Here is a 115,343-nt window from a genome sequence, read left to right as displayed (position 1 = left end):
GTCACCGCCTCGCGCACGGTCAGCGCGAGCACGGTTTCCTGTTCCGGCGACAGCGGCGGAATCCCGGCCGGACAGGTCAGCGTCACGCCGTCGGATTCCAGCAGCAGCCGTGCCGAGGCCAGTTCGGCGGCCAGGCCCGCCGCGCGGATGCCGGTGACCGCGCTGCGCACCTGCGCCAACGCATCGCGGGCGACCCGGCTGACCTCGTCGATCTCGCGCCGCGCGGCTGCCGGATCCCGATCCAGCAGCTTGCCGGCGAGATCCGACTTGAGCGCCACCAACGACAACGTGTGGCCAAGCAGATCATGCAGGTCGCGGCCGATGCGCTCGCGCTCGGCCATCGCGGCCAGCCGGCGCACCTCTTCGTGGCTGAGCATCAGCGCCGCGTCGGCCTGCGCCTTGCGCGCGAAGCTGATGTTCATCACGCCCACCGCGAACCCGACCATGAGCGTGCTGGCCAGGTAGATCAGCGGCCAGCCCAGCGCCATCCATTCCACCGAATACGCGGCCAGCAGCACCAGCATCCAGGCAATCGCGGAACGGGTGGGGCCGGCGAACGCCATGAAGGCGCAGGCGTAGATCATGTAGCTCTGCGCACCGGGATTGAACGGCGTGAGCGCATAGCCCAGCACCGCCATGCCCAGCGCGTTGAACAGCATGTACCGGCGGTCGCGGTAGTAAGCGCCATGGAACAGCAGCAGGAACACCGCGTAGCTGGCCAGGGTGGGCCACAGCCAGTTCGGGAACGACGCCGGGTTGGACATCGGGGTGACGAAGATCCAGATCGACCAGATCAGCATCAGCAACGGGAACCAGCGCCCGGTGCCGCGCCCGCGCAGTTCGCTGCGCCGCTCGTGCAGGTTCGCCAGCGAGTTCTCGGATACGGGCGGGAAGTACATGAACACGCGGATTCTCCGGACGGAACCGAACCTCAGGCCGGACGCGCCAGGCGCCGCCAGGCCAGCAGGCCGAACACGACGGTGACGAGCGCCAGCACGGCCAGATGCAGGATCAGCGGCTGGCCCGCATCCTTGCCCACCACCCGCAGTGCGATCTGGGCCAGATGATACGCCGGCCACAACTGCGCCAGTTGCGACAGCACCGCCGGCAGCATGCTCAGCGGCAACCACAGGCCGGACAGGAACGCCATCGGCAGATACACCAGGTTGATCACCGCCGGCGCGCCCTCGCCACCGACCAGACAGCCCAGCCACAGGCCGAGCGCGGCGAACGGCAATACGCCCAGCACGTTGACCAGCCACAGCGCCGCCCATTGCCACGGCGACAGCGAAACCCCGGCCAGGCCCGCGGCGATCAGCGCCAGCAGCACGGACACCACGGCGGCGAAGATCATCGCCATGGCGGTCTTGGCCAGCAGATAGGCCGCCGGCGGCATCGGCAGCGCGCGCTTGAGGGCCAGCAGGCCGCGCTCGCGATCCAGGGCCACGCTCACGCCGAAACCGAACAGGGCCACGCCCATCACCCCGAACACGCCATAGGTCGCCAGGAAGTAGCGCGCCGCCACGTCACCGCCCTGCCGCGCGCCCAGCAGCACGCCGAACAGCAGGTAGAACAACGCGGGAAACAGCAGGGTCGGCAGGGAGAACGAAGGCGTGCGCAGCAGGCGCAGGAATTCGTAGCGGGCTTCCAGCAGGTAGGCGCGCAGCGGCGCGCGCGCAGGAGCGATCGTGGTGTCCATCAGGCGGCCTCCTGTTCGCGGGCCTGCCGGGTGAGGCTGATGAAGGCCTCGGCCAGGCCGGCGCGGGCCACTTCCAGTTCGGTCAGCGCGGCGTCCTCGGCCAGCAGCCGGCGCACCACGGGTTCGGCCAGATCGGCGACGATCTCCAGGCGCTCGCCGTCATGCCGGGCGCTGCGCACCTGCGGCCAGCCGGCCACGACCTCGGCCGGCAACGCGGTGAGGCAGCGGATGCGCCGCTGCGCGACCCGCGCGCGCACCTCGGCCACGCTGCCCTCGGCGATCACGCGTCCGCCATCGATCACGGCGACGCGATCGGCCAGCGCCTCGGCTTCCTCCAGGTAATGCGTGGTCAGCAGCACCGCGCAGCCACCCGCGACAAGTTCGCGGATGGCCTGCCAGAGGATCTGGCGCGCGTCGATGTCCAGGCCGGTGGTGGGTTCGTCCAGGAACAGCAGTTGCGGACGACCGCAGATCGCCAGCGCGAACTGCACGCGCCGCTGCTGGCCGCCCGATAGCTGGCCGTAGCGGCGTTCGAGCAGGCCATCCAGTCCGGCCATCGCCACGCAATCGGCGACGCTGCGCGGGGCCGGATAGTAGCTGCGGGTCAGATCCAGCAGTTCGCGCACCTTGAGCGTGTCCGGAATGCCGGCGCTTTGCAGCATCACCCCGAGGCGCCGGCGTACCGCCATCGCACCGGGTGCCTCGCCGAACAGGCGGGCCTCGCCGCCATCGGGCGGTTGCAGGCCCAGCAGGATCGCGATGGCCGTGCTCTTGCCGGCGCCGTTGGGACCCAGCAGCGCCAGCAGGCGTCCAGGCGCCAGCGCCAGATCCAGTCCGTCCAGGGCGGTGATCGGTCCATAGCGCTTGTGCACGGCGCGCAACCGGGCCGGTTCGTACTGCGATGCCTGCGTATCCATGTGGGGCGCGCTCCCGAGGTGTCGGCGATGCGACCAATCTAGGCCGCCGCCGGCGGACCCGGCAGTGGCGGTCTTCATGCGTGGTGGATGACAGCTGTCACTTGGTCGTCCGGCCCTGGCCGGGCATCCTGTGCCCTCCCCGCTCCGAGCGCGGAGCCGCCGGGGCCGGCAACAAGTGACTTCCGGCAACTGGGCCGGGTTACCCTAGCTGGTCACACTTTCCGCGTTCGCCCGTCTGGATAAGCGATGAACTCTTCCGCCGACCTGTTGAAGGAACTCCGCATCGATCGCAAGGCCGCGCCGCCGGAACCGCCGTCGCGCCGCGGGCTGTGGATTGGACTGGGCGTGGCCGCCGTGCTGGTGCTGCTGGCGGTGGGCGGCTGGTTCGTGTTCGGGCGCGACAAGGGCGTGCCGGTGCGGACCGCGCCGGTCATCGCGATCGGCAGCAGCGGCGCTTCGGCCTCGGTGCTGGATGCGACCGGCTACGTGGTCGCGCGGCGGATGGCGACGGTGTCGGCCAAGGTCACCGGCAAGGTCCAGGAAGTGCTGATCGAGGAAGGCATGCAGGTCGAGGCCGGCCAGGTGCTGGCGCGGCTGGAACCGATCGACGCCGACGCCGAGCGCGCGCTGGCCGAAAGCCAGTTGCAGGCCGCGCGCAGCCAGAGCACCGGCGTGCAGGCGCGGCTGAAGGAAGCCGAGGCCAACGTGCGCCGGCTGTCGCAGCTGACCCAGCAGCAACTGGTCGCGCGCTCGCAATACGACCAGGCCGTGGCCGAACGCGACGCCCTGCGCGCCGAGGCACTGACCTCGCAGCGCAACCAGCGCGCCGCCGCCGATCGCCTGCGCATCGCCGACATCGGCAAGGACAACACGGTGGTACGCGCGCCGTTCTCCGGCGTGGTGATCGCCAAGGCCGCCCAGCCCGGCGAAATCGTGTCGCCGCTGTCGGCCGGCGGCGGCTTCACCCGCACCGGCATCGGCACCATCGTCGACATGGATTCGCTGGAAGTGGAAGTGGACGTGGGCGAGGCCTTCATCGGCCGGGTGCAGCCGAAGATGCCGGTGGAAGCCACCCTCAACGCCTACCCCGACTGGAAGATTCCGGCCGAGGTCATCGCCATCATTCCCACCGCCGATCGCGGCAAGGCCACGGTCAAGGTGCGCATCGCGCTGAAGCAGAAGGATCCGCGCATCGTCCCGGACATGGGCGTGCGGGTGAGCTTCCTGGAAGCGGCCAAGCCGGCCGAGGAGAAGAAGCCGCAGGGCGTGCGCGCCCCGTCGGCGGCCATCGTCGAGCGCGACGGCCAGCCGGTGGCGTTCGCCCTGACCGAGCAGAACACGGTCGAACAGCGCCTGCTGAAGGTCGGCCAGCCGATGGGCGACGATCGCCAGGTGCTGTCGGGCCTGGGCGCGGGCGACACGGTGGTGCTCAGCCCGCCGGATGAATTGCAGGACGGCAGCAAGGTCACGCTGGCCGAGGACGAAGCGCAGTAACGGTTCCGGTTCCATCGCGCGCGTCGCGGACGTTGCGACGCGTGCCCGGCAGGCTCCACCGGCTGCCGATTCATGACCGCCGCCACCCGTCGGTAGCGCGGCCCGCAGGACGCCAGGGAAACCATGCCCGGGCGCGCACCAAAGTGGTTGGCTGCAACGCAAGACAACGCAATGCCGTGCGCGCGGGCGACGATCATGTCGCCGGCGCGCGCCTCCGAACACCACAGAAGGGAAAACACGATGTCCTCACTGGTCACCATTCGCAACCTCGTCAAAACCTACCAGCGCGGTCCGGAAAAGGTGCAGGTGCTGCACGGACTGAACCTGGATATTCCCAAGGGCGATTTCGTCGCCCTGATGGGACCGTCCGGCTCGGGCAAGACGACCCTGCTCAACCTCATCGGCGGCCTGGACACCCCGACCTCGGGCGAAATCGAGATCGAGGGCCAGCGCATCGATAGCATGAGCGCCGCCCAGCTCTCCACCTGGCGCAGCCACCATGTCGGCTTCGTGTTCCAGTTCTACAACCTGATGCCGATGCTGACCGCGCAGAAGAACGTGGAGCTGCCGCTGCTGCTGACCAAGCTCGGCGCCGCCCAGCGCAAGCGCAACGCGGAAATCGCCCTGCAGCTGGTCGGCCTGGCCGAACGCGGCGCGCACCGTCCCAACGAGCTCTCCGGCGGCCAGCAGCAGCGCGTGGCGATCGCCCGAGCGATCGTCTCGGATCCGACCTTCCTGATCTGCGACGAACCGACCGGCGATCTGGATCGCCACTCGGCCGAGGAAATCCTGGACCTGCTGCGCCTGCTCAACCGCGAGCATGGCAAGACCATCATCATGGTCACCCACGATCCGAAGGCGGCCGAGTACGCGACCCACACCATCCACCTGGACAAGGGCGAGCTGGTCGACGCCCCTGCGCTGGCCCACTGACGGGAGGCGGCGATGAAATATCTGTCCCTGGTCTGGGCGCAGCTGTTCCGCAGCAAGACGCGGACGCTGCTGACCCTGTTGTCCGTGGTCGCGGCCTTCCTGCTGTTCGGCCTGCTGGATTCGGTGCGGGTGGCGTTCAACTCCGGCGGCAGCGTCGATGGCGCCAACCGCCTGGTGGTCGCCTCGCGCCTGTCGATCACCCAGTCGCTGCCGATCAACCTGCTTCCGCAGATCGAATCGGTGCCCGGCGTGCGCAAGGCCACCTACGCCATGTGGTTCGGCGGCATCTACCGCGATCCCAAGGATTTCTTCCCCAACTTCTCGGTGGCGCCCAACTTCTTCGACGTCTACACCGAGTACACGGTGCCGCCGGATCAGCTCAAGGCGTTCCAGGACACCCGCAACGCCGCCATCGTCGGCGAGTCGCTGGCCAAGAAGCACGGCTGGAAGATCGGCGACACCATCCCGCTGAAGGCCACCATCTTCCCGCGCGGCGGCAGCAATGACTGGCCGCTGGAACTGAAGGCCATCTTCCGGGTGAAGGATCGCAAGAACGTCGGCGCCGAGAACCAGTTGATGATGAACTGGAAGTACTTCGACGAATCCAACGACTACATCAAGAGCCAGGTCAGCTGGTACACGGTGCAACTGGCCAACACCAACCAGGCCAACCAGGTGGCGCGCGCCATCGACGCGCTGTCGGCCAACTCGGACCACGAGACCAAGAGCCAGACCGAGTCGGCGTTCCAGCAGGCCTTCGCCAAGCAGTTCGCCGACATCGGCTTGATCGTCACCTCGATCATGGGCGCGGTGTTCTTCACCCTGCTGCTGTTGACCGGCAACACCATGGCCCAGGCGGTGCGCGAGCGGGTGCCGGAACTGGCGGTGCTGAAGACGCTGGGCTTCAAGGACGGCACGGTGCTGACCCTGGTGATGATCGAGTCGGTGCTGATGATCGTGCTCGGCGGCCTGATCGGCATGGGCCTGGCGGCGGTGATCATGCCGGGCCTGACCGCGGCCAGCCAGGGCGCCATCTCGCTGCCGAACGTTCCCACCCAGACCTGGCTGGTCGGGCTGGGCCTGATGGTGGTCATCGGCATCGTCGTCGGCCTGCTGCCGGCGCTGCGCGCCAAGCGCCTGAAGATCGTCGACGCACTGGCCGGACGCTGAGGAGAACGACATGCCCAACTGGATTGCAAACATCATCTCCGTCGTCGGCCTGGCCGTCTTCCTGGTGGTCTGGATCAACCTGCCGTGGTTCCTGGTACTGGGCCTGGCCGTACTGCTGGCGCTGTGGCTGCTGCTGACCCGCGGCGGCCGGCTGGCGCTGGCCGCCGCGCGCATCGGCATCAGCAGCCTGCCGCAACGCTGGGGCGCGTCCTCGGTGATCGTGGTCGGCATCGCCGGCGTGGTCGGCGTGCTGGTCGCCATGCTGGCGATGGGCGAAGGCTTCAAGGCCACCCTCAACAGCACCGGCGACGACACCACCGCGATCGTGCTGCGCGGCGGTTCGCAGGCGGAAACCAATTCGGTCATCACCCGCGAACAGGCGCCGCTGCTGTCCAGCCTGCCCGGCGTGGCCAAGGGACCGAACGGCAAGCCGCTGATGTCGGCCGAACTGTCGCAGGTGGTCAACCTGCCCAGCATGGCCGACGGCACCGACGCCAACGCGCAGTTCCGCGGCGTGGGCGAGGAGGCCTGGCTGGTCCGCGACAAGATCAAGCTGGTCGAGGGCCGCAAGTTCGGCGCCGGCCTGCGCGAGATCGTGGTCGGCCAGGGCGCGGCCACCCAGTTCCGCGGCCTGAAGGTCGGCAGCAAGCTCAATCTCGGCAACCAGGAATGGACCGTGGTGGGCCGGTTCGCTTCCGGCGACGCGCACGACTCGGAACTGTGGGGCGATGCGCAGACCCTGTCGTCCACCTACAACCGCAGCGCCTACCAGTCGATCACGGTCAAGACCGACGGCAAGGCCGGCTTCGACCAGTTCAAGGCCGCGGTCGAGGGCGATCCGCGCCTGAAACTGGACGTGGAAACCACCCGCGCGTACTACAGCAAGCAGTCCGGGCAGCTGGCCACGATCATCAAATGGCTGGGCATCGTGATCGGCACCATCATGGCAATCGGCGCGGTGTTCGGCGCGCTCAACACGATGTACTCGGCGGTGGCCGGGCGCGCGCGCGAAATCGCCACCATGCGCGCGATCGGTTTCCGCGGCCTGCCGGTGGTCACCGCGGTGATGCTGGAGACGATGCTGCTGGCACTGCTGGGCGGCGTACTCGGCGGCGTGATCGCCTGGGCCATCTTCAACGGCTACAGCGTCTCGACTCTGGGCAGCAACTTCAGCCAGGTGGTGTTCCAGTTCAAGGTCACGCCCGAGTTGTTGTGGAACGGCCTGAAGTGGGCGCTCGGCATCGGCCTGGTCGGCGGCCTGTTCCCGGCGCTGCGCGCGGCGCGCCTGCCGATCACCACCGCGTTGCGCGCGTTGTGATCGCATCGGCGTGAACAGGAAAACGGCCGGCGCCTGCCGGCCGTTTTCGTTTCAGGGGGAAGGATCCGGCATCGCGTCCGGAACCGGATCGATCCAGCCACGTCGACGCGCTTCGCGCAGATCGTCGGGCGTGTCGATGTCGCGGGCCAGTTCCGGGGCGTCGAGCAGGGCGATGTGCTCGTCTGCACGCGCCGCAAGCAGTCCGCGCAGGCCGCGATCGCCTCGCAGTGAGCTTGCCTGCGCCAACAGTTCCGCCGGCACCCATGCCGGGACGCCGCGGCCCTCGCCGTGGCGGGTCGCCGCGCAGCCACGGACGATGAAGCCTTCGCGCAACGCGGCCAGGTGCGCCGCTTCCAGCGCCGGCTGATCGCAGGCCAGCAGCAGGCAGGCGGATGACGAATCCGCGCGTGTGGACGCCAGCGTCGCCGCGGCCAGACGCAGGCTGCTCGCCAGTCCTTCTTCCCATTCGGGATTGAACAGGATGTCCGCCGGCAGATCGCGCACCGCCGCGCTCACCGCTTCCGCATGCCCGCCGACGATTACAAGCAGCCGGCGCGGCGCGGTTTCCATCGCCAGCCTGACACCACGACGGACCAGCGTCTCGCCTTCGCGGGTGAGCAATTGCTTGGGCTGGCCGAGCCGGCGGCTGCCGCCGGCCGCCAGCACCACCGCGTCGTGCGCCGAGGTCATGCCGGCTCGCCGGCCAGCACCGCCTGCAACTGCGCGGCGATGCTGAGCGCGATCGCCTCCGGTCCCTGCCCGCCCAGGCGCAGGCCGATCGGCGAGCGCAGGCGATGGCGCAGGCGTTCGCGGGTCGGCGCCGGCAGCACCTTGAACAGATCGTCGCGGCGGCGCCCCGGTCCGAGCAGGCCGATGAAGGGCAGCTCGGTTTCGGCCAGCGCCGCCAGCGCCTCGCGATCCAGTTCGAAGTGGTGGTGCATCACCAGCGCGGCAGCATGGCCGTCGGCACGCGCGGCCGCGTCGGTGGGCGACACGTCCCAGGCCAGATCCGCCAGCGCGGCGTGCGGCTGCCAGCGCGGGCGGCGTTCGGCCAGGGTCACCCGCCAGCCCAGTTCGCGCAGCCAGGGCACCAGCAGCGGCGTCTCCGGGCCGGCACCGCAGATCAGCACCTTCGGCGCGGGCCGGATCGCCAACCCGTAGGCCGGCCGTTGCGGCGTCTCGGCGCCAGCGGTCACCGGCAATCTCCAGTGCGCCTGGCGCGCGCCGATGCCGGCACGCACTTCGCCGCCGGCATCGAAGGACCAGTGCAGCGTTTCACCGCCCCGCTGCCAGTCTTCCAGCAACGCCGCCAAGCCTGCCAGCCGGGCCAGCGGCAGCAGCGCCAGGTGCAGGCGTCCGCGGCAGCCGACCGCGGATCCGGACAGCAGGTCCTCGTCGTCGCGGGTGTCGATGTCCATCCAGTCCAGCGCGCCCGCGTCGGCCGCGGCCAGCGCGCGGCGCTGGATGTCCGGCTCCAGGCAGCCGCCGCTCAACCAACCGGTCTGGCCGTCGCGCGCACTGAACAGGGCCATCGCCCCGGCATGCACGTAGGTCGATCCCTCGGTGTCCACCACCACCGCCAGGCCCGCGCCGGCATCGCCGGTCGCCACGGCCCGCAGGGCGGCTTCCAACACCTTGCGCTGGCTGGACATGGGCCTCCGAAAAAAGTCGCCGGATGTCTTGGCAATGTCGCATCCGCGGGCGTAATGTGCCAACTCCCCAGCCGACGCCAGGGATCGAGCATGAAACTGCACGTGAATGGTTCCGAGCACGAGGTCGCGGCGCCGCCCGACATGCCGCTGCTCTGGGTCCTGCGGGACCTGATGAAACTCACCGGCACCAAGTTCGGTTGCGGCATCGCCCAGTGCGGCGCCTGCACCGTGCACATCGACGGCGTCCCCTTGCGCGCCTGCGTCACCCCGGTCTCCGCGGTGGCCGGCAAGAAGATCACCACCATCGAAGGCCTGTCCTCCGACGGACGCCATCCGGTGCAGCAGGCGTGGGCCGAACTGGACGTGGTGCAGTGCGGCTACTGCCAGTCCGGCCAGATCATGACCGCCGCCGCGCTGCTGGCGGTGGTGCCCAGCCCCAGTGATCAGGACATCGACCAGGCGCTGGCGGGCAATCTCTGCCGCTGCGGCACCTACCCGCGCATCCGCGCGGCGGTGCACCGCGCCGCGCAGTTGGGCAAGGCCTGATTTCTCTTCCCCCCGCGCCGGACCACAAGGGCCCGGCATCCGTTCGGAGAATGTTCGTGGACGCCAAGCCTGCGGATTCCGTCGCTTCCTCTTCCCGCCGCCAGTTCCTCAAGGCCGGCGCCGTCCTCGGCGGCGGCCTGGTCATCGGCTTCATCGTGCCGGCCGCCGGCCGCTTCGCGCTGGCGCAGAACGCCGCCGCCGCGCCGGCCACGGTCGCACCGTTCGCGCCCAACGCCTTCCTGCGCATCGCCGCCGACGACAGCATCACCGTGCTGCTGTCGCACTCGGAAATGGGCCAGGGCATCTGGACCACGCTGCCGATGCTGATCGCCGAGGAGCTGGATGCGGACTGGACGAAGATGAAGGTCGAGCACGCACCCGCCGCACCGGCCTACGCGCATACCGCCTTCGGCATGCAGATGACCGGCGGCTCGACCAGCACCTGGTCCGAATTCGATCGCTACCGGATGGCCGGCGCCACCGCGCGCGCATTGCTGCTGCAGGCCGCGGCCACGCGACTGGGCGTGCCGGTGGCCGAACTGAAAACCGGGAACGGTGTGGTGGTGCATGGCGACCAGCGCCTGCGCTACGGCGAACTGGCCGACGCGGCCGGGCAGCTGAAGGCGCCGGATCCGAAGACGCTCACCCTCAAGGATCCCAAGGACTGGAAGCTGATCGGCAAGGGCGCCAAGCGCCTGGACACGCCGGAGAAGATCACCGGTCGCGCGATCTTCGGCATGGACGTGCAGTTCGACGGCCTGCTCACCGCGGTGGTCGCGCGCGCGCCGGTGTTCGGCGGCACGGTGAAATCGTTCGACGCCACCGCCGCCAAGGCGGTGCCCGGGGTGCGCAACGTGGTGCAGGTGCCCAGCGGCGTGGCGGTGATCGCCGATCACTACTGGGCCGCCTTGCAGGGCCGCAACGCGCTGAAGGTGGAATGGGATCGCGGCCCGCACGCGGATCTGGACAGCGCGCGGCTGCGCGAACAGTTCGCCACGCAGGCGCGCACGGCCGGTGCGGTGGCGGTGCAGGCCGGCGATGCGGCCGCGGCGATGGCGCAGGCGGCCAAGGTGGTGGAAGTCGAGTACAGCGTGCCCTACCTGGCGCACGCACCGATGGAACCGCTCAACTGCACGGTGAAGATCGACCCCGAAGGTTGCGACATCTGGACCGGCACCCAGTTCCAGACCGTCGACCAGCAGGTCGCCGCGCGCATCACCGGGCTGAAGCCGGAACAGATCCGCATCCACACCACCTTCCTCGGCGGCGGCTTCGGCCGGCGCGCGACGCCGGTGTCGGACTTCGTGTCCGAGGCGGTGGAAGTGGCCAAGGCCGCCAAGGCGCCGGTCAAGACGGTGTGGCCGCGCGAGGACGACGTGCGTGGCGGCTACTACCGCCCGGCCTACGTGCAGCGCGCCAAGGTGGGGCTGGCCGCGGACGGCACGCCGGTGGCCTGGCAGCAGGTGATGGTCGGCCAGTCGATCACCGCCGGCACGCCGTTCGAGCCGTTCACGGTGAAGAACGGCATCGACGCGACCTCGGTGGAAGGCGTGGCCGATTCGCCGTACGTGCTGGGCACGCCCGCGCACCGGGTGGATCTGCATTCGCCCAAGACCGGCATACCGGTGCTGTGGTGGCGCTCCGTGGGGCACAGCTACAACGGCTTCGTGATGGAAAGCCTGGTCGATGAACTGGCGCACGCGGCGGGGCAGGATCCGCTGGAATACCGCCGGCGCCTGCTCAAGGATCATCCGCGCCACCTGGCCGCGCTGAACCTGGCGGCGGAGAAATTCGGCTGGAGCAAGCCGGCGGCGAAGGGACGCGGCCACGGCATCGCGGTGCACGAATCGTTCGGCAGCTATGTCGCGCACGCGGCTGAGGTCTCGGTCGACAACGGCGTGATCAAGGTCCATCGCGTGGTCTGCGCGATCGACTGCGGCCTGGCGGTGAATCCGGACAACGTCAAGGCGCAGCTGGAAAGCGGGCTGGCGTTCGGCCTGGGCGCCGCGCTGCACGGGCGCATCACCTTCAAGAATGGCGAGGTGGAGCAATCCAACTACCACGACTATCCGGTGCTGCGTCTGCCCGAGATGCCGGTGGTGGAAGTGCATATCGTGCCGAGCACGGACAAGATGGGCGGCGTGGGCGAACCCGGTACGCCGCCGATCGCGCCGGCGGTGGCCAACGCGGTGTTCGCGCTCACCGGCCAGCGCCTGCGTGATCTTCCCTTCACCCTGGCCCCCGCGGCCAAGCCCGCCTGAGGATCCGACGATGCGCGCCGCCGCCCTCTTCTTCATCGCCTTGCTGTCGTTGCTGCTGGCCGCCTGCGGCCCGCGCATCAGCGCCGAACAGAAGGCGCAGGCACTGCAAGCCTTCGCCACCGTCGAGCAGGTGTTCCAGCATCCACGTTGCAGCAACTGCCACATTCCCGGCGATCAGCCTTTGCAGTTCGACAGCCAGACCCCGCACATGATGAACGTGGTGCGCGGTCCCGAAGGCAAGGGCGCGCCCGGCCAGCCCTGCTCCACCTGCCACGGCGAAGCCAATCCGCCGGCCGGCTACAGCGCGCACGCGCCGCCGGGTGCACCGCACTGGCAACTGCCGCCGCCGGATCACAAAATGGCCTGGATCGGCCTGCCGGCCCACGAGCTGTGCGCGATGATCCAGGACCGCAAACTCAATGGCGATCGCGACATGCCCGCGCTGATCAAGCACGTCGCCGAGGACAAGCTGGTGCTGTGGGGCTGGAACCCCGGCGGCAACCGTGCCCCGGTGCCAGTCCCGCACGACAAGTTCGTCGCCGCCTTCAAGACCTGGGCCGACGCCGGCGCCCCCTGCCCCTCCCCGTAGAGCCGAGCTCGCTCGGCGGCTCCTTCGCACCCATCCACCCGCCGCGCTCTCGCGGCGCGGTGCTCCCTTTCCGCGCCAACCGCCCACCCGCCAGGCAAATCCCGGCTTAACCGTCATCTTTCTGTCATCGTTCTGCGATAGCGGCGACGGCTCCCGCGCCGGTAAGGTGCGCGACCGCTGTCCCTCCCCCCGATGATCGCCATGCTGCTGCGCCTGATCGCGCTGGCCTGCGTCTGCCTGTCGCTGGTCGGCTTCACCACTGCCCATCTGCCCGCCCTGTCGCTGAGCGAACGCCTGGCCGCGCCCGGCGGCGTGTCGCCGCTGCTGCCCCGCGATCGCATCGAGGCGATGTTCGCGCGCCTGCCGCATCGCGAGGGCTTCGTGCCGGTGAATGGCGTGCCGCTGTACTGGCGCGCGCTGGATCCGGGCGACTACGGCCTGCGCTACCGCTATGCCGGCGGCACCGCCGCCAACCGCATGGATTTCCAGCTCGACTTCGACGCGGCGGCCACGCCGTCCGCGCAGAAGCCGCGCGGCACCGTCGTGCTGCTGCACGGCTGGATGATGGACGGCGGCTCGCTGCTGCCGTGGGCGCTGGAACTGGCCCAGGCCGGCTACCGCACCATCAGCGTGGACCTGCGCAACCACGGCCGTTCCGGCGTCGCGCCGTCCGGCTACGGCACCCGCGAGGGCGAAGACGTCGTGGCGATGCTGCGCGCGCTGCGCGAGCGCGGCGAGGTCACCGGTCCGCTGCACGTGATGGGCGTGTCCTACGGCGCGGCCACCGCCATCTTCACCGCGCGCGATCTCGGCGTGCAGGCCGGCGGCGTGGTGGCGATGGAATCCTTCGACAACGCCGGCAGCGCGATCCGCGACATGGTGCCGCACATGCTCACCCGCCCGGCGTCGAACTGGCGCGATCGCCTGGCCCTGCCGCTGGCGCGCTGGCGCTACAGCGGCGACAGCCTGAACGTCGCCATCGCCCAGGCCGACCGCAAGCTCGGCCTGGATCTGGACAAGGTGGACGTTGGCGCGGCACTGGCGCAGGCGCCGGCCTGCGTGCTGCTGATCCATGGCGACGCCGACCGGCACATTCCGGTCGCGCATGGCCGCCTGCTCGCGACGGCGTCCAAGCGCGCCCGCTACCTGGAAATTCCCGGCGAGGATCACCTGAGCCTGCCGATGCGGCTGGATCGGCTGGCGCCGACGGTGATCGACTGGTTCGAGCGCACGCCAACGGCGACGCCGGCCTGCCCGCAACCGCTGGCACCGGGCCGCGCCTGAGCGCGGCGCATCACTCCGAGCGCGCTACTCGGTGACCGTGACCGCCACCGGCGGCCGCTGGCGCGAACGCCACAGCCCGTCGCCGGCGAAAATCAGCAGGCCGGTCCAGATCGCGGCAAAGCCCAGCGCCTGCGCCGCGCCGAACGGCTCGCGGAACACGAACACGCCGATCAGGAACTGGATGCTCGGCGCGATGTACTGCAGCAGCCCCACCACCGTCAGCGGAATCCGGCGCACGCCGTAGGCGAAGCCGATCAGCGGAATGGCGGTGACCACGCCGCCGAAGATCAACAGCAGATCGATCTGCCAGCCCCAGCCCTGCAGGAAGCCGCCACCGTGGCCGTTCTCGCCCCAGGCCACGAACGCCAGCGCCGGCAGGAACAGGTACAGGCTTTCCACGCCCAGCCCGGCCACCGCGTCGACCGCCACCAGCTTGCGCACCAGCCCGTACATGCCGAACGACAGCGCCAGTCCCAGCGCGATCCACGGCGGCGAACCGGCCTGCCAGGTCAACCAGGCCACGCCGATCAGCGCGAAGCCCACCGCGACCCATTGCAGGCGGCTCAGCCGCTCGCGCAGCACCAGCACGCCCAGCAGCACGTTGAGCAGCGGGTTGATGAAGTAACCCAGGCTGGTCTCGACCACGTGGCCGGCGTTGACCGCCCAGATGTACAGGCCCCAGTTGAACGCGATCAGCAGGCTGCTCAGTCCCAGCGCGGCCAACGCACGCGGCTGGGCGCGAATCGCGCGCAGCCAGCCCAGGCCGTTCTTCAGCACCAGCCAGCCGATCACCAGCAACGCGCTCCAGACAATCCGGTGGGCGATGATCTGGAACGAGGGCACCACCTTGAGCAGGTGCCAGTACAGCGGTACCACGCCCCACAGGACGAAGGTCAGGCTGGTGATGACCAGCCCCTTGCGATCGATACCGTGCTGGCTCACGAGCGCTTCGCCTTCGCCAGGGTGATCACCACCACGCCCAGCAGGATCAACGCCATCGCGCCCAGGTCATGGGCGCTGAAACTCTCGTGGGCGATCCACGCGCCCAGCGCCACCGCGATCACCGGGTTGATGTAGGCGTAGCTGCCGGCCACCGCCGGACGCACGTTGTGCAGCAGCCAGACATAGGCGCTGAAGGCGACGATGGAACCGAACAGCGCCAGGTAGCCCACCGCCAGCGTGCCCTGCAACGTCGGCCACTGGGTGAAGCGCTCGCCGATCGCCGCGCCCACCACCAGCATGATCACGCCGCCGCACACCATCTGCGCGGCCGCGGACATGAACGGCGATGGCAGATCGCGGCCGCGGCTCCACACCGAACCGTAGGCCCAGGCGATCGGCGCGATCAGCAGCATGATCAGGCCCTTGGGACTGGCGGTCAGCGCGCTGCCGGAGTTGAGCCAGACCACGCCCAGGAAACCGATCACGATGCCCGCCCATTCGGCGCGGCTGGGATGCTGTCCGCGCATGGCGCCGAACAGGCCCATCCACAGCGGCATCGAGGCCACCGCGACCGCGGCCAGACCGGAGGACACGGTCTGCTCGGCCACGCACACGAAGCCGTTGCCGAACAGCAGCAGCGCCAGCGCCATGAAGGCCACGTTCTTCCATTGCGCGCGGGTCGGCGCGGCATAACCGCGCCAGCGCAGCACCGCGTACATCAGCGTGCCGGCGACGATGAAGCGGCCCCCGGCCATCAACAGCGGCGGATAGCCGCCTTCCAGGGCCAGGCGGATACCGAGATAGGTGGAGCCCCAGACGATATAGACCAGGGCCAGGGCGACGACGACGGCGACGCCACCGCGCGCGGGCGCGGCGGTGCTGGAAGCGGAGGAGTTCATGGGGGAGGCGCCAAGCGTATTGACGCTTATTCTAGGCCAGCCCCGACGGCCACGGCGCGACCCCACCGTTGAAAGCTTTCACGGTCCGCCTTTCATCTGGCTCAAGTCTCCCGCCCCATCCTTGTAGGAGCGACGTAAGTCGCGACCGTAAACCCCTTCCCCGGCGTCCCGGAAAACAACCCAACACCCCACCCCGCCGCGAGAACCCCAAAAAAAAGCGCGACCCGAAGGCCGCGCTTTTCTCATCTCTACAAACCACGTCCGGCTTCAATCCGCCCAGCGTCCCGGTCCCGTCGATTCCGGCAGCACCTGCGCCGACAGCTTGCGGTCCTGGTTCAACACGCCGATGGCGTCACCCAGGATCGCCGCCGATTCGCGCAGCAGCGGATCCGGACGCTTGTCGACCAGCTTCTCGCGGGCCGCATCCTTGACGATGTCGCGCTCGCTCGCGCCCAGGCCGTCGTCGGCCAGATCGTCGGCCAGCGGATCCAGCGCCAGTCCCAGCGCCTTGCGTTCGGCCTGGCGCGCCTTGAACTGCGCATCCTGCTTCTCACGCTCAGCGCGGCGCTCGGCCTCGTTGAGCGAGACGTACTTCTTGGCCGCCTCGGCACGGAACTGAGCCACGTCCTCCAGCTTCCACTGGAATTCCTTGTCCTTGGCCACGCGCGAGGCGTGCAGGGCTTCCAGCTTCGGCAGCAGCGGCGCGAAGTTGCCGTACTGGGTGTGCGGCACCGCGGCGATGCGGGTCCACGGCAGCGCGTTGTCGTAGGTGCTCTCGCCGTATTCGTTGGCGTCCACGCTCACCGGGAACGCGATGTCCGGCACCACGCCCTTGTGCTGGGTGCTGCCGCCGGCCACGCGGAAGAACTGTGCGATGGTCAGCTTGACCTGGCCGAAGCGCGCGGTCTCGTTGGCCGGCCAGCGATCCAGATCCACCATGTTCTGCACGGTACCCTTGCCGAAGCTGGTCTCGCCGATCACCAGGCCACGGCCGTAGTCCTGGATGGCGCCGGCGAAGATCTCCGAAGCCGAAGCCGAACCGCGGTTGATCAGCACCGCCAGCGGACCGTCCCAGGCCACGCCCGGCTTGCGATCGCTGTTGACGGTGACGCGACCGCCGGACTCGCGCACCTGCACCACCGGGCCCTTGTCGATGAACAGGCCGGTCAGCTCGACGGCCTCGTCCAGCGAACCGCCGCCGTTGTTGCGCAGGTCCATGACCACGCCGTCGACGTCCTGGGTCTTGAACTGGGCCAGCAGCTTGGCGATGTCGCGGGTGGCCGAGGTGAAGTCGTTGGGATTGCGGCGACGCCCCTCGAAGTCCTGGTAGAACGCCGGCAGCTTGATCACGCCGATGCGCCGCTGCGGCTCGCCGTTGGCGGCCGGCAGGGTGATGGTCTCGGCCTTGGCCGCCTGCTCCTCCAGCTTGACCTTCTGGCGGGTGATGGTGACCTGCGCGTGCTTGCCGTCGATGCCGGATTCGACCGGTATGTATTCGATCCGGACCTGGGTGTCCTTCTTGCCGCGGATCTGGGCGACGACATCGTCGATGCGCCAGCCGATCACGTCGGTCATCGCGCCGGACTTGCCCTGGCCGACCGCGACGATGCGATCGCCGACCTTGAGCTTGCCGCTCAGATCCGCCGGGCCGCCGGGCACGATCTCGCGGATCGCCACCAGATCGTCCTGCCGCTGCAGCACCGCGCCGATGCCTTCCAGCGACAGCGACATCGACTGGTTGAAGTTCTCGGCGGTGCGCGGGGTGAAGTAATCGGTATGCGGGTCGATCGCGCCGGTGTAGCTGTTGAGGAACGCCTGGAACACGTCCTCGCTCTTGAACTCGTCGACGGTGCGCTGCAGGTTGGCGTAGCGCTTGTCCAGGGTCTTGCGGATGTCCTCGGGCTTCTTGCCGGCCAGCTTCAGGCGCAGCCAGTCGTTCATCACCGACTTCTTCCACAGCGCATCCAGTTCCTCGGTGCTGGCCGCCCACGGGGCGTCCTTGCGGTCGTACTCCCAGCGCTGGTCGCCGCTGAAGTCGAAGTCCTGCTTGAGCAGCGAGCGCGCGTAGGCCACGCGCTGCTGCACGCGCTGGCGGTAGATGGTGAAGACGTCGTAGGCCGGATCCAGTTCGCCGCTGCGGACCGCCTCGCCCATCTGCGCCTTGAGCGGCGCGAACTTGGCCACGTCGGCGGCGGTGAAGAACTGCTTGCCGCCGTCCAGCGCTTCCAGGTAGCGCTTGAAGATGTCCGCCGACAACGTTTCATCCAGCGCGCGCGGGCGGTAGGCGTAGCGGCTGTCGGACAGCAGGCCGTAGACCAGCTTGGAGGTGGTGGCCTGATCCGCGGTGGGCGCGGTCGGCAGCGCGACGCGGTTGTCGCCATCGCCACGCGCCAGCAGCGCCAGCGGCGACGCCAGCGCCAGGGACAGCAGGAGGACGGCGGGGACTTTCTTCACTTTCATCGGGTACTCGCGGCCCGGAGGCCTTGCAGGAGAACGGCGGGGACATCTGACAGCCAGACAGTGCCCAAAGTTGCGGCGCTTGTCATCCCTGTCTTTCGGCAGACGGATGGGCCTGCCGAAAGAGACCCTAACCCCGGGCCCGTAGAGAAAAGTGAACCTGTTTCGGCTGGCCGTCCGTCGGCCAACCCGCGGTTCAGCCGGCAGCGGCGTTGCGGGCGCTGGCCGCGGCCTCGGCGGCCTGGCGATCGGCGTGGTAGGACGAACGCACCAGCGGGCCGGAGGCGACGTGGCTGAAACCCAGCTCGTTGCCGTAGAGCTCCAGCTCCTTGAACTCTTCCGGCGTCCAGTAGCGCATCACCGGGTGATGGTGCGCGGTGGGCTGCAGGTACTGGCCGATGGTGACCATCTCCACGTCGTGCGCGCGCAGGTCGCGCAGGGTCGCCTTCACCTGCTCCATGGTCTCGCCCAGGCCCAGCATGATGCCGGACTTGGTCGGCAGCTCCGGATGCTGCTGCTTGAACTTCTGCAGCAGGGTCAGCGACCACTGGTAGTCGGCGCCGGGGCGCACGTTGGGGTACAGGTCCGGCACCGTCTCGATGTTGTGGTTGAACACGTCCGGCGGATTCACCGCCAGGATTTCCAGCGCCCGGTCCATGCGGCCCTTGCCGCGGAAGTCCGGGGTCAGGATCTCGATGCGGGTGCCCGGCGAATGCTCGCGGATGGCCGCGATGCAGTCGACGAAATGCTGGGCGCCGCCGTCGCGCAGGTCATCGCGATCCACGCTGGTGACGACGACGTACTTCAGGCCCATGTCGGCCACGGTATGCGCCAGGCTGAGCGGCTCGGACGCATCCGGCGGCTTGGGCCGGCCGTGGGCGACGTCGCAGAAGGAACAGCGGCGGGTGCAGACCTCGCCCAGGATCATGAAAGTCGCGGTGCCGTGGCCGAAGCACTCGTGGATGTTCGGGCAACTGGCCTCCTCGCACACGGTGACCAGCCGGTTCTCGCGCAGCTTGGCCTTCAGCCGCGCCACCGAACCGTCACTGGGAATGCGCACGCGGATCCACGAGGGCTTGCGCAGCACCGGCGCGTCGGCGAACTGCACCGGCGAACGGGAAATCTTGTCGCCGCCCAACTGCTTGACGCCCGTTTCCAGCGGGGCGGAGGCGGTGGCGGCGGCGGTGGAAACGACCTGGAGGGGAATCTGGCGCGGGGAGGACTCGTTCATGGCGTGAATTCTACGCCTCCCCCACCCCACCGACAGCCGCGATTGCCAACCCGACCGGAATCCAGCATTGCAACGACGCCGCGCCCTTGCGAATCCCGGATCCCAAATCCCGAATCCCGGACAATAAAAAAGCCCGCAATGGCTAGGCCAGTTGCGGGCTTGCTCCCTCCCCCACGTCGGGATGCGGGGCCATCGTGAAGGAGCGGTTGCGGGGCTTGCACGCTGCACTGCAAAACAAAACCGGGCAGTACATTTGAGCCGGGAACGGGGTTTTTCCGAAAAGCCTTGTTCTGCTTGGATGTTACCGATGCCAGACCAATTTTCGGGCCGATCCTGTAACCGGTTTCACGATTCACACGGCTGAAACCTGAATAGGGGCCAAACCGTTCAACTGCGCAAAACGGTCCTCAACGCAGCAGATCCGGCTGCCCCTGGTACCACTCCCGCGCCTTCACCAGGTGCCAGCGGCGGGCATTGTCCTGCAATTCCAGCCCCGCGCTGAGCACGCCCCAGCACGCGTAGAGCTGGCCGCTGCGACGCGGGCCCTGCAGGCGCAGCCGGGCCTGCAGGTCGAAACGGTCGTTGTTCGCCTTCACCCGGTCCAGCACCAGCACGTCGTCGCGCCACTGCACCCGGCCATCGGCCTGCGCCTGGCCGGCGTCGACCAGCCGGTAGACCCATTTGGGGTAGTCCTTCTTGCGCGAGAACAGCGCCAGCAGGAAACCCACGTCCTTCATCTGCACCGCCGCGCTGCCGCCGGCGCTGAGCGGGCGATCCACGTCCAGGCGCGCGCGATCCAGCCGCAGCTTCGCCCACCAGCCACTGCGCGCATCGCCGCCGGGTTCGCGGAAACCGAGGTTGCGGAACTGCACGGTGCTGCCGTCGGCGACGAACGCGCGCCGCCGCAGATCCGCGCGGCGCAGGGCCAGGCCGATGTCCACGTCGCCGCGCAAATCGATTCCGGCCAGATGCATGCGCGCACCGCGCCCGGTGATGCGCAGGCGGCCGTGGCCGACATCGCCGGCGGTATCCAGCGACAGATCGCCGCTGAGGAAACCGGCGCCGCCGTCGAAGCGCATGTGCCGGCGCGGCAGGTACGGGTTGTAGACGCGCAGGTCCGGCACGTTGGCGTTGTCGAACACCACCCGCCCGCGCATCGCGTTGCGCAGGTCCTGCAAGGGGCCATCGGCGTTGAGGAACAGGCGCAGGTTGCGACCCTGCACATAGGGACGCTGCGGTGCGCGCACCGAGGCGACATGGAACTGCTCCATCACCGCCTGCAGCCGCGGCACCAGTTCGCCCTTGGGACCGGCGTCCAGGCGGATATCGGCGTGGGCGCGGCCGCGGATGCGGTTGCCCATCACATCGGCCACCGCGTCCACCTCCGGCACGCCGATGCGGCTGCCGGCGGCCAGTTGCCCGTTCACCACCTGCACGTCGGCATCCACGTCCCCCGCGCCTTCCAGTTGCAGCCACGGCGTCCGCGGAAACAGGCTGGTGATCCAGTGCAGCGAGGAGAACCGCCAGCGCCCGACCACGTGTCCGGACGCGCGCGGCAGCAGCGAGGGGAAATCGCCCAGCGGAAGCTCGCGCCCGCGCAGGCGCAGATCCGCGTCCACCGACATCCGGCCCTGGGCGAGCGGCGGCGCCTTCACCTTCAGCGCGATGTCCTGGCGATCCACCGCCAGCGCGATGCCCAGCGCGTCGGTGCGGGAGACGCCGGATGCGTCGCTGCCGCGGATCGGCATGCTCCATTGCAGGCGGCTGCCCGGCGTGAGCGCGCCCCTGGAGAAACCGAGATCGATATTGGCCTGGCCGCGCCCGGGCACGAGCGCGAGGGTGACGCCGCCCGGCACCGGAGTGACGTCGATGGCGCTGGTGATGCCGCGCAGCTTCAGCCGCGCGTCGGTCTTCAGCAGCTTGCGCAGGCCCGGCGCCTCCTCGCGGCGGTGCCTGGCGATCGCGAAGGTGGCTTCCAGCTCCGCCTCGCGCAGCACCTCCTCGCCATCACGGGCCAGGCGCGCCTTGCGGAACGCCGCGCGCGAGGGCAGCAATTCCATTGGCCCGCCGCGAAGTTGCTTGACGAAACCGACCTGTGCGCTGCCTTCACCGTCCAGGCGCAGGCCGTCGAACTCGCCGCGGGTCAGGCTGTCACTGGTGATGCGATCGAAGCGCAACACCCAGCCGCCATCGCGCGGCGGCGGCACCGGCAGCTCGCGTTCGGCGCGATGGACGCCGCCGCTCACGCCGTCGGCCTGTACCCACGGCACGTGCAGTTCCCGTCGCAGCAGCGGCCACAACGCAATCTCGCCCTGCACCGCGCTGGCCTGCGCCTGCCAGGCGATGCGCCGCACCTGGCCCTGCAGTTTCACCTCGCGCAGGCTGACCCGTCCGGGCCACCAGCTGTGGCCGCCGGCCCAATGCATCTGGAATTTCTCCGGCTTGCGGTTGAGCGTGCGCTCGCCCAAAGCGGTGTTGATCCACAGATTGGCTGCGGCCAGGTACAGCGCGTACAGCGCCAGCAGGGCCAGGGCCGCGCGCAGCAGCCAGCGGCGTGTGCTGCTCCAGCGGGGGGCGAGCCCGGAAATCGACGTCCTGTTCATACGCACAGCATGCCCGAACCACGGGACACGAAACATCGCATGCGGTGTATTCCCCGATCGTCTTGGCCCCCGGGCCGGGTCCGCGGGCGATAATGCGCGCTTTCCGCTTTCTGGTTCCGCTCCCCCGCATGTCCAGCGACCGTATCCGCCATCCGCGCCTGCGCGCGCTCGCCGTTTCCGCCGAAGAAGCCGCCGCGCACATCCAGCCCGGCGAGACCGTGGCCATGAGCGGATTCACCGGCTCGGGCTATCCGAAGGAAGTGCCGCTGGCACTGGCGGCGCGGATCGACCGTTGCCACGCGCAGGGCCAGGGCTTCCAGATCCGCCTGCTCACCGGCGCGTCCACCGCGCCGGAACTGGACGGCGCGCTGGCCAAGGTCGACGGCATCGCCCTGCGTTTGCCGTTCCAGAGCGATCCGGACACCCGCCAGCGCATCAACGCCGGCACCCTGGAGTACCTCGACACCCACCTGAGCCACGTCGCCCAGCACACCTGGTTCGGCTTCTACGGCGAGGTCGATACCGCGGTGGTGGAAGTGTCGGCCATCCGCGAGGACGGTGCGCTGGTGCCGTCCACCTCGGTGGGCAACAACAAGACCTGGCTGGATCTGGCGCGCAAGGTGATCGTCGAGGTCAACGACTGGCAGCCCGAAGGCCTGGACGGCATGCACGACATCTACTACGGCACCGCGCTGCCGCCGCACCGCAAGCCGATTCCGCTGATCCATCCGGACGATCGCATCGGCGACACCGCTCTGCGCTGCGACCCGGACAAGATTGTCGCCGTGGTGCGCACCCACGGCCCGGATCGCAACAGCCCGTTCAATCCGGCCGATGCGACCAGCGAACGGATCGCCGCGCACCTGATCGAATTCCTGCAACACGAAGTGAAAAAGGGCCGGCTGCCGCCCAACCTGCTGCCACTGCAATCGGGCGTGGGCAACATTCCCAACGCGGTGCTGGCCGGCCTGAGCGCCAGCGGCTTCCGCGACCTGACCGCGTTCACCGAGGTCATCCAGGACGGCATGCTGGACATGCTGCGCGACGGCGTGCTGCGCAGCGCCTCGTGCACCGGCTTCGCGCTGAGCCCGGAAGCCAACGAGGTGTTCAAGCAGAACATCGGTTTCTACCGCGAGCGCATCGTCATGCGCACGCAGGAAATCTCCAACCATCCGGAACTGGTGCGCCGGCTCGGCTGCATCTGCATGAACGGGATGGTGGAAGCGGACCTGTACGGCAACGTCAATTCGACCCACATCATGGGCTCGCGCATCCAGAACGGCATCGGTGGCTCCGGCGACTTCGCCCGCAACGGCTACCTTTCGATCTTCCTCAGCCCCAGCACCGCCAAGGGCGGCAGCATCTCCTCGCTGGTGCCGATGGTCAGCCACGTGGACCACACCGAACACGACGTCTCGATCATCGTCACCGAACAGGGCCTGGCGGATCTGCGCGGCCTCTCGCCCAAGCAACGCGCGCGCGTGCTGATTGCGCAGTGCGCGCATCCGGATTACCGCGACGCGCTGACCGACTATTTCGAACGCGCCCTACATGCCAGCTATGGCCGCCACACCCCGCACCTGTTGCCCGAGGCACTGTCGTGGCACCAGCGGTGGCTGGACACGGGCAGCATGAAGACCTGAAAGAGCAAGCGCTTTTCAACAGCCGCATGGCTGATCAATCCCCCTCGGTCCCCCTTCTTCGAAGGGGGAGGTAAAAGCAGAAGTCGCAGCATCGATAGCCCCCTTTGCAAAAGGGGGCGGGCACCTGCGCAGCAGGTGACGGGGGATTTGCTTTTGGCGCCAAGAGCAAATCCCCCTCAGTCCCCCTTCTTCGAAGGGGGAGGCATAAGCAAAGGCGCCACATCGATAGCCCCCTTTGCAAAAGGGGGCGGGCACCTGCACAGCAGGTGACGGGGGACTTGCTTTTGGCGCCAAGAACAAATCCCCCTCAATCCCCCTTCTCCGAAGGGGGAGGCAAAGCCAATGTCAGTCCCGCGCGGTTTCCGTCGCCTCGAACGCCACGCTGTACGCCACCGGCCCCTGCGGCCGGCTGCCATCCAGGGTCAACGCCATGAAGTATTCGGCCGGTGCGCCCTCGTAACGCAGCTCGGCCTCGTTCGCGAAACCGAAACGCGCGTAATACCCGGGATCGCCCAGCACCACGCAGCCGCCCGCGCCGGCCTGGCGCAACCGGGCCAGGCCGGCTTCGATCAGCGCGGCGCCGATGCCGGCGCCCTGGCAGTCCGGCGCCACCGCCACCGGCCCCAGCCCGTACCAGCCGGCCGCGCCATCGCCGATGGCCACCGGCGAAAACGCGACGTGGCCGATCACCCGCCCATCCTGTTCCGCCAGCAGCGACAGGGTCAGCTCGTCGCGCGCGCGCAACGCGTCGACGATCGCCGCCTCGGTGCCGCTGCTGTGTTCGGCAACGGCGAAGGCCTTCGTGATCAGGGCACGGATGGTGGGCGTGTCGGCGGGGGTTTCGGAGCGCAGCGCGTAGGCGATCATGGGGACAGGCAGGCCAGTGGAGCCGGTATTTTCACATCGGTCTCTGCTAAAGTGCGCGCCGGATGCAGGAGAGCGGAGCCGCACGGCTCCCGCCGAAGGCGCAGGCTCCCATAATCGCTCAGGCCCGGTTGCTGGACGCAGCCATCCACTGCATCCACCCACGCCGATCTGGAGAGAGGTCTTCGATGACCCGCCGAAGGGGCAAGCGGCCCACGCCGCCGAACTCTCAGGCAAAAGGACAGCGGGAGCGGCACCGGATTCCGGTCATGAATTGAGTGTTCCGTCCCACGCGTCTCCGCGCGTGGAGCGCGTGCGCGCAAGTCTTGCGGTGCCGGCCACCTCCCGTCGGAACCTTCTCCATGCTGCTGTCCCTGATCTACCTCGTCGCCATCACCGCCGAAGCCATGACCGGCGCGCTGTCCGCCGGCCGTCGGCGGATGGACCTGTTCGGCGTCGTCATCATCGCCTCGGTCACCGCGCTCGGCGGCGGCTCGTTGCGCGACATCGTGCTCGGCCACTACCCGCTGGGCTGGGTGAAGCATCCGGAATACCTGGGCTACACGATTGGCGCGGCAATCGTCGCCACCTTCGTCGCCCGCTGGATGCATCATCTTCGCCAGGCGTTCCTGTGGCTGGATGCGCTGGGCCTGGTCGCCTTCACCCTGATCGGCTGCGCGATCGCGCGCGAGGCCGGGCACGCGCCGGCCATCGTGGTGATCGCCGGCATGCTCACCGGCACCTTCGGCGGCGTGCTGCGCGATGTGCTGTGCAACGAGATTCCGCTGGTATTCCAGAAGGAATTGTATGCCAGCGTCTCGCTGCTGACCGGCGCGGCGTATCTGCTCCTGCTGCACGCGGGCGTGAATGAGTCCACCGCCACCCTGGGCTGCCTGGGCGGTGGCTTCCTGCTGCGGCTGCTGGCGATCCGCTACAACTGGGACGTGCCGAAGTTCGTCTATCGCGGCGAAACGCACTGATCGCATCGGGCGACGCGCGCATCCCGCGATGGCGCTCCGCGCAGGAGCGGCCCCGGGATTGCGCCGACGATCCGGAGAGAGGGGAACGGATCGCCGTCGCGCCCGGGCCGCTCCTGCGGCCCTCCACGATGCGGACTAGGCGGCCTGCGACACGTTGCGCTCGCGGCGACGGCGCACGGCGGCGGCCAGGCGTTCCAGCACGGCCACCGACGCGTCCCAGCCGATGCAGCCGTCGGTGATGCTCTGCCCGTAGGCCAGCGGCTGGCCCGGCACCAGATCCTGGCGGCCGGCGACCAGATGGCTTTCGATCATCGCGCCGATGATGCGGGTCTCGCCCGCTTCGATCTGCGCGGCGATGTCCTCGATCACGCGCGGCTGGTTTTCCGGATCCTTCAGGCTGTTGGCGTGGCTGGCGTCGATCATCAGGCGCGGCGCCAGGCCCGCCTTCGCCAATACCTGGCTGGCCGCCTCCACGCTGTCGGCGTCGTAGTTCGGCGCCTTGCCACCGCGCAGGATCACGTGGCAGTCCGGGTTGCCGGTGGTGGCGGCGATGGCCGAGCGGCCTTCCTTGGTGACGGCCAGGAAATGATGCGGATGCGAAGCCGCGTTGACCGCGTCGGCGGCGATCTTCACGTTGCCGTCGGTGCCGTTCTTGAAGCCGACCGGACACGACAGGCCCGAGGCGAGTTCACGGTGGATCTGGCTCTCGGTGGTGCGCGCGCCGATCGCGCCCCAGGCGACCAGATCGGCGATGTACTGCGGCGAGGTTGTGTCCAGGTATTCGCAACCGGCCGGCAGGCCCAGGCGGTTGATGTTGCGGAGCAGGCCGCGCGCCAGCCGCAAGCCCTCGTTGATGCGGAAGCTGCCGTCCAGGCCAGGGTCATTGATCAGGCCCTTCCAGCCGACCGTGGTGCGCGGTTTCTCGAAATACACGCGCATGACGATTTCCAGTTCCCCGCCCAGCGCATCGCGCAGCGGGCGCAGGCGCTGCGCGTATTCCATCGCGGCGATCGGGTCGTGGATGGAACATGGGCCGATCACCACCGCCAGGCGATCGTCGCGGCCATGCAGGATCGCGTGCAGCGCTTCGCGGCTGCGGCTGACGGTTTCGGACACGGCTTCGTCGCAGGGCAGTTCCGCGATGACCTCGGCCGGAGGCGTGAGCGGTTCCAGCTTGCGGATGCGCAGATCGTCGGTGTGGGGCGCCATCGGGAAATCTCCAGTTCGTTGTCTGTGTGCGATGTCGCCAGCCCTGGAAGCAAAAAAGCCGCCAGGTTCGCTGGCGGCTTTCGGGAATGCGTCTGAATGTTTCTTCAGGGTGAGCGCAGTCCTTCCTCCGCCAGCGGCATCGGAAAGTAGTACCAAAAGTAAAAGCTGGCGCGGGCTGCGTTCATTGGAGTGCATTGATAACACAGCTTTGCCGCGATGCAAAATGTTTCATTTGCAAGCACCCGCCCTCCCCTTGTGGGAGCGACGTCAGTCGCGAGCCTTCCGTTCATCATTCGGGAAGGGCACGGGCCCAGGGGGCAAAAGCTCGCGACTGACGTCGCTCCCACAGGAGAGGAGGTTGCCGGGCCCAAAGAAAAACCCCGCCTTGCGGCGGGGTTTTCGTCTTGCGGGTTTGCCTGGAAAGCCGGATCAGAAATCCATGCCGCCCATGCCACCGCCCGGCGGCATCGCCGGCTCGTCCTTCTTCGGAGCCTCGGCCACCATCGCTTCGGTCAAGCACCCGCCATCTCCTTGTGGGAGCGACGTCAGTCGCGAGCCTTCCGTTCATCATTCGGGAAGGGCAGAGGCGCCGATGGCAAAAGCTCGCGACTGACGTCGCTCCCACAGGAGAGGAGGTTGCCGGGCCCAAAGAAAAACCCCGCCTTGCGGCGGGGTTTTTCGTCTTGCGGGTTTGCCTGGAGGGCCGGATCAGAAATCCATGCCGCCCATGCCGCCCATGCCACCGCCCGGCGGCATCGCCGGCTCGTCCTTCTTCGGAGCCTCGGCCACCATCGCTTCGGTGGTGATCATCAGGCCCGCGATGGACGCGGCGTTCTGCAGCGCGGTGCGGGTGACCTTGGTCGGATCCAGGATGCCGAACTCGACCATGTCGCCGAACTCGCCGTTGGCGGCGTTGTAGCCGAAGTTGCCCGAACCGTCCTTGACCTTGTTGACGATCACGGAGGGCTCTTCGCCGGCGTTGGTGACGATTTCGCGCAGCGGGGCTTCCATCGCGCGCAGGGCGATCTGGATGCCGTGGGTCTGGTCTTCGTTGATGCCCTTCAGGCCTTCGATGGCGGCCTTGGCACGGATCAGGGCGACGCCGCCGCCCGGGACCACGCCTTCCTCGACGGCCGCACGGGTGGCGTGCAGGGCGTCTTCAACGCGCGCCTTCTTTTCCTTCATCTCGACTTCGGTGGCGGCACCGACCTTGATGACGGCCACGCCGCCGGCCAGCTTGGCCACGCGCTCCTGCAGCTTCTCGCGGTCGTAGTCCGAAGAGGTCTCTTCGATCTGCGCCTTGATCTGCTTGATGCGCGCTTCGATGGCGGAGGTGTCGCCGGCGCCGTCGATGATGGTGCTGTTTTCCTTCGAGACCTGCACCTTCTTGGCGCGGCCCAGATCCTTGATGGTGGCCTTCTCCAGCGACAGGCCCACTTCCTCGGAGATCACGGTGCCGCCGGTCAGCACGGCCATGTCTTCCAGCATCGCCTTGCGACGGTCGCCGAAGCCCGGGGCTTTCACGGCCACGACCTTGACGATGCCGCGGATGGTGTTGACGACCAGGGTCGCCAGCGCTTCGCCTTCCACTTCCTCGGCGACGATCAGCAGCGGCTTGCCGGCCTTGGCCACGCCTTCCAGCACGGGCAGCAGGTCACGCACGTTGGAGATCTTCTTGTCGTGCAGCAGGATGAACGGGTCATCCAGGTCGGCGGTCATCGACTGCTGGTTGTTGACGAAGTATGGCGACAGGTAGCCGCGGTCGAACTGCATGCCTTCGACGACGTCCAGTTCGTTGTCCAGGCCCGAGCCTTCCTCGACGGTGATCACGCCTTCCTTGCCGACCTTCTTCATCGCGTCGGCGATGATGTTGCCGATCGACTCGTCGGAGTTGGCGGAGATGGTGCCGACCTGGGCGATGGCCTTGTCGTCGGCGGTGGGCTTGCTGATCTTCTTCAGCTCGGCCACGGCGGCGATCACGGCCTTGTCGATGCCGCGCTTCAGATCCATCGGGTTCATGCCGGCGGCGACCGCCTTGGAACCTTCGCGGATCAACGCCTGCGCCAGCACGGTGGCGGTGGTGGTGCCGTCACCAGCGTTGTCGGAGGTCTTGGAAGCGACTTCCTTGACCATCTGCGCGCCCATGTTCTCGAACTTGTCGGCCAGTTCGATTTCCTTGGCGACGGAAACGCCGTCCTTGGTGATGGTCGGGGCGCCGAAGCTCTTCTCGAGCACGACGTTGCGGCCCTTCGGGCCGAGGGTGGCCTTGACGGCGTTGGCGAGCACGTTGACGCCGCGCACCATGCGCGAACGAGCGTCTTCACCGAAACGGATGTCCTTTGCAGCCATGGGTATTAACTCCGGGATTCGATATTGGGGATTGGGGATTCGATGGGTTGGCGGGAGGCGGAATGGGTCGGGATGCGATCAGCGCAGAAGTCGCGCTTGTCCGAATCCCGAATCTCCAATGCCGAATCCCGCCTCGGCGATCAGCCGAGGATCGCGAAGATGTCGTCTTCCTTCACGACCAGATAGTCGGTGCCGTCCAGCTTCACTTCGGTGCCGCTGTACTTGCCGAACAGGACCTTGTCGCCGACCTTCACCTTCGGGGCGCGCACGTTGCCGTTGTCCAGGACCTTGCCTTCGCCGACGGCGACGACTTCACCCTTGATCGGCTTCTCGGTGGCCGAGTCCGGAATCACGATGCCGCCCGCGGACAGCTTCTCTTCTTCCATACGCTTGATGACCACGCGGTCGTACAACGGCTTGATATTGCTCATTTCAATCCTCTTTAAGTGATTGATTGGACAGGGAAAGGTTGGCGATTTTAGCACTCGGTACCCGAGAGTGCCAGCAACGCGGGCAAACAAACCCCGGCGAACCGGGATTGCGCTGAGATGGGGCCCGGGCCGAGCCTTTCAAGGGCCGGGGATCGAATGTTTGATCTTCGGCCGTATTACGTCTGTAATTACGTCCATGAAAACGCTCAAGCTCAACCGCATCGGCAATTCCGTTGGCCTGGTCCTGCCCCGGGACGTGCTGTCGCGGCTGAAAGTAGCCGAAGGCGACACCCTCTATCTGACCGAGGCGCCGGACGGTTACCGCCTGACTCCGTTCGATCCCGAGTTCGCGCGGCAGATGGATGCGGCCGAGCAGATCATGCGCGAGAACCGCGACGTCCTGCGCAAGCTGGCCGAGTAGCCATGCGCGAACCGGTCTGGTTGCTGGAGTCGGTGATGGAAGCCGCCCACCTGCAGCAGTTGGCCGAACACGGCGGCCCGTCCGGCGTCCGCGACCCGCACCTGCTGAGCAGCGCCCTGGCGCGTCCGCGGCAGGTATTCGCCTACGGCGACGGGGTGGATCTGGCGGCGCTGGCGGCGGCCTACGCCCACGGCATCGCGCGCAACCATCCCTTCGTCGACGGCAACAAGCGCACGGCGCTGATTGCCCTGTTGCTGTTCCTGCGGCTCAACGGCCAGGACCTCGTCGCTCCGCCGATGGATCGCTATCTGATGACGATGGCGCTGGCGGCCGGCGATTTGAACGAGACCCAACTGGCCGACTGGATCCGGTCCCGACTCCAACCTTTTCCGGCGCCCTGAACCGGCGCCCACGCTGCGATAATCGCCTGCCTATGTCCGTCCTGATCGCCTTTTGCACCTGCCCCGATGCCGACAGCGCCCGTCGCCTGGCCGGGACGCTGGTGGAAGAGCGGCTGGCGGCATGCGTGAACATCCTGCCCGGGATGACCTCGGTCTACCGCTGGCGGGACGCGGTGGAGACCACCGACGAGGTCCAACTGATCATCAAGACCACCGCCGTGCGCCTGCCGGCGCTGGCGGCCCGGCTGGCCGAGCTGCATCCCTACGAACTCCCCGAGCTGCTGGCGGTCCAAGCCGCCGCCGGCCTGCCCGCCTACCTGGCCTGGGTGACGGCGGAGACGAGCGAGCCCCGAGAGGAATCCTGACCGATGACGTGGTTGTCCCGCCTGCTGGCCCTGGGCCTGCTGCCCTTCGCCTGCGCCGCGCAGGCCCAGATCCGCCCGCAGGACCTGCCTCCGGTCGACGAAGTGTTCGTCCCCAGCGTGACCGCGCCCAGCCGCGACCGCATCGAGGTCAACTGGAAGATTGCCGACGGCTACTACCTGTACCGGCATCGCACCGGGGTCGAGGTGAGCGCCGGCGGTTTCACCGCCAAGCCGCTGCAACTGCCCAAGGGCAAGGCCTACCGCGACGAGTTCTTCGGCGACGTGGAAACCTATCGCGGCAGCCTGACCGCGGTGCTGCCCGGCCAGGCGGGCGCGGACGCCGATACGGTCACCCTCAAGATCAAGTATCAGGGCTGCGCCGACGCCGGCATCTGCTATCCGCCGCAGGTCCGCAACCTCACCGTGAACCTGCCCGGCGGCGCGCCCGCGGCGGCGGCGAACGATGCCGGCGGCTTCGTGCCGCTGGGTTCGTTGACCGGAGGCGGCTCGTCGCTGCTGGGTGGCGGCAAGGGCGCGGTCGATGCCGCGCCGCTGCCGCAGGATCGCGCCTTCGCGGTGGAAGCCATCGCCTTCGACGGCAACCAGTTGCTGCTGCGCTTCACCCCGGCGCGCGGCTACTACGTCTATCGCGACCGCACCTCGATGGCGCTGGAAGGCGCGTCCGGCATCGGCCTGCAGAAGCCGCGCTGGCCCAAGGGTCAGGCCTACCACGACGAACACTTCGGCGACGTCATCGTCTACTTCGATCAGGCCGAAGTGCCGGTGCCGCTGAAGCGCGACCATGCCAACGCCGCCAAGGCCACCCTGCGGGTGACCTTCCAGGGCTGCCAGACAGGCGGTATCTGCTATCCGCCGATGACCCGCCGGATCGCACTGTCGATTCCGGCCGGCAAGGTGACCCCGCCGGCCGAAGCCGCTGCCTCCGAAGCGCCGGCAGCGCTGCCCGCGTCGAATGGCGCGGCGGTTGCGGATACCGCCGGCACGGACGCATCCACTACCGAAACACCCGCCGCCTCCGACACGGCCGCTTCCGCCGGCGCTACCACCACCGAGGTGCCACGCACGCGGCCGCCGGAAGACGCGCTGCGTCGCGCCTCCGGCACGCCGACCAGCCTGTGGCTGGCGCTGCTGCTGGCGCTGGGCGGTGGCCTGATCCTCAACCTGATGCCCTGCGTGCTGCCGGTGCTGTCGCTGAAGGCGCTGTCGCTGGCCGGCGGTGATCGGCCGAAGGCGCGTGCACTCTGGTACACCGCCGGCGTGCTGCTGAGTTTCCTGGCGGTGGGCGGCGCGGCCATCGCGCTGCGCGCGGCCGGTCAGGCGCTGGGCTGGGGCTTCCAGTTGCAGCAACCGCTGGTGATCGGCGTGCTGGTGTACGTGGTGTTCGCGGTCGGCCTGAGCCTGTCGGGCGTGTTCGCCGTGGGTTATGGCCTGGCCGGCGCCGGCGATGGGCTGGCCCGCCGACACGGTCCGGCCGGTGATTTCTTCACCGGCGTGCTCGCGGTGGTGGTGGCGAGCCCGTGCACCGCGCCGTTCATGGGCGCGGCGCTGGCGTTCGCGTTCGCCGCGCCGGTGCCGCTGGCGTTGCTGGTGTTCCTGATGCTGGGCGTCGGCCTGGCGCTGCCATTCCTGCTGATCGGCTTCGTGCCGGCACTTGCCAACCGCCTGCCGCGCCCGGGCGCGTGGATGGAAACGCTGAAGAAGGCGCTGGCCTTCCCGATGTACCTGACCGCGGTGTGGCTGCTGTGGGTGCTCGGCCGCCAGCGCGGCATCGACGCGGTCGCGCTGGTGCTGGTCGGGCTGGTGCTGCTGGCGGTCGCTGCATGGTGGCTGCAACGCCTGCGCTGGCGCGCCGCGCCGGTGCAGCGCGTGCTGGCGGTGCTGGTGCTGGCCTCGGCTATCGTGCCGCTGGTGATGGCGCATCGCCTGCCGCCGCCGGAACGCGCCGCGCCCACCGGGACGCAGCACAGCGTCGCCTTTTCGCCGGAGCGATTGGCCGCGCTGCGCGCCGAGGGCAAGGTGGTGTTCGTCGACATCACCGCCGACTGGTGCGTGACCTGCAAGGCCAACGAGAAGACCGTGCTGGATCGCGAACCCTTCCGCAAGGCGCTGGCCGACGCCAACGGCGTGCTGATGCGCGGCGACTGGACCAATGTCGATGCCACCATCACCGCCTACCTGGAACAGCACGGCGCGGTCGGCGTGCCGCTGTACGTGGTGTATCCGCGCAACGGCGGCGAAGGTGAAGTGCTGCCGACGGTGCTGACCCAGTCCATGATCGAGGACGCACTGGCGAGGGCCGCGCGATGAAGGTCACTCCCGCGCGCGTGCTATGGGTGGCGGTGGCCGCCGGCGCGCTCGGCCTGCTGGCCAGCCATGCCTTCGACAGCGGCTGGCTGTGGCGCACCGAACCGGGACAGCAGGCACTGCAGACCGTCGTCAACGCAACCGCGCCCAAGCCGCCGCCCGGCGTGACCCCCGCCAAGGTGGGCGATCCGATGCCGAAGATCGCCCTGCCCGGCCCCGACGGAAAGACCGTGGACCTGGCGAGCTATCGCGGCCGTCCGCTGCTGATCAACGTATGGGCCAGCTGGTGCGGCCCGTGCATCAAGGAAATGCCGGAACTGGACCGCTTCGCCCGCGAACAAGGCGCCGACGGCGTGCAGGTGATCGGCCTGGCGCTGGACACCGTGGAAGGCGTGAACGACTTCCTCGCCAAGGTGCCGGTGCAGTACCCGATCCTGCTGGACACGCCCGGCCCGGCCGACAGCAGCGTCTGGCTGGGCAACGCCAAGGGCGTGCTGCCCTACACCGTGCTGGTGGGCGCGGATGGGCGCATCCTCAAGCAGAAGATCGGGCCGTTCGTGGAAGGCGAGATCACCGGCTGGGCGAGCAAGCATTAGCTTTTTTGCCTCCCCCTTGACCAGCCATTCGGCTGTTGAAAGCGAAAAAGGGGGACTGAGGGGGATTTGCTCTTTCTTCCAGCACCGCGCGAATCCCCCGTCACCCGCTACGCGGGTGCCCGGCCCTTTTCCGCTTTCAACAGCCGAATGGCGGGTCAAGGGGGCTATCAAGACCACGCGAGCTTTTTGCCTCCCCCTTTGCAAAAGGGGGACTGAGGGGGATTTGCTCTTTCTTCCAGCACCGCGCAAATCCCCCGTCACCCGCTAGCGCGGGTGCCCGCCCCCTTTTTCAAAGGGGGCTATCAGGTCGCGCGAGCTTTTACCTCCCCCTTTGCAAAAGGGGGATTGAGGGGGATTTGCTTTTCTCTTCCAGCACTACGCAAATCCCCCACCGCCCACTCACCCTCTACTCCAACACCGCCTGCACATCCACAATGCTCACCCCCGGCATCTGCCCCAGCCATTGATCGAACCAGGGTTTGTGCGACGCACCGACAATGTTCAGCACGCGCTGCCCCGGCCGATCACGCACCGTCTCCAGAATATTGGCGACCATGCGCAGGTTGCGGATTTCCCAGCCGTTGACCCAGATCTGCGGATAGTGCTGCGGCGACTGCGCACGCAACGGGCCACGCAGATTGTTCTCGGCATAGATCCACGACACCTCGGGCTGGTTGATGTAGCGATACAGCGGCAGCAGGTCCGGCGCCTTGATCAGGCGGTCCTGCTCGGCGATGGCCTGCTCCAGCTTCGTGCGATCGGTCTTCCATGCCGCCATCACCGCTTCGCCAAAGGCTTTGGTCTCCGCGATCTGATGGCTGTCGCCGGTGTGATCGTCAATGGGATGCACACGCTCCAGCCCCAGCCTGGCCGCCAGCCGCGCGCCGATCTGGAAGCTCTCGTTGTTGCGCGTTTCCAGCTCGCGCAACATCTGCACCAGCACCTCGTCCAGACCGTCGCCGACGCGGCGCTCGCCCGCCGGCAGCCGCAGCCATTGCACGTAGGCCGACGCCGGGTCGCTGGCGGCCAGGAACAGCGCGGCCAGATGCCGGCGCTGCGCGGGCGCCGGATTCGCCGGCCACGCGGCCAGCGCCTTGTTCACCCCGGCAATCGCGGCGGGAATATCCAGGCCCGTGGCCGCCTTGGCCTTGTCCGTGCTCCGGCAGTAGTCCTCGCCGTAGACGGTGGGATGGCGCGCGGCCAGATCGCATTGCTCACCGCCAATCGCCTCGATGGTGATGACCTGCGGCTTGAACGCGGCCAGCTTGTCCAGCAGCGGCGCCAGCGCCTCCACCTTGAAATCCTTCTGCTCGCGCAGGTGGACCGACCCCAGCACCAGCATCTGCGTGCGCGGCCCGACCATGTCGTCATCGAGCGTGGTCAGGTTCTGGGCATGGGCCAGTAAAGGCGCACCGCCCGCCAGGCAAGCCATCAGCATCATCGTCTTGCGCATCCGTCCGTCCTCGGTTGTATTCCCGGACAGTGCGATGCACGAAGAGGCGGCAGGGTTTAAATCCGGACCGAAGCGGATGATGTGCGAGGCGCGCGCATCACCGCTGGCTGTACACATGACGGCACGCGGGGAAAGCCCATCTTCCCCGGCATGCCGCACACCCACATCAGCGCATCGCGCGCTTGCGTTTCAGCAGCTTCCGCTTGGGGCCATCACCCGGCTGGGCCGGAGTGACCGAGATCCACTCGGACTGGTTCATGATGCGGTCGACCTGCCGCTCCATGTTCTCGAAGCTGGCGTACCAGCGGTGGATGGCCATGGTGGGTTCGTTGTGTTCGTCGCCACCGCAGGCGGCGCTGAGGCAGCCCATCAGGTTGAGCTGGTTGCGCAGTTGTTTCAATTCGTAGATGGCCGCTTCGGAAAAGAAATAGCCGGTGCGCGGCATGGCGGGCGTAGGGGAATCTGAACTCATTGGCGGTACTCCAGTCCGTGGGGAAAGATCCCCGCTGCCGGATGGCAAACGGGGATGCCGGGAGGCCAAAAACCGCATAGAGTCGGCGGGCGTATTCCCTCAAGAAGAGGTCTTGTATTAGCCGCCCTCCCGACGCTGAACTTTCACCGCGTCGGAATACCGATGGTGCCGGTACAGAAGAGCCACCGAGAACTGCGACGGTGGCTCCGCTCTATGTGGGAGTTTTGGACTCCGGTGACGAGTCTGCCTTCGCCATCGAACGCGTTCAATGCTTTGGCGTTCAATGTTATGCAAGTGACTTGGTGCGAATTTTCCCGAACAGAGGGATATCACTTCGCATGTACTGGAGATCCGCAGCACCATCGCATCCACGAATCACCGATACGGTGAACCGTTCGCCCATTCATCGGCCCGCGGCGGACCGTTTGCCCGCGCCTGTTTTTCCAGCGCCGGTGGAATGCGCCGACCTGTCCGTACTGCCGACGCTGCGTTGTTGTCCTGCGGGATTGGCTTCGGGCACGAGCATGACGTCAGGAGACGGCTTCTCCTCTGGTGCATCTCCGCGAAGCCCCATCGCGTTCTCCATCCAGCGAAGGGCGCGTTCGGTCAGGTGCGGGCCCAGTGTTTCGCCCACGTTGCGGTGGTATTCCTCCAGCCAGCCCTGCTCGTCCCGGTCGAGCATCTCCATCGACAGGCATCGCACGTCGATGGGGCACAGCGTGAGCGTCTCGAATTCAAGGAAACCCGGTTCGCCACTGGCGTGACGCGCATGCACCAGGTTCTCGATGCGCACGCCCCATTGGCCGGGGCGATACAGGCCCGGTTCGATGGAGGTAACCATGCCGGCGTGCATCCCGCTGTCCGGGTGTAGCGGCGCGCGCCAAGAGATCCGCTGCGGGCCTTCGTGCACGTTGAGGAAGGCGCCGACGCCATGGCCGGTCCCGTGCCCGTAGTCCAGCCCTTCGCGCCATAGCGGCGCCCGCGCGATGGCATCCAGCATCTGCGCCGGTATCCCTTCCGGAAAACGGGCACGCGACAGTGCAATCAGTCCTTTCAGTACCCGCGTACAGTCGCGCCGCTGGCGTGGCGTCAACGCACCGACGGGTACCATCCGGGTGACGTCGGTGGTGGCGCCCTGCCGATACTGGCCGCCGGAATCGATCAACAGCAGGCCATCGCCACGGATGGTTTCCCCTTCGTCCATTGCCCGGTAATGCGGCATCGCTGCGTTGGCGTTGAAGGCGGCGATGGTCGCGAAACTGGCGCCGGCAAAACCCTCGCCCGCCGCACGGTGCATCGCCAGTTGGCGGTCGACCTCGCGCTCGCTGACCGTGCCTTCGCGCAAGGCCTCGTCCAGCCAGGCCAGGGCTTCGCACAAGGCGATGCCGTCCAGCATCATGGTCGAACGAATCGCCTCGATTTCCGTCGCGGACTTGCGCGCCTTCATCGCGGCCACCGGATTGCCGGCTTCGATCAAATGGACACTGGCATGCAGGCCGGAAAGCATGCCGATGCTGGCTTGCTGCGGATCCACCAGCAAACGGGAGTCCTTCAGTCGCGCCAGCGCCTGCCGGGCATCGGCATAGGGCTCGATGGCCACGCCGTGGCGCGCCAATCGCTGCGCGCATTCCGCGGATAGGGCATCTTCCGTGAGGAACAGACTCACCCGCTGGGGTTCGATCAACGCATGGGCGAGAAACAGCGGGTGATAGGGAATGTCCGAACCCCGCAAATCGAACAGCCAGGCGATATCGTCGAGCGCCGAAATCAGATGGCTATCGGCGCCGGTGCCGGACAGGACGGCGCGGAGCGCATGCATGCGCCCCATTGCGGCGCCCGAACCCGGTCCCGCGCCAATGGGACGTCGCGGCAGGCCGGGCCGATCGCCCCACACCGCCAGCAGCGGATCGGTATCGGCAATCAAGCGGATGTGGCGCGGCGCGAGACCCGCCTGCAGCCGCCGGTGCGCCGCCAGGCTGAAACAATCACCATCGATGGCGACGAAACCGCCAGCGCGGACGTTGCCACACAGCCAGCGGGCACTCTCTTCGATCAGGTCGCTTCCGGACTGCTCCACCTGCACGCCGGTGCCGGCCAACCGCTGTTCCGCCTGCTGCCGGTAACGGCTGTCGGTCCACAGGATGGCCCACTTGCGACCGATGATCAGCAAACCCGCCGAGCCGTCGAAACCGCACAGCCAGCGGCACGCCTGCCAGCGTGGCGGAGGCTGCTCGGTCTGGTGCGGATCCGAACAGGGCACCAGCACCGCGTCGACCGCGGCTTCACGCATCCATGCGCGCAGTCGTTTCAGTCGTGCGCGGAACAACGCGGGAGTCGGGGCGCCCCTCATGGCCGGACCGCGTGGAAGGTGACGGTCCCGCCGGCCGGACCGGATCCCGGGATCAACAGGCGGCAGTGCCTGGACATGGAAAGGATTCCTGCAAGGAAAAAAGGTTCGCTTGGGCGTGCGTCGCCAACGGAATGGCGCATGTCATGTTTCAATCGCGCGCGGCGAGCTCGCTCAGGTAGCGCACCAGCAGCGATACCGGACGTCCGGTGCCGCCTTTGTGCTCACCCGACTTCCAGGCCGTACCGGCAATGTCCAGGTGCGCCCACGCCACGTTGTCGCCGACGAAGCGCGACAGGAAACAGGCGGCGGTCACGCTGCCCGCCTGGCGGCCGCCGTCGTTGCCGAGATCGGCCACGGTGGACTTCAACAGCGGCTGGTATTCCTCATCCAGCGGCAACCGCCACGCGCTGTCCGCACACCAGCGGCCGGCGGCCAGCAATGCCTCGGCCAACGCATCGCGATTGGCATACAGCCCGCTGTGCACGCTGCCCAGCGCCACCACGCAGGCGCCGGTCAGGGTGGCGATGTCGATCAGGGCGGCCGGCGCGAAGCGTCGCTGCGCGTAGATCAGCGCGTCGCACAGCGCCAACCGGCCCTCGGCATCGGTGTTCAGCACCTCGATGGTCTTGCCGGACAGGCTCCGGATCACGTCGCCCGGCTTCAGCGCGTTGCCGCCGGGCATGTTCTCGCAGGCCACGATGATCCCGACCACGTTGAGGGGCAGCGCCAGCTCGGCGCAGGCGCGCATCACCCCCAGCACCGTCGCCGCGCCGCACATGTCGTACTTCATCTCGTCCATCGCCGCGGACGGCTTGATGGAAATGCCACCGGCATCGAAGGTCACGCCCTTCCCCACCAGCGCGATCGGCGCCTGGCTGGCCGGGCCACCGCGATGATGCAGGACGATGACCCGGGGCTCCTCGCTGGAGCCCTTGGCGACGGCGAGGAACGCATCCATCCCCAATGCTTCGGCACCGGCCTGATCGAAGATCTCCACGTCCAGCGGCCAACGCGCGGCCAATATCGCCGCGGTGTCCGCCAGATGGGTCGGCGTGCAGACATTGCCCGGCGCGTTGCCCAGATCACGCGCCAGTTCCACCCCGTTGGCGGTCGCGATGGCGACCGCCAGCGTCTGGCTGACCGCCGGCTCGCTCTCCGGATCGATCGCCAGCACGACGCTGCGCCGCATCGGCGGCGGGACGCCTTCGCTGCGATAGCGATCGAACCGGTAATCGGCTTCGCGCAATGCGCGCACCGTCAAGGCCGCGCACTGCGCCGCCGGCAGGGCAGACAGTGCGGGGACTTCCAGCACCCAGATCGCGCTGTCGGCACGGCTGGCCAGCCAGGCCGAAGCGGCCGCGCGCGCGGTGGCGAGTACCTGGGTCGCGATGTTTGCCGATGGCTTTCCCATGCCCACCAGCAGCAGTCGCTGCGCCTGCAGACCGTGGGGGGCATGCAACATCAGTGTCGCCCCGGCACGCCGGGGCAGTTCATCCCGTTCGCAACACCGGTCAAGCAGGCCGTCGGTGGCCAGATCGACCGCCTGCAACAGGGGCACGCTCTGCCAATTTTCTTCGGGCACGCCCAGGATCAGGCAATCGGTGGGCTGTTCGAGCCATGTGACCGGATCAGTGGCGGCCAGGCATTGGATATCCATCGGGGTTTTCACGGGTGCGTGGGTCATGGGGAGGAGACATCCGGTTCTGAAGCGATTTCAACGCAGCGACGCAGTCCCGCGACGATCAACGACAGCGGCAGCGCCGGATAGCTCCCTCCCCACGGCATCTCGATGGGTTCGGGGCGGGGCATGGGCACGTGGATGAAGCCGCCGCGCGCGCCATTGCGGCGCTTCAGTGCGCGCATCAGGTGGTAGAAGGTCGCGTTGCACACGTAGGTGCCGGCGCTGAGGGAGATGTCCGCGGGACACTCGAGTGCCTGCAGGCCCTCCAGCATGGCCCGCAGCGGCACCGTGGCGAAGTACGCGGCAGCACCTCTTTTGGACAGGGGCGCGTCGATCGGCCGGTAGCCGTCATTGTCGACGCTCTGCGCGTTGGCCAGGTTGATGGCGACCTGCTCCAGGCAGACCACCGACCTGAAGTTGTCCACGCCGGTGCACAGCACCACACCCGGATCATGTTCGGCCAGCAATGCCTTCAATCTTCGCGGCGCGCCCGCGAAGGTCACCGGCAGGCATCGGGCGATGACCTTGCGGCCATGCACGCGGATGCCGTCCAGCGCGGAGGCGGCCTCCCAGCTCGGATTGGTGGTGGCGCTGCCGAAAGGTTCGAAGCCGGTGATCAGGATCGGCTTCCTGGACAGTCTGGGCATGAGTTTCCTTGTTGCCAGGGCGATGAGAGGACAGCGCGCGGATGCCGCGGAATGAAAAAGAACAGCATGCGGATATCGGGGGGAGAGAGACCCGCCGGTTACCGCATGCTGTTGTCACGAGGAAAGCAGGGATCGGGTTGGTGCGGTGACAGTGACATCGGGCATGCGAGGGGCGCACCGTTGCCGTCGCGGCACGGGTTTCTAGGTGCGCTGGAGATCTTCTTCCGACCACACGGTGACTTCGCCCAGTTCGAGCGCGCGCACCGGCGCCTCGATCTGCGCCAGATCGCCAGCCACCACCCAGGTCATCCCTTCGGGGGTGAACATCGTCCGGGCCGCATCCGCCACCTGCGCCACGCCGGTGCCTTCCAGACGCTGTTTCAGCGTCTGCGCGTAGTCGTCCGGACGTTCGTACAGATGGTTGGACACCAGCGTGGACAACACCGCGCCAGTGGTCTCGTAGCTGCCCGGCAAGGCGCGCACGCTCTGCGCCTTGACCTTGTCCAGTTCCGCTTCGGTGGGTGGCCGATCGCCCGCATACGCCCGCGACTCGCTGATGATCTCGCGGATCGATTCGGCGGTCCTGTCCACCTGCACCGGCGCGGACACCAGCAAGGGACGCTGGCCTTGCGCGTCGGGCATGCCGCTGCGGGCGCCATAGGTCCAGCGCTTGTCCTCGCGCAGGTTCATGTTCAGACGCGAAGTGAACATGCCACCGAACACCGTGTTGGCCAATTGCATGGCCTGGTTGGCCGGCGTGGCGGTGGGCGCCAGCAGCCGCGATACCGTGACCTGCGATTGCTCGCCCGGACGATGCAACAGGTGGACGCGCGAGGACAGGGCTTCGGTGATGCCGGGCAAGGCCTTGTCCGGCGCGGCGGTCTGCGGCGCGGACCAGTCGCCGAACGCGCTTTCCAGCATCGGCAATACCGTGTCCATCGTGGTGTCGCCGGCGAGGAACAACGTCGCGCGATCCGGCCGGAGCCAGGTGGCATGGAACGCCATCAGATCCTCTTGCGTCAGCGCCTGCACCGCGTCCAGGCTGCCGGTGCCGGAGAACGGCACGCCGTAGGCGTGGCCGGCGCCGAACAGCAATCGCGGCAGCAACCGGCTGGCGACCGTGGCCGGGTTGCCGAGTTCGCGCGAAATCGTCGCCAGCAGTTGCGCGCGCAGCCGCTCCAGGTCCTCGGCGCGATAGGCGGGCCGGCGCACCAGTTGGGCGCACAGGACCAGCGCGTCGGCCAGGCCGGTGTTCAGCGTGCCCAGCAAGACGCCTGAGCTGTCCAGCGTCGTGAACGGCTGGAACGTCGCGCCCAGGCGTTGCAGTTGCCGTGCGACCTCGACCGAATCCAGCCGCTGCGTGCCTTCGCCCAGCATCGCCAGCGCGGTACGCGCCACGCCGGTGTTGCGGCCCTGCTCCGCGGCAAGGCCGGCGTCGAAGTGCAATTGAAGCTGGGTGACCGGAATGGTGTGGCGTTCGGCCAGGATCACGCGCATGCCGTTGCTCAGGCAGGCGCGCTGCACCATCGGGAACGCGAGGTCCGGGAAACGCGTCACCGCCGGCACCCCACGACGACGATCCACCGTGCTCGGCGTCGTCGCGTAATCGCACGTCGGCGCGGTCAACGGCGCGGGGCGATCCGGGGCGGCCGGCAGGCCCGCCACCGGCGGGTCGGTGTCGATGTCTTCGTCACCCACCGGCACGATGGTCAGGGTGTAGTCGCCCTGCGCGATCCACTGGCGCGCGGCGGCGACCACTTCGTCCGGCGTCGCCGCCTGCTGGCGGGCCAGATCGGCGCGGTAGGCGGACGGGTCGTTGCGGTAGAGCTGGCCTTCGGCCAGCAGCACCGCCTTGCCGGCGAATCCTCCCACTTTCTCCAGGCCGTGCACGAGTTCGGCACGCAGCACCGTACGGGCGCGCAGCAATTCGTCCGCACTCGGTCCTTCGCGCAGGAACGTTGCCCATTCCTCGGCGATGGCCGCTTCCACGGCTTCTGCATCCGCGCCCGGGCGCAGGTTGACGACCAGCATGAACATGCCGGCCAGCGCCAGCGACAGGACGTCCGCCGAGACGCCGTCGGCCAGTCCATCCCGATAGACCAGCCGCTGGTACAGGCGCGAACTGACGTCGCCGCCCAGCACCCATGCCGCCAGTGCCAGGAGTGGCGCATCGGCATGCCCCAGTCCCGGCACGTTCCACTGGCGCATCAGGCGCACCTGCGGCACGCGGTCGCGCTGCACACCACGGCTGGAGCGCCTGCGCGGCGCGATCCAGGCAGCGGGCCGGCTCACCGGCGGACCGGCCGGAATGTCGCCAAAGTAGGTCCGCACCTTCTCGCGCGCTTGTGCGGGGGTGATGTCGCCGGCCAGCACCAGCACCGTGTTGGCCGCGCCGTAGTAGGTGCTGAACCACGCGCGCACATCGTCCAGCGAGGCCGCGTCCAGATCGTCCATCGAGCCGATGGTGGTGTGCTGGTAAGGATGGTTGGCCGGGAACGCGTTGAGCTGGATGTTCTCCCACGCCCGTCCATAGGGCTGGTCCTCGTTCTGGCGCTTCTCGTTCTTGACCACGCCGCGCTGGGTATCCAGCTCATCCTGGCCGATCGCGCCGAGCAGGTGGCCCATGCGATCCGATTCCATCCACAGCGCCATGTCCAGCGCGGTGGTCGGCACGGTCTGGAAATAGTTGGTGCGATCGAACCAGGTGGTACCGTTCTGGTCGGTCGCGCCGGCCAGCTCGAACGGCTTGAAGAACACGTCCTTGTGGTGCTCCGACCCCGAGAACATCAGGTGCTCGAACAGGTGCGCGAAACCGGTCTTGCCATCCGGCTCGTAAGCCGAGCCCACGCCGTACCAGACCGACACCGCTACCACCGGCGCCTTGTGATCCTCGTGGACGATCACGGTCAGGCCGTTGTCCAGCACGAAGCGCTCGTAACCGATGTCGGGCAACATCGCGCCATCCACACCGCTCATGCCTTCACCTCCACGGTTTCGGCCAGTACCTGCATCAGGCCTGCATGAAGATGCTCGCCGAAGGCGTACTTGGCTTCCAGCCCGATGGCATTGTCCCTGGCCTGGCAAGCCTGCATCAGCGCCCGGAATGCCTTGACCTCCTCGAAGGTTTCCATCTGTTCCGGACTCGCGTCGGGCGAGGCGGCCTCCCGGTCCTGGGCGGCCTTCAGCAGGGCCAGCCGGTGCGCCCATTCTTCCGCGGGATAGGTCAAGGGCAGCGCATGCTGCCACAGCGCGTAGAACATCGTTCCGATCGCCCCGGCCAACGCTTCCTCCAATTCCTCGGCGGGCCAGGCCAGCATCTCGGCGGCGGTCATCACCAGGTGCGAGAACACATCCGGCTTTCCGCCCTGGACAGGTGTGCGCGCCAATGCTTCACCCGCTGCGACGCGCGCCTGCTTCCACTGGGCGGCGGTCGGTGGGTCGCCCGTCGCCTGTCGTTGGTGCAGGAAAGCGACCCGCTCGGCGACCGTGTGTGCCTCCGGACTGGCGCTGGCCTGATAGAGGAAGGTGCTGGAGACGATGTCGGTCAGGTACCAGTGGATGAATCGCGGGGCCAGCGTGCCCAGATCGGCGCCCAGCGGAATCGCCAGCAACCACTCCAGCGGATAGAGTCGTGACACGCCACGCAGGTGGTACTGCGGATGGCCGTCGACATCGACTTCCCGCATGGATACGCCGTGCACAAGCTCGGCCACGCGCGCCGCGTTCGCCGGGATGCCCAGGGTGCCCTCGTAGCGTTGGACGTCCGCGCTTTCCAGGGCCGCCGCCATCAGGCTGTAGCGCTGGTGCTCCGGATCGCTCAGTGGACCGTTGGCACCACAGGAGAGAATCCGGTCGTTGTTGATGTGGTTGCCCACGCGCTCCACTACGGCATCGCGGAGTGCGGCGTCACCGTAGAACGCGCGGAAGCTGCGCCGCGGCGCGGCTGGCGTCGGTGGCGTCACCGGCGCGGTGGCGTACTTGTCCAGCAGGTTGCTGAAATGCGACTTGCTCTGCGATCCGCTGGTGCGCTCGACCACCTGGCCGTTCTGGATCAGCAGCAGGGTGGGCAGTCCGCGCACGTCCATGCGCTCGGCCAGCGCCTTGTTTTCGTCGGTGTTGACCTTGGCAAACTTGATCCGGCCGCCGTAGATCTCGGCCAGTTTGTCGAACAGCGGCGCCAGCGCCTTGCAGGGACCGCACCACGGCGCCCAGAAATCAACGAATACAGGGATGTCCGACTGCTCGACCTCGGCGGCGAAGCTGGCTTCGTCGACTTCGACGACGTCGTGCGTCCGTGGGGTGTCGTGCATGGTGCGTGCTCCGGGTACTTGGAAGTTAAAAGTCAGTCGAGGTCGCGATAGATCGATGCTAGATAGCCGTATCCGCCTCCGAACCCTCCTTTGGTAGGGTTGGGCGCGTATTCCATGCGAATGCGGCGGCGCGTGGTGCGGGTGTTCCCACGCGAATCCGGCGCCACCGTGGCGGTAGTAGGCCGGGTGCAGGGGCAGAACGAACGATTCATGGAGGTTCCAGGTAGATGACGCGAACGCGGGCTCGCGGGTGATGAGCAGCCTAGGCAGCCGGGAATGCGCCCACACCCTCCGTAGGTAGGTAAACGCGCATGCACCGGGACGCCGGATTCAGCCCGCCAGTTGCGCGGCCAACTGGGTGCGGCTACGGATCCCCAACTTGTCGTAGATGTGGCTCAGGTGATCCTTCACCGTGGTGATATCGCGATGCAGGGCGTCGGCGATTTCCTGGTTGCTCATCCCGCGCATGACCAGCAACGCGACGTTGCGCTCCCCCGGGGTCAGTTGCGAGAGGATCGACAGCTGCGAAGGCGATGGCTCGAATGCGGAAACGACCCGCGCGGCCATGCCCGAATAACGCAGCAACACGGTGGGCAGGCGTCCGCCGACGTCGTTCCTGGACACCGCGATGCTCAGGGTCGCCTGCATGTCCCGGCGCAGGGGATGGATCACCCGCTCGCTCAGTTCGCCCTTTTCCCTCGCCAATCCCAGGACATTGCCCAGCCAGCGCTGGCGCAGTCGCTCGCCCGCCTCGCGCAGCACTTTCGGCAGATGGAATTCGATGCGCGCGTCGCCAGGCGGGGGAATGGCTGGCGCGTGGTTCCACAATTGGGTCAGCCGGTAGCCTTCCTCGTTGACGTACAACGGGCGCAAGGTCCAATCGAACAGCGCCAGGCCCACCGGCAAGCCCGACAGGAATCCCTGGATGTCGGCCTGGGTGCCGCACTGCCCTTCATGTTCGAGCAGGCGCGCATGCACCTGTTTCAGCAACGGCACCCATCCCGCCAGGCGCTCCGCCTCCTCGGGCTTGAAGGCACCCCCGACCGGCGCACGGTAGAGGGCCACACCCGCCGAAACCTGCCACTGTTCCCAACCCAGCGGCAGGACCAGCGCATGCCGCCATCCCGACAGCTCCAGCAGGGATCGGCTGGGCTCGATAGCATCGCGCAGGTCCAGCGGTATCGGCGAATCCGTCCCCGCCGACGGATGCGGTCCGTCCAGCGCCGGCAACAATCCGGCGCCGAGCATGGCGGCACTGGCGTGGACGAGGAATGCCTCGGGAACGATCTGCGTGCCTTCCGGCCCGCTGTAGTACGACCGCAGGAATCCCCGCGCCCGCGCCCGCCGTGCTTCGCCGTCCTCGCCCAGCACGGTCGCCGACAAGCCGCTCCATGCCACCGTGGTGTCGTGCGCGACGACCGCCTGCACCAGAGCCTGCACATGACGCCAGAACGTCGGCAGATCGCGGCTGCCCGCCACGTCGGCGAGCAGCGACCGCAGGGGCGCTTCCAGCATCGTCACGGCGGCGGCCTGCTCAACTGGCTGCTCCGGCCGGCAAGGCTGTCTGGATGGCCGGACCTTCCGGCAGGACCAGCAGGCGATGATCGTGGAAGCGATCCAGGGTGGTCCGGTGCGCCACGCTGATCAGCGCCGTGCCCGGCAGCCGGTCCACCAGCAATTGATACAGGTGCGCTTCGGTCTCCAGATCCAGCGCGCTGGTGGATTCGTCCAGGAACAGGAATTCCGGCTTGCCCAGCAGCGCGCGCGCGAACGCCACCCGTTGCTGTTCGCCCAGCGACAGGCGCATGCCCCAGCGGTCGCGATCGTGCAGGCGGTCGACCAGATGCGGCAGACGGCAGTCAACCAAGGCTTGCCGGCAGGTCTCGTCGCGATAGACCTCCGGGGATTGCGGATACGCCAGCGCCACCTTCAGCGTGTCCCACGGCAGGTAGCTTTTCTGCGGCAGGAACAACACGCCCTGCGCCGGCCGCTCGATACTTCCGCGGCCGTACGGCCACAGGCCGGCGATGGCGCGCAGCAGGGTGCTCTTGCCGACGCCGGAGGGTCCGCGCACCAGCCAGCGCTCACCCGGTTTCATCCGCAGATCGCCGATGGCCGCCAGCGCTTCGCCATCCGGCAAGGCCAACGCCAGATCGCGCGACACCAGTACCGGCGCGTCGGTCTCCTCGACGTGGACGCCCCCCGACAGCGGCGGCGCGTCCAGCGCGGCATCCATGTCGCGCAGGCGATTGACCACCGCGATCCACTCCACGATCTTCTGCCAGGCGTTGGCCACCCAGTTGAGCTTGCCGAACACCGTGTTGAACGCGGTATGCAGGGTCGTCATCGTGCCCACTGTCATCGCGCCGGCCAGTACCTTGGGCGCCAGCATCAGGTAGGTGGCGTAGGTGGCGAAGCTGGACGTGGTGAAGGAGAAGCAGGCCCAGCGCATCTGGTAGAAGATCAGTCGCCACCAGTTCTGCCGGACCTGTTCGAAACGCCCGGTCAGCCGGTCGTATTCCACGTCGGCGCCGCCATACAGCGCTACCTGCTCGGCGTGCTCGCGCACCTGGATCATGCCGAAGCGGAAATCCGCCTCGACCCGCTGCTGGTTCATGTTCAGGCCAATCAACGGCCGGGCGATCCACTGGGTCATCCAGGTATTGACGATCGCGAACAGCAGTGCCGCCCAGAACAGGTAACCGGGAATCGACCAATCGCGGCCGCCCAGAGTGAAGTCGAGTGAACCGCCCTGCTGCCACAGCATCGCCGAAAACGCGCCGATGCCCAGCATCGCCGAGTACGCCTCCACGCCCAGGTCGATGGACTTTTCCAGGAACAGCTTGAGGTCCTCGGCGATGCGCTGATCCGGGTTGTCCAGTTGCTGCTCGCGCTCGATCCGGTAGAGCGCTTCCTCGTCCAGCCACAGGCCCAGCCACGGATGGGTCAGGGCGGTGCGCGCTTCCATCATCAAGCGCTTGTGCAGGTAGGTGAAGACGACGAAACAGGCGACCCCGATCATGGCCGCCGTGAACAGCCGCGCCACCCACGTATAAAAGTCGGTGGCGTTGCGGGTGGTCAGGGCATCGATGATCTGCCCGCCATAGCTGGCCAGCTTGACCATCAGCCAGGTATCCATCGCCATCAACCCGGCCAGCAGCACGAGCATGGCCAGCATCCGGCCACGCGCGGGCGCGCGCAGCAGCATCAGCAGCAGCTTCACCACCACGCTCCGCCTGCGTGCCTGCATGCTCATGCCGGCACCCCCAGGTCCTCGACCCACGCCGGTCCGGTTGCCTGCAAACGCAGGCCGTGGGTGTGGAACTCGGTCAGGGTGGGTCGGTGGGCCACGCTGACCAGGGCGGTCCCGGGCAGCCGATCCACCAGCAGCTGATACAGATGCTGCTCGGTCTCCGCGTCCAGCGCACTGGTGGACTCATCCAGGAACAGGAAGTCCGGCCGGCACAGCAACGCCCGCGCGAATGCGATGCGTTGCTGTTCGCCCAGTGACAGCCGCATGCTCCAGCGGTCGCGCTCATGCAGTCGCGTGGCCAGTTTCGGCAGGCGGCAATCGATCAACGCCTGCCGGCATGCCTCGTCGCTGTGGTAATCCGCCGGCCGCGGATAGGCCAGCACCACCTTCAGGGTGTCCCAGGGCAGATAGCTCTTCTGCGGCAGGAACAGGCTGCGTCCGCCCGGAGGCGCGATGCGCCCGTGCCCATGCGGCCACAGGCCGGCGATGGCGCGCAGCAGCGTGCTCTTGCCGACCCCGGAAGGGCCGCGCACCAGCCAGCGCTCGCCCGGCCGCATGCGCACGTCGCCGATTTCCGCCAGCGCGCTGCCATCGGGCAACGCCAGCGCCAGCCCACGGGTCGACAGCATCGGCGTATCGGCTGGCATCATCTCGATGCCGGTGGCCGGTGGGCGGTCAATCGCCTGGTCCAGTTCCTGCAATCGCTTCACCACCGCGATCCATTCCACGATCGCGGTCCAGGAGCTGGCGATCCAGTTGAGCTTTTCCAGGGTCTGGCCATACAGCGCCTGCATCGTGCCCATGGTGCCCACGGTGACGGCGCCGGCCAGCACCTTCGGGCCCAGCAACAGATACATCAGGTAGGTGGACACCCGCCCGGTGGCGGAGTTGTACACCTGGAAGCCGGCCTGGTAGGCGATCAAGCGCCACCAGTTCCGCCGGACCCGCCCGAAGCATTCGATCAGCCGGCGGAACTCGCTGGCACCGCCACGGTAAAAGGCGACCTGCTCGGCATTCTCGCGCACCTGCGCCAGGCCGAAGCGGAAATCCGCCTCCACGTGCTGCTGCTGCATGTTCAGCGCGATCTGCGGCTTGGCGATCCAGCGGGTGAAAATGAAATCGAGCGCCGAGTAGATCAGCGCGATCCAGAACAGGTAACCCGGAATCGACCAGGCTTGCCCGCCCCAGCTGAAATCGAACGCACCGCCCTTCTGCCACAACTGCACCGAGTAGGCCCAGACGCCGCCCAGGGCGCCCAGACCGCCCATCAGCAGGCCAAGCGACGAGGTCAGGAACAGGTCCAGGTCCTGGGCGATGCGCTGGTCGGGGTTGTCGACGCGCTTCTCGCGTTCTATCCGGTAGATCGCCTCCTCACTCAGCCAGTGCCGCAACCACGGGTAGGTCAATGCGGTGCGTGCCTGCATGTGCAACCGCAGGTTGGCGTACATGTACAGGCCGGTGCTGACGAACAATCCCACCAGGCACGCCATCAGGGTCAGCAACGCCCCTCTGAACCCGGCCACGTCGCGCTGGGTCAGGGCGTCGATCATCTGCCCCATCACCACGGCCAGCTTGATGCCCATCCACAGCTGGAGGCCCAGCACCGCGCAGGACAGCAATACGGTGGCCAGCATGCGCCAGCGATAGGGAGACACGACCAGATTGCCCAGCAGCTTGAACACCACGTGCTTGCGGCGACGGCTCATGCGGTAAAACTCCCATCGCCGGCTCCAGGCTGGCGATGTGTCCGTGGGGGAAAGGGGGAGGTTGGGATGCGGGATTCCGCGGGGCCGCCCCGCGCCCGGGCGCGGCGCCATGGGCGGCAACCGCGCACCGGACGCCGGGCGTCCGATCACTCATCGGCCAAGCGCGATCAGAACTGTCCGCGCAGGGTCAGCATCCAGTTGCGCGGTGCGCCGTACCAGTTGCCCGCGCTGGGGTTGGAGATCGTCTGGTAGTAGCGGCGGTCGAACAGGTTGTCGACGTTGAGCGCCAGGTTCCAGTGATCGGCCAGGCGGTACTCCACCCGCAACGTGGTAACACTGTAGAACCCCTGTACGGCACGGAAGGGCACTTCGTTGCCGATGCAGGCGCCGGTCACCGGGTCGAATGCGGCACAGGCCGTGTTCGCCGTGTAGTTCTCGGTCTGCGCGGTCACGCCACCGCCGATGTTCCAGTCGCTGGCATTGCCAGGCAGTTGGTAGGTGGTCCACAGCTTGAACAGGTGCCGGGGCGTCTGGGTGCTGAGCAGCGCTCCGTCGTACCTGCGATTGATGTCGAAGGTATAGCCGGCGCTCAATTGCCAGCCCGGCGCGAGCAGGCCACTCAGTTCCGCCTCCACGCCCTTGCTACGCTGGGTGACCGGGATGACGCAACAGGCGGTTCCCGGTATCGACGCGTGACGGGGATCGGTCACGCCCACGTTGTCCTGGTCAATCTTGAACAGCGCGACCGAACCATTCAGGCGTCCGTCGTGCCAGGCCCCCTTGAGGCCCGCCTCCAGGTTGGTGCCACGCGAGGGTCCCAACGGGCTTCCGTTCGCCATGGTCGTGTTGTTGGCGTTGAAGACCTGTGCATAGCTGGCGTAGAGCGAGTAGCGGTCGTTGATCTCGTAGACCATGCCGCCATAGGGCGTGAGCACACCGCCATCGCCGCTGCGCAGGACGACGTTGCCCAGCGGGAAGGGACCGAAGCGAAGCGCGATCCGGCTTTCCGTGCGGGCGAAGTTGTTGCGTGCACCCAGGGTGACGGCCCAGCGCGCCGTCGGCCGCAGCTTGATGGCGGCGTAGACACCGTGCTGGCGGGTCCGCACGTCGAGCAGGGTGCTGAGGGCGAAGGGCGAGGCGATTGGGCGCGGATACAGGCCGGGGTCGAAGTCGAACGGATTGATCAGGGGTCCGGTGACGGCCAGGCTTTCCAGGTGGGTCTGATAGTCCATCCGCACGGCATCCGCACCCAGCACCAGTTCCTGCGCGCGTCCATTCCAGTCGAACGATCCGGTCAGGTTGACATCGAAGGAGGTCTGGTCGGTCTCCGTCCGGGTGTCCTGCGCATTCGGAAAACCACTCAAACGGTTCGTCACCGGATTGATGGCGGCGCTGATCTCGGGATAGATCCCGGCTTCCTCGGTTCTGAGTTTCGTGGCGCCTGCCTTGAGCCGCCAGCGCTCGCCGAGGCCCTGTTCCACCTGCGCGAAACCCTCGCTGATGTTCGCCCGGATCCGGGCCCAGGGAAAGGTCAGGCCGGTATCGCGCGGCAGGTGCGGATCCGCGCCATCGCTGTAGCGCGGCAGGCCTTTCTCCACGGAAATCCGGCTACTGTCCTCCCGGGAACCGCCCAGCGTCAGGCGGGTGCTGTCGGAGGCGTCGTAGTCGAACACCGCATACAGCTTGCTCATCTTCCGCCCGGCGTTGTTGTAGTGGTACGCCTGGTCCTCGCGAACGGCCACCATGCGTCCGCGCAGACGGCCATCGGCGGTAATCCGGTCGCTCAGGTCGGCTTCGGCGCGGTAGTTGTTCCAGGATCCGGCCGACAGCGTGATATTCGCCATGGGATCGGCCAGGGGACGCTTGCGGGTCAGGTTGACCGATGCCCCGGGGTCGCCACCGCCGCCGAACAGGGCATCCGCGCCACGCAACACTTCGATCCGGTCGTACTGGGAAAGATCCAGGCCGGCGCCATTGATTTCCGAGATGCCCAGCGCCGCGCCACCGTCGACATGGTAGGTGCCGACATCGAAACCGCGTGAGATGAACTTGTTCCGGGTCGACGTGGCCCGGGCCAGGGTGATGCCGGTCGCCCAGCCGAGCGCCTGATCCAGGCTGCGCGCGTTCTGTTTCTGCAAGGTGTCCTGGGTGATGATCGAGACCGATTGCGGCACGTCCTTCAGTGCGGTCGGCATGCGGGTGGCGGAAAAGCCCTCGGCCTTGCCGATTACCAGCAGCGGATCAAAGGTGAAGGCGGCCGTGCGCGGACTCGCGGCGTCGGCTGTCACCTGTTCGCGCGTCGGCGCGGGCATGGCCCGTGGCGGCTCGATGGCGAAGGAGCCGCCCGCGGTCGAACGCAGATCCAGGCCGCTGTCCGCGAGCAGGCGTTCCAGCGCTTCGGCGGCGGTGTAGCGGCCGTCCAGCATGGGCGCGCGCTTGCCCTGCACGGCATCCGGTTCAAACACGATGTTGACATGCGCGGCCTTGCCCAACGCGCGCAGGGAATCGGCGAGCGACTGCTCGGGCAGGCGGATCTCGTAACGGGTGGCGGGCTGCTGCGCCATCGCGGGCCGGGCCGCCAGGCCCAGTGATACGGCGATGGCGATGGCGATACAGCAGCGGCTTGCTGAAAACGGCATGACTTCTCCCCAGAATCTTGCGGCTCACCGGCGGTGGGCTCAGAGCAGTAGACGCTCGGGTGAAAGAATCCGGACAACGCAATGACGCGGGTTTGTCATGTGCTTATGAGTCGTGCGCATGGTATCGCCATTCACCCGGCCGGGGGGCCGCGCACCGGGATGGCCTCGACCCAGTAGGAACCGCCCTCGGTGACGCGCAACCGCAACCGACTGCCACGCAGCAACCGTTCCAGCGCCTCGCGTGGCGTGTAAGTGCCCTTCAGCGTCGGCGATCGCTTTCCCGCCACCAGCACGGGATCGAACGCCACCGTGACATGCGCCTTGCGCCCGACCGCGCGCAATGCATCGTCCAGCGGCTGCGCGGGAAGGTGGAAGTCATAACGCGCCTGCGCCAGTGCGATGACCGGAAACAGCGCCAACAGCAGGCACAGCCCGATCGCCCTGACCCGGCCGGTGGAAATACGCATGCAGCTCCTTTTGGAATCGTTTCCGTCCGTTGTTTCAGCAAAGGACGTCCGCGCACCGTAGTCCGGACATGCGATTGGACGGAATCCGTCGAGGTTCGGGATTTCCTTTACCGGCTTGCATTCACGCAAGCCGCGCGGGAATCCCGCGCCTGCTTCATCGAAGGGAACGACGTTCGACTCTGCGCGGCAGGACGCCCCGGCTTCAATGGCGTCCGGGCGACGCCTTCAACGCGACACCGCCCGGCGTCGATACCACGTCCAGGTCGTGCAGTTGCGCGATGACGCTGGCGAATTCAGCCGGATCGCGGGTGGCGAACACACCGGAGATGCGCAGCTTCGCCAATGCGGGATCCTCGATCCGCACCTGCACCTTGCCGTAGCGGTTGATCTCGGCCACCGCCTCGGCCAGGGTGACGTTGTCGAACATCGCCTCGCCGCGGCGCCAGGCGGTCATTTCCTCGACCGGCGGACGATCCAGCCTGCGCTCGGCGACGCCGTCGCGCAGCGCCAGTCGTTCGCCCGGCACCAGCACCACCGGCGCGATGTCGCGCGCGGCGGGACCGGTGTCGCCGACGTGGCTGACCCGCACGCTGCCTTCAATCAACAGCACATCGAGGCGTTGCTGCTCGCTGCGCACCATGAAGGTCGTGCCCAGCGCGCGCACCTGTTCGTCGCCGGCCTGCACGGTGAACGGCCGCTGCGGATTCTTGGCCACCTCGAACAGGGCCTCACCCCGATCCAGGTGGATGCGCCGTTGGGTGCCGCTGTAGTCGACCGACAGGCGGGTGTTGGTGTTGAGGGTGATCCGGCTGCCATCGTCCAGGGTAACGGTCTGCTGCTCGCCCACATGGGTCTGGTAGACGGTGTCGCCCAGTGCGCGCAGCGACATCAGGGTGACCACGCACAGGAACGCCACGCTGGCCGCCACCGCCAGCCACGGCGGCCGGCGCAGGGCGCGCGACGCGGCCTTTGCGGCCTGCGGCCACGCCGCGCCCGGGATGATCTCCCAGGTATCGGTGACCCGCGAGAACGCGCGCGCGTGCGCGGGATCCTCGGCCAGCCAGGCACGGAAGGCCGCTTCGGAGGCGGGCGTGCGTCCACTTCCCTGCAGACGCACCAGCCACGCCGAAGCTTCAGCCAACGCGAGGTTTTCGGAGATATCCGTTCGCATGATCATTTATTCCTCATCCATCCATTGGGTCAGGAACATCACCGCGCGGGCGACGCGCTTCTCGACCGCGGCGACCGACATGCCCTCGCGTTCGGCCACCTGCGGAAAGGTCAGCCCTTCCAGGCGCTGGGCCAGCAGGCAGCGGCGGGTGAGCGGATCCAGCCGGGCCAGGCCGGAGTTGGCCCGGCGCATGCGCTCGCGCATCCGCAGTTGCTCCTCCGGCTGCGGCGCGCTGTCGGCGATGGCTTCCAGATCCAGCTCGCCGGCCTGCAGCGGCGAGTTCGCCCGCCGGCGCGCCTGGTCGCGGCTGATGTTCAGCGCCGCGGTGACCAGGAAGGCTTCCTGCGAACGCAGCTCGTGCATGCGGGTGTACGACTCCAGCCGGGCGAACGCCTCCTGCAGGATGTCGTCGGCATCCTGCGGCGCGACCCCGCGCCGGAGCACAACGCCCCGCACCTTCCGCCACATCTGGATGACATCACCCATCGCCAGCCCACCACGAATCCGGTTCTCCCACAGGCAAGGACGCCCGGCTGGGCGAATCCGGACATTTATTTTTCCGGGGGCCAATTATCCCTCCAGAGGCGGGCCTGTTCGCCTGGGGCCGCTGGCCTGGCCGGACTTGCCACCGAGCTTTCCGGCGGGCGGTGCTCCTGACCATTTGGCGAGGTTCGAAGATCGGGGCGGTCGATCGAACCGCCGCGGGGGTATGCGCTCCGCGACACGCGCTATACAACAAAATTGAAATTTGTTGTATAACTGTTATACAACGTGCTCTCTTGGTGTTGTATAACTCGGAGTCCCCGCCATGCCCACGCTCTATCGCGAACTCCCCGCAGGCGCCCAGACCGCCTACGGCGAAGCCTATGAAGCGACCCGCCATGCGGAACTGCACCGGAGCGTGGCCTCCCTGTCGGGCTCCTTTCAATCCAAGTCCATCAAGGGCCGGCGGTACTGGTACTTCGCCTATCGGGACGCGCTGGACGGCAGGGTCCGTCAGATCTACGTGGGGCCGTCGTCCGATCATGTCGAGTCGCTAAAGGCCAAGGCGTCCCAGGCTCCCGACCCGGGACTGCCCCGCATCGCGGCGGCCGCCCTGGCGCACGGTTGCGCCAGCATCACGCCCAAGCATTTCCGCATCATTCGCCAGATTGGCGATGCCGGGTTCTTCCGGGCCGGCGGCCTGCTTATCGGCAGCCACGCCTTCGTGGCCCTGGGCAACATGCTCGGGGTGACCTGGGCCAGCTCCACCCATACCCAGGACATCGACTTTGCCCATGGCGGCAGGAACATCTCCGTCGCCCTGCCGGCGGATGTGGACGTGGATGTGCGCACGGCGATCGATAGCCTGCAGATGGGCTTTCTCCCATCCCTGGGCTTCAGTGGCAATCCATCGGGTACGTACGTCAGTTCGGCCGAGCCGGATCTGCGGCTGGATTTCCTGACCACGCGCGGACGGAGCGACGCAGTGGTCGATCTGCCCAACCTCAACATCTCGCTGCAACCGCTGAAGTTCCTCGAATTGCTGCTCGAACAACCCGCCCAGGCCGCCCTGCTGGCCGATCAGGGCGCCGTGCTGGTCAACGTGCCCGACCCGACCAGATTCGCCCTGCACAAGATGATCGTGGCGGTCGAGCGGCCACCGAGCGAGCGCGTGAAGGCCAACAAGGACCTCGATCAGGCCTCCGCCGTGCTCGAATGCATGCTCGACCAAGGGTATGCCGACACGCTGCAGGCATCGGTCGCGGACCTCCTTGAACGCGGCAGCGGCTGGCGCTCCCGGTTCGATACGGCGATCAAGCGCCTGTCCGCGCGCCACGCCGCCATCGCCGCGCGCTTCGTCGCGGACGTCAGCAGCCAAGCTCAATAGGCGCCCGCTGGCCCGAGGGGCCCAGACGCATCCACCCCGCCTTCTCCGGCGAACATGCCGTCAACGCACGGTTCTCCGCCACCACCTGAAACTCCCGGGAAGTCCGCAGCCTGTTTGGCGTCACGGACCCACCGGCCTCCGGCCCCCTTGTCGCGGGCCTGCCCGCGCGAAACGTCCATCCACCAAGCCTTGCGCGCGTGGGGGGCTCCGAAAATTCAAACATCCGTTTAAAACGCCAACAACTTCGGCGATCTGGACAGGATCGCCGGCTTCGCGCAGACTGCCGCCCTCCCGTCGGAGCGCCCATGGCTAAACTGCTGGTCCTGCATGGTCCCAACCTCAACCTGCTCGGCACCCGCGAGCCGGAGGTGTACGGCCATGCCACGCTGGCGGACATCGACGCCGCCCTGCTGGCGCAGGCGCAGGCGGCGGGCCATGAGCTGTCCAGCTTCCAGTCCAATGCCGAGCACCTGCTGGTGGACCGGGTCCAGGCGGCCCGCACGGATGGTACCGCCTTCGTCCTGATCAATCCGGCCGCCTTCACCCACACCTCGGTCGCCCTGCGCGACGCGCTGGCGGCGGTGGCCCTGCCCTTCATCGAAATCCACCTGTCCAACCCGCACCGCCGCGAGCCGTTCCGCCACCACAGCTATTTCAGCGATCTGGCGGTCGGCGTGGTCTGCGGGTTCGGCGCCGACAGTTACCGCTACGCGCTGGATGCCGCGCTGGCGCGATTGTCCGGCTGACCCTTTCCAACCTTTTCCTTTTCGTTCCCCGCCTGGGAACCCGCTCAACCAAGAGGCCCCTATGGATCTCCGCAAAATCAAGAAACTGATCGACCTGCTGGAAGAGTCGAACCTCGCCGAAATCGAAATCAAGGAAGGCGAGGAATCCGTGCGCCTGGCGCGCGTGCCCAAGGGCGGCCTGGTCGCCGCCGCGCCGGCCCCGGTGTACGCCCCGGTCGAGGCCCGCCCGGCCGCGCCGATGCCGATGAGCTCGCCCACCGAGGCCTCGACCGGCGGAGCCGCCAAGGCCGGCGGCAACCTGCCCGAAGGCCACGTGATGCGCGCGCCGATGGTCGGCACCTTCTACGCCTCGGCCTCGCCGGACAAGCCGGCGTTCGTCAGCGTCGGCCAGGCCGTCAAGGCCGGCGACACGCTGGCGATCATCGAGGCGATGAAGATGTTCAACCCGATCGAAGCCGACGTTTCCGGCACCATCCAGGCCATCCTGGCCGAGAACGGCCAGCCGGTGGAGTTCGATCAGCCGTTGTTCGTGATCGGCTGACGCCGATCACGACGGGATTCGGGATTCGTGATTCGGGATTCGGCCAAGCAGCGACCGCATGAGCGCCTGGAGGTCTGGCGCGATGCGATGACGCTGGTCGAATCGATCTACCGGGTCACGGCGCCGTTTCCCGATTCGGAGCGATTTGGTCTGACCATGCAGTTGCGCCGTGCCGCTGTCAGCGTGCCTTCGAACATCGCCGAGGGCGCCGCAAGGCGTTCGACCGCCGAGTACCTGCGCTTCCTTTCGATGGCGCGGGGCTCGCTGGCCGAGATCAGCACGCAGATCGAGATAGCGCGACGCCTTGGCTACCTGGCCGTACGGGACGCTATCGAAGATCTGGTTGATCGCACCTTCGCACGCCTCAATGCCCTGATCCGCTCGCTCGAATCCTCGCCGCGTGGTGTCCGCGAGACGCACGCCCCCTACGAATCCCCAATCCCGAATCCCCAATCCCATGCTCGATAAAGTCGTCATCGCCAACCGGGGTGAAATCGCGCTGCGCATCCTGCGCGCGTGCCACACCCTGGGCATCCGCACGGTGGCCGTGCATTCCACGGTCGACCGCAACCTCAAGCACGTGGCCATGGCCGACGAGTCGGTCTGCATCGGTCCGGCTCCGTCGTCGGAGAGTTACCTCAACATCCCGGCGATCATCGCCGCGGCCGAGGTCACCGACGCGCAGGCCATCCATCCCGGCTACGGCTTCCTGTCGGAGAACGCCGACTTCGCCGAGCGGGTGGAGCAGTCCGGCTTCGTCTTCATCGGTCCCAAGGCCGACACCATCCGCCTGATGGGCGACAAGGTGGAAGCGATCCGCGCGATGAAGGCCGCCGGTGTGCCGTGCGTGCCCGGCTCGGGCGGTCCGCTGGGCGACGACATCGTCGCCAACACCAAGATCGCCCGCGAGATCGGCTATCCGGTGATCATCAAGGCGGCCGGCGGCGGCGGCGGTCGCGGCATGCGCGTGGTGCACGCCGAGGCCGCGCTGAGCAACGCCATCGCCACCACCAAGTCGGAGGCCAAGGCGGCGTTCGGCAACGATCAGGTGTACATGGAGAAGTTCCTGGAGAATCCGCGCCACGTGGAAATCCAGGTGCTGGCCGACGGCCAGGGCAACGCCATCCACCTGGGCGAGCGCGATTGCTCGATGCAGCGCCGCCACCAGAAGGTGGTGGAGGAAGCGCCCGCGCCCGGCATCACCGAGGCGCAGCGCGCCGAAATCGGCAAGGTCTGCGTGGAAGCCTGCCTGCGCATCGGTTACCGCGGCGCCGGCACGTTCGAGTTCCTGTACGAGAACGGCCGCTTCTACTTCATCGAGATGAACACCCGCATCCAGGTGGAGCATCCGGTCACCGAACGCATCACCGGCATCGATCTGGTCTGCGAGCAGCTGCGCATCGCCGCCGGCCGCAAGCTGACCATCAAGCAGGAGGACATCGTCCTGCGCGGTCACGCCATCGAGTGCCGCATCAACGCCGAGGATCCGGAAACCTTCATGCCCAACCCGGGCCTGATCCAGCACTTCCATCCGCCGGGCGGCCCCGGCGTGCGCGTGGACACCCACATCTACGAGGGTTACCGCGTGCCGCCGAACTACGATTCGATGATCGGCAAGCTGATCGTGCATGGCCCGGATCGCGAAACCGCCATCGCCCGCATGCGGGTGGCGCTGAGCGAGATGGTGGTCGACGGCATCAAGACCAACATCCCGCTGCAGCAGCGGATCATGCGCGATCAGGGCTTCCAGGCCGGCGGCCAGAACATCCACTACCTGGAAAAGCGCCTGGCCGAACGCAAGAACAAGTCGATCGCGCTGGTGTGATCGAAGCCTCTTCCCACTTCCCTGTGGGAGCGACGTAAGTCGCGAAGAAACCCGACCCGAAGCGGAAACGCTTCGGGCCGTTTCGTTTGGGGCGATGGGTTTGCGAGCCAGGTGATATCACGGTCGCGACTGACGTCGCTCCCACAGCGCGGGGTCAAGCGCTTTTCGTGCTGCATGCCCTTCATGGAACCACGCCAGCCGGCGAGTTGATCGCGCCGGCCTAACGTCACCCTTCCCCTGTCTTGTGGGAGCGACGTAAGTCGCGAAGAGACCCGGCCCGGAGCGGAAACGCTTCGGGCCGTTTCGTTTGGTGCGGTGAGTCTGCGAATCGAGTGATATCACGGTCGCGACTGACGTCGCTCCCACAGCGCGGGGTCAAGCGCTTTTCGTGCTGCATGCCCTTCATGGCACCACGTCAGCCGGCGAGTTGATCGCGCCGGCCTAACGTCACCCTTCCCCTGTCTTGTGGGAGCGACGTAAGTCGCGAAGAAACCCGACCCGGAGCGGAAACGCCCCGGGCCGTTTCGTTTGGTGCGGTGAGTCTGCGAATCGAGTGATATCACGGTCGCGACTGACGTCGCTCCCACAGCGCGGGGTTAAGCGCTTTTCGTGCTGCATGCCCTTCATGGAACCACGCCAGCCGGCGAGTTGATCGCGCCGGCCTGACGTCATCCTTCCCCTGTCTTGTGGGAGCGACGTAAGTCGCGAAGAAACCCGACCCGGAGCGGAAACGCCCCGGCCGTTTCGTTTGGTGCGGTGAGTCTGCGAATCGAGTGATAGCACGGTCGCGACTGACGTCGCTCCCACAGCGCGGGGTTCATGCAAAAAGGGCGGCTTCCTTGCGGGAGCCGCCCTTTTTGCATGACCTGTCGCCGTGGTATCGGTTCAGCGCTTCTCGTGCTGCGTGCCCTTCACCGGCATCACGCCGGTCGGCGAGAGCGGGTCGACGATGCGCAGGGTTTCGCTGGAGCCGTCCGGCCAGGTGACTTCCAGGGTCGTGCCGGCCGGCAGCGCCGAGAACGGCGCGCCGCTGCGCGCGCGGTACAGCGCGACCATCTGGGCCGCGCCGATCGCGCGATCTTCCTGCGAGGCCCGCACGCCGGCGGGCGTGCGCTGCAGATCGCGGTACGGCGTGTCCATGGCGTTGATCACCACGGTGGCGGCGGCGGCGGCGTAGGTGACGAACACCAGCATCCACAGCCAGATGTGGGGCCTTGGCAAAAACCGGTTGCGGTTCGATGGGTGGTTCATTGGATTGCTCTCCTGCCCGACAGCAGACTATCGACCATCTCGTTCAAGTTCTCGACACCTTGTCGCGGAACGCCGGCGTCCACGACGAATGCGGGGAAATCCTGCGACGGGTCCCGCGAACAGATGCCGCCGTGGGCGCAATAGGCGGTCATCAGATTACCTTGCGGACGGCAATCCAGCCCCAGTCGGCAGGCGGCGATCTGCCAGGCCACTTCCGACAGCCAGGTACCGGACACGCCACCGAGTTCGGCTTCCGTGCCGCTGGCGGCCAGGCCCATCGCCCGCGACAGCGCCAGGAAGGCCTGCGGGTCGCCGGAGGCGGTGACCCGCGCGACCAGCGCGCTGCGGTAGCCGGCGTCCTCCGACATCGGTTCGCCATCGGCCAGCAGCGCGGCCTCGGCGGCCAGGCTGCCGGCCTTGGCGGCCTGCACCCGCGCTTCGTGGACACTGCGCGAGGACAGCCCGTCCTCGGGCATGAAACGCGCGCAGCGCGCGCTGACCCGCTCGCGCGCGTCGGCCATGGTCGCAGCGTTGGAGACATCCAGCGCCGCGATGGCGCGGGTATCGCGGGCATAGCCGGCCGGGTTGCTGGCGAAGCCGGCGCAGTAGTCGTGCACCCGGCTCAGCATCCACCAGGCATCGGCGTCGCCGGCGCGCGCCTGCAGCGCCAGCTGCTGCGCATACACGAACAGATCCGGCGTGGTTTCGAATTCGCGCCGGCTGTCGAAGGCCAGCGCGGTCGGCGAGGATTCCTCGATCCGGCGCGCCGGCCGGGCGGCCGGTGCCGGTTCGTCGCTGGCGTCGGCGACCGGCGCCACGATCGGCGCGGCGGCATTCCGCGCGCCCTGCGCCCACCACCATGCACCCGCCGTGCCGAGCACGCAGGCGCATACGAGTACCCAGGGGAGCATGCGAGGCATCTCGCGATTATCCGTGGCCGCGCGGGGGGTTTCAACGCGGCCAGGCCTTGCCGGGCCGCGTGCGACAATACGCGCCCGAACCGCATTTTTACGCCTTCCATGCCCTATCTCGAGCTCACCTTGCGCTGCCGCGAATCTGAACAGCCGCGTTACGAGAATGCCCTGGAGGACGTGGGCGCGCTGTCGGTGACCCTGCTGGACGCCGACGCCGATACCGGCAACGAGCGGGCCATCCTGGAACCGGGCGTCGGCGAGACCCCGCTGTGGCATTCGCTGGTGCTGACCGCGCTGTTCCCCGCCGATACCGATGCGCTGATCCTGCTGGCCGCGCTGGAAGCCTTCGATCCCGGCCTGGACTGGACCGACGCGGCCTTCCGCACGGTCGAGGACGAGGACTGGGAACGCGCCTGGCTGGATCAGTTCAAGCCGATGCAATTCGGCGCACGCACCTTCATCGTGCCCTGGAACCACGAACTGCCCGAGGAAGCGCGTACCGACGACGCCGCGGTGGTGCGGCTGGATCCGGGCCTGGCGTTCGGTTCCGGCACCCATCCGACCACCGCGCTGTGCCTGCGCTGGCTGGACGGCCTGGCCGGCGACGGCGAGCTGGCCGGACGCACCGTGCTGGATTTCGGTTGCGGCTCGGGCATCCTCGCGCTGGCCGCGCTGAAGCTGGGCGCGGCGGCGGCGGTGGGCGTGGACAACGATCCACAGGCGCTGATCGCAACTACCGACAACGCCGGGCGCAACGAAGTGGGCGATCACCTGTCGGTGTTCCTGCCGGAAGACGAGCCGGTGGCGCGCTATCCGATCGTGGTCGCCAACATCCTGGCCTCGGCACTCGACGCACTGGCCGAAACCCTGGCCGATCGTGTCGCGCCGGGTGGACGCATCGCGCTGTCGGGCATCCTGCACGGGCAGGAGGCGGATCTGCTGGAGCGCTACTCGCCGTGGTTCGAATCGCTGCGCGCCGAACGCGAGGACGACTGGATGCGCATCGATGGCATCCGCCGCTCAGCGTGAGGCGAATATCTTTCGCCGCCAACTAATGTGAGTGGCGTAATTTTCACCATGTTAGAATCACTAACAATCCGCCAGAGCCAGTGTTACTGACCTCACTTGCATGGAGGACCGGCTATATCGGTTTCCCCTTCGTCCTCCCATGCCGACATCGTGAGCAACAAGCTGTACCTGAGGGTCCGACAGGCCCGTGAACACGCCGGTCTGACCCAGGAACAACTCGCGGTCGAACTGAGCCTGACCCGCAGCGCGATCGCCCAGTGGGAAATGGTCGACGGCACCTGTCCGTCGGTCGAGAACATGATCGCCCTGGCCATCCGCACCGGCATGGGTTTCGAATTCCTCGCCACCGGCCGCGGCCCGGCCTTCATCGACAAGCCCAACCCGCACGTCGGCGAGGACGGTGCCGGCTACGGCAAGGATCTCAGCGAGCAGCAGCGCCGCCTGCTGGAACGTTTCGACAGCCTCTCGCCACGTCAACGCACCGGCCTGCTGGATCTGATCGGCGACGGCGGCAAGCGTCCGCGCAAGCGCCGGCGCTAACCGCAGTTCTCCGTCGCGCTGCCGCGCCGCGCCTTGCCCGCGGCGGTTTCCCGCCCTAGGCTGCGTTTTCCCGGCAGCGGCGGCCGCCGTCACCGGGCCACGGGAATCCACCGGAAATTTCCGGCATCACGCGCGGGAGAGCGGCATGCAAACGCATCGGGGCAGTTGCCATTGTGGACGCATCACCTTCGAGTTCGACGGCGAGGTGGGCGTCGCCATCGAATGCAACTGCTCGATCTGCCGGCGCAAGGGCGCGCTCTGGCATGGCACGGACGACGCGCATTTCCGCCTGCTGTCCGGCGAATCCGAACTGGGCACCTACCGGTTCGGCACCCAGACCGCCGCCCATTACTTCTGCCGGCACTGCGGCGTCAGCCCCTTCAGCCATCCCCGTATCGCCCCGGCGATGTGGGTGGTGAACCTGCGCTGCGTGGACGAAGTGGATCTGTCGGCGTTGAAAGTGTTTCCGTTCGACGGACAGAACTGGGAAGCGGCCGCGCAGCAGTTCCTGAAAGCGCGCGCCGGCTGAGTCTCTCGCAGCGCGAGTGATGCGTGCTGGCCGGTCCGTGCGGTGCTAACCCGCGTCGGCGGTGAAATTGACCTGCTTGTGGACGAAGTAGCCGATGATCATCCAGCGGCCCCCATGCCGCTGCATGACTACCTTCTCGGTACCGGTCGCGCCGTCCGCACGCCTGATGTACTGCACCACGACATACTCGCCTTCGGGCACCCGCGTATCCACGCGGGTACTGAAGCCGAAGCCCTGCAACTTGCGTCCCTCGGGAAGCACCATCTTGCGCGTCAGCTTCAGCGTGTTGACCCAGACGAACTCGCTGGTCATGTCCTTCAACGCCGGGCCCGCTTCTTCCCAGGTCTTCTGATACTGCTGGCTGTCGATCAGGGCCAGATAGCCTTCGGCGGCCTTCCGCGCCGCTTCCCGTTCCTCGGCGGTTCCGGCCGTGGGCGCGGGCAACTTTTCTTCCTGCGACGGCGTGAACGAGACCCGGCACCCCGCCAACAACACCAGCAGCGCGAACAGCGCGATCCTTCCCATCACCCTTCCTTCCCCTGACACTGATCGAACCAGCGGATCCGGTTCGTCCCCGCATTGGAGCCTAAGGTCGGCGACCGGGCTTCGCAACCGTGCGCCATAAGCAACACGTGGATTCGTCCCGCATGGGGTGACTATGGACGCAGCGTCGGCCAGCCCAGCACCGGGTGCGGACCGGGGAGGTAGGTCTCCAGCAGCTCCGACGCCAGCGACAGGCCGTTGTCGCTGTTGGTGAACCAGAGCACCCCGCGCCGTTGCGCCGGGCAGGCCATGAAGAACGACTGGAAGCCGTTGTTGATGCCGTGATGGAACAGGCAGTCGCCTTGCGTATGTTCCTCCAGCCCCACGCCCAGGCCCCAGCCCAGCGCGTAGGCCGCATCCACTTCGGCCGTGCGCGCGCGCAGCCGCGCCTGCGCCGAGCCGGGTACCGCCAGCATGAGCGCCCGCACAAAGCGCGCGTAGTCGGCCGGTGTGGTGTACAGCGAGGCCGCCGCGATGGGGCGGCGGAAGCGCATCGCTTCCAGCGGCTTGCCCTGCTTGTCGTAGCCGGTGGCGATGCGATCGGCATAGTCGTCGCGCCAGACGAAGCTGCTGTCGCGCATGCCCAGCGGCGTGAACACCCGCTCGACCGCCAGCGCCGGCAACGATTCACCGGTGATGTGTTCCAGCACCGTCGCCAGCAACGAGAAACCCTCGCCCGAATATTTCCATTCCGTGCCCGGTTCGGCGGCGAACCGCAGCGGTTCGCCGAACGCCCAGTTCGGCAGCCCGCCGCGATGACTCAGCACCAGGCGCGCGGTGACCTTGCGCAGGCGCGGATCCTCGACGACATCCCACACCGGCTGGTCGCCCAGCAGCGCCTGATCGTGCCGATAAGGCCCATCCAGGTAATCCGCCAACGGGCGATCCAGATCCAGCTTTCCGTCATCGACCAGCGCCAGGGCGATCATCGCGGTGACCGGCTTGCTGAGCGAGGCGGCCTGGAACACCGTTTCGCTGGACATCGTGCGCTGGCCTGCGACATCGGCCATACCGCAGGCATCGATGTCCGTCCGCGCGTCCCGGAACGACACGATCACCGCGCCCGGCACCTGCGCACCCTTGCCGACGATAGCCGCCGGACACTCTCCGGCCTGCGCCGTCCCCAGCCACCCGCATCCCGCCAGTAACCATCCGGCCAGTCGAAACTTCATCACCGCTCCTCGTCAGCAACGACGCGCTGCCGCCGAACTTCAGCTCGGGGCGGCTCTCCGGTATCACCACTCTAGGAAGCCCGCCGGTGTGGCGCCATCGGCCAGAAGTCCCAGCCGCTTGTGGCAGGGGTGAAGAAGGGGAAGCGCGCGCGTCGAACATGCGCGTCCGCGGTGCCTGCTTCACTCAGGACGGCGTCGCCGATTGGACGGTGCGCGCGGGTCCGGCCCTGCCTGCCCGGCTTTGCGCGCCCCGGCCCGCATGTTTGAATAGGCCGCATGTTCATCGCCTGCCCGCACTGTCGCTATCTGGTGGCCACCGACCCGCGTGGGCAGCATGCCCCGGCGCACTGCCCGCGTTGCGGGGGCGCGCTGGGCGACGCCGGCGCGCGGGATGACGGACGCGCGACCGCATCCGTGCCCGATGCCGCGGCGGTCGACGGCGGCCCCAGCCTCGCGCGCCTGCTGCGCCGCGACGAAGCCGGTACGGTCGAATCACCCGCGTCCGTCGCCAGGCCGGCGGAAGACGACGCCGTCGAGGTCGAGGTCGAGGCGGCATCCTCCATCGCCGAATCCGAATCCGAATCCGAATCCGCAGATTCCTCCGAATCTTCCGCCGATGCGATCACCGAACCGGACGCGGTCGAGCTACCCGCCGCCGCGTCGGCGGCCCACGCTCCGGCGCGACCGGCACCGCGCGCGCCCAGCTTCCTGCATGGACAGGCGCATGCACGCGTACCTTCCGGTGTGCCGCGTTGGCAATGGGCCACGCTGATCGTGCTGGCGGCGGTGCTGGTGTTGCAGGTGCTGCTGGCCGATCGCGCGCGCCTTTCCGCCGATGCCGGCTGGCGGCCGGTGCTCGCGTCGCTGTGCAACGCGCTGGGCTGTTCGCTGCCGCCGTGGCGCGAACCGCAGGCGTTCGCGATGCTCGATCGCGACGTGCGTCCGGTGCCCGGCGCGCCGGGCGTGCTGCTGGCGCAGGCGACCTTCCGCAACGATGCGCGTTGGGCGCAGTCGTGGCCGGTACTGGTGCTGACGCTGAAGGATGCCGACGGGCGCACCCTGGGGGCGCGCGCGTTGCGTCCGGCCGAGTACCTGCCCAGGGACAGCGCGGCCCTGGCGACCATCGGTCCCGGGCAGAGTGCCCAGGTGGCCGTGCGGGTCCGCGAACCAAGTGCCAACGTGGTCGCGTTTTCCTTCGACTTCCGCTGATCGGCGCCGCCAACGCGCGTTCCCGCGACGAACGGGGTGCACGGACGCACGACTGGCGCTAGACTCCCTCCCCCGCCGCAGAACACAACCACAAGGCGGGCGCTTCGTCCTCCGCTTCCGGGAACCCGTGTGAACGCAGCTTCCACCCGCCAAGACAATCCCCGTTCGCCCCGTCCGCCGCTGCGCGAACATGTCGCCCAGTCGGTGCGCCGCTATCTGCGTGATCTGGACGGCTGCGACGCCGACGACGTGTACGAGATTGTCCTGCGGGAAATGGAGATTCCCCTGTTCGTGGAAGTCCTGAACCACTGCGAGGGCAACCAGAGCCGGGCCGCGGCCCTGCTCGGCATCCACCGCGCCACCCTGCGCAAGAAGCTGAAGGACTACGGGCTGGCCTGAGCGCGCCCGATCACGCCGGATCACGCCGATCGCGGCCTGATCCGCCCCGTCCACGGGGGAAGCGACCCGCCCGGGAGGCTATAATTCCGCGGTCCTCCCGCCGCATCTCCCCATGACCGACCAACGCCTGCCCGTCCGCCGGGCACTGCTTTCCGTTTCCGACAAAACCGGCCTCATCGAACTGGCGCAGGCCCTGGCCGCACGCAACGTGGAACTGCTGTCCACCGGCGGCACCGCCAAGGCCCTGCGTGACGCCGGCCTGGCCGTGCGCGACGTCTCCGACGTCACCGGCTTTCCCGAAATCATGGACGGACGGGTCAAGACCCTGCATCCCAAGGTCCACGGCGGCCTGCTGGGCCGTCGCGGCACCGACGACGCGGTGATGGCGCAGCACGGCATCGGCGCGATCGACCTGCTGGTGCTGAACCTGTATCCGTTCGAGAAAGTCACCGCGCGCGCCGACTGCACCCTGGACGAGGCGGTGGAGAACATCGACATCGGCGGCCCGGCGATGCTGCGCGCTGCGGCGAAGAATTTCGCCCATGTCGCGGTCGCCACCGATCCGGCGCAATACGCCGATCTGGTGCGCGAACTGGACGAACACGACGGCAGCCTGTCGGCGCGGACCCGCTTCGCCCTGTCGGTGGCCGCGTTCAACCGCGTGGCCCAGTACGACGCGGCGATCAGCAACTACCTGTCCGCGGTCACCGACGCTTCGGCGGTGGTGCCGGCGCGCAGCGAGTTCCCGGCGCAGATGAATTCCACCTTCGTGAAGGTGATGGATCTGCGCTACGGCGAGAATCCGCACCAATCCGGTGCGTTCTACCGCGACCTGGGCCCGGTGCCGGGCACGCTGGCGACCTTCCAGCAGTTGCAGGGCAAGGAACTGAGCTTCAACAACCTGGCCGACGCCGATTCGGCGTGGGAATGCGTGCGCCAGTTCGACGCACCAGCCTGCGTGATCGTCAAGCACGCCAATCCGTGCGGCGTGGCGGTCGGCGTGGCCTGCGGCGATGCCTACGAACTGGCCTATGCGACCGATCCCACCAGCGCGTTCGGCGGCATCATCGCCTTCAACCGCACCCTCGACGCGGCCACCGCCAAGGTCATCCTGGATCGCCAGTTCGTCGAAGTGCTGATCGCGCCGGACTACGAGGAAGGCGCGCTGGACTACGCGAAGAAGAAGGCCAACGTGCGGGTGCTGCGCATCCCGCTGGGCGCCGGCCTCAACAACTACGACAGCAAGCGCATCGGCTCCGGCCTGCTGCTGCAGTCCTCCGACAACCGCGGCATGAGCGCGGACGAGCTGAAGGTGGTCAGCCAGCGCTCGCCGACCGAGGCCGAGCTGCGCGACCTGCTGTTTGCCTGGCGGGTGGCCAAGTACGTCAAGTCCAACGCGATCGTCTACGCCAAGGACAACCGCACGATTGGCGTCGGCGCGGGCCAGATGAGCCGGGTGTACTCGGCGCGCATCGCCGGCATCAAGGCCGCCGACGCGAACCTGCAGGTGGAAGGCTCGGTGATGGCCTCGGATGCGTTCTTCCCGTTCCGCGACGGCATCGACGCCGCCGCCGAAGCCGGCATCAAGGCGGTGATCCAGCCGGGCGGCTCGATGCGCGACAGCGAGGTCATCGCCGCCGCCGACGAGCATGGCCTGGCCATGGTGTTCACGGGCGTGCGCCACTTCCGGCACTGATCGTGCCGGCCCGCGCGCAGCCTGCCGCCACCTCCCCCGCCCTGGCCGACGCGCTGGGGCTGGGCACGCTGGCCGCAAGCCCGACCTCGCCCAACCGGCTCGCCTGGGCCGATGCCGACGGTCGCGCGCTGCTGTATCGCGCCAACTGCCTGGAACTTCTGGACCGGATCATCGAACGCCATCCGGATGGCTTCTTCGACATGATCTTCGCCGACCCGCCGTATTTCCTCTCCAACGGCGGCGTCACCTGCCATGGCGGGAAAATGGTCAAGGTCGACAAGGGCGCCTGGGATCGCAGCCAGGGCCCGGCCTACAACCACGAGTTCAACCTGGCCTGGCTGCAGCGCTGCCAGGCCGCGCTGAAAGCCGACGGCACCCTGTGGGTATCCGGCACCCACCACGTGATCCATTCGGTCGGCTTCGCCATGCAGCAACTGGGCATGAAGCTGCTCAACGACATCACCTGGGAAAAACCCAATCCGCCGCCCAACCTGGCCTGCCGCACCTTCACCCATTCCACCGAGACCCTGATCTGGGCGGCGAAGACGGAGAAGAGCAGGCATCGCTTCCACTACCGGAAGATGAAGGCGGAGAACGGCGACAAGCAGATGAAGTCGGTATGGCGCCTGCCCGCGCCGGCCAAGGGCGAGAAGAGCCACGGCCGCCATCCCACCCAGAAGCCGGTGGAACTGCTGCTGCGCTGCATCGAGGCTTCGACCGATCCCGGCGATCGCATCTTCGATCCCTTCAACGGTTCCGGCACCACCGGCGTGGCCGCGCTGCGCAGCGGCCGGTGCTATGTCGGCAGCGAGCTGGATCCGGCCTTCGTCAGGCTGACCGCCGCACGGCTCGGGGCCGAGGCATGAGCGCGCCACGATTCCCCTTCCTTTCCTTGATCCGCGCCGCGGGTCCACACGCATTTCGGAGTAGACAGCCATGAAGATCCTCGTCATCGGTTCCGGCGGCCGCGAACACGCGCTGGCCTGGAAGATCGCGCAGTCGCCGCGCGTGGCCGAAGTGCTGGTCGCTCCCGGCAACGCCGGCACCGCGCGCGAGGACAAGTGCCGCAACGTCGCCGTGGGTGCGACCGAAATCGATCGCCTGGTCGAACTGGTGAAACAGGAAGGCGTGGCCCTGACCGTGGTCGGCCCCGAAGCGCCGCTGGTCGCAGGCGTGGTGGATCGTTTCCGCAGCGAGGGCCTGCGCATCTTCGGACCCACCGCCGCCGCCGCGCAGCTGGAAGGCAGCAAGGCGTTCGCCAAGGATTTCCTCGCCCGCCACGGCATTCCCACCGCGCACTACGCGGTATTCACCGAGACCGCGCCGGCATTGGCCTACGTGCGCGAGAAGGGCGCGCCGATCGTGATCAAAGCCGACGGCCTGGCCGCGGGCAAGGGCGTGATCGTGGCGATGACCCTGGCCGAGGCCGAGTCCGCCATCCAGGACATGCTGGCCGGCAACGCGTTCGGCGCGGCCGGCGCGCGGGTGGTGGTGGAAGAATTCCTCGATGGCGAGGAAGCCAGCTTCATCAGCATGGTCGACGGCCGCACCGCACTGCCGATGGCGACCTCGCAGGATCACAAGCGGGTCGGCGACGGCGACACCGGCCCCAACACCGGCGGCATGGGCGCGTATTCACCGGCACCGGTGGTGACGCCGGAAGTGCACGATCGGGTGATGCGTGAAGTGGTCAATCCGACCGTGCAGGGCATGATCGCCGACGGCGTGCCATTCACCGGCTTCCTGTATGCCGGGCTGATGATCGACGGCAATGGCGTGCCGAAGGTGATCGAGTTCAACGTGCGCTTCGGCGATCCGGAAACCCAGCCGGTGATGCTGCGCCTGCGCTCGGATCTGGTGGATCTGGTGGAAGCGGCCATCGACGGCCGCCTGGACGCCACCGAGGCGGACTGGGATCCGCGTCCATCGCTGGGCGTGGTGATGGCGGCGGCGAACTATCCGGAAACGCCGAAGACCGGCGACGCCATCCACGGCCTGGACGCGAATCTCGGCCCGGCCAAGGTTTTCCACGCCGGCACCCGCCCCGGCAACAACGGCGAAGTGCTGACCAGCGGCGGTCGCGTGCTGTGCGTGGCCGCGCTCGGCGACAGCGTCGGCGACGCGCAGCGCAATGCCTATGCCGGTGTCGAACGCATCAGCTGGGATGGGGAGTTCCATCGCAATGACATCGGCTGGCGCGCAATCGCACGCGAAAAACCCACCGCGTAGAGCCGAGCTTGCTCGGCTGCTAGTGCTCTTTCTTGCGCCTGGGAAAAAGCAGAGCAAATCCCCCTCAGTCCCCCTTTTTCAAAGGGGGAGGTGTTTCCGGGGTACTCCCTCATCACCGCATCAGAATGGTTTCCCATCGGAGATGGCGAGCGGTTTCAATGTCACCACCTACCGCGGCCTTGGACAGCCCCCTTGACCAGCCATTCGGCTGTTGAAAGCGAAAAAGGGGCGGGCACCCGCGCAGCGGGTGACGGGGGGTTTGCGCGGGGTGTCTGAAAGCACCTCTCCCAAGTCCCTCGGAAAGCCGCCCCCGGTAAACCGGATGCCCCCATCGTTCTGCTAGGCTGCGCGCAACCCACGGAGGGCGCATGTCCAGCCACAGCCAGTTCGTCTTGTTGAAACAGCGGCGCTTTCTGCCGTTCTTCCTGGTCCAGTCGCTGGGCGCGTTCAACGACAACGTCTACCGCCAGGCGATCATCGGCCTGCTGGGTTTCATGAGCGTCAGTGCGCAGGACAAGACGCTGTACACCAACCTGGCGCCGGCCATCTTCATCCTGCCCTACTTCCTGTTCTCGGCCACCGCCGGCCAGATCGCGGAGAAGCTGGAGAAATCGAAGCTGATCCGGATCACGACGACGATGGAAATCGTGATCATGTCGCTGGCCGCAATCGGCTTCCTCACCCAGGATCTGATCGTCCTGTTGACCGCGCTGTTCTGCACCGGCCTGCAATCGACCCTGTTCGGCCCGGTCAAGTACTCCATCCTGCCCTCGGTGCTCAAACCCGAGGAACTGACCGGCGGCAACGGTCTGGTCGAGATGGGCACCTCGCTGTCGATCCTGATCGGCATGATCTTCGGCGGCCTGATCTTCAACCTGGCCGGCAGCCATGGCCCGACCGTGGCCGCGATCGCCATCATCCTGCTTGCCATCACCGGCAACCTGGTCAGCCGGCTGATTCCGCGCGCCGACGCGGGGGCGCCGGAACTGAAGATCAACTGGAACCCGCTGACCGAATCGCGCACGGTGCTGCGCCTGGCCAAGAAGCAGGTCGCGGTGCGCAACTCGGTGCTGGGCGTGTCCTGGTTCTGGTTCTTCGGCACCGTGCTGACCGGCAACATCCCCACCTACGCCGATCTGAACCTGGGCATCGGCACCTGGTACGTGTTCCCGTTGGCGCTGTTCTCGATCGGCACCGGCGTGGGTTCGCTGTTGTGCGAACGCCTTTCCGCACGCACCGTGGAAATCGGCCTGGTGCCGCTGGGCGCGTTCGGCATGAGCGCGTTCCTGCTGGATCTGTACTTCGCCCGCAGCGGCGTGGCGCCGGTCGCCGGTTTGTCGGTATCGGCATTCCTGCAGCAGCCCGGCAGCTGGCGCATCGTCATCGACCTGATCGGCATCGGCCTGTTCACCGGCTTCTTCGTGGTGCCGCTGTTCGCGCTGATCCAGAGCCGCACGCCGAAGCAGGAACTGGCCCGGGTCATCGCCGGCATGAACATCCAGAACGCCGGTTACATCGTGCTGGCGGCGGTGCTGGGCATCGCCCTGCAGATGAAGGAACTGGCGCTGGGCGGATTCCGCATCCCGCTGCCGGGGCTGACCATCCCGCAGCTGTTCCTGGTGCTGGCCATTGCCAACGCCGTGGTGGCGATCTGGATCTTCACCCTGGTGCCCGAATTCCTGATGCGCTTCCTGAGCTGGGTGCTGGTGCGCTTCCTGTACCGGCTGCGCCTGCACGGCATCGAGAAGCACGTGCCCGACGAAGGCCCGGCACTGCTGGTCTGCAACCACGTCAGCTACATGGATGCGCTGCTGCTGGCGGCCAGCATCCCGCGGCCGGTGCGCTTCGTCATGTACTACAAGATCTTCAACATCCCGGTGATGAGCTGGATCTTCCGCACCGCCAAGGCCATCCCGATCGCCGGGGCCAAGGAGGATCCGGAACTGATGCGGCGCGCATTCGAGGAAATCGACCAGGCCCTGGCCGACGGCGAGATCGTCGGCATCTTCCCGGAGGGCGCGCTGACCCGCGACGGCGGCATCGCGCCGTTCAAGTCGGGGGTGGAGAAGATCCTGGAACGGCGGCCGGTGCCGGTGGTGCCGATGGCGCTGAAGGGCATGTGGAGCAGCATGTGGAGCCGCCGCGACAGCCGGCTGGGCCGGATGCGGGTACCGCGCCGTTTCCGTGCCCACGTGGAGGTGGTGGCCGCGCCGCCGGTGGACGGGACGACCGCGACCGCCGAGAGCCTGGAGGCGATCGTGCGCGGACTGCGTGGCGACGACGCCTGACCCCATCGAACCTTCACGGCGCGCATACGAATCGCGGGTACAGACGTTAGACTAGGGTCCGACCACCCCGCTTCATCACTGCAAGGAGACTCCGATGAGTGCCGTTCCCCCGTTGCCGCAACAGGCTCCCGCCAACATCCCCAACCATCTGGCCTGGTCGATCATCTCGACCGTGCTGGCGACCTGCCTGTGCTGCCCGCTGGGCCTGGTCGGCATCGTCGCCATCGTGTTCTCCAGCCAGGTCAACAGCAAGTTGAACCAGGGCGACCTGGAAGGCGCGCGCCGCGCTTCCAACAACGCCAAGACCTGGTGCTGGGTCGCCACCGCGCTGGCGATCATCGGCCTGCTGCTCAACATCTACGTCCTGGCCACCGGTGGCATGGCGCAGTACATGCAGATGATGGAACAGATCCAGCAGCAGCAGTAAGTTCCGGTGTCCATTGCCCTGAAACCGCTGCAATGGACCGCGCTGGCGGGGATCGCGCTGCTGATCCCCGCCGGCGTCTGGCTGCTGCTGCATTTCGATCCGAACGTCGAGGGCAATCCGTTCCTGCCCTGCATCTTCCGCGAGCTGACCGGCTTCTACTGCATCGGCTGCGGCCTGACCCGCGCACTGCACGCGCTGGTGCACGGCGACATCGTCCGCGCCTTCGGCATGAACCCGCTGGCGATGCTGGTGCTGCCGATGGTGCCGCTGCTGGTGGCCCATTCGCAGGGCTGGCGGCCACGCGCGCTGGAACCGCTGATGCGCGTGATCATGGAACCGAAACTTTGGCTGGTGGTGTTGCCAACGTATTGGATAGCCCGCAATTTGCCTTGGTATCCCTTCACCCTGCTGGCCCCGGGTTGATCCAAAGCCGCTTTGGCGGATGGACATGGACGCGCTGCGGCGCGTTCCCCGATTTCGGCGCCCACCCTTTCAGGTGGCGCGGATAGCCCGCAATTTGCCTTGGTATCCCTTCACCCTGCTGGCCCCGGGTTGATCCAAAGCCGCTTTGGCGGATGGGCATGGACGCGCTGCGGCGCGTTCCCCGATTTCGGCGCCCACCCTTTCAGGTGGCGCGGATAGCCCGCAATTTGCCTTGGTATCCCTTCACCCTGCTGGCCCCGGGTTGATCCAATCCCCCCTTGTGGGAGCGACGTAAGTCGCGAAGCTTCGAACCTTGAAGTACCGCTGCCTACTTCCCCCTTGGCAAAATCACGCGCTGTCTTGTCATTCCGATATCGTCGGGATATCGCGACTTACGTCGCTCCCACATGATTGTTTTTCCGACCGATCTTTCGGTCGGGATCACGGTCGCGACTGACGTCGCTCCTACGGATTTAGCTGACCCAGCCGCCGATGACGAATACGGCGAGCACCGCCATCCAGACCAGCAGGATGCGCCAGACCAGGCTCATGGCGTCGCGCAGTTCGGGCAGTTCGCGCATGGCCTGGACCATGCCTTCCTCCGCGTAATCCTCGGCCTCTTCCGCCAGTTCGCTGCGCACGCTCGCGCGCGCGGCGTGGCCGAGGAATCCGGTCCGCAATTGCAGGCTGTTGCCGTGCGCCTCGCGCCAGGCCTGGAAGACGGTATCGAAGTTGCCGACCAGGGCCATCGCCAGGGTCATCAGCTGGGCGACCGGCCATTCCAGCACGGACAGCAGCGCGCGCGCGCCCTCGCGGGTGTCGTGCGGCAGCGCGCGCTGGAACTCGCCTTCGGCGGTCAGTGCGACCAGCCGGTACAGCAGCGCGCCGATCGGCCCGAGCAACAGGAACCAGAACAGCACGCCGAACCAGCGCCGCAGCGCGTTGCGGAACACGGCTTCCACCAAGGCCGGGCCATCGGCGGCCACGGTCTCGCCATCCGGCCACAGGCGGGCAATCGCCTCGCGCCGCGCGGCCGGCTCGTGCGCATCGATGATCGCTTCCACGTCCACGTCGAGATCGCGCGGACCCCACGCGTAGACCAGCACCAGCACAGAGAACAACAGCCCGACCAGGCCCAACAGCGGCTCGTGCAACACCCACTGGAACAACCCGACCAGCAGCAGCGGCGGCACCAGCGCCAGCGCAATGCCGTAGCGCCCGCGCCAGAAACCGTCTCCGGGGAAGCGTTCGTCGAGCCAGCGCAGCCAGTGTCCGTACCAATGGAACTGACGGACCGACGTGACCAGTGACGGCGCGACGTGCCCGAGTACCAGCGCGACGACCACGGCGACCAGGGTGATGGACATTCGGTTCCTCCTTCCCCCGGATTCTAGCCTGCCGCTTCGTTAATGTCGGGTCTGGGGGCGCGCCCGGCTGCGCCTGGAACAAATCCCCCTCGGTCCCCCTTTTCGCTTTCAACAGCCGAATGGCTGGTCAAGGGGGAGGAAAAAGCGGGTTTCCGTAGGGTGGTAGCACTTGTGATGCCCCCCTTGACCAGCCATTCGGCTGTTGAGAAGCGATCGCGGCTGGAGGATCCACGACAGCCGCTCAGGAGCGTCGCCGCGCGAGCATCCCGGCATGCCAGTGATCGATCAGCGAGCGTGCGATGGAAATCCGCGGCGACAGCAGCAGGCCTTCGTCGCCGTCGCCCTCGCGGCGTTCGCGGGCCGCGTCGATTTCATCGAAGGTGAACCAGCGCGCGTCTTCCAGTTCGTCGTCCACCCGCGGCACGTCCGGCTCGGCGTCGGCGGCGAAGCCCAGCATCAGCGCGCCGGGGAACGGCCACGGCTGCGCGCCCAGGTAGCGGCAGCCGCGCACGCGCACGCCGGTTTCCTCCAGCACTTCGCGCGCCACCGTCTGTTCCAGGGTTTCACCGGGTTCGACGAAACCGGCGATCACCGAATAGCGGCGCGCCGGCCAGGACGATTGGCGGCCCAGCAGCAGGCGTTCGCCATCGCTGACCGCGACGATCACCGCCGGGTCCACGCGCGGGTAATGGTCCGCGTCGCATTGCAGGCAACGGCCCTGGTAACCGGCGCGGCGGAACTCCACCTCGCCGCCGCACAGGCCGCAGAAGCGGTTGCGCGAACGCCAATAGAACATCGCCCGCGCCAGCGCGAACACGCCAGCCTCGAACGCCGGCCAGACCGCCGCCGCGCGGCGCAGATCCACGCGTTGCGCGGCTTCGAACGGCACGCTGTCCGCCTCGACCGCGAACCACGCGGTCTCGCCGCGCAGGCCAAGGAAGATCGCCGTGCCGGGACCGCCGCCGAGCGCTTCGCCGGTAGGCGCCGCCAGTTGTCCGGCCGTATCGGCGAACGCTTCACCCTCGCGGGTCAGCACGATCACGCGCGCGCCGGGCCACAGGCGGAACAGGGTGTCGGGGTCGTCGCGCAGCTTGTCGGCGCGATCCAGCGGCTCGCCCGCGAAGGCGAAACCGGTCAACGCGGAGGCGGTGCTGGAATCGGTGCCCACGGGGTGAGCGGGTGTCACATGCTGAAACTGCTGCCGCAGCCGCAGGTGGTCTTGGCGTTGGGATTGCGGATGACGAACTGCGCGCCCTGCAGGCTCTCGCTGTAGTCCACCTCGGCGCCCATCAGGTATTGCAGGCTCAGCGGATCCACCAGCAGGGTCACGCCGTCGGTGTCCACCGCCAGATCGTCCTCGGCGCGGTTCTCGTCGAACTCGAAACCGTACTGGAAGCCGGAGCAGCCACCGCCCTGGATGTAGACGCGCAGCGCCAGTCCGGCGTTGCCTTCCTCATCGATGAGCTCGCGGACCTTGGCGGCCGCGGCGTGGCTGAAGTTCAGCGGGCGCTCGAGTGACTGGTAGTCCGGCGCCGCCGAGGGCAGGGAAACGAGGTTGTCCATGGCGATCAGGATGGGGGTTGGGGGGACTCACTTCAAGCCGGAAGCACCAGTGCCCTCGCGGCCGCTGGCGGCGGCCCAGGTGAACGATTGTTCCACCGCAGCGCCGTTCTGCGGCACCAGCCGCGCGGTCACCCGGACCGGCTCGAAATCGGCGGGCAGGACCAGGTCGCCCTCGACCTGCTGGAAATACTTGAACGAATACGGCAGGCCCGGCGCATCGGCCTGCTGGCGCAGGTCCGACCACGCCAGCCGCTGCAGCTTGCCGGCGCGGGTGCCTTCCACCGACACCAGCAGCCGGCCGGCATTGACCGCGCCGCGGTTGAGGTTCTGGGTCAGGGTGGCGGTGAAATGCCAGGCCTGGTCGGTCTGCGGCTGCAGCTTGAGTTCGTGCACGGCCAAGCCGCGACGCTGGCCGGTGGCGCCGACGAAGCGCTCGTAGAAGGCCACGTCGGCGCGCAGGCCGGCGATTTCCTCGTCGCGCTCGGCCAGCGCGGTCTGCAGGTCGCGGTTGGCGTCGCGGCTGATCTGGTCCGAGCGCGACAGCGTGGCGACCCGCTGCTCCAGTTGCTCGACCTGTTTTTTCTGGGCCTGGAACTGATGCGCGCTGGGCGCCTGTCCGCCGCCGGCCAGGACCTGCCACAGACCCCAGCCGCCGAAGGCGACCAGCAGCGCCAGCAAGGCGACGGCCGCGTAGAACCAGAGCCGCCCGCTGGCCGGCGGGGGCGGTGAAGGAAGAGGAGTCTCACTCATGGGCCGAGCATAGCGCGGCCCGCCGGAGGGGGCTCTGAATGCCGGCGAACCAGTTCAGGCGTGGGCGGGGACCAGGTTTTCGGCGGTCTCGCCGGCGCTGGCGAGCGCCGTGGCATGCACCAGCCGGCCAGTGAGCTGGGCGCCGGCGCTCATCTCCACCACCTGGTAGTGGATGTTGCCGTGCACCCGCGCCTTGGACGCCAGTTCCACCCGGTCGTCGGCGTACACGTTGCCGACCAGTTGGCCGTTGATGATCACCACCGGCGCGCGCACCTCGCCTTCGATGCTGCCCTGCTCGGCCAGCGTCAGCACCGCGCGCTCGCCTTCGGCGGCCAGCACCTTGCCCTGGATCCGCCCTTCCACGTACAGGCCGCCGCTGAAGATCAGATCGCCCTGGATGGTGACCTGCGGGCCGATGAGGGTGTCGATGGCCTGGCCATCGCGCTGGGGCTTGTGCTTGAACATGATCATTTTCCTCCGGCTGAGGTCGCGAGTTTCCAATCGAACGCCTGCTCCACCGCGCGCTCGCCGCCGCTGAGTTGCACCTTCACCCGCTGCGGGGTGAAGCCGCCGGGCAGCATCACGCTGCCATCGAGCTGCTGGAAATAGCGGAAGGAGTAGGCCTGCCCGGCCACGCCGGACTGCTGGTGCAGTTCGTCCCAGCCGATCGTCGCCAGTTGCCCGTCGCGCACGCCCTCCACCGCGAAGCGCATCGCGCCTTCGCTGATGGCGCCGCGGTTGAGCGTCTGGGTCAGGGTGATCTGGTATTGCCAGGCGCCGCCCGGCGCGCGGCTGAACTCGGCCAGGTGCACGTTGAGGCCGCGGCGCGGGGCGGTGGCCCCGACCAGGCGCTCGTAGAACGCCACGTCCGCACGCAGTCCCGCGATTTCCTCGTCACGCTCGGCCAGCGAGGCTTGCAGTTCCTGGTTGGCGGTGCGGCTGATGCGATCGGAAACGCCCAGGGTGGTTTCGCGCTGGCTCAGTTGCTGCAGTTCGGCCCGCTGCCGGCGGACCTGGTCCCGGGCCTGGTCCAGCGCCTGCTTCGCCTGCCCCAGCCGGGGCGCGGCGGTGTAGCTGGCCAGCCACCAGACCCCGGCCAGCGTCCCCGCCCAGGCCAGTCCCGCCACGGCCAGCCAGAGTCTGCGGCGCGAGGGCCGCTGTTCGACGATCTGGTAGCGCGGGAAGGGGGATCTGGACATGAGCGAATCCCTGGCCGCGCTCAGGCAGCAGCCAGACAGGAGGCCTATACTCGGGACCATCGACAGGGCCGTCGAGTCTACTGGGAACCGCCGGGATGTCCGAAGCACATCTTTTCGTAATTGGGATCCTGTTGGCATGGATGGCCGGGATCCGCGTCTACCTGACGGTGTTCGGCCTCGGCCTGGCCGGCGCGCTGGGCTGGCTGGATCTGCCGCCGGCCCTGCAGGTCACGCAGTCTTGGTGGGTGCTGGGCACCTCGGGCGCGCTGGCGCTGGCCGAATTCTTCGCGGACAAGATTCCGGGGGTGGACTCGGGCTGGGATCTGCTGCAGACCCTGGCGCGGGTGCCGGCGGGCGCCTTCCTGGCCGCCGCCACGCTCTCGCCGGACGGACAGCTCGGCGGTGGCGCGCTCGCCGCCGGCGCCGGCATCGCCCTGACCAGCCACGTGCTGAAGAGCGGTTCGCGCGCGCTGATGAACACCTCGCCCGAGCCGGTCAGCAACTGGGCCGCCTCGGTCACCGAGGACGCGGTGGTGGTGGGCGGCCTGGCGCTGGCCTTTGCCCATCCCTGGATCGCCCTGATCCTGGTGGTCGGCATATCGATCGTGCTGGCGCTGGCGGTGTGGTGGGTCTGGCGTCGCGTCAGCCGTGGCCTGAAACGGCTGCTCGGTACGTCTGATCCTCGAATGCCGACCCCTTGACGCGGAAAACCGGATGCTCCGGAACGCCTGTGCCGGGTCGTGAACTTCATCGCATAATGCGGCACATGCTTGGGGAAGCCTGATGTCTGCCACTGACGCCACATCCCGCCGGCAGGATGAGCCTTCGCGCTCCCGTCTGCGGGCCGAAACCCCGCCGCCGGGCTACTGGCGGCGCTGGACGGCCGACGCGCCCGCGCCGGTGCCGCTGAAAGGAGGTATGTCCGCGATGACCGCATCCTCTCCGCCGCCCGCGACCGGCGACGTGCCGCCGGTGCCGGGCAACGATGCCGGCGGTGCCGCACCGGCGGCTTCCAGCCGTACCGGCGACACCCAGGAAAGCCCCTACCGGGTGCTCATCGTCGAGGATGATCGCGGCCAGGCGCTGTTCGCCCAGAGCGTGCTGCACGGCGCCGGCATGCAGGCCGAAGTGCAGATGCAGTCCGACGGCGTGCTCGATGCGATGGAGCGGTTCAAGCCGGATCTGGTGCTGATGGATCTGCACATGCCCGGTCGCGACGGCATGAACCTGACGATGCTGATCCGCCAGCAGCCCGAGTACCTGCACCTGCCGATCGTGTTCCTGACCGGGGACCCGGATCCGGAACGCCAGTTCGAAGTGCTGGAAAGCGGCGCCGACGATTTCCTCAACAAGCCGATCCGGCCGCGTCACCTGATCGCGGCGGTGGCCAACCGCATCCAGCGCGCGCGCCAGCGCGTCGCGCCATCCCTCGCGCGCGCCACCATCAACACCGAGACCGGCCTGCCGACCCGCACCTACCTGCTGCAACAGGTGGGCACGGCAGTGCAATCGGCCTCCGGCGGCGGCCTGTTCTTCATCGAAGTGGGCAGCGCGCTGAGCCTGCGCGAGCGCTATGGCTACGCGGCGTTCGAGCAGTTGATGAACCAGGCCGGGCGTCGCCTGGCCGAAGTGGCCGCGCCCCACCCGGTCGCGCGGCTGAACGACAACAGCTTCCTGTCGCTGGCCGCCGGCCAGGACGAATCCACCCTGGAAACGCAGGCCGCGCGCCTGCGCGACGGGCTGACCCTCAATCCGTTCCCGATCGGCGCGGGCGAGACCCTCAACCTGCGCAGTTCCATCGGCTACACGCCGCTGTCGATCGGCTTCGCCGACGCCGGCAGCGCGCTGGAGGCCACCGAGCGCGCGGTGCTGCAGGCACGCCTGAAGGGCAACAACCTGGCCGGCTACACCCCGACCCAGGTCACCGAGGATGCGCCGAAGATCTCGCTGGAGGACGGCCGCTTCGAACTGGCCTACCAGCCGATCGTCGCGGTCGCCGGCAGCGATCAGGCGCAGTACCAGGTGCTGCTGCGCATGCGCCAGCCCGACGGTTCGCTGCTGCCCGCCTCGCAGGTGATCCCGGCGGCCGAATCGGCCGGCGGCATCGCCCAGATCGATCACTGGGTGCTGGAACACGCGTTGTACGTGCTGGCCGAGCGCCAGTCGCAGGGACCGTCGCTGCGCCTGTTCGTTTCGCAGTCACCGCGCACGCTGGCGCGCGAATCGCACGCGCAGTGGCTGCTGGACACCCTGGCCGAACGCGGCATCGAAGGCACCTCGCTGGTCATCGACCTGCGCATGGCCGACGCGCTGATCCACACCGTGACCCTGCGCGATTTCTGCCACCAGCTGATGCCCAGCGGCGTGCAGTTCTGCCTGAGCCAGTTCGAACCCGGTCGCGAGGCCGACGCGTTGCTGACCCAGTTGCCGCTGGGCTACCTGCGGGTGGCCAGCCGCTATGCCGGCGCCCATACCGATCCGAAGCTGCGCGACGAGCTGCGCGGCATCATCGACCAGGCGCATCGCGCCGGCCTGCAGGTCATCGGCCAGCAGATCGAGGATCCGCAAGCGGCCGCCGCGATGTGGATGGGCGGCGTCGACTTCATCCAGGGCAATCTGGTGCAGGCCGTCGGCAGCGAACTCGGCTTCGATTTCCACAACGCGGTGCTGTAGGCATGCCCGCGCAGCGACCCGCCCCGGTCGCCCCCTGGCTGGCCCTGCTCGCGGGCGTGGCCGCGCTCGTGTTCCTGGTCCTTCCCTACGCGGGCGTCGCCGGCCCGTGGTGGCAGGCGGCGCTGGCCGCCGGCGCGGTCGCTGTGCTGTGCGGCAGTTTCGCCGCCTTCAACGCGCGCACCGCCCATCGCCAGCTGACCGGCGCCGAAGCGCGCGCGGCCATCGCCGAATCCGAACGCAACGCCCTGCGCCGGGACCTGCAACGGCACGACCAGTTGGAACAGGAACTGCTGCAGGCCAAGCAGGCGGCCGAGTCGGCGGTGCTGGCCAAGGGCGAATTCCTCGCCACGATGAGCCACGAGATCCGCACCCCGCTCAACGGCATCGTGCCGATGCTGGACATGCTGGCGCGCGCGCCGCTGGCACCGGATCACCGCGAGATGCTCAACACCGCCAGCGCCTCCTCGCACCAGTTGCTGCGCATCGTCGACGACATCCTCGACTACTCCAAGCTGGAAGCGAACAAGCTCGATCTGGAAATCACCGCGTTCAATCTGCGCGAACTGCTCGACGGCGTGCTGCAGCTGATGCAGCGTCCGGCCGAGAACAAGGGCCTGCGCCTGAGCCTGCAACTGGATCCGACGGTGCGCCTGCCGGTGCGCGGCGACCCGGTGCGGTTGCGGCAGGTGCTGAGCAACCTGATCGGCAACGCAATCAAGTTCACCGAACGCGGCGGCGTCACCCTGGCCGTGCGCCGGCTGGGGGAAACCTCGGCCCAGCACCTGCTGCGTTTCGAAGTCCGCGACACCGGCATCGGCATCCCCGCCGAGGCGCAGGCGCGGTTGTTCCGTTCCTTCACCCAGGCCGACGCCTCCACCACCCGACTGTATGGCGGGACCGGCCTGGGCCTGGCCATCTGCAAGCGCATCGTCGAACTGATGGGCGGGCGCATCGATCTGGTGTCCGAACCCGGCCGTGGTTCGACCTTCTGGTTCGAGGCGCCGCTGACCAAGGTCATCGGCGACATGAAGATGCGCGATCCGCACGCCTTCGATCAGGGCCGCGTGCTGGTGGTGTCCCCGGACAGCCGCCTGCGCCAGCGGCTTGGCCTGCTGCTCACCAACTGGGGCATGCAGGTCAACGCGGTGGAAACCACCCAGGAAGCACTGGAACGCCTGCGCACCGTCAGCGAAAACCGCGGTGACGATTTCGTCGCCGTGGTCGCCGATGCCGGCGGCATCCGCAGCACCGCCCGCGCCCTGCACCGCACCCTCGCCCGGCGCCCGGCCGGCGCCGCGCCGGTTCGCCTGATCTGGCTGTACGGCGATGAGTCGGTGCCGGAAGAACTGCGCGGCGACAGCACTCTGTTGTCGCGCCAGGCGCCGGATTCGGCGCTGCGCGCGGCCTTGACCGGACATACCGCCACCGACGCGGAGCCGGCGCTGCCGCCGGTGGTGATCGGTGACATTTTCGAAGCGGTGGATACCGCGACGGACACGCCGCCCGCCCCGGTGTTCGATACGGTGGCAACCTCCGCGGACGCGGCGAACCAGGATCCGGGCACCGATGCCGGCACGGACACGGACGCGGCCGGAAAAACCGTGACGCCACCCGCCGAAGCGCGCCTGCTGCTGGTCGAGGACAACCCGGTCAACCTGCTGGTGGCGCAGAAACTGCTGGCCGCGCTGGGTTTCCGCAGCGAGTCGGAAGCCAACGGCGAACTGGCGCTGCAGCGGATGATGATCGAGCCCTTCGATCTGGTGTTCATGGATTGCCAGATGCCGGTGCTGGACGGCTACAGCGCCACCCGCCGCTGGCGCACGCACGAGAACGAACTGGGCGCGCAGCGCCGGCTGCCGATCGTGGCGATGACCGCCAACGCGATGGCCGGCGATCGCCAGCGCTGCCTGGATGCCGGCATGGACGACTACCTGGCCAAGCCGGTCACCCGCGAACAACTGGAAGCCTGCCTGCAGCGCTGGCTGCCCGGGCATGTCGCGATCGCCGCGCCGCGCGCCACGGAGCCAGTTGCACAGCAGGCACCGCCAAACGACGCCGCCGCGCGCGCGGCGACGCCGACCTTCCCGGTGCTGGACCACAGCATGCTGGAGGAACTGCGCGAGATCGCCGGTGATGAAACCGTGCGCATCATCAGCCTGTTCCTGGAGGATGCGCCGCGCCTGATCGCCGCGCTGGAGAAGGCGGCCGCGACGCCGGATCTGGATGCGATGCGCGATGCCGCGCACACCCTGAAATCATCCAGCGCCAACGTCGGTGCGATGGCGCTGTCGGCGGCGGCCAAACGGGTCGAACTGGGCGCGCGCGCGGCCCGGCTGGATCGCCCCGCGGTGGCGGTGGCGCTGGTCATCGCCGAATACGCGCGTGCGCGCATGGCGCTGCTGGGTTACGCCACCCAGCAGTTGGGCAGGACGCCGACGCCGATTGCCGGCTCGGCTCAGTCCTCGAGCATGGTCAACAGGTAATTCGGTTCGCCGATGCGCTCGATCAGCGACAGCTGGGTTTCCAGCCAGTCGACGTGTTCCTCTTCCGAATCCAGGATGTCGGCGAACAACTGTCGGCTGACATAGTCACCCTGGTCTTCGCAGTACTTGATCGCATCGCGCAGCAGCGGCAGGCCTTCCATCTCCAGCGCCAGATCGCATTCGAGCAATTCGCGCGGATTCTCGCCGATGCGCAGCTTGCCGAGCGCCTGGAAGTTCGGCAGCCCGTCCAGGAACAGGATGCGCTCGGCCAGTTTGTCGGCGTGCTTCATCTCGTCGATGGATTCCTTGTACTCGTGTTCGGCCAGTTCCTTCAGACCCCAGTTCTTCAGCATCTTGGCGTGCAGGAAGTACTGGTTGATCGCGGTCAGCTCGTTGTAGAGCGCCTTGTTGAGGAATTCGATGACCTTGGCGTCGCCCTTCATGGCGTGGCTCCCGTGGGGTGTTGGACGGGGCGCATGCTAGCGCGTCGTTCCGCGCCATGACGGAACGCGAATCGTGCTCATCTCGTGGGGAGGAAGCACGCGCTGCCGGTCGGCAAGGCGTGCAAAGCGCCGCGATCAGGCAGCCTGTGACAGTCCGAGAATCGGAAGCTTGAACTCGCGCTCGGCGCGGGCGTGATGCGCATCCAGCAGGCCGCCGGCCATGTCCAGGCAACTGCCGCAGGTGGCGCCGCAGCCGGTCCGCATGGTCAGTTCGGCCACCGTGCGCACGCCGTTGGCGGCGGCTTCGCGGATCTGGTGGTCGGTGACTCCGTTGCAGATGCAGACGTACACGGCGGCGAGGTCAATGTGCGGGCCGGGGTGGCTCGAGGCACATTTGACCGCGAATGAGAATGATTGTCAATTCTTGGCGTCGCCGGCGCCCTGGCCCTGTTTACGCTTGGGCCGGCTTCGTGGACGCGGCCGGCTGTGGCCTTCCCCCAACCGTTCCGACCGCTGTGGCGGCAGCGCCAGGGTCCCGACCACGCTGCGGGCATAGGACGCTAGATGTCCCAGCGCGCGGGCGTAAACGCCGCGCTTGAACATCACCACGTGCTCGATGGGGTACCAGAAATCCACCCACCGCCAATGGTCGAACTCGGGGGTGTCGGTGGCGTCCAGGCGCAGGTGCGCCTCGTCGCCGACCAGGCGCAGCAGGAACCAGACCTGCTTCTGGCCGATGCAGACCTGGCGTTCGTGGTGGCGGATGGCGCGGGGCGGCAGCCGATAGCGCAGCCAGCCGGGCGTGGCCCCCAACACTTCAACATGTTCGGGCAACAGGCCGGTTTCTTCGTGCAACTCGCGGTACATGGCCTCGACCGGCGTCTCGTCCGTGTTCATCCCGCCCTGCGGGAACTGCCAGCCGTCCCGGCGCACCCTTCGCGCCCAGAACACCCGGCCATCCGGGCGCATCAACACTATGCCGACGTTGGGTCGGTAGCCGTCCGGATCGATCACGATGCGGACTCCTGAAATCTACTGTCCCCGACTCTGCCACGGCCGGCCCGCGCCGACAAGCCGGCCCGACCGGATTGACAGCCGCCCCCCGAACCGGAAAAATGTGCGGTTCCTGCACGGCTATGTAGCTCAGCCGGTTAGAGCACAGCACTCATAATGCTGGGGTCGGTGGTTCGAGTCCACCCATAGCCACCATGCAGGGTTTAGGAATCAAAGCGTTAGCCAAGGCCGCCCACGAGGCGGTTTTTTTGTGAGCGCGTGTTTGGAGTACGGGGCGGGAAGACGCCGGCTTCAGGGCGGCTCAGAGAGCCACAGGCCCCAATCAACTCCACGAGCCCAGGAGTCCACTTGCCCCGGCGGCTAGTCCAAGTAGCATCAAGTAGGGACAACTGGAGCGAATCATGACCGCGATAGAAGTCATTGCTGTCGTGCTGGGTAACACTGCGGTGATAGGCATCTTAGGCACTGCAGCCGCCTACGTTACAAAATCGGTGTTCAACAACTACCTCACTTCCCGACTTGACGTCCATCGCGCGAACTTAGAACAACAAGCGAGCGCCGCACGGGCAAGACTTGAACACGAGCTTCGCCTAGTAGCGCAAGAACACCAGATTAGTTTTGCAGGCCTCCATGCCCGCAGAGCGGAAGTTATTGCTGAACTGTATCGCCTCTTAGCCGAGACTCATTGGGACAATGCGGCTTCCTTCAACTCGAGGGCTTATCAGTAATTGCTGGTACGGCGAACGGGAACGAGTCAGATAGCTCCAGACTTCCTGCGCACTAATCCCGCACAGTTGAATGTCCGCCAAACACAAAGCAGGGACACATCGTCACATAGTGCCCGCTATTCGCCAGACTGGCTTTGCATCTTCCTTTCCGCAACCCACAGCCTCGCGAAAGAAACGGATCTGAATAAGCATCTGAACTTAGTATGGAAATACTATTTTTGAGTTCTTAATGATGTCATATGCGCCAACGCCACTCAGATAGCACTTCCCATCAATGACAATCTCCCTGCTGGCGTTCGCATAAGCAACGTTATATCTACCTATCGACACAACCAGATCAAATCCATCCTTGGTGCAATCAAAATCCTCTGCCGTCTTAGCCTGCTCAACCAACACATCAAATGTGCGCAAACAGTTTAAGCCACAAGCTCGATAAACCCGCCTAGATGCGTTTTTCTTTATATATTCCACATCTCTTACGTAATTATCAGTTACTTCATAGAAGTACATATCGACTGAAGTCGCACTTGATAGTGCACTCTCCATGCGCGAAGTCCTATATTCAGCACGCCCTGGCTGTTCAGCCTGCCCATGGCACGCACAAATAAATACAGTAAGTGCAATTATCAGCACTTTGAAATTGTTTTGCATGGCACTAGCTCACCTGCGTTTTGATAAACTCGCCGCGACGGCACCTTTAATTCATCAGCGACCTTGCTTTCTTGTTTAGTCGCCCTCACCTCCTCAGGCGCATTCCCCAGCACCGGTCTCCCCGACGGACTCTTCCCGATTTCGGGCTTCATCATGTCTTCTTTCCACTTAACCGGCCCATCACGATAAAATTTCACAGCATGAATTATTTCATGAAACCCATTTACTAACGGCGGCTGCACCTCTCCGGTGCTTATTATCTCCATCCCCATTCTCGGATTGATAAATATTTCATCCTCGTTTGGATTAAACCCATATTCATCTCCGAATGTTATAGACACGTAAAACGGAAGTCGCTCAAGCGCCTGCATAGCATCCATACCCTCTGACGTTGTAGAAAGATGCGCCATAAAGGTGTAAGCCTCTTGCATGGAAACTCCGTCTTGGCTAACTATCATAATTTTTCGTCCATCGGGGTCCTTATAACGATAAGGATTCCCGCTGGCATACCAGTAACGATTGAATGAGGCAATGCCTCCTGAGTAAGGAGTCACCGGGTCCACCGACAGGAATCGCCCGATGAGCGGGTCATAGTAGCGCTGCTGCATGTAGGTCAGCCCGGTGGCCGCATCCTGCACATGCCCGGTGAAGCCCGGCCCGTCCGTCAGCGGTCGGTTGACCAGGCGCCCGTAAGGCTCGTACTCACTCCGCTGCAGCACACCCTTGGCCGCATCCGTCACCGCGATGGGCGTGCCCAGCGCATCGGTGTGCTGGTACTTCACCGTTGTCACGCTGCCGGCCACTTCCCGCACCGCCACCAGGCTGCCGCCCAGGTACACGTACTGGCTCGACTTGCCCGCCCGGGCATCCGAGTCAAACACCAGTTGCCCACTCTGGCTGTACAGGCTGTACTTGCTGGCCGTGGTGTAGTCCCGCACCCGTCGGCCATGGCCGTCATAGACATAGCTGGCCACGCCGTTCACACCGCGCAACCGGTTGCCGAAATCGAAGTTGAATACCTGACCATTCTTGTTGGCCAGGTTGCCCTGCACGTCGTAGCTCAAGCCCGTTACCGTGGCCCCGCCCACCGTGTTGGTCACGCTGGTCAGCCGGTTGCTGGCGTCGTAGTGGTAGGTGTGGTCGCGGGCGTGGCTGCCACCGGTCACCTTCAGCGTGGTCAGGTTGTCCAGCACGTTGTAACTGTAGTTGGCCACACCGAAACTGGCGCCGGTGGTCTGGAGCAACTGGTCCAGCCCGTTGTAAATCATCGCGCGGCTCTGGCGGGCCCCGGTCGTGTAGTCGGTGATGCCGGTGACGTTGGCATGCTTGTCGTAGGCATAGCCCAGGTCCAGCACGCCATTGCTGTCAGTGCTGCGCGCCGGCAACTGGCGTGCGTTCTGGGTCATCGTGTGGACGATGCCGTTGCCGTAGGTGAATTGCTTCATCCCCCCGTTGGGGTGGTATTGCACCCCGGTGGCGTAAGTGCCGGCCTGGGTCGGCTGGCCCAGCGCATTGGGGGCAAAGGCCACCGTGCCGGTGTTGGGGTAGGTCTGGCTGGCCAGATGCCCCAGCGCGGTATAGGCGTAACCGATGGACCAGTCGATGCTGCCCCATTGCATCCGCTCGCTGATGGGCAGGCGGCGGCGGTTGTAGCCATACGTGGTGGTCACCACGTTGGTGCCGTCGTTGTCCACCGCCGTGCTGGCCAGCAGGCCGTCCGGTGCGTAGGTGTTGGTCGTGTTGCCGCGTCCGTCCGGGAACACCAGCGTCTTGACCCGGTTGCGGGCGTCATAGGTCCGTGCGGCTTTGCGGGCCAGCACCGCCGCGCTGGTGCCGTTGGCCTCGCAGGCCGTGGTCGCCGGCAGGCCCGCCGCGCTCCAGGCCAGGTTCCCGGCCCCGTCATAGCCCATCAAGGTGGCCCCGGTCTCCGGCTCCACCGAACGGCACAGCTCCTGGTTCGCGTTGTAGGCGTAACTGCGGGTCACGGCCAGCGTCCCGGCCGCGTTGCGCTTGCGGATGGACAGCACCTTGCCGAACACGTCCCGGGTGATGTCGATGCCCACCCGCTCGGCCAGGTTCTGGCCCTGGTCGATGAGTACCGGGGTGTCGTAGCTGGGCTGGTCGAAGGCCTGGTGCCGGGTCACCGTCACCACGCCGCGGGGACTGACCGTGCGCACATACGCGCTGGTCGCATCGCCGAGATACTGGGTGGTGGTGGTCAGCAGCCCCAGCTCGCTGTCCTGGCTCACCGACGTCACCCGGCCCAGCGCGTCGTACTCGGTCCAGGTGCCGGTGGCCAGCGCGTCGGTCGTGCCCGGGTAGGAGGCAAATGTCACCCGACCGTCGGCGTCGTAGGTGAAGCGCTGGAAGCGCTTGGTCAGGGTCTCGGTCGTGCCGTTGGTGGCGTCCAGCTCCTTGGTCACCAACGGCCGCCACAAGGCATCGAAATAGGTAATCTTCTGGCCGGCCCCGGTGCTCACCGTCTGCCGCCAGTGCCCGGCCGGAATGCCGTACTCGGCCACTGCCACCGGCTGGAAGCTCAACAGGGTCTTCTTCCAGTTCCCCTCGGTCGTGTCGCAGGCATTGGCCGCAGTCTCCGACGGCGGGGTGAGGCTCGCCAACCGGCCCATCGCATCAAAGGTGTAGCAGGTCTTGTAGCCGTTCTCGTCGGTGACGGAGTCAATCCAGCCGTGGTCGTTCACCACCGCCGACTGGGTCGTGCTGTCGGCATAGGTGATGGACTGCGGAATGCCCCGCTTCCAACTGCCAAAGGTGGTGACGTTGCTGTTGCCGTCCTTGGCCGTCTTCAAGGTGCCGTCGGCGTTGTAGGTCAAGGTCTGCTGCAGCTTGCCGTAGGCCTTCGCTGTCACCGGCCGGGCCAACGTGTCATACGTGGTCTCCGACACCACGATGCCGGTCGGCGCCCAGCTTGGTGTGCAGGCCGCCGGCGCCACGCAGGTCACCTTGGCCGTCTGCCCCAATACCCATAGCGTGGAATTGTCATGGTACTCGTTGGCATCGACCCGGCTATTACCGAGTGAATTGGACCGCGTAATACGTACTGGACGAGCAAAGGAATCGAACTCGCCAATAGCCCGGACAAACGTTACCCCGTCTTGTACCACTACACTCTTAGATGTTGGCGCCAACTGCTCCAGCTGAGCGTTGTTAACGTTCGGCTGCCGGACAGTGCCTATTCGAGATGGCCAAGGGCCTGCAGTCGGAGCTGCATAAGCATATTCCTCAGCTCGCACCACTGCCGACCCTGAAGCTCCCGAATAGTAGTCCTTGCGCAGGAGTTGACCTTCGCTCACATCATAACGATTGCTATATGTGTATCGCACCACCTTGCCGGAAGGATCGGTCACTTCCGTCCAGACACTCGTCGCGCAACCCGAGACACAATCTTTGGCCCAACTTTGGTTGGCAGGTGAGTACTTGTAACTCCGCACCTGCGCCGCCACTCCGGGGCCAGAGATCTTTATCTGATCCACAGCCGCCACGGTACGAGCATTTGCGATGTCCAGACTATGCGCCCCTCCGGACAGCGTGCTGCACCGATATGGCACATAGGAGCTTCCTCGCATGACAAATTTCAGATTGAACTCACCCACCAATCCGGATGGATGAACGATACTTCCCTGCAAGGAGGACGTCGTATTTTCTATATCGTAAAGACATCCATCACTACTGCGATACTTGATAATCGGCGCGGCCCCCCCCCCCGTGAAGCGCAAAGCTCCAAGATTGAAAGACCATGCGCTTCCATCAGGTTGCACGACCGCGGTAAGGCGCTGATTCGACGGCGAGTCTTGAGCCGAACTATAGGTATATGTCCAAGTGCGCGAAGGGGCGTCATTAGCAGAAAGGACTGCGGTACGAATACGCGTCGATGGTTGGCTTACGCCATAGGGTTGCCATGGTTCATAGGAAAGCACCAGCTTGCGCCCGTCACTGGCCTGAATGGATGCAAGATCCCCATTGGCATCATAGCTGTAAGACAAGCTATTGCCGAAGCGGTCCTCCACGCGGGATACCATCATCATCGCGACACGCCGAGCCACTCCGCCGAATCCGGGCTGGGCAAAACCAACCTTCCGATACGGTTTATACGTAAGCCAATCCATCCAGTATTTGATGCCGTCAGGAGAAACCACGAGAAACCCTTCTCCTGCCATGCCGTTGGATGTATTTGCCAAGCAGCTCACCATCCAGTTCTGCTTCGTCACGATATGAAAGTTCCGCACTCCTCCACCACCAGATGGCATTTGCGGAGAAGCGGTGTTCGACGAGTCTCTAAGCAGAAGATCCTGCGAACCTAGACCAGGGATCGCAAGTTGATAACCGTTCCACCAGTGACCTGGAAGGTAAAAAATAGGAACTGGCGAACCACCTGAGGACAAAACTATGCTGGGCGCTTGCCTGAAATTGCTGCATCGACTGGCATCGTTCAAGAAGAACCACGGCCCCCACCATCCTCTGTTCCATTCGCATTCGCCGAGAGCGTTTCAATATGCGGAGCTTCCAGCTCCCAGTCCAGGAACTTCGATGCTCGCATCGAATCGTCCGTTCGGTATGTGCGTGCCAATTGAATTGGCAGCCCCAGCCCTGGCTGTTCAATATCTACTTGCCTAAAGGAAACCGTCCCGTCATAGAGATTGATACTTTCACCAAATGGCGATTCGCCTAGAGGCTGTACTTCGCCAGCAGCGCGAACTTTCTTCCCCAGCTCTTCTTCGGGAGTGATGGAAGCCGTCTGAGCAAGAGCCGAGCCAGCGAATAGAACCCCAAACAACAGAACAGATTTCCACTTTTTATTACTCACACAATTCCCCTCGAGTCCTTTCTTGTTTTGAATTCAGACCTCAAGCCATCAGGCAGCAATCTTCAGGCTAGCATCGTTTCCCCGTCTGCTATTCCGAGCGCAGTCACGCGATCAACCAAGGATACGCAGGTGACTGTATCCGCTTGATTTAGCGCCTCACCGCTTTCCATAGAAAGAGGTCACGCTTCGGTCAGTCACCTAGCTCACCGCACACCAGCTTCAAACCATACCGCCCCAAGAATAAGAAGAAAAGATATGGCTTCACGTAGCACGTTACAAAGTAACCAGCTATCTACGCTATGGCTCACACCTAAGACCCATTCACCACGATATCGAAGCGTTCAATGTTAGACGTGACCGTGTTACACGAATAACATCTTAGTGGCGTTCGGACAGCTCGAATGCGGACCTCAGTCTCGCCTTGCTCAGGTTTAAATCCAAGGGGCGGACAAGCGCTTCCGAATGGCCTCTTCCGGATTCTCAGATTTCAGGCCTGCTTGTCGCAGAACACCCCCCCACCGGCCGCGCGTTCAGGTTCGAGCAACAAGCTGCAACGGTCATGCGGACTTTGTCTAAACCCTGATGGTCTATCGAGCATCCATGGCTGGGGCCACCCGCGAGATTGCAGACCATGAAAACGATGCGTCCCGTCTTCCTGTTCCTGCTGCTTGTGGCCGTTGGCGCCCACGGCGCGGAAAAGGCCTCTTCCCTCGCCGAACGGGTCGATGCGATTTTCGGGAGCACGGCAGGCGATTCACCCGGGTACGCGATCGCGGTCATCAAGGACGGGAAGGTGGTCCTTGAGAAAAGCCACGGACTGGCCAGCGTGGAATATGGCTCGCCGTTTACTCCGACCACGCCTTTCAACACCGCTTCATTGTCCAAGCAGTTCATCGGGCTGGCCGTGTCGATGCTGATCGAACAAGGCAAGATCGCGCTGGACGATGACGTGCGCAACTATGTGCCCGAATTGCCGGAATACGACGAAGGTCCGGTCAGCGTTCGCCAGCTGCTGCATCACACCAGCGGCATTCGCGACTGCTACGCGGTCCTGGTCGCGGCCGGATGGCGGTGGGACGACGCTTTCTCCGGAGAGGACTGCATGCGTACGGCGATCGCGCAGAAAGACCTGGCGTTCAAGCCGGGCACGCGCTACGCCTACAGCAATACCGAGTACCTGTTGTTGCAGAAAATCGTTGCCAAGGTGGGCGGCAAGCCTTTTCCGCAATGGGCAACGGAAAACATCTTTCATCCGACTGGAATGGATTCGACCTGGTTCGTCGATGACTATTCCAGCATCGTCAAGGATGCAGCAATGCCCTATTCGCGAGGCGAACAAGGCTTCCGCCGGGACCTCCAGCAGGACAGTGGTGTCTACCTGCTGTCCACCCTGCGCGATCTCGGTCGCTGGGCGGTCCATTTCGACCGCAAGCTGGCCGCTCGGGACCCGACCTATCTGCGGATGGTGGAGCCAGGGGCGCTGGCCGACGGCGAAGAAGTCCCCTATGGCTTCGGCCTGATGCTGGGCGAAGACCGGGGCCTGGACATCGTCTTCCATACCGGCGCCTGGGGAGGCTATCGCGCCAACATCCGCCACTACCCCGCACGGCACCTTTCGATCGTCGCCCTGAACAACGCTGGCGACAACGACATGAATCCGAGGAGGGTGCCGCAGGTGGCGGCATTGTTCCTGGACGAGGCAAACGCCCCCGCCTGTGGCAAGGCCGACGCATTGCGCGAAGCACCGACCGTGCGACCGGATCCGGCGCGGCTGCGTGGCCTTGCGGGTGTCTATCGCTGGAAAGACGACGCGATCACCATCACCCTGGAGGAGGGACGCCTGATGGCGCAGTACCTGGGCGAAGAGAAGGTATCCACCGAAGCGAAATCGGACACGGAGTTCTGGGTGTCCGCCTATCGCGCGCCCATTTCCTTTTCGGCAAGGCAAGGCAAGCCCGTGCTCCTGTTCCGCTCGACCGAAGGGCAAAGAGTGGAGCCGTTCGCACCCGGAGATCTGGACGCGTATGCGGGCATCTATGCCAACGACGATCTGGCGACGCTGTACAAGGTCGATATCGAGGACGGCAGGCTGTACATCCATCACTTCCGCCGGGGTGACGCGGAGCTGGCGCCGCATCCGGCCCATATCGACAGATTCATGGGCGACATGGGGATCGTCCAGTTTGTCAGGAACAAGGCCGGACGAATCGACGGCTTCGATTTCGTGGGCGAGAACCTGGGTAAGCTCCGTTTCGCCAGGAAACCTCCCGCGCCCTCTTCAAGGCGTCCGGTTCCTCAGTTCCGGTAACGCCCGCAAAAAAAAGGCCCGGCTTTCGCCGGGCCCCATCGCATCGGGAGAGACGATGCGATACAGCGGTTACTTGAACTTGTAGATGATTTCCGCCGCCACTTCGCGACCGACCGGATCGTCGATGCAGTAGGCGAAGTCGCCGCACCACTTGTCGCCGTAGATCTTGTCGAAGATGTTGCTGACGTACAGGTTGACCTTGAAGTTCTCGGTGAACCAGTAGCCCACGCTGCCGTTGAAGTAGCGGCGCGGCTCGCGGCGGTTGAAGATGCGCTGGGTGGATTCGCCGGCGGTCGGGCTGGCGGGGTCCTGGTCCTGGCAGTTCGCCGCGCCGCTGGGCACGTAGCCGTCCTCGAACGGCATGCAGCCGCCCCAGCGGTTATCACGACCACCGGACTTCTGGTACATCATCAGGGTCGCATTCCAGTTGTCGTAGACCCAATTGGCGCTCAGGGTGATCTTGGTGCGCGGGTTCTGGGTCTTGCGGGTGTCCTCCAGCTTGTCGGTGGGGAAGCCGCGCGACTTGTAGGTCAGCATGTTGGTGTAGTTCAGATCGAAGCTCCAGCTGCCCCAGTTGGTGTCGGGCAGCGCGTAGCGCGAGCTCACGTCCACGCCGGTGACCTCGGTCTCGGCGCGGTTGATCGGATTGACCAGGATGGTGACAGAGCCGGCCGTGCTGCTGGGAACGCCCGCGGTGCGTTGGATGCGGCTGGTGACTTCGCTGCACCAGGCCGCACTCGGCGCGACCGCGCGGATCTTGCCTTCGGGATCGAAACCACCGCGCGTGCAGTACGCCTCGTCGAGCAACAACTGTTCGGCGCTGATGTCGTCGATCAGGTTGTCGACCTTGATCGACCAGTAGTCGGCCGACACCGAGAAGCCCTTGAACGCGTCCCAGACGAAGCCCGCGCTCCAGGATTCGCCTTCCTCGTACTTCAGGTCCGGGGTGCCGGTGCGCTCCACCGCGGCATCCTCGATCTTGAAGTCGTCGCGCGGGCACTGGCGGTTTGGCCAGCCGGCATCGGCGCAGCCGACGTAGTCGGTGAAGTCGGAGATGCCCGAGCTCGGCTTGGCGTAGATGTAGTGCATGTCCGGCGCGCGGAACGCGGTGCCGTAGCTGCCGCGCACCAGCAGGGTGTCGATCGGACGCCATTCCAGGCCCAACTGGTAGGTCACGGCGGCGTCGCTGGCGACCGCGTCGTACTTGTCGTAGCGGGTGGCGATGTTGGCGTTCAAGGTGCTCAGTACCGGCACCCGGAACTCCACGCCGGCGGCGTAGCGGTTGCGGTCGCCGCCGCCCTGCTCGACGTTGCCGAACGGGGTGTACCAGCCATCCTCGTCCTGGACCAGGGTCTTGGGTTCCGGGGTCAGGCGGTAGCCCTGCTTGCCGGCTTCCAGCACCGCGGCGAAGCCGATCGGGCCGGCCCAGCCTTCGAACAGGTCGCCGCTGAGCACGAACTGCGCCTGGTTGAGGTAGGACCGCGCCTTCTTGTGGCCGCGGTCAGAGAACGAGCGGAAGTCGTCGACCGAAATCGGATTCCACAGCTTGTTGTAGTTGGGCGTGTAGATCGGCAGGCCGTTGGCGGACGTGCCCTGCTGCGCGCCCATGTAGTAATCGAACATGTCGCCCTGGTTGAGCACCGGGAACGACTCGCGCACCTCGTAGGTGGCGCGGCCGATCATCGCTTCCCAATCGAACCTGTCGGCCAGGCGGCCGCGCAGGCCGACGCTGATATCCAGCGCCTCTTCGTTCGACTTGGTCAGGGTCGCGCCCTCACCGCCCATTTCCTGCGGTGAATGGAACTTCAGGAAACGGCGGCTGCCGCCGGCACCGTTGTTGACGGTCGGATCCCAGTACACCGAGCTGTCGAACGCATCCAGGAAGGTGTTGAAGTCGCCGGTCGAACGCCAGATGCCGAGCGAGGCCCAGCCCTGCAGGTCCTCGTTGAAGTCCCAGGTGCCGTGCAGATAGGCCGAATCGTCCTTGCTGCCGGTGCGCAGCGCCCAATTGGCGAACACGCGCTGGGCGCAGTATTCGCCGGCGTTGTTGGCGGTGCCGGAGTTGCGGTCGTAACCCAGCAGGTTGGCGCGATAGTAGAGGTCGCCGTACTGCTCGCAGGCGCCGGACGGCGGCGCGATGCGTAGGTACGCGGTGCCCAGGCCCAGCGGAACCAGATTGTCGCGATCCTGCAGGTACAGGCCGGGATACGGGGTCAGGTGGGCCACGCCGAAGTGGCGCTCGCCCGGGCCCCACACGCGGTAGTCCTTGTCGGCTTCCTCGTCCATGAACGGACGGTCCTTGGCCAGCAGCACGCCACGGTTGAAGTGCTGCAGGTTGTAGATGAAGGAACCGCGTTCGCCGGTGAAGCCGCCGGACAGCGAGAAGTCCATGTTGTTGCGGCCGCCGCGGGTGGCTTCGCCGTAGCGCACGCGCACCACGTGATCTTCCATGTTCTCCTTGAGCACGACGTTGATCACGCCGCCCATCGCGTCGGAGCCGTAGATCGCCGAGGCCGAGCCGGCCAGGATTTCGATGCGCTCGACGATGCCGGTGGGGATGTTGTTGAAGTTGGCGAAGTTGCTCTTGCCCTGGTAGGGCATCGGGTAATCGGCCACGCGGTGGCCGTTGATCAGCAGCAGGCTGCGGCCGGGGCCAAGATTGCGCAAGTTGATCGGCGAGGCGTTGACGCTGGACTGGCCCCAGTCGTAATCGTTCTGCACCGGTCCCAGTGCGGCGGTGATGGTCTGCAGCGCGTCGTAGACCGTGGCGAAACCTTCCTTGCGCATCTGGTCGGCGGAAATCACGGTGACCGGCGCCGGGCCTTCGATCTCCGAACGCTTGATGCGTGAGCCGGTCACGGTGACCGTGTCGAGATTCTTCGCCTTGCCGTCGTTCGCTTGGCTTTCATCGGACTGGGTCTGCTGCGCGGTCTGTTCTTCCTGCGCCATCGCGGCCAAGGGACAACTCAATGCCAGCGCCATGGCGGCCGCCAGAACGGTGCGGCGGTTCGAATACAAGCGGTTCATTACTTCCCTCCCAGGAAAAACATTGGTTTAAAGGTCCAGCCTATCGGCGCGCACGAGTCCCTAGCTCCTGCGCTCCCGGCAAACATAGCGGTAAGAAATGCGTAAAAATGTGATGTAGTTCTCTTTTTGTACCGATTCAATTCCCTGAAATCGATTTCGGTGCCGGACTGTCATCACGGTTACGCTCGGATGTGCAGCCAGGCGCCTTTCCCTGCCGTCAAAAGGGATTTCCCACGCCATACAGCCCACCCCCGGCAGCGGTTATCCGCGCTCCGGGCAGTCACTGTTTGCTCCCGCGGATCACTGAATAGCGGGCTTGCGTGTGCACGCAATGTGATTACGATTGGTCCAGCCTTTGAACCAAACGGACTTTCCGCATGCGCGTTCGACGCCCGGCACGCCTTCCCCTGCTCCTTTCCCTGCTCGGTCTGCTCGGTCTGCTTGGCGGAACCGGCGCCTCCCTGGCCGCTGCACCGCTTGCCGATGAGTCCCCCGCGCCGACCTCCCTCCACGGCGAAACCGATGCGCAGCATGCCCAGCGCATGCAGTGGTTCGCCGACGCCAAGCTGGGCATCTTCATCCACTGGGGCATCTACGCGGTGGATGGCGTGGACGAATCCTGGTCGTTCTTCAACGGCAAGATGTCGCATGCCGATTATCTGAAGCAGTTGCGCGGCTTCACCGCCAGCGCCTACGACCCGCAGGCGTGGGCGCGGCTGATCCGCCAGAGCGGCGCTCGCTATGCGGTGCTGACCACGCGGCATCACGACGGCGTGGCGCTGTGGGATTCGAAGCAGGGGCTCAACGTGGTGCGCGATACGCCGGCCGGACGCGATCTGGTCGGCCCGTTCGCCGATGCACTGCGCGCCGCCGACCTGAAGGTGGGCCTGTACTACTCGCTGCCGGACTGGTCGTACCCGGACTACGATGTGTTCACCCGCAAGCAGAAGCGCTATAGCCTCGCCGCCGAGCCGCAGCGCTGGCAGCGCTTCCTGGATTACTACCAGGGCCAGATCGCGGATCTGCAGCAGCGCTACCGGCCTGATTTGATCTGGTTCGACGGCGACTGGGAGCACAACGCGGGCGAATGGCAGTCGGCCAAGCTGCGCACCGACATGCGCGCGCGCAATCCCGGGCTGATCATCAATTCGCGCCTGAACGAATATGGCGACTATGCGACACCCGAATTGGGCGTGCCGGTGGTCAAGCCGGCGCAGACGTATTGGGAACTGTGCCTGACGATGAACCGGTCGTGGGGCTACCAACCGCGCGATACCGAGTACAAGAGTCCGCACCAGATCATCCAGGTCTTCAGCCAGACCCTGTCGATGGGCGGCAACCTGCTGCTGGACATCGGACCGAAGGCCGACGGCAGCATCGATCCACGCCAGCTGGAAATCCTGGAAAAGCTGGGCCGCTGGACCGGCAGGCACGCCGAGGCCATCTACGGCACCCGCGCCGGCATCGGCCTGGATCACTACGCCGGGCCGAGCACGGTGTCGAAGGATGGCCGCACGGTCTACCTGTTCCTGGACGGAACGCCCAACGGCGATTTGCTGGTGAAGGGTTTCGACAGCAAGGTACTGCGCGCGCGCGTGGTCGGCGGCGACCAGCCGGTGCAGGCGCGGGTGCTGGGCAAGTACGACTGGTCCAAGCACCCCGGCCTGCTGTTCCTGAGCGTGCCGAAGGCGGCGCTGGATCCTGATCTCACCGTGATCGCGCTGGAACTGGAGGCGCCGGTGAAGCTCTACCGCGAAGAATCCAAACCCATCGAGAGCAACGGATGAAACTGCATCGCCTGTTGTCGCTGGCGCTGCTGGGCGCGTTCGCCCTGCACGCCCCTTCCGCCGCGCGCGCCGACAGCCGCGGTGAATACGTCGCCGAAACCGATCCGCTGGTGGTGCGCAAGCTGGACCAATGGCAGGACTGGAAGTTCGGTTTCATGATGCACTGGGGTCCGTACAGCCAGTGGGGCGTGGTCGAGTCGTGGTCGATCTGTTCCGAGGACGTGGGCTGGTGCCAGCGCCCGGAGGGCGTGGCCTATGTCGATTACGTGAAGCAATACGAGGCGCTGCCCGACACCTTCAATCCGGTGCGTTTCGATCCGGCGGCCTGGGCGGAGGTCGCGCGCGAGGCCGGCACCAAGTACGTGGTGTTCACCACCAAGCACCACGACGGCTTCTCGATGTTCGACACCCGCCAGACCGACTACCGGATCACCGCGCCGAACGTGCCCTTCCATGACAATCCGCGCGCCGACATCACCCGCGCGGTGTTCGACGCGTTCCGCGCGAAGGGTTTCGGCATCGGCGCCTATTTCTCCAAGCCGGACTGGCACAGCGACGACTACTGGTGGCCGCGCTTCGCCACCCCCAACCGCCACGTCAACTACGACACCCGCAAGTATCCCGAGCGCTGGCGGCGGTTCGTCGACTTCACCCACGCGCAGATTGGTGAACTCACCCGCGACTACGGGCGCGTGGACATCCTGTGGCTGGACGGCGGCTGGGTGCGTCCGGGCGATACCCTGGAAGACGCCGCGCAGGGATTGGCCGGCGTGCCGTGGCCGCAGGACATCGACATGCCGGGGCTGGCGGCGATGGCGCGGCGCAACCAGCCGGGCCTGATCGTCGTCGATCGCGCGGTCGGTGGCCGCTACGAGAACTACCGCACACCGGAGCAGAAGATTCCCGACGAGCCGTTGCCGTATCCGTGGGAAACCTGCATGACCCTGGGCGATTCCTGGAGCTATTCGCCCAACGACAAATACAAGAGCACGCGCACGGTGGTGCAGATGCTGGTGGACGTGGTCGCCAAAGGCGGCAACTACCTGCTCAACGTGGGGCCGCAGCCGGACGGACAGTTGCCGGCCGAGGCGGTGAGCCGGCTGCGCGAAATCGGCGCGTGGATGAAGACCAATGGCGGCGCCATCTACGCCAGCCGCGCGGTGGCGCCCTACCGCGACGGCAAGTTCCGCTACACCCGGATGAAGAATGGCGACGTGTACGCCATCTACCTGCCCGACGCCGACGAACAGCGGTTGCCGGCGCAGTTGGAAATCCCCGGTCCGTCGCCGCGCGCGGGCAGCCGGCTGGCGGTGCTGGGAAGCGACGTGCAACTGGAGTGGCGCCGCGAGGGCGAACGGACCATCGCGGTGATTCCCGAAGCGGCGCGCGAAGCCACCGCCGGCTCACCGGCCTGGGCGATTCGCCTGCCGGGCGCGGCGGCGCGGATGCGCTGAGGGCGGCAAAAAAGAAAAAGGGGCGCCTCGGCGCCCCATCTTTTTTTTTGCTGCGCCGTGCACGCTGGACGACGCGTTCCATCAGTCCCCGTGATAGTCGGGGCGGTCCCAGGCGGCATCGGCGCTTCGGTGCAGGCCGATGCGCGCGATGCGCGGTGCCGCGTAGGCATGCTCGATGACCAGGCGCAACCGCCCGGTGCGCGTGGAGGGCACCCGGTCCAGCTTGCAGTGACCGATCGTCGTACCCCAGGTCAGCGGCTGCCAGGCGTCGTCGCGCCAGACGTCGATGCGGTAGTTGGAGACGTGCTGGCCATGCGCGATGGCTTCCTCCAGCCGGATCACGTCGAACTCCGCATCGGGCGGCAGCGACAGCTCCAGCCAGCCTTCGCGCGCGTCGCCGTCCGGTGTCCAGAAGCTGTCCGCATCGCCATCCACGACCCGCGCCGCGCCGTCCCCGGTGCTCGCCTTCGCGCTCGCGCCACGCGCCAGATCCTTCGCCAGCAGCGCCTCGCGCAGGCGTGCGAAGCCTTGCAGCGCGCGCACGTCGTTGTCGTGGAACAGGCCATCGGGTGTCGGCGGCACGTTCAGCAGCAGCTTGCTGTTGCGGCCCACCGAGGTGAAGTACAGGTTCATCAGGTTCTGCGGCGTGCGCACCTTCGCGTCCTGATCCGCATGCCAGAACCAGCCGGGCCGGATCGATACGTCGGTTTCGCCGGGACGCCAGACCGCGCCATAAGGATCGCCCTGCTGCAAGGCTTCGCCGGTCCACGGATCATCGGCGCCGGGACGCGGCACCCGCGCCGGATCGACGCTGGCCCAGCAGGTGCTGCCGGCGCTGCCGGTCTCGTTGCCGATCCAGCGCACGTCGGGGCCGGCGTCGGAGAACATCACCGCCTGCGGCTGCAGTTCGCGCACGGTGCGGTGGATGCGCGCCCAGTCGTACTGCTGGCGCTTGCCGCTGGGGCCTTCGCCATTGGCGCCGTCGAACCAGACCTCGACCACCGGACCGTAGCCGGTCAGCAGTTCGGTCAGCTGCTGGATGTAGAAATCGTCGTAGGCCTTGCCCTCGCCGTACGCGCGCGCGTTGCGATCCCACGGCGACAGGTAGAAGCCGACGCCGAGTCCTTCCGCGCGGCAGGCATCGGTGAATTCACGTACCAGATCGCCCTTGCCGGCGCGCCAGGGACTGCTGGCGACCGAATGCGTGGTGGTCTTCGTCGGCCACAGGCAGAAGCCGTCGTGATGCTTGGCGGTGAGGATCATGCTGCGGAAGCCGCTGGCCTTGGCGGTGCGCGCCCACTGGCGCGCGTCGAGCGCCTTCGGGTCGAAGATGGCCGGACTTTCGCTGCCGTCGCCCCATTCGCGCCCGGTGAAGGTGTTCACCGTGAAATGCACGAACATCGACAGTTCCTCGCGCTGCCAGGCCAGTTGCGCGGCGCTGGGGCGCGGGCGCGTCGCCGCATCCACGATGCCCGTTGCGGACCGCGCCGATGTGGCCGCGCCGGCCGCCGCCAGCGGCACCAGCGCGCCGGCCATGCCGGCCGCGCCGGCGCCCAGGAAACCCCGCCGCGTCCAGCGCGGCCATTGCATCGTCATCCGATTGCTCCTTCGCGCGCATCGCCACGATGCGTCGCGGTCATGGTTGTACCTCGAACTCGCCCTGCTGGCGGATGTCTTCCGAACCCGCCCCGATCATCATCCGGAACATCCCCGGCTCGACCACCCGCCGCATCCGCCGGTCCCACAACGCCAGATCCTCCGGCGTCAGGCGGAATCGCACCGTGCGGGTCTGGCCCGGCGCCAGGTGGATGCGCTCGAACCCGCGCAGGTTCTTCTCGTAGGTGGTCACCGAACCGACCAGGTCGCGGGTGTAGAGCTGGACCACCTCGTCGCCGGCGACACGGCCGGTGTTGCGTACGTCCACGCTCACCTCGACGCTGCCATTCGCGGGTATGCGCCTTGGCGCGATGCGCAGGTTGGCATAGTCGAAGGTCGTGTAACTCAAACCGTGGCCGAACGTGTACAGCGCGCCGTTGACGCGTGATTTCTCCCCTTCCCACTGCGCATTGGGCTTGGTCGGGAAATTGAACGGAATCTGCCCGGCGCTCTTCGGGAAGGTGACGGTCAGCTTGCCGCCCGGGTTGTAGTCGCCGAACAGCGCATCGGCGATGGCGGTGCCGCCCTGATCACCGGGAAACCAGGCTTCCAGGATCGCCGGCACGTGCGCATCGGCCCAGTTGATGCTCATCGGCCGGCCATTGATCAGCACCAGCACCACCGGCGTGCCGGTGGCATGCACGGCGCGCAGCAGTTCCAACTGCCTGCCCGGTAGATCCAGACTGGTGCGACTCAGGCTTTCACCGACGGTGCGATCGCCATCGCCCAGCACGACGACCGCCACGTCGGCGCCGGTGGCCGCGCGCACGGCCTCGTCGATGCCGGCCTGCTCGATGGCACTCAGCGGCTCGGGCAGGATCTCGATGGCCGGCCAGTTGTCGCCGGCAATCTCCACGCCCTTATGGCGCACCTCGGCACGTGGCCCCAGTTTCGCGCGCACGCCTTCCAGCACGGTCACCACATGGCCGCCGGAAGGGCCATAGTGGCGGTGTGAATAACGACCGTCATCGGCATTGGGGCCAATGATCGCGACCGTCTTCAGATCCTTGCGCAGCGGCAGCGCGGCTGCCGCGTTCTTCAGCAGCACCAGGCTCTCGCGCGCCGCCTGCAGGGCGACTTCGCGGTGTTCTTCCGAATTCACGAGGCGCGCACTGGCTTGGGCGTCGTCCACATAGGGACGGTCGAACAGCCCGAGGGTGAACTTCACCCGCAACACGTCGCGCACGCGATCGTCGACCGTCGCGATCGCCAGCGAACCATCGGCCAGCGCCGCGCGCATCGGCAGCACGTAGTCCTCCGGCGGGGTGAAGTTGGTGCGGATGTTCAGGCCGGCCTCGACCGCCTGCCGCACCGCGTCCTTGGCGTCGGCGGCCACGCCGTGCTTGGTGTGCAGGAATTCGACCGCCTCGCTGTCGGAGACGACGTACCCGCGGAAGCCAAAATCACCGCGCAGGCGCTCGGTCAGCCAATAGTGGCTGCCGGTGACCGGCACGCCGTCGTAGTCGTTGTAGGAACTCATCACGCCCAGCAGGCCGGCCTCGCGGATCGCGGCGGCGAACGGCGGCAGGAAGATTTCCTCGACCTCGCGCGGCGCCACCTGCGGATCGGTGCGGGCCATGCCCTCGCGCGCGCCCTTGTTGGCGCTGTAGACGGCGAAGTGCTTGGCGGTGGCGGCCACAGTGAAGTCCTGTTGCAGCCCCTTCACCATTTCCACGCCCAGGCGCGAGACCAGATACGGATCCTCGCCGTAGACTTCCTCCATCCGGCCCCAGCGCTGATCACGCGCGACGTCCAGGATCGGCGCGTATACATTGGTGTAACCCAGCGCGCGCGCCTCGATGCCGGTGATGCGGCCCATCCGGCGCACCAGCGCGCGGTTCCAGGTGTGGCCAATGCCCAACTGGCCGGGGAAACTGGTCGCTCCACGCGCCTCGACGCCACGGATGCCTTCGTTGGTGAAATCGACCGGGATGCCGAGCCGGGTCTGTTCGACGAAGAACCGCTGCACCTCGTTCATCGCCCACACGTGCCGGCGCAGGTCGGTGGCGTACGCGCTCCTGCGGCCATCGCCCCAGCCGTTGTGCATCTCGTCGATGTTGCCGATGCCGTCCTTCCACAGCGCCGCCTTCCATTGCGCGGTGGGCAGCGGATCCTTCAGCACCCGGCCGTAGCCGTACAGCGTCGCCAGCTGTACGGTCTTTTCCTCCATGCTCATCCGCGCCAGCAGATCCTCCACCCGCGCGTCGATCGGCGCGCGGGCGTCCTCGTAGACGTCCTTGCGGCCGTTCTTGTCCAGGTCGATCCAGCCATCGTGGTAGATCCCCGGGGTCGGCGCGAAGGCCGGCGCCGGTTCGCCCGCCGGATTGGTCGCGGGCGTGGCGGCGGTGAATCCCGCCGCCATCAGCACGGCCAGCGTGGCCGGCGCGCGCATCAGCGCGGCTCCGCCGCCGTCAGCAGTTGGATCCGATCGATGGCCCACAGCACGCGCCGGTGATCGCCGGTGAACTTCAGGCACAGATCCTGCGCGCCTCGCAGCGAAGGCAGGGCCACGTCGACCCGCTTCACCGCGTCGGTGCCCACTTCGACCCGCGCTTCCGCCACCGGCTTGCCTTCGCAGCCGCCAACGCGCACCTGCAGATCCACCGGCCCGGCCGGCGGCGGTTCGACGCCGACCGAATCACCGCCGAACTGGAAGTTGTACGGCAGGTCCAGCACTTCGGCGCGCAGGGTGGTGACGCCGTCCAGCGGCGCCTGCTTCCACTGCCAGCACGGCGTGCCGATGTCGACCGGCACCACCGCGCGTTCGCCTTCGCGCGGTTCGTCGTCCTCCAGTCGCAGCACGTAGCTGTCCTTGCGGCAGGCATCCAGGTATTCCGCCTCGCGGGTGCGCAGCGCGAGCGCGTCGACACGCAGCTCGCGCGGCGCCGCCAGCGGCTTGCCCTGGAAGAACGCATTGGCCTTCACGGTGGTCGGCAACGTCACCTGCAATGCCTGCTGGTAGCGAGGCGACTGCGCGGTCGGTTCGCTGCCGTCGGTGGTGTAGCGCAGTTCGCCGAAACCGGTCTGGTTGAGCAGGGTCACCTGCGCGCGTTCGCCCTCGGCCTGCGCGCGGATGCGCGCGGCGAACGCGCTGTCGGCGGCGCGGATGCCGGAACGCTGGAAGCGCCGCATCTGCGGCGCCAGCCGCTGCAGGAAGCCGTCCCAATCGCGCGTGGCCTTGGGCGACCAGGCAATCTCGGCCAACGCCGACAGGCGCGGGAACGCCATGTGTTCCACCCGCGGCTCGGTGCGCACGTGCTCGGTCCACAGGTTGGCCTGGGTGCCGAGCACATGCCTGGCCTGTTCGGCATCCAGTTCGGGCGGCACCGGTTCGAAGTCATACACCTTGCGCAACGTCGTGGTGTAGTCGTGGCCCGGCGGTTCGTCGGACTCGTCGGACTGCATGCGGTTGATGTAGGTGACGTTGCTCGGGCTCAGCACCACGTCGTGCCCCTGCCGCGCGGCCTCCACCGCGCCTTCCATGCCGCGCCAGGACATCACCGTCGCTTCCGGCGGCAGGCCGCCTTCGAGGATTTCGTCCCAGCCAATCAGGCGGCGATCGTGCGCGACCAGGAAGGTTTCGATGCGCTTGATGAACCAGCTCTGCAGTTGCATGTCGTCGGTCAGGCCGAGCGCCTTGCGGCGCGCCTGGATCGACGGCGAGTTGCGCCACTGGTACTTGTCCGCCTCGTCGCCGCCGATGTGGATGTATTGGCCGGGGAAGATGTCCATTACCTCGGTCAGCACCTCCTCCAGGAACTTGAAGGTCGGATCCTCCACGCCATACAGCCACGTGTTCACGCCCCAGTCCGGCGAAACCGGCGGCGCCTTGCCGGTGGCCCCGAACTCGGGGTATGCCGCGATGGCGGATTGCGCGTGGCCGGGCATCTCGATTTCCGGCACCACGGTGATGTGGCGCTGGCGCGCGTACTCGACGATCTCGCGGGCTTCGGCCTGGGTGTAGAAACCGCCGTAGCGCACCGGCTTGCCATCGGCGCCCTGCCCGGCCTTGCCGGCGGGAATGCGCCACGCACCGACTTCGGTGAGTTTCGGATAGCGCTTGATCTCCAGGCGCCAGCCCTGGTCGTCGGTCAGGTGCCAGTGGAAGACGTTCAACTTGTGCCGCGCCATCTGGTCCAGCAGGCGCTTGATCTCGTCCACGCTCTGGATGTGCCGGGCCGAGTCGAGCATGAAGCCGCGCCAGCCGAAGCGCGGCGCGTCGGCGATGCGAACCGCCGGCACGCTGATCGGCAGGGTGTCGGCGGTGGTCAGCAGTTGCCACAGGCTGACGCCGCCGTAGAACAGGCCGGCGCCATCGCGGGCATGGATGCGGATGCCGTCGGCGGCCACCTCCAGCGCATAGCCTTCCGCACGGGTGTCCAGCTTCGCGTCGCTGCTGAAGACGATGGCCGGCCCCGATGCCGAATCGACCTGATGCAGGGAAACGCCGGTGCTTTCGCGCAGCATGGCGATGAACTGGCCGGCGGCGGCCCGGGCGGCGGGATCGGCCGCCGCGGCGACGACCGGCGTGTCGGCCGCCACCACGAAACGGCCCTGTCCGGGCGTGGCCTGCGCGGGCGCGGGAATCAGTGGCGGCGGGCTCCCGGCGGCGAAGGCCTCGGCGGGTGTGGCCGCCTGGCCCGGGTCAGTTGCCGGGCCACCGCAGGCGCCCAGGGCCAGCAACAGGATCGCCAACCCGGTCGCCTTTCCCATCACGAAGGCGCGGGCCGCCTCCCCTTTCCGCTTCACCTGTTCCATCATCGGTCCTCGCCTTAGCCATGCCGGGTTGCAAGTTTCAGATCTCACGATAGCATTGGTCCAACCACTAGGCCATTAGCCCGGAGTCCCCCATGCGCCTGCAAGGCAAACTCGCCCTGGTCACCGCGGCCGGCCAGGGTATCGGCCGCGCCACCGCGCTGGCCTTCATCCGCGAAGGCGCGCGGGTGATCGCCGCCGACATCGACCAGGAGGCCCTGCAGCGGCTGCGGGTCGAGGCCGGCGAGGCGCTTGTCCCGCTGCGCCTGGACGTGACCGACACCGCCGCGATCGCCGCCCTCGCGCAGCGCCACGCGGGCGCCGGCGACGCGGTGGACGTGCTGTTCAACTGCGCCGGATTCGTCCATAGCGGCAGCATCCTGGAAGCCGGCGAGGAGGACTGGGACCTCGCCTGGCGCCTCAACGTCGGCTCGATGTACCACCTGATCCGCCAGTTGCTGCCAGGCATGCTGGCACGCGGCGGCGGCTCGATCATCAATGTCGCCTCGGTCGCCTCCAGCATCAAGGGCGTACCCAACCGCTTCGTCTACGGCACCACCAAGGCCGCGGTGATCGGCCTGACCAAGGCGGTGGCCGCCGATTTCGTCGGCCGCGGCGTGCGCTGCAACGCGATCTGCCCGGGCACGGTCAGCTCGCCGTCGCTGGAAGCGCGCATCGCCGAGCAGGCGCGGCAACAGGGCAGTTCCGTCGAGGACGTGCAGGCCGCGTTCGTCGGCCGCCAACCGATGGGCCGGCTGGGCCGCCCCGAGGAAATCGCCGCGCTGGCGGTGTACCTGGCCAGCGACGAATCCGCATTCACCACCGGCACCACGCACGTGATCGACGGCGGCTGGATCAACTGAAGGAAACCTCATGAAACTGTTGCGCCATGGCGCACCGGGCGCGGAAAAGCCCGGACTCCTCGACGATGAAGGCCGCATCCGCGATCTCTCGGCGGTCATCGCCGACATCGCCGGCGAAGCGATCACCCCCGAAGGCCTGCAGCGCCTGCGAGCGCTGGACGTGTCCGCGCTGCCGCGCGTGGACGGTTCTCCGCGCCTGGGCCCCTGCGTGGGGCAGGTCGGCAAGTTCGTCTGCATCGGCCTGAACTATTCCGACCACGCCGCCGAAACCGGCGCGCAGGTGCCGGCCGAACCGGTGATTTTCAACAAATGGACCAGCGCGATCTGCGGACCCGACGACGACGTGCAGATTCCGCGCGGTTCGCGCAAGACCGATTGGGAAGTGGAACTGGGCGTGGTGATCGGCCGTGGCGGCCGCTACATCGCCGAAGCCGATGCGATGGAGCACGTCGCCGGCTACTGCGTGATCAACGACGTGTCCGAGCGCGAGTTCCAGCTGGAAGGCACCGGCACCTGGGACAAGGGCAAGGGCTGCGACACCTTCGGCCCGCTCGGTCCCTGGCTGGTGACCGCCGATGAGATTCCCGATCCGCACGCGCTCGATCTGTGGCTGGAAGTGGACGGCCACCGCTACCAGGACGGCAACACCCGCACGATGGTGTTCCAGGTGCCGTTCCTCATCAGCTACCTGAGCCGTTTCATGAGCCTGCAACCGGGCGACGTGATCTCCACCGGCACGCCGCCAGGCGTGGGCCTGGGCCAGAAACCGCCGGTGTACCTGCGGCCCGGCCAGGTCATGCGGCTGGGCATCGACGGCCTCGGCGAACAACGGCAGACGGTGGTGCAGGCATGAAGGCCGTTCCCCAGCCGGCGCTGGCCGGCGTGCGCGTCACCGGGATGCGGGTCGAGGATCTGCGCTTCCCCACCTCGCAGCACCTGGACGGTTCGGATGCGATGAATCCGGATCCGGACTATTCGGCCGCCTACGTGGTGCTGGAAACCACGCGCGACGGACTGGAAGGCCACGGCCTGACCTTCACCATCGGCCGCGGCAACGAGATCTGCTGCGCCGCGATCGAGGCGATGCGGCATCTGGTGGTCGGGCTGGATCTGGACTGGATCGCGCAGGACATGGGCCGCTTCTGGCGCCACGTCACCTCCGACAGCCAGCTGCGCTGGATCGGCCCGGACAAGGGCGCGATGCACCTGGCCACCGGCGCGGTGGTCAACGCGGCCTGGGATCTGTGGGCCAAGGCCGAGGGCAAGCCGGTGTGGCGGCTGGTCGCCGACATGACCCCGGAACAATTGGTGCGCTGCGTCGATTTCCGCTACCTGAGCGACGCCATCACGCCGGAGGAAGCGCTGGCGCTGCTGCGCGATCGCGAAGCCGGCAAGGCCGGGCGCATCGCCACCCTCGAACGCGAGGGCTATCCCTGCTACACCACCTCGGCCGGCTGGCTGGGCTATCCGGACGACAAGCTCCGCCGGCTGTGCCAGGAAGCGGTGGACGCCGGCTTCCGCCACGTCAAACTCAAGGTCGGCCGGGATCTGCAGGACGACATCCGCCGGGTGACCATCGCCCGCGAGGTGCTGGGACCGGATCGCCGGCTGATGATCGACGCCAACCAGATCTGGGAAGTCGGCCAGGCCATCGACTGGGTGAAACAGTTGGCCTTCGCCCAACCGTGGTTCATCGAGGAGCCCACCAGCCCCGACGATATCGCCGGGCATCGCGACATCCGCCAGGCCATCGCGCCGGTGCAGGTCGCCACCGGCGAGATGTGCCAGAACCGGATCATGTTCAAGCAGTTCATCGCCGGCGGCGCCATCGACGTGGTCCAGATCGACGCTTGCCGCGTGGGCGGGGTCAACGAGGTGCTGGCAATCCTGCTGATGGCGGCCAAGTACGGCCTGCCGGTGTGCCCGCACGCCGGAGGTGTGGGCCTGTGCGAATACGTGCAACATCTGGCGATGATCGACTACGTCTGCATCGCCGGCACCCGCGAGGGTCGCGTGGTGGAATACGTCGACCACCTGCACGAACACTTCCAGGACCCCTGCGTGATCCGCGACGCCGCCTACCTGCCCCCGACCGCGCCCGGCTTCTCCATCACCATGAAGGACGCCAGCCGTCGCCAGTACCTGCATCCCGCGCCCGGCGGTGGCCCCTGATGCGGGCCACGGCGCGCCGCCGATCCGCCCTGCCGGCCGCGCTGCTGTCCGTCGCGCTGTCGCTGGCGGCGGGCTGCGACGAACAGCGGCCGACCAGCACGCCGCCCGCACACGACGGCACGCCCGCCGCGGCCACCACGCTTCCGGCCGCCGATCCCGCCGCGCGCATCCGCCACTGGCAGGAGCAGGGCTACGGCATGTTCGTGCACTGGGGCCTGTATTCCGAACTTGGCGGCGTATGGAACGGCCAGCCGGTGACGCGCGGTTACTCGGAGCAGATCCAGAGCTGGGCCAACATTTCCCATGACGAATACGCGAAGGTCGCCGCACGCTTTTCGGCGCCGAAGTTCGACGCCGACGCGATCTGCAAACTGGCGCAGGACGCCGGCGCGCGCTACGTGGTGGTCACCAGCAAGCACCACGACGGCTTCGCGATGTTCGATACCGCGAGCACCGACTTCGACATCGTCGATCGCACGCCGTTCGGCAAGGACCCGATCAAGCTGATCGCCGAGGCCTGCCGCGCGCGCGGCATCGGCCTGGGCCTGTATTTCTCGCTGGTGGACTGGCACGCCGGCCATCCCTTCGACCCGGACAACGGCAACCCGATTCCGGCGTCGATGGAACCGCTGATCGAAAAGCAGATCACCGAGCTGATGACGAACTACGGGCCGATCACCGAGGTGTGGTTCGACATGTCCACGCCGACGCCGGAGCAGAGCCGCAGGTTCGCCGGCATCGTCCATCGCCTGCAACCGGCGGCGGTCATCAATGGCCGCATCTGGAACAACGTCGGCGACTTCGTCACCCTCGGCGACAACGAGGCGCCACCGCCGTCGATGCAGCCGCCGTTCGAAGTGCCGGCGTCCATCTACCACGCCACCTGGGGCTACCGGAGCTGGCAGCAGCGCGACGATCTGCCGGGCAAGGTGCGCGAGCTGGCCAACGGCCTGGTGCAGGCGCGTAGCGCCGGCGGCAACTACCTGCTCAACATCGGCCCGATGGGCGATGGCTCAATCGTGCCGTTCGAGGCCGACGTCCTGCGCGGCATCGGCCAGTGGCTGCATCGCCACGGCAATCTCGCGATGACCGCGCGGCCCAGCGGGCTGCCGCCGCAGGCCTGGGGCAGCACGCTGGTGGACGACAAGGCGCTCTATCTGTTCGTGCGCGACTGGCGCGGCGGCAAGCTCGTCGTCGAAGGCCTCGCCAATGATCCGCGCGGGATCCACATCGATGGCAATGACACCGCGCCGCCGCTGGCCTGGCGTCGCGACGGCGATGCGCTGGTGATCGATCTGCCCGCGGGGGTACCGGACGCTGTGCTTCCGGTGCTGCGTGTTGAATTGCAGGGCGCGCTCCGGATCATGCCGGCCGATGCGGCCGCGGTCCCCGCTTCCGGCATCGCGACGCTGCCGCATTCGTCCTGGCATCCCGGCACCAGCTTCGCGTTCGGCAGCGGCTATCGCAGCCAGCGCTCGACCACGGTATCGCTGCGCGCCATGCTGCGGCCCGAACAGGCGCAAGCCGCCGCATGGTTGCGTTTCTCGGGCGTGCAGGCGGCATCGGCGCAACGCTATCGCATCCGTGTCGGCGAACAGGCACGCGAGGTGGACGCGGCCACGTTGCGCGGGCAGGCCATCGGACCGTTCGCGATCCCTGCCGCTGACGCGGGCGCGACTCCGGTGACGATCGAACTGGCCGCACCCGCTTACCCCGCGCAGGATCTGGAACTGCGCTTCGACGCGATGTCGATTTCGCCGCGGGCGGACGCCGCGCCGTGATCGCCCGCGTCGACGCCCACCAGCATTTCTGGCGCTACGCGCCCCGGGACTATCCCTGGATGGGCGACGGCATGGACGTGCTGCGGCGCGACCGGTTGCCGGAAGATCTGGCGCCCTTGCTGCAAGCCGCCGGGCTGGACGCGTGCATCGCGGTGCAGGCGCGCGCCGACGAGGCCGAGAACACCTTCCTGCTCGACCTCGCGCAGCGGCACGCCATCATCGCTGCGGTGGTCGGCTGGGTGGATCTGTTCGCCGCCCATGCGGAGGAGCGGCTGGCGCACTGGCGCGCGCATCCGCGCTTCGCCGGCGTCCGCCACCTGCTGCAGGACGACCCTGACGTGGCCGCGACCCTGGCCGACCCGCGCTTCGCGCGTGGCGTCGAGGCGGCGCAGCGGCAGGGCCTGGTCTACGAAATCCTGGTGCGTGGACCGGCGCAGCTGGCCGAGGTGCCGGCGTTCTGCGCGCGCCACGATCGCCATTGGCTGGTGCTGGATCACCTCGGCAAGCCCGCCATCGGCGGCGACGGCGAGGCCGACTGGCGGCGGCACCTGCATGCGCTGGCCGCGCAGCCGCACGTGCTGTGCAAGGCGTCGGGACTGGTGACCGAAGTGGTCGGCGCCGGGTTGGATCGCGATGCGATCCTCCGACACCTGGATGCCGCGCTGGAAGCGTTCGGCGCGGATCGATTGATGTTCGGCTCGGACTGGCCGGTCTGCCTGCTGCGCGCCGACTACGCCGCGGTCGCGGCGCTGGTGCGAGACTGGGCGGGCCGATTGTCGGAAACCGAACAGGCGCAGTTGTGGGGCGGGACCGCCCTGCGCTGCTATGACGTACACGGCTGAGGGGGTCGTGATGGATCTGGAATTGCGGGACAAGGTGGTGATCGTGACCGGCGGCGGCGCCGGCATCGGTGGCGCGATTTCACGCGCACTGGCGCGCGAGGGCGCGATTCCGGTGATCTTCGGGCGCAGTCCGCTGGACGCCGCATTCGAGGATGAATTGCGGCAGGCGCAACCACGCTTCCGTTTCCACCAGCTCGATCTGGCCGACGCGGACGCCTGCGAGCGCGCGGTGGCCGCGACGCTGGCCGAAAACGGCGCATTGCACGGCCTGGTCAACAACGCCGGCGTCAACGACGGCGTCGGGCTGGAAGCCGGTCGCGATGCGTTCGTGCAGTCGCTGGAGCGCAATCTCATCCACTACTACGTGATGGCGCACCTGTGCGTCGACGCGCTGAAGGCCAGCCGCGGCGCCATCGTCAACGTCTCCTCCAAGACCGCGATTACCGGCCAGGGCGGCACCAGCGGTTACTGCGCCTCCAAGGGCGCGCAGCTGTCGCTGACCCGCGAATGGGCCGCCTCGCTGGCCGCCGACGGCGTGCGGGTGAACGCGGTGGTGCCGGCGGAAGTGATGACCCCGCTCTACCAGAGCTGGCTGTCCGGCTTCGACGACCCGGATGCCAAGCTGGCCGATATCACCCGCCGCATCCCGCTGGAACGGCGCATGACCCGCGCCGACGAGATCGCCGACACCGCGGTGTTCCTGCTGTCCGCGCGCGCCTCCCACGTCACCGGCCAATGGCTGTTCGTGGATGGCGGCTACACCCATCTGGATCGCGCCCTGACCTGAGGAAATCCCGATGCGCCATTGCCTGGCCCTCGATCTGCACGACGATCCGGATCTGATCGCCGCCTACGAGCACTACCACCGGCAGGTCTGGCCGGAAGTGCTGGCCCACCTGCGCACGCAGGGCGTGCGCGAGCTGGAGATCTTCCGGCTGGGCACGCGCATGGTGATGGTGATGGACACCGACGACGCGGTGTTCGACGCCGCGCGCATGGCCGACGCCGAGCGCGACGATCCGCGCCTGCGCGCCTGGGAAGACCTGATGTGGTCGTTCCAGAAAGCCACGCCGTGGACGCCGGAAGGCACCAAGTGGACCCCGATGCAACCGATTTTCCGCCTGACCGACGCCTGACCCTCTTTCCGCAGGAGCTTCCACCATGCCCGCAATGCCCGGTACCGCCTCCCCGACCCTGCAGGACAGCGGCGCGCAACGCTACCGGCTGGCATTCATCCTGGTGACCTGCCTGTTCTTCCTGTGGGGCTTCTCCTACGGGCTGCTGGACGTGCTCAACAAGCATTTCCAGGAAACCCTGGACATCACCCGTGCACGCTCGGCGCTGCTGCAGGCCGCCTACTTCGGTGCCTACTTCCTGATGGCGCTGCCGGCCGCCGCGCTGATGGAGCGGCATGGCTACAAGACCGGCATCCTGCTCGGCCTGGGCTTGTTCGCCTGCGGTGCGCTGCTGTTCATTCCCGCCACCCGCGCCGGCGTGTTCGAGTACTTCCTGTTCGCCCTGTTCGTGATCGCCTGCGGGCTGGCCTGCCTGGAGACGGCGGCCAATCCCTATGCCACCGTGCTGGGTCCGGCGGAAACCTCGGAACGCCGCCTCAACCTGGCGCAATCGTTCAACGGCCTGGGCACGTTCATTGCGCCGTTCATCGGCGGCAAGCTGTTCTTCGGCGCCTCGACCTCGGGCATTTCCGGCAGCCACGGCGTGCAGCTGATCTACGTCGCCACCGCGGTCGTGGTCATCGCCATCGCGGTGCTGATCTGGCGGACACGGATGCCGGAAGTCTCCGGTGAAGCCTCCGCCGCCGTGGCGCCGGTTCCCCCTGTGCCGTTGTTCTCGCAACGCCATTTCGTATTCGCGGTGATCGCACAGTTCTTCTACGTCGCCGCACAGGTCGGCGCGGGCGCATTCTTCATCAACTATGCGGTCGATCACATCCCCGGCCTGTCCTCCGAACGCGCCGCCTACCTGTTGGCGGTGGCGCTGGGCTGCTTCCTGGCCGGGCGCTTCCTGACCACCGCGCTGATGGGCACGATTTCGGCGGCTCGCCTGCTCAGCGTGTACGCCGTGATCAACATCCTGCTGTGCGGCGTGGTCATCTCCGGCATGGGCAAGGTCTCGGTCGCCGCCCTCATCGCCGTGTTCTTCTTCATGTCGATGATGTTCCCGACCATCTTCGCGCTGGGCATCAAGGGCCTGGGCGCGCAAACCAAGCGCGGCGCCAGCTTCATCATCATGGCCATCGTCGGCGGCGCCATCGTGCCGTGGTTCATGGGCCGGCTGGCGGATGTCGCCGGCATCGAGACCGCGTTCTGGATTCCCGCCTTCTGCTTCCTGGTGGTCGCGCTGTACGGTGTTTACGCGCGCCACCACCCGCAGTCCTGACCGTACTTCGACCCGAACCGTTTCCATCATGACCCCGATCACCTGCAACGAGGATCTCCGCCAGCTGGCGATGCGCCGCGCGCCGCGCGCGATCTTCGACTACGTCGACCGTGGCTCGTATGACGAGCACACCCTCAACGGCAATCGTCGCGCGCTGGACGCGCTGATGCTGCGCCAGCGGGTGATGATCGATGTGGACCAGCGATCGCTGGCCACCACCATGGCCGGCGAGGCGGTGAGCATGCCGGTGGGATTGGCGCCGACCGGGTTGACCGGCATCCTCCACGCGGACGGCGAAATCCTCGCCGCGCGCGCGGCCCAGGCCGCCGGCGTGCCGTTCACCCTCAGCACGGTGTCGATCTGCTCCATCGAGGCGGTGCGCGCGGCGGTGGAAAAGCCGTTCTGGTTCCAGCTGTACGTGATGCGCGATCGCGATTTCGCCGCTTCGCTGATCCAGCGCGCGAAGGCCGCGCAATGCTCCGCGCTGGTGCTCACCGCCGATTTGCAGATCCAGGGCCAGCGCCATCGCGACATCAAGAATGGCCTGACCGTGCCGCCAAGACTGACCGTGGGCAACGCGCTGGATCTGCTGCGCCGCCCGCGCTGGGCGTGGGGCATGCTGCGCACGCCGCACCGCAACTTCGGCAACCTGGCCGGTTTCATTCCCGGCGGCGGCAAGGGGATGACCACGCTGTCGCAATGGATCGGCAGTCAGTTCGATCCCACCCTCAGTTGGCAGGACGTGGCCTGGGTGCGTTCGCTGTGGCCGGGCAAGCTGATTGTGAAGGGCATCCTGGACGCGGACGACGCGCGTGCGGCGGTCGATGCCGGTGCGGATGTGATCGTGGTGTCCAACCATGGTGGCCGCCAGCTCGATTCCGCGCCGCCGGCGATCCTCGCCTTGCCGCAGGTGGTGGCGGCGGTCGGCGACCGCTGCGAGATCTGGTTCGACAGCGGCGTGCGCAGCGGCCAGGACGTGCTCAAGGCGCTGGCGCTGGGTGCGCGCGCCACGCTGATCGGCAAGGCCTTCCTGTACGGCCTCGGTGCGATGGGCGAACGCGGCGTCACCACCGCGCTGGACCTGATCCGCCGCGAGCTGGACGTGAGCATGGCGCTGACCGGCACCCGCGACGTGCGCGAGATCGGTCCGCAGGTGTTGTGGCGGCCCTAGGGCGGATTGTCGCGGGGGTTCAGCGCTCGCCGCCGGAGAAGATCCGGATCACCGAATCCAGGTGCCGTTCCA

Annotated in this window: 95 protein-coding genes, 1 tRNA gene, 1 pseudogene and 2 riboswitches (2 of these 99 cut by a window edge); of the genes and pseudogenes, 48 read left to right on the top strand and 49 right to left on the bottom strand. The window is 67.1% G+C overall.

All coding sequences use genetic code 11. From position 1 onward, the window contains the following. The 3 genes in view from IB228_RS16165 to IB228_RS16155 are tightly spaced (at most 32 nt apart) and all read right to left on the bottom strand, a layout consistent with a single transcriptional unit that may run on beyond the window. Window positions 1-899: the 5' portion of a sensor histidine kinase gene (locus IB228_RS16165; RefSeq protein WP_192199184.1), read on the bottom strand. It extends 277 nt beyond the left edge of the window; 899 of the gene's 1,176 nt are visible here — the first part of the coding sequence; the start codon lies at window positions 897-899; its stop codon lies off the left edge, out of view. 32 nt (window positions 900-931) lie between these two features. Continuing rightward, window positions 932-1,699, bottom strand: a complete 768-nt coding sequence (locus IB228_RS16160) for an ABC transporter permease (RefSeq protein WP_183644948.1) — start codon at window positions 1,697-1,699, stop codon at window positions 932-934. Further along, the gene (locus IB228_RS16155; RefSeq protein ID WP_192199183.1) at window positions 1,699-2,616 is read right to left on the bottom strand and encodes an ABC transporter ATP-binding protein; all 918 of its coding nucleotides are present in this window, start codon (window positions 2,614-2,616) and stop codon (window positions 1,699-1,701) included. Before IB228_RS16155 ends, IB228_RS16160 begins: the two co-directional genes overlap by 1 nt. 246 nt (window positions 2,617-2,862) lie before the next feature. Here IB228_RS16155 and IB228_RS16150 point away from each other — a divergent pair, with 246 nt between their 5' ends. The 4 genes from IB228_RS16150 (at window position 2,863) to IB228_RS16135 (ending at window position 7,531) form a co-directional block, all read left to right on the top strand. Then, window positions 2,863-4,110, top strand: coding sequence for an efflux RND transporter periplasmic adaptor subunit (locus tag IB228_RS16150; RefSeq protein WP_183644942.1), 1,248 nt, complete (start codon window positions 2,863-2,865; stop codon window positions 4,108-4,110). A 240-nt stretch (window positions 4,111-4,350) separates the two neighbouring features. Then, the gene (locus tag IB228_RS16145; RefSeq protein ID WP_183644939.1) at window positions 4,351-5,043 is read left to right on the top strand and encodes an ABC transporter ATP-binding protein; all 693 of its coding nucleotides are present in this window, start codon (window positions 4,351-4,353) and stop codon (window positions 5,041-5,043) included. A gap of 12 nt (window positions 5,044-5,055) precedes the next feature. After that, complete coding sequence (locus IB228_RS16140; RefSeq protein WP_192199182.1) at window positions 5,056-6,213, top strand: ABC transporter permease; 1,158 nt, start codon at window positions 5,056-5,058, stop codon at window positions 6,211-6,213. Between the two features lie 10 nt (window positions 6,214-6,223). Next, entirely contained in the window at window positions 6,224-7,531 is a 1,308-nt protein-coding gene (locus IB228_RS16135; RefSeq protein ID WP_141454165.1) for an ABC transporter permease, read from the top strand. Between the two features lie 51 nt (window positions 7,532-7,582). On the opposite strand, the gene IB228_RS16130 is transcribed toward IB228_RS16135, so the two are convergent. Both IB228_RS16130 and IB228_RS16125 read right to left on the bottom strand, forming a co-directional pair. Further along, on the bottom strand, window positions 7,583-8,221 hold the full coding sequence (locus IB228_RS16130; protein WP_192199181.1) for a nucleotidyltransferase family protein: 639 nt from the start codon (window positions 8,219-8,221) through the stop codon (window positions 7,583-7,585). Further along, window positions 8,218-9,183: an XdhC/CoxI family protein gene (locus IB228_RS16125; protein ID WP_192199180.1), complete on the bottom strand. Its 966-nt coding sequence runs from the start codon at window positions 9,181-9,183 to the stop codon at window positions 8,218-8,220. Before IB228_RS16125 ends, IB228_RS16130 begins: the two co-directional genes overlap by 4 nt. Before the next feature lie 90 nt (window positions 9,184-9,273). Here IB228_RS16125 and IB228_RS16120 point away from each other — a divergent pair, with 90 nt between their 5' ends. The 4 genes from IB228_RS16120 (at window position 9,274) to IB228_RS16105 (ending at window position 13,863) form a co-directional block, all read left to right on the top strand. Beyond that, window positions 9,274-9,729: a (2Fe-2S)-binding protein gene (locus IB228_RS16120; protein ID WP_192199179.1), complete on the top strand. Its 456-nt coding sequence runs from the start codon at window positions 9,274-9,276 to the stop codon at window positions 9,727-9,729. Between the two features lie 56 nt (window positions 9,730-9,785). Beyond that, window positions 9,786-11,990, top strand: a complete 2,205-nt coding sequence (locus tag IB228_RS16115; protein WP_343227097.1) for a xanthine dehydrogenase family protein molybdopterin-binding subunit — start codon at window positions 9,786-9,788, stop codon at window positions 11,988-11,990. A 10-nt stretch (window positions 11,991-12,000) separates the two neighbouring features. After that, window positions 12,001-12,579, top strand: a complete 579-nt coding sequence (locus tag IB228_RS16110; protein ID WP_203323431.1) for a hypothetical protein — start codon at window positions 12,001-12,003, stop codon at window positions 12,577-12,579. Between the two features lie 204 nt (window positions 12,580-12,783). Further along, window positions 12,784-13,863: an alpha/beta fold hydrolase gene (locus IB228_RS16105; protein ID WP_192199233.1), complete on the top strand. Its 1,080-nt coding sequence runs from the start codon at window positions 12,784-12,786 to the stop codon at window positions 13,861-13,863. A 24-nt stretch (window positions 13,864-13,887) separates the two neighbouring features. Here IB228_RS16105 and rarD read toward each other — a convergent pair whose 3' ends face one another. The 5 genes from rarD to IB228_RS16080 all read right to left on the bottom strand — a co-directional run bounded on the left by rarD (window position 13,888) and on the right by IB228_RS16080 (window position 21,995). After that, a complete protein-coding gene (gene rarD, locus IB228_RS16100; RefSeq protein WP_192199177.1) occupies window positions 13,888-14,805 on the bottom strand; it encodes an EamA family transporter RarD in 918 nt (305 codons plus the stop codon). Further along, the gene (yedA, locus tag IB228_RS16095) at window positions 14,802-15,704 is read right to left on the bottom strand and encodes a drug/metabolite exporter YedA (RefSeq protein ID WP_192199176.1); all 903 of its coding nucleotides are present in this window, start codon (window positions 15,702-15,704) and stop codon (window positions 14,802-14,804) included. Before yedA ends, rarD begins: the two co-directional genes overlap by 4 nt. 267 nt (window positions 15,705-15,971) lie before the next feature. Next, entirely contained in the window at window positions 15,972-18,164 is a 2,193-nt protein-coding gene (locus IB228_RS16090) for a carboxy terminal-processing peptidase (protein ID WP_192199175.1), read from the bottom strand. A 193-nt stretch (window positions 18,165-18,357) separates the two neighbouring features. Continuing rightward, on the bottom strand, window positions 18,358-19,392 hold the full coding sequence (lipA, locus tag IB228_RS16085; RefSeq protein ID WP_192199174.1) for a lipoyl synthase: 1,035 nt from the start codon (window positions 19,390-19,392) through the stop codon (window positions 18,358-18,360). A 407-nt stretch (window positions 19,393-19,799) separates the two neighbouring features. After that, the gene (locus IB228_RS16080; protein WP_192199173.1) at window positions 19,800-21,995 is read right to left on the bottom strand and encodes a hypothetical protein; all 2,196 of its coding nucleotides are present in this window, start codon (window positions 21,993-21,995) and stop codon (window positions 19,800-19,802) included. A gap of 128 nt (window positions 21,996-22,123) precedes the next feature. Here IB228_RS16080 and IB228_RS16075 point away from each other — a divergent pair, with 128 nt between their 5' ends. Continuing rightward, the gene (locus IB228_RS16075) at window positions 22,124-23,638 is read left to right on the top strand and encodes an acetyl-CoA hydrolase/transferase family protein (RefSeq protein WP_192199172.1); all 1,515 of its coding nucleotides are present in this window, start codon (window positions 22,124-22,126) and stop codon (window positions 23,636-23,638) included. 345 nt (window positions 23,639-23,983) lie between these two features. Here the strand turns inward: IB228_RS16075 and IB228_RS16070 are convergent, their stop codons facing one another. Then, complete coding sequence (locus IB228_RS16070) at window positions 23,984-24,502, bottom strand: N-acetyltransferase (RefSeq protein ID WP_343227100.1); 519 nt, start codon at window positions 24,500-24,502, stop codon at window positions 23,984-23,986. A 58-nt stretch (window positions 24,503-24,560) separates the two neighbouring features. Beyond that, window positions 24,561-24,653: riboswitch (glycine riboswitch) on the top strand. Window positions 24,654-24,663: 10 nt separating this feature from the next. Next, window positions 24,664-24,755, top strand: a riboswitch (glycine riboswitch). A 109-nt stretch (window positions 24,756-24,864) separates the two neighbouring features. Here IB228_RS16070 and IB228_RS16065 point away from each other — a divergent pair. Continuing rightward, window positions 24,865-25,482, top strand: coding sequence for a trimeric intracellular cation channel family protein (locus IB228_RS16065; RefSeq protein WP_183644903.1), 618 nt, complete (start codon window positions 24,865-24,867; stop codon window positions 25,480-25,482). A gap of 135 nt (window positions 25,483-25,617) precedes the next feature. On the opposite strand, the gene IB228_RS16060 is transcribed toward IB228_RS16065, so the two are convergent. The 3 genes from IB228_RS16060 to groES form a co-directional block, all read right to left on the bottom strand. Then, a complete protein-coding gene (locus tag IB228_RS16060; protein WP_192199170.1) occupies window positions 25,618-26,691 on the bottom strand; it encodes a 3-deoxy-7-phosphoheptulonate synthase in 1,074 nt (357 codons plus the stop codon). A 708-nt stretch (window positions 26,692-27,399) separates the two neighbouring features. After that, complete coding sequence (groL, locus tag IB228_RS16055) at window positions 27,400-29,040, bottom strand: chaperonin GroEL (protein ID WP_183641000.1); 1,641 nt, start codon at window positions 29,038-29,040, stop codon at window positions 27,400-27,402. A 140-nt stretch (window positions 29,041-29,180) separates the two neighbouring features. Further along, window positions 29,181-29,471 carry a co-chaperone GroES gene (gene groES, locus IB228_RS16050; RefSeq protein ID WP_183640997.1) on the bottom strand — a complete coding sequence of 97 codons (291 nt, stop codon included), beginning with the start codon at window positions 29,469-29,471 and terminating at the stop codon, window positions 29,181-29,183. A gap of 196 nt (window positions 29,472-29,667) precedes the next feature. Between groES and IB228_RS16045 the strand changes: the two genes are divergently transcribed. From IB228_RS16045 to IB228_RS16025, 5 genes are read left to right on the top strand one after another with little or no spacing between them, the layout of a single operon-like run. Continuing rightward, window positions 29,668-29,892, top strand: a complete 225-nt coding sequence (locus tag IB228_RS16045) for an AbrB/MazE/SpoVT family DNA-binding domain-containing protein (RefSeq protein WP_141454182.1) — start codon at window positions 29,668-29,670, stop codon at window positions 29,890-29,892. A 2-nt stretch (window positions 29,893-29,894) separates the two neighbouring features. After that, the gene (locus tag IB228_RS16040; protein WP_192199169.1) at window positions 29,895-30,293 is read left to right on the top strand and encodes a type II toxin-antitoxin system death-on-curing family toxin; all 399 of its coding nucleotides are present in this window, start codon (window positions 29,895-29,897) and stop codon (window positions 30,291-30,293) included. Window positions 30,294-30,325: 32 nt separating this feature from the next. Next, window positions 30,326-30,658 carry a divalent-cation tolerance protein CutA gene (gene cutA, locus IB228_RS16035; RefSeq protein ID WP_183640990.1) on the top strand — a complete coding sequence of 111 codons (333 nt, stop codon included), beginning with the start codon at window positions 30,326-30,328 and terminating at the stop codon, window positions 30,656-30,658. A gap of 3 nt (window positions 30,659-30,661) precedes the next feature. Continuing rightward, on the top strand, window positions 30,662-32,986 hold the full coding sequence (locus IB228_RS16030; protein WP_192199168.1) for a protein-disulfide reductase DsbD: 2,325 nt from the start codon (window positions 30,662-30,664) through the stop codon (window positions 32,984-32,986). After that, a complete protein-coding gene (locus IB228_RS16025; RefSeq protein WP_192199167.1) occupies window positions 32,983-33,579 on the top strand; it encodes a TlpA disulfide reductase family protein in 597 nt (198 codons plus the stop codon). The genes IB228_RS16030 and IB228_RS16025 overlap by 4 nt, the downstream gene beginning before the upstream one ends. Window positions 33,580-33,985: 406 nt before the next feature. Here IB228_RS16025 and IB228_RS16020 read toward each other — a convergent pair whose 3' ends face one another. The 14 genes from IB228_RS16020 to IB228_RS15955 form a co-directional block, all read right to left on the bottom strand. Next, window positions 33,986-35,020, bottom strand: a complete 1,035-nt coding sequence (locus IB228_RS16020; RefSeq protein WP_192199232.1) for a DUF5694 domain-containing protein — start codon at window positions 35,018-35,020, stop codon at window positions 33,986-33,988. A 178-nt stretch (window positions 35,021-35,198) separates the two neighbouring features. Continuing rightward, complete coding sequence (locus IB228_RS16015) at window positions 35,199-35,504, bottom strand: hypothetical protein (RefSeq protein WP_141452850.1); 306 nt, start codon at window positions 35,502-35,504, stop codon at window positions 35,199-35,201. Window positions 35,505-35,907: 403 nt separating this feature from the next. Further along, window positions 35,908-37,854: an aminopeptidase P family protein gene (locus IB228_RS16010; protein WP_192199166.1), complete on the bottom strand. Its 1,947-nt coding sequence runs from the start codon at window positions 37,852-37,854 to the stop codon at window positions 35,908-35,910. Window positions 37,855-38,002: 148 nt separating this feature from the next. Further along, window positions 38,003-39,538 (bottom strand): leucyl aminopeptidase, encoded by a 1,536-nt coding sequence (locus tag IB228_RS16005; protein ID WP_225562489.1) that lies wholly within the window; start codon window positions 39,536-39,538, stop codon window positions 38,003-38,005. Further along, window positions 39,535-40,182: a pyroglutamyl-peptidase I gene (locus tag IB228_RS16000; protein ID WP_192199165.1), complete on the bottom strand. Its 648-nt coding sequence runs from the start codon at window positions 40,180-40,182 to the stop codon at window positions 39,535-39,537. Before IB228_RS16000 ends, IB228_RS16005 begins: the two co-directional genes overlap by 4 nt. 201 nt (window positions 40,183-40,383) lie before the next feature. Next, complete coding sequence (locus IB228_RS15995; RefSeq protein WP_192199164.1) at window positions 40,384-43,158, bottom strand: pitrilysin family protein; 2,775 nt, start codon at window positions 43,156-43,158, stop codon at window positions 40,384-40,386. Further along, entirely contained in the window at window positions 43,155-44,492 is a 1,338-nt protein-coding gene (gene trxA / locus IB228_RS19850) for a thioredoxin (protein ID WP_225562488.1), read from the bottom strand. The genes IB228_RS15995 and trxA overlap by 4 nt, the downstream gene beginning before the upstream one ends. Window positions 44,493-44,822: 330 nt before the next feature. Next, a complete protein-coding gene (locus IB228_RS15985; RefSeq protein ID WP_225562506.1) occupies window positions 44,823-46,007 on the bottom strand; it encodes a helix-turn-helix transcriptional regulator in 1,185 nt (394 codons plus the stop codon). Between the two features lie 19 nt (window positions 46,008-46,026). Beyond that, complete coding sequence (locus IB228_RS15980) at window positions 46,027-47,748, bottom strand: ABC transporter ATP-binding protein/permease (RefSeq protein WP_192199162.1); 1,722 nt, start codon at window positions 47,746-47,748, stop codon at window positions 46,027-46,029. After that, on the bottom strand, window positions 47,745-49,451 hold the full coding sequence (locus IB228_RS15975) for an ATP-binding cassette domain-containing protein (protein WP_192199161.1): 1,707 nt from the start codon (window positions 49,449-49,451) through the stop codon (window positions 47,745-47,747). The genes IB228_RS15980 and IB228_RS15975 overlap by 4 nt, the downstream gene beginning before the upstream one ends. Window positions 49,452-49,618: 167 nt before the next feature. Then, window positions 49,619-52,090 carry a TonB-dependent siderophore receptor gene (locus IB228_RS15970; RefSeq protein WP_192199160.1) on the bottom strand — a complete coding sequence of 824 codons (2,472 nt, stop codon included), beginning with the start codon at window positions 52,088-52,090 and terminating at the stop codon, window positions 49,619-49,621. A gap of 131 nt (window positions 52,091-52,221) precedes the next feature. Further along, window positions 52,222-52,557 carry an STN domain-containing protein gene (locus IB228_RS15965; RefSeq protein ID WP_192199159.1) on the bottom strand — a complete coding sequence of 112 codons (336 nt, stop codon included), beginning with the start codon at window positions 52,555-52,557 and terminating at the stop codon, window positions 52,222-52,224. A gap of 202 nt (window positions 52,558-52,759) precedes the next feature. Continuing rightward, the gene (locus IB228_RS15960) at window positions 52,760-53,728 is read right to left on the bottom strand and encodes a FecR family protein (protein WP_192199158.1); all 969 of its coding nucleotides are present in this window, start codon (window positions 53,726-53,728) and stop codon (window positions 52,760-52,762) included. A gap of 6 nt (window positions 53,729-53,734) precedes the next feature. Continuing rightward, window positions 53,735-54,214, bottom strand: a complete 480-nt coding sequence (locus IB228_RS15955) for a sigma-70 family RNA polymerase sigma factor (protein ID WP_225562487.1) — start codon at window positions 54,212-54,214, stop codon at window positions 53,735-53,737. Between the two features lie 322 nt (window positions 54,215-54,536). Between IB228_RS15955 and IB228_RS15950 the strand changes: the two genes are divergently transcribed. From IB228_RS15950 to accC, 5 genes are all read left to right on the top strand, one after another. Next, window positions 54,537-55,598 carry a nucleotidyltransferase domain-containing protein gene (locus IB228_RS15950; protein WP_192199157.1) on the top strand — a complete coding sequence of 354 codons (1,062 nt, stop codon included), beginning with the start codon at window positions 54,537-54,539 and terminating at the stop codon, window positions 55,596-55,598. Between the two features lie 305 nt (window positions 55,599-55,903). Continuing rightward, on the top strand, window positions 55,904-56,344 hold the full coding sequence (aroQ, locus tag IB228_RS15945) for a type II 3-dehydroquinate dehydratase (protein WP_192199156.1): 441 nt from the start codon (window positions 55,904-55,906) through the stop codon (window positions 56,342-56,344). Window positions 56,345-56,405: 61 nt separating this feature from the next. Then, window positions 56,406-56,885, top strand: a complete 480-nt coding sequence (accB, locus tag IB228_RS15940) for an acetyl-CoA carboxylase biotin carboxyl carrier protein (RefSeq protein WP_183640973.1) — start codon at window positions 56,406-56,408, stop codon at window positions 56,883-56,885. A 27-nt stretch (window positions 56,886-56,912) separates the two neighbouring features. Then, entirely contained in the window at window positions 56,913-57,353 is a 441-nt protein-coding gene (locus IB228_RS15935) for a four helix bundle protein (RefSeq protein ID WP_192199155.1), read from the top strand. Next, on the top strand, window positions 57,343-58,710 hold the full coding sequence (gene accC / locus IB228_RS15930) for an acetyl-CoA carboxylase biotin carboxylase subunit (protein WP_141454205.1): 1,368 nt from the start codon (window positions 57,343-57,345) through the stop codon (window positions 58,708-58,710). The genes IB228_RS15935 and accC overlap by 11 nt, the downstream gene beginning before the upstream one ends. An 885-nt stretch (window positions 58,711-59,595) precedes the next feature. Here the strand turns inward: accC and IB228_RS15925 are convergent. Next, a complete protein-coding gene (locus IB228_RS15925) occupies window positions 59,596-59,961 on the bottom strand; it encodes a hypothetical protein (RefSeq protein ID WP_183640967.1) in 366 nt (121 codons plus the stop codon). After that, complete coding sequence (locus IB228_RS15920) at window positions 59,958-60,881, bottom strand: hypothetical protein (protein ID WP_183640965.1); 924 nt, start codon at window positions 60,879-60,881, stop codon at window positions 59,958-59,960. The genes IB228_RS15925 and IB228_RS15920 overlap by 4 nt, the downstream gene beginning before the upstream one ends. A 99-nt stretch (window positions 60,882-60,980) precedes the next feature. On the opposite strand from IB228_RS15920, the gene prmA reads away from it, so the two are divergent. The 3 genes from prmA to IB228_RS15905 all read left to right on the top strand — a co-directional run bounded on the left by prmA (window position 60,981) and on the right by IB228_RS15905 (window position 62,973). Continuing rightward, window positions 60,981-61,904, top strand: coding sequence for a 50S ribosomal protein L11 methyltransferase (prmA, locus tag IB228_RS15915; protein ID WP_183640963.1), 924 nt, complete (start codon window positions 60,981-60,983; stop codon window positions 61,902-61,904). Between the two features lie 147 nt (window positions 61,905-62,051). Next, window positions 62,052-62,444 carry a helix-turn-helix transcriptional regulator gene (locus IB228_RS15910; protein WP_181444175.1) on the top strand — a complete coding sequence of 131 codons (393 nt, stop codon included), beginning with the start codon at window positions 62,052-62,054 and terminating at the stop codon, window positions 62,442-62,444. A 145-nt stretch (window positions 62,445-62,589) separates the two neighbouring features. Next, a complete protein-coding gene (locus IB228_RS15905; RefSeq protein WP_183640960.1) occupies window positions 62,590-62,973 on the top strand; it encodes a GFA family protein in 384 nt (127 codons plus the stop codon). Between the two features lie 45 nt (window positions 62,974-63,018). Here IB228_RS15905 and IB228_RS15900 read toward each other — a convergent pair whose 3' ends face one another. Both IB228_RS15900 and IB228_RS15895 read right to left on the bottom strand, forming a co-directional pair. Beyond that, window positions 63,019-63,498: a DUF4019 domain-containing protein gene (locus tag IB228_RS15900; protein ID WP_183640958.1), complete on the bottom strand. Its 480-nt coding sequence runs from the start codon at window positions 63,496-63,498 to the stop codon at window positions 63,019-63,021. A 131-nt stretch (window positions 63,499-63,629) separates the two neighbouring features. Continuing rightward, window positions 63,630-64,688: a serine hydrolase domain-containing protein gene (locus tag IB228_RS15895; protein ID WP_183640956.1), complete on the bottom strand. Its 1,059-nt coding sequence runs from the start codon at window positions 64,686-64,688 to the stop codon at window positions 63,630-63,632. A gap of 276 nt (window positions 64,689-64,964) precedes the next feature. On the opposite strand from IB228_RS15895, the gene IB228_RS15890 reads away from it, so the two are divergent. The 8 genes from IB228_RS15890 to IB228_RS15855 all read left to right on the top strand — a co-directional run bounded on the left by IB228_RS15890 (window position 64,965) and on the right by IB228_RS15855 (window position 73,359). Beyond that, the gene (locus IB228_RS15890; protein ID WP_183640954.1) at window positions 64,965-65,897 is read left to right on the top strand and encodes a DUF3426 domain-containing protein; all 933 of its coding nucleotides are present in this window, start codon (window positions 64,965-64,967) and stop codon (window positions 65,895-65,897) included. A gap of 129 nt (window positions 65,898-66,026) precedes the next feature. Then, the gene (fis, locus tag IB228_RS15885; RefSeq protein ID WP_141454214.1) at window positions 66,027-66,296 is read left to right on the top strand and encodes a DNA-binding transcriptional regulator Fis; all 270 of its coding nucleotides are present in this window, start codon (window positions 66,027-66,029) and stop codon (window positions 66,294-66,296) included. 112 nt (window positions 66,297-66,408) lie between these two features. Next, window positions 66,409-67,992: a bifunctional phosphoribosylaminoimidazolecarboxamide formyltransferase/IMP cyclohydrolase gene (gene purH / locus IB228_RS15880; RefSeq protein ID WP_183640952.1), complete on the top strand. Its 1,584-nt coding sequence runs from the start codon at window positions 66,409-66,411 to the stop codon at window positions 67,990-67,992. Window positions 67,993-67,994: 2 nt separating this feature from the next. Then, complete coding sequence (locus tag IB228_RS15875; RefSeq protein ID WP_203323684.1) at window positions 67,995-68,858, top strand: site-specific DNA-methyltransferase; 864 nt, start codon at window positions 67,995-67,997, stop codon at window positions 68,856-68,858. A 70-nt stretch (window positions 68,859-68,928) separates the two neighbouring features. After that, the gene (gene purD / locus IB228_RS15870) at window positions 68,929-70,221 is read left to right on the top strand and encodes a phosphoribosylamine--glycine ligase (protein ID WP_192199154.1); all 1,293 of its coding nucleotides are present in this window, start codon (window positions 68,929-68,931) and stop codon (window positions 70,219-70,221) included. A 368-nt stretch (window positions 70,222-70,589) separates the two neighbouring features. Further along, window positions 70,590-72,509: an MFS transporter gene (locus IB228_RS15865; RefSeq protein ID WP_192199153.1), complete on the top strand. Its 1,920-nt coding sequence runs from the start codon at window positions 70,590-70,592 to the stop codon at window positions 72,507-72,509. A 94-nt stretch (window positions 72,510-72,603) separates the two neighbouring features. Then, window positions 72,604-72,936: a CD225/dispanin family protein gene (locus tag IB228_RS15860; RefSeq protein ID WP_183640945.1), complete on the top strand. Its 333-nt coding sequence runs from the start codon at window positions 72,604-72,606 to the stop codon at window positions 72,934-72,936. Between the two features lie 12 nt (window positions 72,937-72,948). Continuing rightward, a complete protein-coding gene (locus IB228_RS15855; RefSeq protein WP_183641417.1) occupies window positions 72,949-73,359 on the top strand; it encodes a DUF2752 domain-containing protein in 411 nt (136 codons plus the stop codon). 473 nt (window positions 73,360-73,832) lie between these two features. Here the strand turns inward: IB228_RS15855 and IB228_RS15850 are convergent, their stop codons facing one another. The 6 genes from IB228_RS15850 to IB228_RS15825 all read right to left on the bottom strand — a co-directional run bounded on the left by IB228_RS15850 (window position 73,833) and on the right by IB228_RS15825 (window position 78,238). Continuing rightward, complete coding sequence (locus tag IB228_RS15850) at window positions 73,833-74,726, bottom strand: cobalamin biosynthesis protein (protein WP_183640943.1); 894 nt, start codon at window positions 74,724-74,726, stop codon at window positions 73,833-73,835. A gap of 241 nt (window positions 74,727-74,967) precedes the next feature. Then, a complete protein-coding gene (nudC, locus tag IB228_RS15845; RefSeq protein ID WP_183640940.1) occupies window positions 74,968-75,894 on the bottom strand; it encodes an NAD(+) diphosphatase in 927 nt (308 codons plus the stop codon). A 14-nt stretch (window positions 75,895-75,908) separates the two neighbouring features. Then, complete coding sequence (gene erpA / locus IB228_RS15840; RefSeq protein ID WP_141454222.1) at window positions 75,909-76,289, bottom strand: iron-sulfur cluster insertion protein ErpA; 381 nt, start codon at window positions 76,287-76,289, stop codon at window positions 75,909-75,911. 27 nt (window positions 76,290-76,316) lie between these two features. Further along, window positions 76,317-77,039 (bottom strand): DUF6776 family protein, encoded by a 723-nt coding sequence (locus IB228_RS15835; protein WP_183640938.1) that lies wholly within the window; start codon window positions 77,037-77,039, stop codon window positions 76,317-76,319. 54 nt (window positions 77,040-77,093) lie between these two features. Next, window positions 77,094-77,504 (bottom strand): polymer-forming cytoskeletal protein, encoded by a 411-nt coding sequence (locus IB228_RS15830; protein ID WP_183640936.1) that lies wholly within the window; start codon window positions 77,502-77,504, stop codon window positions 77,094-77,096. Window positions 77,505-77,506: 2 nt separating this feature from the next. Then, window positions 77,507-78,238: a DUF6776 family protein gene (locus IB228_RS15825; protein WP_192199152.1), complete on the bottom strand. Its 732-nt coding sequence runs from the start codon at window positions 78,236-78,238 to the stop codon at window positions 77,507-77,509. Window positions 78,239-78,333: 95 nt separating this feature from the next. Here IB228_RS15825 and IB228_RS15820 point away from each other — a divergent pair, with 95 nt between their 5' ends. The 3 genes from IB228_RS15820 (at window position 78,334) to IB228_RS15810 (ending at window position 83,394) form a co-directional block, all read left to right on the top strand. Then, window positions 78,334-78,939, top strand: coding sequence for a DUF4126 domain-containing protein (locus tag IB228_RS15820; protein WP_183640932.1), 606 nt, complete (start codon window positions 78,334-78,336; stop codon window positions 78,937-78,939). Between the two features lie 82 nt (window positions 78,940-79,021). Then, window positions 79,022-80,911 (top strand): EAL domain-containing response regulator, encoded by a 1,890-nt coding sequence (locus IB228_RS15815; RefSeq protein ID WP_192199151.1) that lies wholly within the window; start codon window positions 79,022-79,024, stop codon window positions 80,909-80,911. A gap of 2 nt (window positions 80,912-80,913) precedes the next feature. Then, window positions 80,914-83,394 (top strand): ATP-binding protein, encoded by a 2,481-nt coding sequence (locus IB228_RS15810; RefSeq protein ID WP_192199150.1) that lies wholly within the window; start codon window positions 80,914-80,916, stop codon window positions 83,392-83,394. Here the strand turns inward: IB228_RS15810 and bfr are convergent. From bfr to IB228_RS15795, 3 genes and pseudogenes are all read right to left on the bottom strand, one after another. Further along, entirely contained in the window at window positions 83,367-83,837 is a 471-nt protein-coding gene (bfr, locus tag IB228_RS15805; protein ID WP_183640925.1) for a bacterioferritin, read from the bottom strand. The genes IB228_RS15810 and bfr overlap by 28 nt on opposite strands. A gap of 135 nt (window positions 83,838-83,972) precedes the next feature. Continuing rightward, window positions 83,973-84,188 carry a (2Fe-2S)-binding protein gene (locus IB228_RS15800; RefSeq protein ID WP_141454229.1) on the bottom strand — a complete coding sequence of 72 codons (216 nt, stop codon included), beginning with the start codon at window positions 84,186-84,188 and terminating at the stop codon, window positions 83,973-83,975. Between the two features lie 207 nt (window positions 84,189-84,395). Next, window positions 84,396-84,851: pseudogene (locus IB228_RS15795) on the bottom strand (RNA pyrophosphohydrolase); the annotation flags it as partial. 118 nt (window positions 84,852-84,969) lie between these two features. On the opposite strand from IB228_RS15795, the gene IB228_RS15790 reads away from it, so the two are divergent. Together IB228_RS15790 and IB228_RS15785 are read left to right on the top strand one after the other, a co-directional pair. Beyond that, window positions 84,970-85,046, top strand: a tRNA-Met gene (locus IB228_RS15790). A 206-nt stretch (window positions 85,047-85,252) separates the two neighbouring features. Continuing rightward, window positions 85,253-85,579: a hypothetical protein gene (locus IB228_RS15785; protein ID WP_183640921.1), complete on the top strand. Its 327-nt coding sequence runs from the start codon at window positions 85,253-85,255 to the stop codon at window positions 85,577-85,579. A gap of 198 nt (window positions 85,580-85,777) precedes the next feature. Here IB228_RS15785 and IB228_RS15780 read toward each other — a convergent pair whose 3' ends face one another. The 3 genes from IB228_RS15780 to IB228_RS15770 form a co-directional block, all read right to left on the bottom strand. Continuing rightward, entirely contained in the window at window positions 85,778-86,230 is a 453-nt protein-coding gene (locus IB228_RS15780) for a hypothetical protein (protein ID WP_192199149.1), read from the bottom strand. Next, window positions 86,206-90,459 (bottom strand): RHS repeat-associated core domain-containing protein, encoded by a 4,254-nt coding sequence (locus IB228_RS20090; protein WP_192199148.1) that lies wholly within the window; start codon window positions 90,457-90,459, stop codon window positions 86,206-86,208. The genes IB228_RS15780 and IB228_RS20090 overlap by 25 nt, the downstream gene beginning before the upstream one ends. A gap of 221 nt (window positions 90,460-90,680) precedes the next feature. Further along, window positions 90,681-91,055, bottom strand: coding sequence for a hypothetical protein (locus tag IB228_RS15770; protein ID WP_192199147.1), 375 nt, complete (start codon window positions 91,053-91,055; stop codon window positions 90,681-90,683). A gap of 631 nt (window positions 91,056-91,686) precedes the next feature. Between IB228_RS15770 and IB228_RS15765 the strand changes: the two genes are divergently transcribed. Next, window positions 91,687-93,363, top strand: coding sequence for a serine hydrolase domain-containing protein (locus IB228_RS15765; RefSeq protein WP_192199146.1), 1,677 nt, complete (start codon window positions 91,687-91,689; stop codon window positions 93,361-93,363). A 69-nt stretch (window positions 93,364-93,432) separates the two neighbouring features. Here IB228_RS15765 and IB228_RS15760 read toward each other — a convergent pair whose 3' ends face one another. Then, window positions 93,433-96,390 (bottom strand): TonB-dependent receptor, encoded by a 2,958-nt coding sequence (locus IB228_RS15760; RefSeq protein ID WP_192199145.1) that lies wholly within the window; start codon window positions 96,388-96,390, stop codon window positions 93,433-93,435. Window positions 96,391-96,767: 377 nt separating this feature from the next. Here IB228_RS15760 and IB228_RS15755 point away from each other — a divergent pair, with 377 nt between their 5' ends. Both IB228_RS15755 and IB228_RS15750 read left to right on the top strand, forming a co-directional pair. After that, window positions 96,768-98,177, top strand: a complete 1,410-nt coding sequence (locus tag IB228_RS15755; RefSeq protein WP_192199144.1) for an alpha-L-fucosidase — start codon at window positions 96,768-96,770, stop codon at window positions 98,175-98,177. Continuing rightward, window positions 98,174-99,631 (top strand): alpha-L-fucosidase, encoded by a 1,458-nt coding sequence (locus IB228_RS15750; protein WP_192199143.1) that lies wholly within the window; start codon window positions 98,174-98,176, stop codon window positions 99,629-99,631. The genes IB228_RS15755 and IB228_RS15750 overlap by 4 nt, the downstream gene beginning before the upstream one ends. An 81-nt stretch (window positions 99,632-99,712) precedes the next feature. Here IB228_RS15750 and IB228_RS15745 read toward each other — a convergent pair whose 3' ends face one another. From IB228_RS15745 to IB228_RS15735, 3 genes are read right to left on the bottom strand one after another with little or no spacing between them, the layout of a single operon-like run. Next, window positions 99,713-101,227 (bottom strand): alpha-L-fucosidase, encoded by a 1,515-nt coding sequence (locus IB228_RS15745; protein ID WP_225562486.1) that lies wholly within the window; start codon window positions 101,225-101,227, stop codon window positions 99,713-99,715. 40 nt (window positions 101,228-101,267) lie between these two features. Further along, window positions 101,268-103,679 (bottom strand): glycoside hydrolase family 3 N-terminal domain-containing protein, encoded by a 2,412-nt coding sequence (locus IB228_RS15740; protein ID WP_225562485.1) that lies wholly within the window; start codon window positions 103,677-103,679, stop codon window positions 101,268-101,270. Next, window positions 103,679-106,045 (bottom strand): family 20 glycosylhydrolase, encoded by a 2,367-nt coding sequence (locus tag IB228_RS15735; RefSeq protein WP_192199142.1) that lies wholly within the window; start codon window positions 106,043-106,045, stop codon window positions 103,679-103,681. Before IB228_RS15735 ends, IB228_RS15740 begins: the two co-directional genes overlap by 1 nt. 92 nt (window positions 106,046-106,137) lie before the next feature. Here IB228_RS15735 and IB228_RS15730 point away from each other — a divergent pair, with 92 nt between their 5' ends. From IB228_RS15730 to IB228_RS15690, 9 genes are read left to right on the top strand one after another with little or no spacing between them, the layout of a single operon-like run. Then, window positions 106,138-106,905 carry an SDR family oxidoreductase gene (locus IB228_RS15730; protein WP_192199141.1) on the top strand — a complete coding sequence of 256 codons (768 nt, stop codon included), beginning with the start codon at window positions 106,138-106,140 and terminating at the stop codon, window positions 106,903-106,905. A gap of 10 nt (window positions 106,906-106,915) precedes the next feature. Then, window positions 106,916-107,758 carry a fumarylacetoacetate hydrolase family protein gene (locus IB228_RS15725; protein WP_192199140.1) on the top strand — a complete coding sequence of 281 codons (843 nt, stop codon included), beginning with the start codon at window positions 106,916-106,918 and terminating at the stop codon, window positions 107,756-107,758. A 44-nt stretch (window positions 107,759-107,802) separates the two neighbouring features. Beyond that, the gene (locus tag IB228_RS15720; protein WP_192199226.1) at window positions 107,803-109,077 is read left to right on the top strand and encodes an L-fuconate dehydratase; all 1,275 of its coding nucleotides are present in this window, start codon (window positions 107,803-107,805) and stop codon (window positions 109,075-109,077) included. Next, window positions 109,077-110,858 (top strand): alpha-L-fucosidase, encoded by a 1,782-nt coding sequence (locus tag IB228_RS15715; protein ID WP_192199139.1) that lies wholly within the window; start codon window positions 109,077-109,079, stop codon window positions 110,856-110,858. The genes IB228_RS15720 and IB228_RS15715 overlap by 1 nt, the downstream gene beginning before the upstream one ends. Next, window positions 110,855-111,700 (top strand): amidohydrolase family protein, encoded by an 846-nt coding sequence (locus IB228_RS15710; protein ID WP_192199138.1) that lies wholly within the window; start codon window positions 110,855-110,857, stop codon window positions 111,698-111,700. Before IB228_RS15715 ends, IB228_RS15710 begins: the two co-directional genes overlap by 4 nt. A 10-nt stretch (window positions 111,701-111,710) precedes the next feature. Continuing rightward, window positions 111,711-112,487, top strand: coding sequence for an SDR family oxidoreductase (locus IB228_RS15705; protein WP_183640896.1), 777 nt, complete (start codon window positions 111,711-111,713; stop codon window positions 112,485-112,487). A 10-nt stretch (window positions 112,488-112,497) separates the two neighbouring features. Continuing rightward, on the top strand, window positions 112,498-112,836 hold the full coding sequence (locus tag IB228_RS15700; protein ID WP_183640893.1) for an L-rhamnose mutarotase: 339 nt from the start codon (window positions 112,498-112,500) through the stop codon (window positions 112,834-112,836). Window positions 112,837-112,861: 25 nt separating this feature from the next. Then, window positions 112,862-114,100, top strand: a complete 1,239-nt coding sequence (locus tag IB228_RS15695) for a sugar MFS transporter (protein WP_192199137.1) — start codon at window positions 112,862-112,864, stop codon at window positions 114,098-114,100. A 28-nt stretch (window positions 114,101-114,128) separates the two neighbouring features. After that, the gene (locus IB228_RS15690; RefSeq protein WP_192199136.1) at window positions 114,129-115,271 is read left to right on the top strand and encodes an alpha-hydroxy acid oxidase; all 1,143 of its coding nucleotides are present in this window, start codon (window positions 114,129-114,131) and stop codon (window positions 115,269-115,271) included. Between the two features lie 19 nt (window positions 115,272-115,290). Here IB228_RS15690 and IB228_RS15685 read toward each other — a convergent pair whose 3' ends face one another. Further along, window positions 115,291-115,343, bottom strand: the 3' portion of a protein-coding gene (locus IB228_RS15685; protein ID WP_192199135.1) for a FadR/GntR family transcriptional regulator. Its footprint extends 712 nt past the window's final position; only the last 53 of its 765 coding nucleotides appear in the window; its start codon lies beyond the right edge, outside the window; it ends in the stop codon at window positions 115,291-115,293.

The sequence above is a fragment of the Pseudoxanthomonas sp. PXM04 genome (assembly GCF_014851695.1).
Taxonomy (GTDB): Bacteria; Pseudomonadota; Gammaproteobacteria; order Xanthomonadales; family Xanthomonadaceae; genus Pseudoxanthomonas_A; species Pseudoxanthomonas_A beigongshangi.
Note: the sequence above shows the minus strand (reverse complement) of the source record. Positions and strands in the feature narration are given on the sequence as shown.

What these genes read in the sequence shown, in the direction of transcription:
- purH (WP_183640952.1), top strand. Translation starts at nt 66,409, where the DNA reads ATGACCGACCAACGCCTGCCCGTCCGCCGGGCACTGCTTTCCGTTTCC.
- IB228_RS15970 (WP_192199160.1), bottom strand. Translation starts at nt 52,090, where the DNA reads ATGCCGTTTTCAGCAAGCCGCTGCTGTATCGCCATCGCCATCGCCGTA.
- IB228_RS15890 (WP_183640954.1), top strand. Translation starts at nt 64,965, where the DNA reads ATGTTCATCGCCTGCCCGCACTGTCGCTATCTGGTGGCCACCGACCCG.
- IB228_RS16150 (WP_183644942.1), top strand. Translation starts at nt 2,863, where the DNA reads ATGAACTCTTCCGCCGACCTGTTGAAGGAACTCCGCATCGATCGCAAG.
- IB228_RS16130 (WP_192199181.1), bottom strand. Translation starts at nt 8,221, where the DNA reads ATGACCTCGGCGCACGACGCGGTGGTGCTGGCGGCCGGCGGCAGCCGC.
- IB228_RS16000 (WP_192199165.1), bottom strand. Translation starts at nt 40,182, where the DNA reads ATGCCCAGACTGTCCAGGAAGCCGATCCTGATCACCGGCTTCGAACCT.
- IB228_RS16075 (WP_192199172.1), top strand. Translation starts at nt 22,124, where the DNA reads ATGTCCAGCGACCGTATCCGCCATCCGCGCCTGCGCGCGCTCGCCGTT.
- IB228_RS15985 (WP_225562506.1), bottom strand. Translation starts at nt 46,007, where the DNA reads ATGCTGGAAGCGCCCCTGCGGTCGCTGCTCGCCGACGTGGCGGGCAGC.
- purD (WP_192199154.1), top strand. Translation starts at nt 68,929, where the DNA reads ATGAAGATCCTCGTCATCGGTTCCGGCGGCCGCGAACACGCGCTGGCC.
- IB228_RS15785 (WP_183640921.1), top strand. Translation starts at nt 85,253, where the DNA reads ATGACCGCGATAGAAGTCATTGCTGTCGTGCTGGGTAACACTGCGGTG.
- IB228_RS16140 (WP_192199182.1), top strand. Translation starts at nt 5,056, where the DNA reads ATGAAATATCTGTCCCTGGTCTGGGCGCAGCTGTTCCGCAGCAAGACG.
- IB228_RS16120 (WP_192199179.1), top strand. Translation starts at nt 9,274, where the DNA reads ATGAAACTGCACGTGAATGGTTCCGAGCACGAGGTCGCGGCGCCGCCC.
- accB (WP_183640973.1), top strand. Translation starts at nt 56,406, where the DNA reads ATGGATCTCCGCAAAATCAAGAAACTGATCGACCTGCTGGAAGAGTCG.
- IB228_RS16020 (WP_192199232.1), bottom strand. Translation starts at nt 35,020, where the DNA reads ATGATGCTGATGGCTTGCCTGGCGGGCGGTGCGCCTTTACTGGCCCAT.
- IB228_RS15725 (WP_192199140.1), top strand. Translation starts at nt 106,916, where the DNA reads ATGAAACTGTTGCGCCATGGCGCACCGGGCGCGGAAAAGCCCGGACTC.
- IB228_RS15850 (WP_183640943.1), bottom strand. Translation starts at nt 74,726, where the DNA reads ATGTCCATCACCCTGGTCGCCGTGGTCGTCGCGCTGGTACTCGGGCAC.
- IB228_RS16110 (WP_203323431.1), top strand. Translation starts at nt 12,001, where the DNA reads ATGCGCGCCGCCGCCCTCTTCTTCATCGCCTTGCTGTCGTTGCTGCTG.
- IB228_RS15735 (WP_192199142.1), bottom strand. Translation starts at nt 106,045, where the DNA reads ATGGAACAGGTGAAGCGGAAAGGGGAGGCGGCCCGCGCCTTCGTGATG.
- IB228_RS16145 (WP_183644939.1), top strand. Translation starts at nt 4,351, where the DNA reads ATGTCCTCACTGGTCACCATTCGCAACCTCGTCAAAACCTACCAGCGC.
- cutA (WP_183640990.1), top strand. Translation starts at nt 30,326, where the DNA reads ATGTCCGTCCTGATCGCCTTTTGCACCTGCCCCGATGCCGACAGCGCC.
- IB228_RS15740 (WP_225562485.1), bottom strand. Translation starts at nt 103,679, where the DNA reads ATGCGCGCGCCGGCCACGCTGGCCGTGCTGATGGCGGCGGGATTCACC.
- IB228_RS15900 (WP_183640958.1), bottom strand. Translation starts at nt 63,498, where the DNA reads ATGGGAAGGATCGCGCTGTTCGCGCTGCTGGTGTTGTTGGCGGGGTGC.
- IB228_RS15690 (WP_192199136.1), top strand. Translation starts at nt 114,129, where the DNA reads ATGACCCCGATCACCTGCAACGAGGATCTCCGCCAGCTGGCGATGCGC.
- IB228_RS15815 (WP_192199151.1), top strand. Translation starts at nt 79,022, where the DNA reads ATGTCTGCCACTGACGCCACATCCCGCCGGCAGGATGAGCCTTCGCGC.
- IB228_RS15830 (WP_183640936.1), bottom strand. Translation starts at nt 77,504, where the DNA reads ATGTTCAAGCACAAGCCCCAGCGCGATGGCCAGGCCATCGACACCCTC.
- IB228_RS15950 (WP_192199157.1), top strand. Translation starts at nt 54,537, where the DNA reads ATGCCCACGCTCTATCGCGAACTCCCCGCAGGCGCCCAGACCGCCTAC.
- IB228_RS16125 (WP_192199180.1), bottom strand. Translation starts at nt 9,183, where the DNA reads ATGTCCAGCCAGCGCAAGGTGTTGGAAGCCGCCCTGCGGGCCGTGGCG.
- IB228_RS15995 (WP_192199164.1), bottom strand. Translation starts at nt 43,158, where the DNA reads ATGAGCGGTGTGGATGGCGCGATGTTGCCCGACATCGGTTACGAGCGC.
- prmA (WP_183640963.1), top strand. Translation starts at nt 60,981, where the DNA reads ATGCCCTATCTCGAGCTCACCTTGCGCTGCCGCGAATCTGAACAGCCG.
- yedA (WP_192199176.1), bottom strand. Translation starts at nt 15,704, where the DNA reads ATGAACTCCTCCGCTTCCAGCACCGCCGCGCCCGCGCGCGGTGGCGTC.
- groES (WP_183640997.1), bottom strand. Translation starts at nt 29,471, where the DNA reads ATGAGCAATATCAAGCCGTTGTACGACCGCGTGGTCATCAAGCGTATG.
- IB228_RS15835 (WP_183640938.1), bottom strand. Translation starts at nt 77,039, where the DNA reads ATGAGTGAGACTCCTCTTCCTTCACCGCCCCCGCCGGCCAGCGGGCGG.
- IB228_RS15700 (WP_183640893.1), top strand. Translation starts at nt 112,498, where the DNA reads ATGCGCCATTGCCTGGCCCTCGATCTGCACGACGATCCGGATCTGATC.
- IB228_RS15920 (WP_183640965.1), bottom strand. Translation starts at nt 60,881, where the DNA reads ATGCCTCGCATGCTCCCCTGGGTACTCGTATGCGCCTGCGTGCTCGGC.
- IB228_RS15825 (WP_192199152.1), bottom strand. Translation starts at nt 78,238, where the DNA reads ATGTCCAGATCCCCCTTCCCGCGCTACCAGATCGTCGAACAGCGGCCC.
- IB228_RS16010 (WP_192199166.1), bottom strand. Translation starts at nt 37,854, where the DNA reads ATGAGGGGCGCCCCGACTCCCGCGTTGTTCCGCGCACGACTGAAACGA.
- IB228_RS16080 (WP_192199173.1), bottom strand. Translation starts at nt 21,995, where the DNA reads ATGAACAGGACGTCGATTTCCGGGCTCGCCCCCCGCTGGAGCAGCACA.
- IB228_RS16065 (WP_183644903.1), top strand. Translation starts at nt 24,865, where the DNA reads ATGCTGCTGTCCCTGATCTACCTCGTCGCCATCACCGCCGAAGCCATG.
- IB228_RS15860 (WP_183640945.1), top strand. Translation starts at nt 72,604, where the DNA reads ATGAGTGCCGTTCCCCCGTTGCCGCAACAGGCTCCCGCCAACATCCCC.
- IB228_RS16060 (WP_192199170.1), bottom strand. Translation starts at nt 26,691, where the DNA reads ATGGCGCCCCACACCGACGATCTGCGCATCCGCAAGCTGGAACCGCTC.
- bfr (WP_183640925.1), bottom strand. Translation starts at nt 83,837, where the DNA reads ATGAAGGGCGACGCCAAGGTCATCGAATTCCTCAACAAGGCGCTCTAC.
- IB228_RS15755 (WP_192199144.1), top strand. Translation starts at nt 96,768, where the DNA reads ATGCGCGTTCGACGCCCGGCACGCCTTCCCCTGCTCCTTTCCCTGCTC.
- IB228_RS16160 (WP_183644948.1), bottom strand. Translation starts at nt 1,699, where the DNA reads ATGGACACCACGATCGCTCCTGCGCGCGCGCCGCTGCGCGCCTACCTG.
- IB228_RS16135 (WP_141454165.1), top strand. Translation starts at nt 6,224, where the DNA reads ATGCCCAACTGGATTGCAAACATCATCTCCGTCGTCGGCCTGGCCGTC.
- IB228_RS16090 (WP_192199175.1), bottom strand. Translation starts at nt 18,164, where the DNA reads ATGAAAGTGAAGAAAGTCCCCGCCGTCCTCCTGCTGTCCCTGGCGCTG.
- IB228_RS15980 (WP_192199162.1), bottom strand. Translation starts at nt 47,748, where the DNA reads ATGAGCATGCAGGCACGCAGGCGGAGCGTGGTGGTGAAGCTGCTGCTG.
- IB228_RS15750 (WP_192199143.1), top strand. Translation starts at nt 98,174, where the DNA reads ATGAAACTGCATCGCCTGTTGTCGCTGGCGCTGCTGGGCGCGTTCGCC.
- groL (WP_183641000.1), bottom strand. Translation starts at nt 29,040, where the DNA reads ATGGCTGCAAAGGACATCCGTTTCGGTGAAGACGCTCGTTCGCGCATG.
- accC (WP_141454205.1), top strand. Translation starts at nt 57,343, where the DNA reads ATGCTCGATAAAGTCGTCATCGCCAACCGGGGTGAAATCGCGCTGCGC.
- aroQ (WP_192199156.1), top strand. Translation starts at nt 55,904, where the DNA reads ATGGCTAAACTGCTGGTCCTGCATGGTCCCAACCTCAACCTGCTCGGC.
- IB228_RS15720 (WP_192199226.1), top strand. Translation starts at nt 107,803, where the DNA reads ATGCGGGTCGAGGATCTGCGCTTCCCCACCTCGCAGCACCTGGACGGT.
- IB228_RS15780 (WP_192199149.1), bottom strand. Translation starts at nt 86,230, where the DNA reads ATGCAAAACAATTTCAAAGTGCTGATAATTGCACTTACTGTATTTATT.
- IB228_RS15955 (WP_225562487.1), bottom strand. Translation starts at nt 54,214, where the DNA reads ATGGGTGATGTCATCCAGATGTGGCGGAAGGTGCGGGGCGTTGTGCTC.
- IB228_RS15960 (WP_192199158.1), bottom strand. Translation starts at nt 53,728, where the DNA reads ATGCGAACGGATATCTCCGAAAACCTCGCGTTGGCTGAAGCTTCGGCG.
- IB228_RS15925 (WP_183640967.1), bottom strand. Translation starts at nt 59,961, where the DNA reads ATGAACCACCCATCGAACCGCAACCGGTTTTTGCCAAGGCCCCACATC.
- IB228_RS15895 (WP_183640956.1), bottom strand. Translation starts at nt 64,688, where the DNA reads ATGAAGTTTCGACTGGCCGGATGGTTACTGGCGGGATGCGGGTGGCTG.
- IB228_RS15965 (WP_192199159.1), bottom strand. Translation starts at nt 52,557, where the DNA reads ATGCGTATTTCCACCGGCCGGGTCAGGGCGATCGGGCTGTGCCTGCTG.
- IB228_RS15760 (WP_192199145.1), bottom strand. Translation starts at nt 96,390, where the DNA reads ATGAACCGCTTGTATTCGAACCGCCGCACCGTTCTGGCGGCCGCCATG.
- erpA (WP_141454222.1), bottom strand. Translation starts at nt 76,289, where the DNA reads ATGGACAACCTCGTTTCCCTGCCCTCGGCGGCGCCGGACTACCAGTCA.
- IB228_RS16155 (WP_192199183.1), bottom strand. Translation starts at nt 2,616, where the DNA reads ATGGATACGCAGGCATCGCAGTACGAACCGGCCCGGTTGCGCGCCGTG.
- IB228_RS15905 (WP_183640960.1), top strand. Translation starts at nt 62,590, where the DNA reads ATGCAAACGCATCGGGGCAGTTGCCATTGTGGACGCATCACCTTCGAG.
- IB228_RS16045 (WP_141454182.1), top strand. Translation starts at nt 29,668, where the DNA reads ATGAAAACGCTCAAGCTCAACCGCATCGGCAATTCCGTTGGCCTGGTC.
- IB228_RS16025 (WP_192199167.1), top strand. Translation starts at nt 32,983, where the DNA reads ATGAAGGTCACTCCCGCGCGCGTGCTATGGGTGGCGGTGGCCGCCGGC.
- IB228_RS16030 (WP_192199168.1), top strand. Translation starts at nt 30,662, where the DNA reads ATGACGTGGTTGTCCCGCCTGCTGGCCCTGGGCCTGCTGCCCTTCGCC.
- IB228_RS15810 (WP_192199150.1), top strand. Translation starts at nt 80,914, where the DNA reads ATGCCCGCGCAGCGACCCGCCCCGGTCGCCCCCTGGCTGGCCCTGCTC.
- IB228_RS15820 (WP_183640932.1), top strand. Translation starts at nt 78,334, where the DNA reads ATGTCCGAAGCACATCTTTTCGTAATTGGGATCCTGTTGGCATGGATG.
- IB228_RS15730 (WP_192199141.1), top strand. Translation starts at nt 106,138, where the DNA reads ATGCGCCTGCAAGGCAAACTCGCCCTGGTCACCGCGGCCGGCCAGGGT.
- IB228_RS16005 (WP_225562489.1), bottom strand. Translation starts at nt 39,538, where the DNA reads ATGACCCACGCACCCGTGAAAACCCCGATGGATATCCAATGCCTGGCC.
- IB228_RS15715 (WP_192199139.1), top strand. Translation starts at nt 109,077, where the DNA reads ATGCGGGCCACGGCGCGCCGCCGATCCGCCCTGCCGGCCGCGCTGCTG.
- IB228_RS15765 (WP_192199146.1), top strand. Translation starts at nt 91,687, where the DNA reads ATGAAAACGATGCGTCCCGTCTTCCTGTTCCTGCTGCTTGTGGCCGTT.
- IB228_RS15865 (WP_192199153.1), top strand. Translation starts at nt 70,590, where the DNA reads ATGTCCAGCCACAGCCAGTTCGTCTTGTTGAAACAGCGGCGCTTTCTG.
- IB228_RS16015 (WP_141452850.1), bottom strand. Translation starts at nt 35,504, where the DNA reads ATGAGTTCAGATTCCCCTACGCCCGCCATGCCGCGCACCGGCTATTTC.
- trxA (WP_225562488.1), bottom strand. Translation starts at nt 44,492, where the DNA reads ATGCACGACACCCCACGGACGCACGACGTCGTCGAAGTCGACGAAGCC.
- IB228_RS15975 (WP_192199161.1), bottom strand. Translation starts at nt 49,451, where the DNA reads ATGAGCCGTCGCCGCAAGCACGTGGTGTTCAAGCTGCTGGGCAATCTG.
- IB228_RS16040 (WP_192199169.1), top strand. Translation starts at nt 29,895, where the DNA reads ATGCGCGAACCGGTCTGGTTGCTGGAGTCGGTGATGGAAGCCGCCCAC.
- IB228_RS15695 (WP_192199137.1), top strand. Translation starts at nt 112,862, where the DNA reads ATGCCCGCAATGCCCGGTACCGCCTCCCCGACCCTGCAGGACAGCGGC.
- lipA (WP_192199174.1), bottom strand. Translation starts at nt 19,392, where the DNA reads ATGAACGAGTCCTCCCCGCGCCAGATTCCCCTCCAGGTCGTTTCCACC.
- IB228_RS15745 (WP_225562486.1), bottom strand. Translation starts at nt 101,227, where the DNA reads ATGACGATGCAATGGCCGCGCTGGACGCGGCGGGGTTTCCTGGGCGCC.
- IB228_RS15705 (WP_183640896.1), top strand. Translation starts at nt 111,711, where the DNA reads ATGGATCTGGAATTGCGGGACAAGGTGGTGATCGTGACCGGCGGCGGC.